At 71.4% G+C, this 113759-nt stretch carries 104 protein-coding genes and 1 riboswitch (2 of these 105 cut by a window edge); of the genes, 26 read left to right on the top strand and 78 right to left on the bottom strand.

Annotated features, from left to right (window positions below):
* The 3 genes in view from menD to AC4BGC_RS00785 are tightly spaced (each overlapping or abutting the next) and all read right to left on the bottom strand, a layout consistent with a single transcriptional unit that may run on beyond the window.
* On the bottom strand, nt 1-904 hold the 5' portion of the coding sequence (gene menD, locus AC4BGC_RS00795; RefSeq protein WP_490553950.1) for a 2-succinyl-5-enolpyruvyl-6-hydroxy-3-cyclohexene-1-carboxylic-acid synthase. 713 nt of this gene lie to the left of the window's left edge; only the first 904 of its 1617 coding nucleotides appear in the window; it begins with the start codon at nt 902-904; its stop codon lies off the left edge, out of view.
* The gene (locus AC4BGC_RS00790) at nt 901-1854 is read right to left on the bottom strand and encodes an o-succinylbenzoate synthase (RefSeq protein WP_490553949.1); all 954 of its coding nucleotides are present in this window, start codon (nt 1852-1854) and stop codon (nt 901-903) included. The genes menD and AC4BGC_RS00790 overlap by 4 nt, the downstream gene beginning before the upstream one ends.
* Nucleotides 1851-2909: an AMP-binding protein gene (locus AC4BGC_RS00785; protein WP_490553948.1), complete on the bottom strand. Its 1059-nt coding sequence runs from the start codon at nt 2907-2909 to the stop codon at nt 1851-1853. The genes AC4BGC_RS00790 and AC4BGC_RS00785 overlap by 4 nt, the downstream gene beginning before the upstream one ends.
* Nucleotides 2910-2972: 63 nt before the next feature.
* On the opposite strand from AC4BGC_RS00785, the gene AC4BGC_RS00780 reads away from it, so the two are divergent.
* Nucleotides 2973-3866: a 1,4-dihydroxy-2-naphthoate polyprenyltransferase gene (locus AC4BGC_RS00780; protein WP_490546644.1), complete on the top strand. Its 894-nt coding sequence runs from the start codon at nt 2973-2975 to the stop codon at nt 3864-3866.
* Between the two features lie 73 nt (nt 3867-3939).
* A complete protein-coding gene (locus AC4BGC_RS00775; protein WP_490546645.1) occupies nt 3940-4074 on the top strand; it encodes a hypothetical protein in 135 nt (44 codons plus the stop codon).
* 6 nt (nt 4075-4080) lie between these two features.
* On the opposite strand, the gene AC4BGC_RS00770 is transcribed toward AC4BGC_RS00775, so the two are convergent.
* Nucleotides 4081-4344 carry a DUF4229 domain-containing protein gene (locus AC4BGC_RS00770; protein WP_490553947.1) on the bottom strand — a complete coding sequence of 88 codons (264 nt, stop codon included), beginning with the start codon at nt 4342-4344 and terminating at the stop codon, nt 4081-4083.
* Nucleotides 4345-4413: 69 nt separating this feature from the next.
* Between AC4BGC_RS00770 and AC4BGC_RS00765 the strand changes: the two genes are divergently transcribed.
* Nucleotides 4414-4626: a hypothetical protein gene (locus AC4BGC_RS00765; RefSeq protein WP_490546647.1), complete on the top strand. Its 213-nt coding sequence runs from the start codon at nt 4414-4416 to the stop codon at nt 4624-4626.
* Between the two features lie 150 nt (nt 4627-4776).
* Here AC4BGC_RS00765 and ccsB read toward each other — a convergent pair whose 3' ends face one another.
* The 6 genes from ccsB to hemL are packed head-to-tail and all read right to left on the bottom strand — an operon-like array spanning nt 4777 to nt 10861.
* Complete coding sequence (gene ccsB, locus AC4BGC_RS00760) at nt 4777-5799, bottom strand: c-type cytochrome biogenesis protein CcsB (protein WP_490553946.1); 1023 nt, start codon at nt 5797-5799, stop codon at nt 4777-4779.
* A complete protein-coding gene (resB, locus tag AC4BGC_RS00755; RefSeq protein WP_490553945.1) occupies nt 5796-7394 on the bottom strand; it encodes a cytochrome c biogenesis protein ResB in 1599 nt (532 codons plus the stop codon). The genes ccsB and resB overlap by 4 nt, the downstream gene beginning before the upstream one ends.
* Before the next feature lie 6 nt (nt 7395-7400).
* Nucleotides 7401-8174, bottom strand: a complete 774-nt coding sequence (locus AC4BGC_RS00750; RefSeq protein ID WP_490546809.1) for a cytochrome c biogenesis CcdA family protein — start codon at nt 8172-8174, stop codon at nt 7401-7403.
* 11 nt (nt 8175-8185) lie between these two features.
* Entirely contained in the window at nt 8186-8746 is a 561-nt protein-coding gene (locus tag AC4BGC_RS00745) for a TlpA disulfide reductase family protein (protein WP_490553944.1), read from the bottom strand.
* Nucleotide 8747: 1 nt separating this feature from the next.
* A complete protein-coding gene (locus tag AC4BGC_RS00740; protein ID WP_490546651.1) occupies nt 8748-9443 on the bottom strand; it encodes a histidine phosphatase family protein in 696 nt (231 codons plus the stop codon).
* Nucleotides 9440-10861 carry a glutamate-1-semialdehyde 2,1-aminomutase gene (gene hemL, locus AC4BGC_RS00735; RefSeq protein WP_490553943.1) on the bottom strand — a complete coding sequence of 474 codons (1422 nt, stop codon included), beginning with the start codon at nt 10859-10861 and terminating at the stop codon, nt 9440-9442. The genes AC4BGC_RS00740 and hemL overlap by 4 nt, the downstream gene beginning before the upstream one ends.
* 280 nt (nt 10862-11141) lie before the next feature.
* Here hemL and AC4BGC_RS00730 point away from each other — a divergent pair, with 280 nt between their 5' ends.
* The gene (locus AC4BGC_RS00730) at nt 11142-12446 is read left to right on the top strand and encodes a lytic transglycosylase domain-containing protein (protein ID WP_490553942.1); all 1305 of its coding nucleotides are present in this window, start codon (nt 11142-11144) and stop codon (nt 12444-12446) included.
* Between the two features lie 80 nt (nt 12447-12526).
* On the opposite strand, the gene AC4BGC_RS00725 is transcribed toward AC4BGC_RS00730, so the two are convergent.
* The 8 genes from AC4BGC_RS00725 to AC4BGC_RS00690 all read right to left on the bottom strand — a co-directional run bounded on the left by AC4BGC_RS00725 (nt 12527) and on the right by AC4BGC_RS00690 (nt 21843).
* The gene (locus AC4BGC_RS00725; protein ID WP_490553941.1) at nt 12527-14011 is read right to left on the bottom strand and encodes a SulP family inorganic anion transporter; all 1485 of its coding nucleotides are present in this window, start codon (nt 14009-14011) and stop codon (nt 12527-12529) included.
* A gap of 146 nt (nt 14012-14157) precedes the next feature.
* The gene (gene hemB / locus AC4BGC_RS00720; protein WP_490546655.1) at nt 14158-15138 is read right to left on the bottom strand and encodes a porphobilinogen synthase; all 981 of its coding nucleotides are present in this window, start codon (nt 15136-15138) and stop codon (nt 14158-14160) included.
* 16 nt (nt 15139-15154) lie between these two features.
* Entirely contained in the window at nt 15155-16837 is a 1683-nt protein-coding gene (locus AC4BGC_RS00715; RefSeq protein ID WP_490546656.1) for a bifunctional uroporphyrinogen-III C-methyltransferase/uroporphyrinogen-III synthase, read from the bottom strand.
* A complete protein-coding gene (gene hemC / locus AC4BGC_RS00710) occupies nt 16834-17811 on the bottom strand; it encodes a hydroxymethylbilane synthase (RefSeq protein ID WP_490546810.1) in 978 nt (325 codons plus the stop codon). The genes AC4BGC_RS00715 and hemC overlap by 4 nt, the downstream gene beginning before the upstream one ends.
* A gap of 44 nt (nt 17812-17855) precedes the next feature.
* Nucleotides 17856-19151: a glutamyl-tRNA reductase gene (locus tag AC4BGC_RS00705; protein ID WP_490553940.1), complete on the bottom strand. Its 1296-nt coding sequence runs from the start codon at nt 19149-19151 to the stop codon at nt 17856-17858.
* Nucleotides 19152-19200: 49 nt separating this feature from the next.
* A complete protein-coding gene (locus AC4BGC_RS00700) occupies nt 19201-19878 on the bottom strand; it encodes a redox-sensing transcriptional repressor Rex (protein WP_490553939.1) in 678 nt (225 codons plus the stop codon).
* A gap of 140 nt (nt 19879-20018) precedes the next feature.
* Complete coding sequence (locus AC4BGC_RS00695) at nt 20019-20255, bottom strand: glutaredoxin family protein (RefSeq protein ID WP_490553938.1); 237 nt, start codon at nt 20253-20255, stop codon at nt 20019-20021.
* Nucleotides 20256-20259: 4 nt separating this feature from the next.
* On the bottom strand, nt 20260-21843 hold the full coding sequence (locus AC4BGC_RS00690; protein ID WP_490553937.1) for a class I adenylate-forming enzyme family protein: 1584 nt from the start codon (nt 21841-21843) through the stop codon (nt 20260-20262).
* Nucleotides 21844-21894: 51 nt separating this feature from the next.
* On the opposite strand from AC4BGC_RS00690, the gene AC4BGC_RS00685 reads away from it, so the two are divergent.
* The 3 genes from AC4BGC_RS00685 to AC4BGC_RS00675 all read left to right on the top strand — a co-directional run bounded on the left by AC4BGC_RS00685 (nt 21895) and on the right by AC4BGC_RS00675 (nt 25101).
* Complete coding sequence (locus tag AC4BGC_RS00685) at nt 21895-22803, top strand: HAD family hydrolase (RefSeq protein WP_490553936.1); 909 nt, start codon at nt 21895-21897, stop codon at nt 22801-22803.
* Between the two features lie 125 nt (nt 22804-22928).
* Nucleotides 22929-23735 carry a sigma-70 family RNA polymerase sigma factor gene (locus tag AC4BGC_RS00680; protein ID WP_490553935.1) on the top strand — a complete coding sequence of 269 codons (807 nt, stop codon included), beginning with the start codon at nt 22929-22931 and terminating at the stop codon, nt 23733-23735.
* Nucleotides 23736-23877: 142 nt separating this feature from the next.
* The gene (locus tag AC4BGC_RS00675; protein ID WP_490553934.1) at nt 23878-25101 is read left to right on the top strand and encodes a DUF5667 domain-containing protein; all 1224 of its coding nucleotides are present in this window, start codon (nt 23878-23880) and stop codon (nt 25099-25101) included.
* A gap of 80 nt (nt 25102-25181) precedes the next feature.
* On the opposite strand, the gene AC4BGC_RS00670 is transcribed toward AC4BGC_RS00675, so the two are convergent.
* The 15 genes from AC4BGC_RS00670 to AC4BGC_RS00600 all read right to left on the bottom strand — a co-directional run bounded on the left by AC4BGC_RS00670 (nt 25182) and on the right by AC4BGC_RS00600 (nt 38171).
* Complete coding sequence (locus AC4BGC_RS00670; protein ID WP_490553933.1) at nt 25182-26609, bottom strand: lysophospholipid acyltransferase family protein; 1428 nt, start codon at nt 26607-26609, stop codon at nt 25182-25184.
* Nucleotides 26602-27630, bottom strand: coding sequence for an NAD-dependent epimerase/dehydratase family protein (locus AC4BGC_RS00665; protein WP_490546665.1), 1029 nt, complete (start codon nt 27628-27630; stop codon nt 26602-26604). Before AC4BGC_RS00665 ends, AC4BGC_RS00670 begins: the two co-directional genes overlap by 8 nt.
* 16 nt (nt 27631-27646) lie before the next feature.
* Nucleotides 27647-27748 (bottom strand): 30S ribosomal protein bS22, encoded by a 102-nt coding sequence (locus AC4BGC_RS00660; protein ID WP_081683056.1) that lies wholly within the window; start codon nt 27746-27748, stop codon nt 27647-27649.
* A 149-nt stretch (nt 27749-27897) separates the two neighbouring features.
* A complete protein-coding gene (locus AC4BGC_RS00655) occupies nt 27898-28095 on the bottom strand; it encodes a helix-turn-helix domain-containing protein (protein WP_490546666.1) in 198 nt (65 codons plus the stop codon).
* Between the two features lie 165 nt (nt 28096-28260).
* Nucleotides 28261-29445 (bottom strand): acetoin utilization protein AcuC, encoded by a 1185-nt coding sequence (locus AC4BGC_RS00650; RefSeq protein WP_490546667.1) that lies wholly within the window; start codon nt 29443-29445, stop codon nt 28261-28263.
* 10 nt (nt 29446-29455) lie between these two features.
* Nucleotides 29456-30871, bottom strand: a complete 1416-nt coding sequence (locus tag AC4BGC_RS00645) for a DUF2079 domain-containing protein (protein WP_490553932.1) — start codon at nt 30869-30871, stop codon at nt 29456-29458.
* Nucleotides 30864-31667, bottom strand: coding sequence for a pyrroline-5-carboxylate reductase (gene proC / locus AC4BGC_RS00640; protein ID WP_490553931.1), 804 nt, complete (start codon nt 31665-31667; stop codon nt 30864-30866). Before proC ends, AC4BGC_RS00645 begins: the two co-directional genes overlap by 8 nt.
* A 12-nt stretch (nt 31668-31679) precedes the next feature.
* On the bottom strand, nt 31680-32609 hold the full coding sequence (locus AC4BGC_RS00635) for a proline dehydrogenase family protein (protein WP_490546670.1): 930 nt from the start codon (nt 32607-32609) through the stop codon (nt 31680-31682).
* Between the two features lie 51 nt (nt 32610-32660).
* Nucleotides 32661-33407 (bottom strand): ABC transporter permease, encoded by a 747-nt coding sequence (locus AC4BGC_RS00630; RefSeq protein ID WP_490553930.1) that lies wholly within the window; start codon nt 33405-33407, stop codon nt 32661-32663.
* Nucleotides 33404-34120, bottom strand: coding sequence for a heme ABC exporter ATP-binding protein CcmA (gene ccmA, locus AC4BGC_RS00625; protein ID WP_490553929.1), 717 nt, complete (start codon nt 34118-34120; stop codon nt 33404-33406). The genes AC4BGC_RS00630 and ccmA overlap by 4 nt, the downstream gene beginning before the upstream one ends.
* Before the next feature lie 68 nt (nt 34121-34188).
* Nucleotides 34189-34809 (bottom strand): TetR/AcrR family transcriptional regulator, encoded by a 621-nt coding sequence (locus tag AC4BGC_RS00620; protein ID WP_490553928.1) that lies wholly within the window; start codon nt 34807-34809, stop codon nt 34189-34191.
* 34 nt (nt 34810-34843) lie between these two features.
* A complete protein-coding gene (locus tag AC4BGC_RS00615) occupies nt 34844-35698 on the bottom strand; it encodes a hypothetical protein (protein ID WP_490553927.1) in 855 nt (284 codons plus the stop codon).
* A 103-nt stretch (nt 35699-35801) separates the two neighbouring features.
* A complete protein-coding gene (locus AC4BGC_RS00610) occupies nt 35802-36371 on the bottom strand; it encodes a hypothetical protein (protein ID WP_490553926.1) in 570 nt (189 codons plus the stop codon).
* 67 nt (nt 36372-36438) lie between these two features.
* Nucleotides 36439-37230 carry a sugar phosphate isomerase/epimerase family protein gene (locus AC4BGC_RS00605; RefSeq protein ID WP_490546676.1) on the bottom strand — a complete coding sequence of 264 codons (792 nt, stop codon included), beginning with the start codon at nt 37228-37230 and terminating at the stop codon, nt 36439-36441.
* A gap of 8 nt (nt 37231-37238) precedes the next feature.
* On the bottom strand, nt 37239-38171 hold the full coding sequence (locus AC4BGC_RS00600; protein WP_490546677.1) for a Ppx/GppA family phosphatase: 933 nt from the start codon (nt 38169-38171) through the stop codon (nt 37239-37241).
* 52 nt (nt 38172-38223) lie between these two features.
* On the opposite strand from AC4BGC_RS00600, the gene AC4BGC_RS00595 reads away from it, so the two are divergent.
* From AC4BGC_RS00595 to AC4BGC_RS00585, 3 genes are all read left to right on the top strand, one after another.
* On the top strand, nt 38224-38997 hold the full coding sequence (locus tag AC4BGC_RS00595) for a DUF3109 family protein (RefSeq protein ID WP_490553925.1): 774 nt from the start codon (nt 38224-38226) through the stop codon (nt 38995-38997).
* A 73-nt stretch (nt 38998-39070) separates the two neighbouring features.
* Nucleotides 39071-39709, top strand: coding sequence for a VOC family protein (locus AC4BGC_RS00590; RefSeq protein WP_490546679.1), 639 nt, complete (start codon nt 39071-39073; stop codon nt 39707-39709).
* A 26-nt stretch (nt 39710-39735) separates the two neighbouring features.
* Nucleotides 39736-40446 (top strand): class I SAM-dependent methyltransferase, encoded by a 711-nt coding sequence (locus AC4BGC_RS00585; RefSeq protein WP_490553924.1) that lies wholly within the window; start codon nt 39736-39738, stop codon nt 40444-40446.
* 139 nt (nt 40447-40585) lie between these two features.
* On the opposite strand, the gene AC4BGC_RS00580 is transcribed toward AC4BGC_RS00585, so the two are convergent.
* Nucleotides 40586-41683 (bottom strand): LacI family DNA-binding transcriptional regulator, encoded by a 1098-nt coding sequence (locus AC4BGC_RS00580; RefSeq protein WP_490553923.1) that lies wholly within the window; start codon nt 41681-41683, stop codon nt 40586-40588.
* Nucleotides 41684-41797: 114 nt separating this feature from the next.
* Here AC4BGC_RS00580 and radA point away from each other — a divergent pair, with 114 nt between their 5' ends.
* Nucleotides 41798-43231, top strand: coding sequence for a DNA repair protein RadA (gene radA, locus AC4BGC_RS00575; protein ID WP_490553922.1), 1434 nt, complete (start codon nt 41798-41800; stop codon nt 43229-43231).
* A gap of 9 nt (nt 43232-43240) precedes the next feature.
* Nucleotides 43241-44326: a DNA integrity scanning diadenylate cyclase DisA gene (gene disA / locus AC4BGC_RS00570; protein WP_490546683.1), complete on the top strand. Its 1086-nt coding sequence runs from the start codon at nt 43241-43243 to the stop codon at nt 44324-44326.
* A gap of 55 nt (nt 44327-44381) precedes the next feature.
* On the opposite strand, the gene AC4BGC_RS00565 is transcribed toward disA, so the two are convergent.
* Nucleotides 44382-45155 (bottom strand): hypothetical protein, encoded by a 774-nt coding sequence (locus AC4BGC_RS00565; RefSeq protein WP_490553921.1) that lies wholly within the window; start codon nt 45153-45155, stop codon nt 44382-44384.
* 157 nt (nt 45156-45312) lie between these two features.
* On the opposite strand from AC4BGC_RS00565, the gene AC4BGC_RS00560 reads away from it, so the two are divergent.
* On the top strand, nt 45313-46173 hold the full coding sequence (locus AC4BGC_RS00560; protein WP_490553920.1) for an HhH-GPD family protein: 861 nt from the start codon (nt 45313-45315) through the stop codon (nt 46171-46173).
* A 63-nt stretch (nt 46174-46236) separates the two neighbouring features.
* Here the strand turns inward: AC4BGC_RS00560 and AC4BGC_RS00555 are convergent, their stop codons facing one another.
* From AC4BGC_RS00555 to lysS, 7 genes are all read right to left on the bottom strand, one after another.
* On the bottom strand, nt 46237-46686 hold the full coding sequence (locus AC4BGC_RS00555) for a hypothetical protein (RefSeq protein WP_490553919.1): 450 nt from the start codon (nt 46684-46686) through the stop codon (nt 46237-46239).
* A gap of 285 nt (nt 46687-46971) precedes the next feature.
* Nucleotides 46972-49512, bottom strand: a complete 2541-nt coding sequence (locus tag AC4BGC_RS00550; RefSeq protein ID WP_490546687.1) for an ATP-dependent Clp protease ATP-binding subunit — start codon at nt 49510-49512, stop codon at nt 46972-46974.
* 127 nt (nt 49513-49639) lie between these two features.
* Nucleotides 49640-50254 carry a flavin reductase family protein gene (locus AC4BGC_RS00545; RefSeq protein ID WP_490546688.1) on the bottom strand — a complete coding sequence of 205 codons (615 nt, stop codon included), beginning with the start codon at nt 50252-50254 and terminating at the stop codon, nt 49640-49642.
* 4 nt (nt 50255-50258) lie between these two features.
* Nucleotides 50259-50963 carry a response regulator gene (locus AC4BGC_RS00540; RefSeq protein ID WP_490553918.1) on the bottom strand — a complete coding sequence of 235 codons (705 nt, stop codon included), beginning with the start codon at nt 50961-50963 and terminating at the stop codon, nt 50259-50261.
* A complete protein-coding gene (locus AC4BGC_RS00535; protein WP_490553917.1) occupies nt 50960-52231 on the bottom strand; it encodes a sensor histidine kinase in 1272 nt (423 codons plus the stop codon). Before AC4BGC_RS00535 ends, AC4BGC_RS00540 begins: the two co-directional genes overlap by 4 nt.
* A gap of 93 nt (nt 52232-52324) precedes the next feature.
* The gene (locus AC4BGC_RS00530) at nt 52325-52648 is read right to left on the bottom strand and encodes a histone-like nucleoid-structuring protein Lsr2 (protein WP_490546691.1); all 324 of its coding nucleotides are present in this window, start codon (nt 52646-52648) and stop codon (nt 52325-52327) included.
* Between the two features lie 80 nt (nt 52649-52728).
* The gene (lysS, locus tag AC4BGC_RS00525) at nt 52729-54198 is read right to left on the bottom strand and encodes a lysine--tRNA ligase (RefSeq protein ID WP_490546811.1); all 1470 of its coding nucleotides are present in this window, start codon (nt 54196-54198) and stop codon (nt 52729-52731) included.
* Nucleotides 54199-54358: 160 nt separating this feature from the next.
* On the opposite strand from lysS, the gene AC4BGC_RS00520 reads away from it, so the two are divergent.
* Nucleotides 54359-55522: a zinc-binding dehydrogenase gene (locus AC4BGC_RS00520; RefSeq protein WP_490553916.1), complete on the top strand. Its 1164-nt coding sequence runs from the start codon at nt 54359-54361 to the stop codon at nt 55520-55522.
* A gap of 53 nt (nt 55523-55575) precedes the next feature.
* Here AC4BGC_RS00520 and AC4BGC_RS00515 read toward each other — a convergent pair whose 3' ends face one another.
* From AC4BGC_RS00515 to AC4BGC_RS00505, 3 genes are read right to left on the bottom strand one after another with little or no spacing between them, the layout of a single operon-like run.
* Nucleotides 55576-56355, bottom strand: coding sequence for a type III pantothenate kinase (locus AC4BGC_RS00515; protein ID WP_490546693.1), 780 nt, complete (start codon nt 56353-56355; stop codon nt 55576-55578).
* Nucleotides 56355-57230 (bottom strand): pantoate--beta-alanine ligase, encoded by an 876-nt coding sequence (panC, locus tag AC4BGC_RS00510; protein WP_490546694.1) that lies wholly within the window; start codon nt 57228-57230, stop codon nt 56355-56357. Before panC ends, AC4BGC_RS00515 begins: the two co-directional genes overlap by 1 nt.
* Nucleotides 57227-58150: a Rossmann-like and DUF2520 domain-containing protein gene (locus tag AC4BGC_RS00505; RefSeq protein WP_490553915.1), complete on the bottom strand. Its 924-nt coding sequence runs from the start codon at nt 58148-58150 to the stop codon at nt 57227-57229. The genes panC and AC4BGC_RS00505 overlap by 4 nt, the downstream gene beginning before the upstream one ends.
* 177 nt (nt 58151-58327) lie before the next feature.
* Here AC4BGC_RS00505 and AC4BGC_RS00500 point away from each other — a divergent pair, with 177 nt between their 5' ends.
* Nucleotides 58328-60502, top strand: a complete 2175-nt coding sequence (locus tag AC4BGC_RS00500) for an acyltransferase family protein (RefSeq protein ID WP_490553914.1) — start codon at nt 58328-58330, stop codon at nt 60500-60502.
* Between the two features lie 86 nt (nt 60503-60588).
* Here the strand turns inward: AC4BGC_RS00500 and AC4BGC_RS00495 are convergent, their stop codons facing one another.
* A complete protein-coding gene (locus AC4BGC_RS00495) occupies nt 60589-60945 on the bottom strand; it encodes a CDP-glycerol glycerophosphotransferase family protein (protein ID WP_490546697.1) in 357 nt (118 codons plus the stop codon).
* A gap of 101 nt (nt 60946-61046) precedes the next feature.
* Between AC4BGC_RS00495 and AC4BGC_RS00490 the strand changes: the two genes are divergently transcribed.
* Nucleotides 61047-62831 carry a glycosyltransferase family 61 protein gene (locus AC4BGC_RS00490; protein ID WP_490553913.1) on the top strand — a complete coding sequence of 595 codons (1785 nt, stop codon included), beginning with the start codon at nt 61047-61049 and terminating at the stop codon, nt 62829-62831.
* 6 nt (nt 62832-62837) lie between these two features.
* Here AC4BGC_RS00490 and AC4BGC_RS00485 read toward each other — a convergent pair whose 3' ends face one another.
* Both AC4BGC_RS00485 and AC4BGC_RS00480 read right to left on the bottom strand, forming a co-directional pair.
* Nucleotides 62838-64985: an acyltransferase family protein gene (locus AC4BGC_RS00485; protein WP_490553912.1), complete on the bottom strand. Its 2148-nt coding sequence runs from the start codon at nt 64983-64985 to the stop codon at nt 62838-62840.
* 153 nt (nt 64986-65138) lie between these two features.
* Nucleotides 65139-66230, bottom strand: coding sequence for a glycosyltransferase family 2 protein (locus tag AC4BGC_RS00480; protein WP_490546700.1), 1092 nt, complete (start codon nt 66228-66230; stop codon nt 65139-65141).
* An 81-nt stretch (nt 66231-66311) separates the two neighbouring features.
* Between AC4BGC_RS00480 and AC4BGC_RS00475 the strand changes: the two genes are divergently transcribed.
* Nucleotides 66312-69911 (top strand): bifunctional glycosyltransferase/CDP-glycerol:glycerophosphate glycerophosphotransferase, encoded by a 3600-nt coding sequence (locus AC4BGC_RS00475; RefSeq protein WP_490553911.1) that lies wholly within the window; start codon nt 66312-66314, stop codon nt 69909-69911.
* A 30-nt stretch (nt 69912-69941) separates the two neighbouring features.
* Here the strand turns inward: AC4BGC_RS00475 and AC4BGC_RS00470 are convergent, their stop codons facing one another.
* The gene (locus AC4BGC_RS00470; protein ID WP_490553910.1) at nt 69942-71729 is read right to left on the bottom strand and encodes a glycosyltransferase family 61 protein; all 1788 of its coding nucleotides are present in this window, start codon (nt 71727-71729) and stop codon (nt 69942-69944) included.
* A 90-nt stretch (nt 71730-71819) separates the two neighbouring features.
* Between AC4BGC_RS00470 and AC4BGC_RS00465 the strand changes: the two genes are divergently transcribed.
* Complete coding sequence (locus AC4BGC_RS00465) at nt 71820-72575, top strand: class I SAM-dependent methyltransferase (RefSeq protein WP_490553909.1); 756 nt, start codon at nt 71820-71822, stop codon at nt 72573-72575.
* A 21-nt stretch (nt 72576-72596) separates the two neighbouring features.
* Here AC4BGC_RS00465 and AC4BGC_RS00460 read toward each other — a convergent pair whose 3' ends face one another.
* The 14 genes from AC4BGC_RS00460 to hpt all read right to left on the bottom strand — a co-directional run bounded on the left by AC4BGC_RS00460 (nt 72597) and on the right by hpt (nt 85398).
* Nucleotides 72597-74024, bottom strand: a complete 1428-nt coding sequence (locus AC4BGC_RS00460) for a hypothetical protein (protein ID WP_490553908.1) — start codon at nt 74022-74024, stop codon at nt 72597-72599.
* Nucleotides 74025-74097: 73 nt separating this feature from the next.
* Nucleotides 74098-75111, bottom strand: a complete 1014-nt coding sequence (gene rfbB / locus AC4BGC_RS00455) for a dTDP-glucose 4,6-dehydratase (RefSeq protein WP_490546705.1) — start codon at nt 75109-75111, stop codon at nt 74098-74100.
* Between the two features lie 97 nt (nt 75112-75208).
* Nucleotides 75209-76156, bottom strand: coding sequence for a glycine betaine ABC transporter substrate-binding protein (locus AC4BGC_RS00450; protein WP_490553907.1), 948 nt, complete (start codon nt 76154-76156; stop codon nt 75209-75211).
* Between the two features lie 56 nt (nt 76157-76212).
* Nucleotides 76213-77004: an ABC transporter permease gene (locus tag AC4BGC_RS00445; protein ID WP_490546707.1), complete on the bottom strand. Its 792-nt coding sequence runs from the start codon at nt 77002-77004 to the stop codon at nt 76213-76215.
* Entirely contained in the window at nt 77001-77696 is a 696-nt protein-coding gene (locus AC4BGC_RS00440) for an ABC transporter permease (protein WP_490546708.1), read from the bottom strand. Before AC4BGC_RS00440 ends, AC4BGC_RS00445 begins: the two co-directional genes overlap by 4 nt.
* A complete protein-coding gene (locus tag AC4BGC_RS00435; RefSeq protein WP_490553906.1) occupies nt 77693-78796 on the bottom strand; it encodes an ABC transporter ATP-binding protein in 1104 nt (367 codons plus the stop codon). The genes AC4BGC_RS00440 and AC4BGC_RS00435 overlap by 4 nt, the downstream gene beginning before the upstream one ends.
* A gap of 189 nt (nt 78797-78985) precedes the next feature.
* Entirely contained in the window at nt 78986-79561 is a 576-nt protein-coding gene (locus tag AC4BGC_RS00430; RefSeq protein ID WP_490553905.1) for a hypothetical protein, read from the bottom strand.
* Nucleotides 79562-79579: 18 nt separating this feature from the next.
* Entirely contained in the window at nt 79580-80110 is a 531-nt protein-coding gene (locus AC4BGC_RS00425; RefSeq protein WP_490553904.1) for a DUF3180 domain-containing protein, read from the bottom strand.
* A 40-nt stretch (nt 80111-80150) separates the two neighbouring features.
* Entirely contained in the window at nt 80151-80720 is a 570-nt protein-coding gene (gene folK / locus AC4BGC_RS00420; RefSeq protein ID WP_490553903.1) for a 2-amino-4-hydroxy-6-hydroxymethyldihydropteridine diphosphokinase, read from the bottom strand.
* The gene (folB, locus tag AC4BGC_RS00415) at nt 80717-81115 is read right to left on the bottom strand and encodes a dihydroneopterin aldolase (protein WP_490546713.1); all 399 of its coding nucleotides are present in this window, start codon (nt 81113-81115) and stop codon (nt 80717-80719) included. The genes folK and folB overlap by 4 nt, the downstream gene beginning before the upstream one ends.
* A gap of 91 nt (nt 81116-81206) precedes the next feature.
* Entirely contained in the window at nt 81207-82061 is an 855-nt protein-coding gene (gene folP / locus AC4BGC_RS00410; protein WP_490553902.1) for a dihydropteroate synthase, read from the bottom strand.
* A 31-nt stretch (nt 82062-82092) separates the two neighbouring features.
* Entirely contained in the window at nt 82093-82704 is a 612-nt protein-coding gene (gene folE / locus AC4BGC_RS00405) for a GTP cyclohydrolase I FolE (RefSeq protein WP_490546715.1), read from the bottom strand.
* Nucleotides 82701-84740 carry an ATP-dependent zinc metalloprotease FtsH gene (ftsH, locus tag AC4BGC_RS00400; RefSeq protein ID WP_490553901.1) on the bottom strand — a complete coding sequence of 680 codons (2040 nt, stop codon included), beginning with the start codon at nt 84738-84740 and terminating at the stop codon, nt 82701-82703. Before ftsH ends, folE begins: the two co-directional genes overlap by 4 nt.
* A gap of 106 nt (nt 84741-84846) precedes the next feature.
* The gene (gene hpt / locus AC4BGC_RS00395) at nt 84847-85398 is read right to left on the bottom strand and encodes a hypoxanthine phosphoribosyltransferase (protein WP_490546717.1); all 552 of its coding nucleotides are present in this window, start codon (nt 85396-85398) and stop codon (nt 84847-84849) included.
* Between the two features lie 65 nt (nt 85399-85463).
* On the opposite strand from hpt, the gene AC4BGC_RS00390 reads away from it, so the two are divergent.
* Nucleotides 85464-86501 carry an LLM class flavin-dependent oxidoreductase gene (locus AC4BGC_RS00390; RefSeq protein ID WP_490553900.1) on the top strand — a complete coding sequence of 346 codons (1038 nt, stop codon included), beginning with the start codon at nt 85464-85466 and terminating at the stop codon, nt 86499-86501.
* Between the two features lie 62 nt (nt 86502-86563).
* Here the strand turns inward: AC4BGC_RS00390 and tilS are convergent, their stop codons facing one another.
* From tilS to dacB, 3 genes are read right to left on the bottom strand one after another with little or no spacing between them, the layout of a single operon-like run.
* Nucleotides 86564-87541, bottom strand: coding sequence for a tRNA lysidine(34) synthetase TilS (gene tilS / locus AC4BGC_RS00385; RefSeq protein WP_490553899.1), 978 nt, complete (start codon nt 87539-87541; stop codon nt 86564-86566).
* Between the two features lie 2 nt (nt 87542-87543).
* Nucleotides 87544-88611, bottom strand: a complete 1068-nt coding sequence (locus AC4BGC_RS00380; RefSeq protein WP_490546720.1) for a zinc-dependent metalloprotease — start codon at nt 88609-88611, stop codon at nt 87544-87546.
* A complete protein-coding gene (gene dacB / locus AC4BGC_RS00375; protein WP_490553898.1) occupies nt 88608-90050 on the bottom strand; it encodes a D-alanyl-D-alanine carboxypeptidase/D-alanyl-D-alanine endopeptidase in 1443 nt (480 codons plus the stop codon). Before dacB ends, AC4BGC_RS00380 begins: the two co-directional genes overlap by 4 nt.
* A gap of 106 nt (nt 90051-90156) precedes the next feature.
* On the opposite strand from dacB, the gene AC4BGC_RS00370 reads away from it, so the two are divergent.
* Nucleotides 90157-90699, top strand: a complete 543-nt coding sequence (locus AC4BGC_RS00370) for an inorganic diphosphatase (RefSeq protein WP_490553897.1) — start codon at nt 90157-90159, stop codon at nt 90697-90699.
* Nucleotides 90700-90718: 19 nt separating this feature from the next.
* On the opposite strand, the gene AC4BGC_RS00365 is transcribed toward AC4BGC_RS00370, so the two are convergent.
* The 6 genes from AC4BGC_RS00365 to AC4BGC_RS00340 form a co-directional block, all read right to left on the bottom strand.
* Complete coding sequence (locus tag AC4BGC_RS00365; protein ID WP_490553896.1) at nt 90719-92677, bottom strand: acyl-CoA dehydrogenase family protein; 1959 nt, start codon at nt 92675-92677, stop codon at nt 90719-90721.
* A 65-nt stretch (nt 92678-92742) separates the two neighbouring features.
* The gene (locus tag AC4BGC_RS00360) at nt 92743-94104 is read right to left on the bottom strand and encodes a C40 family peptidase (protein WP_490553895.1); all 1362 of its coding nucleotides are present in this window, start codon (nt 94102-94104) and stop codon (nt 92743-92745) included.
* A 161-nt stretch (nt 94105-94265) separates the two neighbouring features.
* Complete coding sequence (locus AC4BGC_RS00355) at nt 94266-95309, bottom strand: phosphatase PAP2 family protein (RefSeq protein ID WP_490546725.1); 1044 nt, start codon at nt 95307-95309, stop codon at nt 94266-94268.
* 56 nt (nt 95310-95365) lie between these two features.
* Nucleotides 95366-96424 carry an ABC transporter ATP-binding protein gene (locus tag AC4BGC_RS00350; protein WP_490553894.1) on the bottom strand — a complete coding sequence of 353 codons (1059 nt, stop codon included), beginning with the start codon at nt 96422-96424 and terminating at the stop codon, nt 95366-95368.
* Nucleotides 96424-98022, bottom strand: coding sequence for an ABC transporter permease (locus AC4BGC_RS00345; protein ID WP_490553893.1), 1599 nt, complete (start codon nt 98020-98022; stop codon nt 96424-96426). Before AC4BGC_RS00345 ends, AC4BGC_RS00350 begins: the two co-directional genes overlap by 1 nt.
* Before the next feature lie 86 nt (nt 98023-98108).
* A complete protein-coding gene (locus AC4BGC_RS00340; protein ID WP_490553892.1) occupies nt 98109-99161 on the bottom strand; it encodes a thiamine ABC transporter substrate-binding protein in 1053 nt (350 codons plus the stop codon).
* Nucleotides 99159-99274: riboswitch (TPP riboswitch) on the bottom strand. Its footprint overlaps the gene before it by 3 nt.
* A gap of 150 nt (nt 99275-99424) precedes the next feature.
* On the opposite strand from AC4BGC_RS00340, the gene AC4BGC_RS00335 reads away from it, so the two are divergent.
* Nucleotides 99425-100696 carry a resistance to Congo red protein gene (locus AC4BGC_RS00335; RefSeq protein ID WP_490553891.1) on the top strand — a complete coding sequence of 424 codons (1272 nt, stop codon included), beginning with the start codon at nt 99425-99427 and terminating at the stop codon, nt 100694-100696.
* Nucleotides 100697-100735: 39 nt separating this feature from the next.
* On the opposite strand, the gene AC4BGC_RS00330 is transcribed toward AC4BGC_RS00335, so the two are convergent.
* The 6 genes from AC4BGC_RS00330 to AC4BGC_RS00305 all read right to left on the bottom strand — a co-directional run bounded on the left by AC4BGC_RS00330 (nt 100736) and on the right by AC4BGC_RS00305 (nt 106740).
* On the bottom strand, nt 100736-101818 hold the full coding sequence (locus AC4BGC_RS00330) for an MBL fold metallo-hydrolase (RefSeq protein WP_490553890.1): 1083 nt from the start codon (nt 101816-101818) through the stop codon (nt 100736-100738).
* Complete coding sequence (locus AC4BGC_RS00325; RefSeq protein ID WP_490553889.1) at nt 101815-102915, bottom strand: NAD(P)H-dependent amine dehydrogenase family protein; 1101 nt, start codon at nt 102913-102915, stop codon at nt 101815-101817. Before AC4BGC_RS00325 ends, AC4BGC_RS00330 begins: the two co-directional genes overlap by 4 nt.
* A complete protein-coding gene (locus tag AC4BGC_RS00320) occupies nt 102912-103718 on the bottom strand; it encodes an SDR family oxidoreductase (protein ID WP_490553888.1) in 807 nt (268 codons plus the stop codon). The genes AC4BGC_RS00325 and AC4BGC_RS00320 overlap by 4 nt, the downstream gene beginning before the upstream one ends.
* A 64-nt stretch (nt 103719-103782) precedes the next feature.
* Nucleotides 103783-104688, bottom strand: coding sequence for an NAD-dependent epimerase/dehydratase family protein (locus AC4BGC_RS00315; RefSeq protein ID WP_490553887.1), 906 nt, complete (start codon nt 104686-104688; stop codon nt 103783-103785).
* A 66-nt stretch (nt 104689-104754) separates the two neighbouring features.
* The gene (locus AC4BGC_RS00310) at nt 104755-105522 is read right to left on the bottom strand and encodes a sensor histidine kinase (RefSeq protein WP_490553886.1); all 768 of its coding nucleotides are present in this window, start codon (nt 105520-105522) and stop codon (nt 104755-104757) included.
* A 213-nt stretch (nt 105523-105735) separates the two neighbouring features.
* Nucleotides 105736-106740 carry a LacI family DNA-binding transcriptional regulator gene (locus tag AC4BGC_RS00305; RefSeq protein WP_490553885.1) on the bottom strand — a complete coding sequence of 335 codons (1005 nt, stop codon included), beginning with the start codon at nt 106738-106740 and terminating at the stop codon, nt 105736-105738.
* A 104-nt stretch (nt 106741-106844) separates the two neighbouring features.
* Here AC4BGC_RS00305 and AC4BGC_RS00300 point away from each other — a divergent pair, with 104 nt between their 5' ends.
* The 5 genes in view from AC4BGC_RS00300 to AC4BGC_RS00280 are tightly spaced (at most 48 nt apart) and all read left to right on the top strand, a layout consistent with a single transcriptional unit that may run on beyond the window.
* On the top strand, nt 106845-108203 hold the full coding sequence (locus tag AC4BGC_RS00300) for an MFS transporter (RefSeq protein WP_490553884.1): 1359 nt from the start codon (nt 106845-106847) through the stop codon (nt 108201-108203).
* Nucleotides 108200-109069 carry a shikimate dehydrogenase gene (locus AC4BGC_RS00295; RefSeq protein WP_490553883.1) on the top strand — a complete coding sequence of 290 codons (870 nt, stop codon included), beginning with the start codon at nt 108200-108202 and terminating at the stop codon, nt 109067-109069. The genes AC4BGC_RS00300 and AC4BGC_RS00295 overlap by 4 nt, the downstream gene beginning before the upstream one ends.
* Nucleotides 109069-110892 carry a sugar phosphate isomerase/epimerase and 4-hydroxyphenylpyruvate domain-containing protein gene (locus AC4BGC_RS00290; RefSeq protein ID WP_490553882.1) on the top strand — a complete coding sequence of 608 codons (1824 nt, stop codon included), beginning with the start codon at nt 109069-109071 and terminating at the stop codon, nt 110890-110892. The genes AC4BGC_RS00295 and AC4BGC_RS00290 overlap by 1 nt, the downstream gene beginning before the upstream one ends.
* Nucleotides 110893-110930: 38 nt before the next feature.
* A complete protein-coding gene (locus AC4BGC_RS00285) occupies nt 110931-113336 on the top strand; it encodes an ATP-binding cassette domain-containing protein (RefSeq protein ID WP_490553881.1) in 2406 nt (801 codons plus the stop codon).
* Nucleotides 113337-113384: 48 nt separating this feature from the next.
* Nucleotides 113385-113759, top strand: partial view of a methylenetetrahydrofolate reductase gene (locus AC4BGC_RS00280; protein ID WP_490553880.1) — the beginning only. The gene runs 636 nt beyond the window's last position; only the first 375 of its 1011 coding nucleotides appear in the window; the start codon lies at nt 113385-113387; the stop codon falls past the right edge of the window.

Below are 113759 nucleotides of genomic sequence, written 5' to 3'. Positions count from 1 at the left end.
CCACGGGGAACGGCCGCTGCGGCCACCGCCCCCGAGGGCGCACCGAGACCACCTCGACATCCGCGCGCCCCAGCAGCCGCGACACCGGCCGCGACAGGGTCGGGTGCCCGAAGACGATCGCCCGCTCCACCCGCGCCCCGAGCTCGGTCCCCAGCAGCAGCCGGTAGGTCCGGATCGGGTTCGCCCCCGTCCGCGACCCGCTGCTCGGCTCCGCGAGCAACGGCCACCCACCCCGCTCGGCCAGGATCCGTGCCGGCGGCCCCGCATCATCCCCGGCCACCACGACGGTGCGCGGGCCGTGGGGCAGGTCGTGGGGGTGCCCAGGACCCGCATTTGCTGGCAAATTCCGCTGCTCCGGCTGGACAGAGTGAAATTTCCCAGCAATTGCGGGGAGCTGGTCGCCCACGAGCGGCTCGTCCAGCTGCACGTTCAGGTGCACCGGGCCGTCTGGGAGCCAGGCGGCGTCGAGGGCGTCGAGGGACGGGGCGGTGAGGTCGGCGAAGCTGGCGGCGTCGCCGAAGAGGCGGACCTGGTCGGTGGTCTGGTTGGCGCCGGTGCCGCGGAGGCGGGCGGGGCGGTCGGCGGTGATCGCGACCAGGGGTACGCCGGCATGGGCGGCCTCGAGGACCGCGGGGTGGAGGTTGGCCGTCGCGGTGCCGGAGGTGGTGACCACGGCCGCGGGGCGGTGGGAGCTCTTCGCCAGCCCCAGGGCGAGGAAGGCGGCGGTGCGCTCGTCGATGCGGGTGTGCAGGGTGATCCCCGGGTGCGCCAGCAGCGCGAAGGACAACGGGGCGTTGCGCGAGCCGGGGCACAGCACCACGTCGGTCGTCCCGCGCTCGACGAGCTCCTCGACCAGCCAGGTGGCCAGGAGCGTCGAGGGGGCGGGCGGCTCGGGAGAGGTCACGAGCGACGATCCTGCCGCACGGCCTCCACCTCGGCCATTCGCAGGCGCCAGTGCTCGACCCGGTCCGCGGGCGCGGCGAACCGCGCCAGCGCGGCCTCGTCGACCACCGGGCGGCGTACGGGCAGGAACCCGTCGACCGGCAGCAACGGGTCGGCGACCACGTCGCCGCTGAGCAGCTGCACCGTCGCCAGCCCGCAGGCGTGCGGCAGCTCGGGAAGGGCGGCGGCGAGCGCCACCCCCGCGGCGATGCCGATGCTCGACTCGACGGCGCTGGAGACGACGACGGGCATCGCGATGTCCTCGGCGATCCGCAGGCAGGCGCGTACGCCGCCCAGCGGCTGCACCTTGAGCACCGCGATGTCGGCCGCCTCGAGGTCACGCACGCGGTAGGGGTCGGCCGCCCGGCGGATCGACTCGTCCGCCGCGATCGGCACCGAGACGCGGCGCCGCACCAGGGCGAGGTCCTCGACGGAGGCGACCGGCTGCTCGACGTACTCCAGCCCCCCGGCCGCCCGCTCGAGCGCGGCGATCCGGCGGACCGCCTCCTCCACGGACCAGCCGCCGTTCGCGTCCACGCGGACCATCCCGTCGGGCCCGAGCGCGTCCCGGACGGCCTCCAGCCGCGCCTCGTCCTCACCGGGCTCCTGCCCGGCCTCGGCGACCTTCACCTTCGCGGTCCGGCAGCCCGAGGAGGCGAGCACGATCTCGCGGGCACGCTCCGGAGAGCAGGCCGGCACGGTCACGTTCACCGGCACCCGTGATCGCACCGGCTCGGGCCAGCCGAGGTCCGCGGCCTCGCGGGCACAGGCGAGCCAGGGCGCGGAGGTGGGCGCGTCGTACTCCAGGAACGGGCTGAACTCTCCCCATCCCTGATCGCCCCGGACCAGCGCGCCCTCGCGCACGGTGATGCCGCGGAACCGGGTGGTCAGGGGGATCGCGAAGACGCTCATGCCAGCTCCCGCAGCCGGACCCGGTCCGGCTTGCCATTGGGCAGCAGCGGGATCTCCTCGACGACGACGAGCTGTCGCGGCGCCCACGTCCGCGGCTCGACCAGGTCGCGCAGCCCGTCCAGGGTGAGCGGGTCGTTGGGGGCCACGAACGCCACCACGCGCTCCCCCCACTCGGGGTCCGGGGCGCCGAGCACCTCCACGGCCCGCACCGCCGGGTCGGCGGAGAGCATCGCCGCCACGGCGGCCGCCGGCACCTTCACACCGCCACTGATGATCACGTCGTCGGCCCGCCCGGTCACGCGCAGCCGGCCGTCGGCACCGAGCCGGCCGAGGTCGCCGGTGCGGAACCACCCGTCGCGCAGCACCTCCGCGGTCCGCTCCGGGTCGTCCTCGTAGCCCTCGAAGAGCATCGGCCCGCGCAGCAGCACCTCGCCGTCCTGAGCCCCCCGCAAGTCACCGGTGTCCTCGGGCTCCTCGATGCGCACCTCGACCCCGGCGAGCGGCTCGCCGTCGTAGACGCAGCCGCCGCAGGTCTCGCTCATCCCGTAGGTCTGCACCACGCGGATGCCGTGGGACTCCGCCTCGCCGCGCACCTCGGGGTTCAGGGGTCCCCCGCCGATGAGCACGGCGTCGAAGGCCGCGAGCGCCTCGACGTCCTCGGCGCTCCCGTCGTTCATGTCGCGCAGCAGCCGGACCAGCTGGGTCGGGACCAGCGACACGTAGCCGCGTCCGGACATGCGCTCCAGCGCCTCGGCGAAGTCCTGCTCGAAGAGCACCGGCTCGGTCCCGGCCACCACCGAGCGGTAGAGCACCTGCACCCCCGCGACGTAGGTCGGCGGCAGGTTGAGCACCCACTGCCCGGGGCCGCCGAGCCGCTCGTGGGTGCCGAGGGCCGAGGCACGCATCGCGTCCCGCGAGAGCCGCACCCGCTTGGGCCGGCCGGTCGAGCCGGACGTGGCGATCACCAGGGGCTCGGGATCGGTCGCGGCGTCCCACTCGCGCAGCAGCGCGAGGATCTCCTCGGCGTCACCAGTCACCGGCCGCAGGCTGCTCACGTCGGCCACGCTAGTCGGACCGGCACCGGCCGGTGGCGGCGCGTGCCCTGACACAATCCGGCCATGCCCTCCCCCGCCCCCTCGATCAGCCAGTGGGTCGCGGGCGCGCGGCCCCGCACGCTGCCTGCCGCCGTCGCCCCCGTCCTCGCCGGAACAGCGATCGCGCTGTGGGAGGACCAGGCGGTGTGGTGGAAGGCGGCGCTGGCCCTGGCGGTCTCGCTGCTGCTCCAGGTCGGCGTGAACTACGCCAACGACTACTCCGACGGCATCCGGGGCACCGACGACTCCCGGGTGGGACCGCTGCGCCTGGTCGGCAGCGGGCTGGCCACTCCCCGCGCGGTCAAGACGGCGGCGTTCGCGGCGCTGGGCGCTGCCGGACTGGTCGGGCTGGTCCTGGCCGCGACGACCGCGTGGTGGCTGGTGGCGGTGGGCCTGCTCTGCATCCTCGCGGCCTGGTTCTACACCGGCGGCTCCCGCCCCTACGGCTACATGGGGCTCGGCGAGGTGATGGTGTTCGTGTTCTTCGGGCTGGTCGCGGTCCTGGGCACGACGTACGTCCAGACCGAGACCTTCGAGCTCCCCGCGCTGTACGCCGCCGTCGGGGTCGGGGCCTTCGCCTGCGCCATCCTGGTCGCCAACAACCTGCGGGACATCCCGACGGACACCGTCTCGGGCAAGCGCACGCTGGCCGTGGCCCTCGGCGAGGACCGCACCCGTGGCCTGTTCGCCCTGCTGGTCGCCACAGCCGGTGTGGCCCTGGTCGGGGTTGCCCTGACCACCACCTGGTGGACGCTGCTCGCACTGGCCGCCGGCCCCGCCGCACTGCGGGCCACCGCGACCGTGCTCCGTCAGCGAGCGGTCGGGCCCGGCCTGATCCCCGTGCTCCAGCTGACCGGCGTGGCCGAGCTCCTCTACGCAGCGGGGATGCTCGCGGGCGTGGCGATCAGCCGGATCTGAGCGACGCCCCTCGCGGCGGCCGAGGCGGCCCCGCGCTCCGCGTCACGCCCGGGACGGTGGCACACTGGCCGGCATGTGGCTCATCATCCTGCTCGGCATCGTGGTCGTCTGCGCACTCGCCTACACCAACCGCGTCAAGCTGCTCGCCAAGGTGCTCGGTCAGTCCGAGACCCGGATCAACCGGCAGCTCAAGCGCAAGCCCCGCTGACCGGACTCAGTCCGAGTCCTCCTTGGCCCGGTGCTCATCGAAGCTCCGGCTCGCCCGCTTGGCGCGTGCCTCGATCGAGAGTGCCAACCGCTCTCGCTGCGGAGCCAGGAACTTCAGCGACAGCATCGAGGACCCGATCAGCGCGACCAGGAACGGCACCAGCAGGACGCCGTCCTTGCCGAACAGCAGCACCCAGACGAAGGCAACGACCGCGAAAGTGGTCACGAACAGACTCAGGCGGAGCAGCGTGTAGATCGCGAATGCCTTCACAAGACAAGGCTACAAGCGGCCTCGACCCGGTCTGAGAGCGGCCTACCGCCCACCAACTACATTGGAGCCATGTTGCGGGTCGTTTTCTTCCTTGCCTTGTTCGCGGCGGTCCTCTACGCGTTCTTCTGGCTGCTCGACCAGCGCAAGAACCGTGGCGGCGGCGGTGGCACGGCCGCCAAGCGCACTCCCCCCGGCCCGGTCGGGCCCGACGACGACGAGGAGTTCCTGCGCGAGCTCGAGCGCAAGCGTCGGCACAGCAAGGACGAGGGCTCCCCCTCCTAGCGGCGAGGCGCTAGCAGCGCCGTACGCCCCGGTGAGACTTCGGTGAGTCACGATCCCGGGTAGTCCCGATCAATCGGCAGGTCTGTACGCCGGTCCGGGCTGCGATTCGTTCGGGACTATGCGGTTCGTCAGCAAACCGCCCCGCCCCGCTCACTCCAGGGTGCGGACGATCGGGAGCGGCTCGGGTGCGGCGTAGGAGTGCTGGCTGGCGCTGCCGAAGAAGAAGTTGATCCCGACGAAGTTGAACCACAGCGTGGCCAGGCCGACCAGGGCCACGATGGCTGCGGAGCGGCCCTTCCAGCCGGAGGTGGCGCGTGCGTGCAGGTAGGCGGCGTACACCACCCAGGTGATGAAGGCCCACACCTCCTTGGGGTCCCAGCCCCAGTAGCGGCCCCACGCGTAGTGGGCCCAGATCGGCCCGGCGATCAGGGCGGCGAAGGTCCAGATCGGGAACGCGAACGCGTGCGTGCGGTAGGCGACGCGGTCGAGCACGCGCAGCTCGGGGAGCCGGGCGAGGTAGCCGCTCGTGCCGGCACCGGGCGAGCGCTCCTGCTTGCGCAGCCAGCGCTCCTTGACCAGGTAGAGCGCCGAGCACATCCCGCCGAGGGTGAAGGCGCCGGTGGCGATGATCGCGGCCACCACGTGGATGATCAGCCACGGCGACTGCAGCGCGTCGCGCAGCGGGACGACCGGGGTGTAGAGCACCAGGACGTCGATCATCAGCGTCACCAGCACGAAGCTGGTCACGATCGGGGACAGCCACGACAGCGAGTACCGGCGGTAGAGCAGCAGGTAGCCCATCGTGACGACCCAGGTGCCGGTCAGGGTGAACTCGTACATGTTGCCCCACGGCACCCGCACGGGGTCCGAGGCCAGTCCGCGGCTGACGACCGCGATGAAGTGCACGAAGGCAGCGACCACGGTGATCGCGAGGCCGATCCGGCCGAAGAGCTCCGCCCGCTCCGGCTCCTCGGCCGTGGCAGCGCTCACCGGGGCCGCACCGGAGCCGGCACCGACCTCCGCGGCGCCCACGGCGACGGGCTGCTGCTCGGGCTCAGCGACCGTGCGGCCGGCCGCCCACTGGGCGAGGTGGGCGAGGACGGCCAGCGCGTAGACGACGGCGCACGCCGCGACCGCCTGGTTGCTGAGCACCTCGAACTGTTCGTGGGTCACGACGACTCTCCTGCTGCTGTGGAACCTGGTGGTGTGGCTGTGCTGCCGGGGCTCGCCGCGCCGAGTGCGACAGCGAGGTCCTCGATCTCCTCGGACAGGTCTCCCCCTGAGCTGCGGTCGAGACCCGCGACCTCGACGGTAGTACGACCGCCCTCGGTGCGTGCACGCACCCAGATGCGGCGGGGCCGGATGAACAGCGAGCCGAGCAGTCCGACCAGGGCGAGCACGACGCCGCCCAGGGCGACCTTCTGGCCCGGGGTGTGGCTGACCTGGAGCTTGACGTAGCGGCTCACCCGGTCGAAGGTCACCGTGCCGAGACCGTCGGGCAGCGTGGTGGTGCCGCCCATCGCGAGGTCGATGCGCAGCGGCTTCCCGTCGGCCTTCTTGATCGGCTCCAGGCCGTCCTTCTTGAGGCCGTAGACCGACTGCGGGGTGCCGTCGTCGAGGCCGAGGTCGCCCCGGTAGGCCAGCATCGAGATCGCGGGGTTCTTGTCGTCGGGGAACGCCGAGAACGGCCCACTGGCCTGGGTGAAGCCGTACGTCGGGTAGAACTCGCCCTCGAGCCCGAGCTGGGTGTTGCCGTCCTTCTGGGTGGCGTCGGGGACCTTGACCACCCCGTAGGAGAGGAACGTGGCGTCCTCGGGGAGGAAGACCACCGGCCCGGAGAACGCGATGCTCTTGTCGGCATTGCGCACCGTGATGTGCGGCGCGTAGCCGTGGCTGATCAGGAACACGTCGGTGCCGTCGAGGGTCAGCGGGTGGTTCACCGCGATCTCCTGGTGCTTCTCCTCCGCGTCGGGCGAGGCCCGGTAGGTCAGGTCGGCGGCGAACTTGTGCGCCATCCCGGCGTCGCGGCCCTCCCGGATGAACGTGACGTCGAAGTCTTCGACGGTGAACTCGAACGGCGCCAGGTTGGCGGGGTCGAACAGCGCGCCGGCGCGGAAGTCGTCGTACTGGCCCAGGGTGTTGGCGAACCCGTCCTTGGTCACCACGATGACGCCGCCCTTGTAGCCCCACAGCCCGCCGATGGCGAACCCGACGAGCACGATCAGCACGGAGAGGTGGAAGACCAGGTTGCCGGCCTCGCGCAGGTAGCCACGCTCCGAGCTGACCGACCCCTCGGCGGTCGAGACCCGGAACCGCCGCTTGCGCAGCAGCGCCTGGGCCCGTTCCACGACGGCGTCGGGGTCCTCGTCGGTCACGAAGGTGCGGCTGGCCGGCATCCGGGACAGGTGCCGCGGGGGCGGCGGCGGCTGACGTCGTACGCCGCGCCAGTAGACCATCAGCCGCGGGACGATGCAGCCGACGAGCGAGACCATCAGCAGGATGTAGATCGCGGAGAACCACACCGAGTTGTAGACCGAGAACAGGCCGAGCTTCTCGTAGATCGGCGTGAGCTGCGGGTGCTGCTCGCGCCACTGGGAGGCGCGCAGCGAGTCCACGGACTCCTGCGGGACCACCGAGCCGGGGATCGAGGCCAGCGCCAGCAGGAACAGCAGGATCAGCGCGGTGCGCATCGAGGTGAGCTGGCGCCAGGCCCAGCGCGCGAACTCGCGAGGGCGCAGCGGAGGGGCTTCGTAACCGGTGGCGGGCATGTCTTTCTAGACCCCTGACTCGAAGTTGGGGAAGAACCAGGTCTGGATCCAGCCGACCATCTCGGCCCACCAGCCGGTGACCAGCAGCAGGCCCACGACGACCAGCATCAACCCGCCGAACGCGGTCACCCACCGCTGGTGGCGCCGCACCCAGCCGATGGTGCCGAGCATCCGGCGGTAGGCCAGTGCGGCCGCGATGAACGGCAGGCCCAGGCCGAGGCAGTACACGAAGCTCAGCAGCGCCCCGCGGCCGGCGGAGGCCTCGTTGACCGAGAGGGCGAGGACCGCGCTCAGCGTCGGCCCGATGCAGGGCGCCCAGCCGAGACCGAACAGCACCCCCAGCAAGGGAGCGGCCACCAGGCCGACCGAGGGGACCTTGTGGACGCGCCAGTCGCGCTGCATCCACGGCACCACCCCGAGGAACACCAGGCCGAGCAGGATGGTCAGGCTGCCCAGCGCGATGGTGATCTGCCGCTCGTAGGTGAACAGCCACTCCCCCACGGCCCCGAACAGGGTGCCGAAGGAGACGAACACGAACGAGAACCCGAGCACGAACAGCAGCGACCCCGCCAGCATCCGGCCGCGGCGGGCGTCCGCGAGGTCGGCGCCGGAGAGCCCGGTCGCGTAGGAGAGGTAGCCGGGCAGCAGCGGCACCACGCACGGGGAGAAGAACGAGACCAGCCCGGCGAGCAGCGCCACCGGGACCGCGAGCAGCAGGGTGCCGTTGTTCGCAGTGCTCGCGAACCAGTCCCCGAGATCGAGCGGAAGGAGCAGCCCCATCACTTCTTGGGTCACTTCTGCACGTCCCGGACCAGGTCGACGAGGGTCTGCTGGGTGGGGATGGCGCCGAGCACGCTCGCGGCCACGCGGCCCTGCGCGTCGATCACCACGGTGCTCGGGATCGCGCTGGGCGGCAGCGTGCCCCGGAAGGCGAGCAGGGTGCGACCGGAGGGGTCGTAGAGCGAGGGGTAGGGGACCTCGAACCGGCGCTCGAAGGCCAGGCCCAGCTCGGGGCTGGAGTCCCGGGTGTTCACGCCGAGGAACGCGACCTCGTCCCCGAGCTCCCGGGCGGCGCCGGACAGCGCCGGGGCCTCCTTGCGGCACGGGGCGCACCAGGAGCCCCAGACGTTGAGCACGACGACCTTGCCGGCGTACTGGTCCAGCGAGATTTCCTTGCCCTCCAGGGTGGTGCCGGAGACCTCACCGGGCTTCTTGCGCTCATCGGCGGGCAGGCGGGTGATGCCGGAGCCGCTGACGTAGCCCTTGTCGCCGGTGCCGGTCGAGCCACCGCAGGCAGAGACGACCGATGCCAGGAACAGCACGGCGAGCAGGAGACGAACGGGGGCACGCACCTCAGGAACGGGATTCCGACGGAGGCTCCGGGAGCGCCTCCGGGTCGTCGGCGCCTCCCGAGGAGAACGCCTTGTTGCGGTCGGCGACCGGGATCAGGTCACCGGCCGGCTCGGAGTAGCCCACGCTGACCAGCTTGTCGTCCTCGAAGGTGAACGAGGTGACGCTGGCCAGGGTGCAGTGGCGCTTGCGGGGGTCGTGCAGGAAGCCGCGCCCCTCGGCCTTGAGCCGCGTGACCCAGATCGGCAGCTGGTGGGAGACGATCACCGCCTCGTGGCCCCGGGCGGCGTCCCGGGCGTCCTCGACCGCGGACCACATCCGCGCGACGACCTCCTTGTAGGGCTCGCCCCACGAGGGCCGCAACGGGTTGAGCATCTTCGTCCAGACCTGCGGCTTGCGCAGGATCGAGCTGCGGACCCGGAACGGGCTGCCCTCGAAGATGTTGCCCGACTCGATCACCCGGGGGTCGAGCTCCACGGTGAGCCCGCGTACGGCGGCCAGCGGCGCCGCGGTCTCCTGGGCCCGCTCCAGCGGGGAGGAGACGATGTGGGTGATGTCGCGGTGGCCGATCCGCTCGGCCACCCGCTCGGCCATCGCGTTCCCGCGCTCGGAGAGGTGGTAGCCACCCGAGCGCCCGTAGAGGATGCCCTGGGGGTTGTGCACCTCTCCGTGACGGAGGAGGTGGACGACGGTCTTCACGAACGGTCAGTCCCTTCTGGAGCACTGGTCGGTCCGGTCGACGTGCTGGTTGAGCCTGTCGAGACCCGCGCGGCGGCCTCGGCCGCCGCCGGGAGCGCGTCGATCACGTGCTGCAGCGCACGCTCGTCGTGGGCGGCGGAGAGGAACCAGGCCTCGTAGGCGCTCGGCGGGAGGTAGACGCCCTGGTCCAGCATGGAGTGGAAGAACGCCCCGTAGGCCCCGGTGTCCTGCTGCGAGGCCTCGGCGAAGTCGCGGACCGGTCCCGACTCGATGCCGAGGAAGACGCTGAACATGTTGCCGCCGGCCTGCACGACGTGCGGTACGCCGGCCCGGGTCAACGCGTCGCCGGCCGCGGAGGACAGCGTGCGGGCCGCCTCGTCGATCTGGGCGTACACCTCGTCGGTGGCCAGACGCAGGGTGGCCAGGCCGGCGGTGGTCGCGACCGGGTTCCCCGAGAGCGTCCCGGCCTGGTAGACCGGCCCGTCCGGCGAGAGCATCCCCATCACGTCGGCGCGACCGCCGAAGGCAGCTGCCGGGAAGCCGCCACCCATCACCTTGCCGAAGGTGACCAGGTCGGGCTGCCAGCCCTCGCGGGCGCCGTCGAGGCCCCACTGACCCTGGCGCGAGACGCGGAAGCCGGTCATCACCTCGTCGGAGACGAACAGGGCCCCGTGCATGGCGCAGGTCTCGGCGAGGAACTGGTTGAAGCCGGGCTCGGGCGGGACCACCCCCATGTTGCCGGGCGAGGCCTCGGTGATCAGGCAGGCGATCTCGGAGCCGCGCTCGGCGAAGGCCGCCTCGACGGCCTCACGGTCGTTGTAGGGCAGCACCAGCGTGGCCGCGGTGGAGGCGGCGGGCACGCCGGGCGTGCCCGGCACGGCGCCCTCGAACCCGTGGGTGTCCCCGTGGGTGGCCAGACCGGACCCGGCCTCGGCGAGCAGGGAGTCGACGTGGCCGTGGTAGCAGCCGGCGAACTTCACCACCAGCTCACGGCCGGTGAAGCCGCGGGCCAGCCTGATCGCCGACATGGTGGCCTCGGTCCCCGACGAGACCAGGCGCACCCGCTCCACGGAGGTGCGCGCCACGATCTCCTCGGCGAGCTCGACCTCGGGCCGGGTGGGGGTGCCGTACGACGTGCCGCGGGCCACCGCGTTCAGGACGGCGGTCTGCACGTCGGGGTGGGCGTGCCCCATCAGCATCGGGCCCCAGGAGCAGATCAGGTCGACGTACTCGTTGCCGTCGACGTCGCGCAGCCAGGCACCGGCTCCCGAGGCCATGAACCGCGGCGTCCCGCCGACGGCGTTGAACGCCCTGACCGGGGAGTTCACACCTCCCGGGGTGACGCGGTGGGCGCGCTGGAACCAGTCGGCGGACTGGGGCGCGGGGCTGGCGGAGGAAGGGGTGACGGACGCGGGCACCCCCGTATTCTCCCCGACCGCCCAACCGCTCACCAATTGCCTGCCTGAGGGTGATCTGGACAACAGGTGAAATCCTCCCGAACAACCATTTACTGCAACTGGCTCCAGTCCTAACCTGAGGGCCGTGCCGCCCGGAGGCCGCGTGGGCGGTTGTCGGATGTGATCTGGGTCACACGCAAAGTTTCACCGTGACGCCGGGTGGGAATGGTCGTTGGACCACCTGTCGGAACGGCTCGGGGGAGTCCGCGACACGTGATTCACCAGGGGAGAGAGCAGACCAATGACGAGCAAGCCCATGTCGCGCCGGAGCAAGGCACTGACCCTGCTGCCGATCGCCCTGCTGTCCGGGGCCTGGACGGCGAGCCTGATGAGCGCCACCGCCACCGCGAACAGCTCCGCCGAAGGGGCCCCGCTCCCCGACGGGACCACGGTCCCCAATGACGCCATCGAGGTGCCGGCCAGCGTGCCGGTCCCCGGCGTGATCGCCCCCGCGGTCCCCGAGGGCTCGGCCGACTCCGTGGTGAGCGGCGCCTCCAGCAACGGCATCCCGGCCCCCGCGCTCGCCGCCTACCAGCGCGGCGCCCAGATCATCGCCGCCGCCGACAAGTCCTGCAACATCCCGTGGGAGCTGATCGCGGCGATCGGCCGGGTCGAGTCCGACCACGGCCGCTACGGCGGCAACACGCTGACCGAGGACGGCGTCTCCAAGCCCGGCATCTACGGCATTCCCCTGAACGGCAAGAACGGCACCCAGGCGATCAACGACACCGACGGCGGCGAGCTCGACAACGACACCGTCTACGACCGTGCCGTGGGCCCGATGCAGTTCATCCCCTCGACCTGGCAGGTCGTGAAGGTCGACGCCGACGGCGACTCCAAGCGCAACCCCCAGGACATCGACGACGCCGCGCTGGCCACGTCGGTCTACCTGTGCTCGGGCACGGACAACCTGTCCACCCGCAAGGGCCAGGAGGCGGCCGTCTTCCGCTACAACCACAGCCGCGACTACGTGAACCTCGTGCTGCGCCTGATGGAGTCCTACAGCTCCGGCGACTACACCGCGGTCCCCTCGGGCACCTACGGCGGCAGCACGTTCTCGCCGAGCTACTCCTCGCAGATCGACAAGTCCTACAAGGTCGCCAAGCAGCGCAAGGCCAAGGCTGCCAAGGAGAAGCGGGAAGCGATCGCCGACGGCACCTACAAGCCCGGCAGCACCGGCTCGGGTTCGGGCGGCACCGGTGGCACCGGCAGCAGCGGTGGCGACACCAACGGCTCCGCCCCCGGCAACGGCGGCGGCTCCAGCCCTCTGCCCGGCGGCAGCACCAACACCGGCGCCGGTACGGCGCTCAAGGAGCACGCCGATCAGCAGAAGAACAACGCCAACGAGGTCGGCGAGGCGCTCAAGGGCACGCTCACCCCGCCCACCAAGGCACCCACCACCGCGCCGGAGATCAAGGACCAGATCTCCCGGGCCGCCGCCAGCACCCTGTGCCTGGTCGAGGTCGGTGTTAAGTCGCTCGCCGGGCTGCTGCTGCCCAAGCAGAAGGCGAGCTACGCGGGCTGCATGTCCCGCTACGGGTACTGACCGGAGTCAGCTTCGAGAATCGAGGAACCCCCGGTCCGGCGACCGGGGGTTCCTCGCGTCCGGGCCCCGGTCGTGTCGCCTCAGCTCCCGCCGAGCTTCCCGGCGAGCCGCTGGTGCCGGTCCAGGCTGGCCTGGTTCAGACCCCGGATCTCGACCCGCTTGCCCCGGGCGGCGTACTTCGTCTCGATCGCGTCCAGGGTCGCGACCGTGGAGGCGTCCCAGATGTGGGACTCGGACATGTCGATGACCACGTGGTCGGGGTCCCCGGCGTAGTCGAACTGGTGCACCAGGTCGTTGCTGGAGGCGAAGAACAGCTCCCCCACCACCTTGTAGACCCGGGTGTCGGCGTCGGTGGAGACATCGATCACCTCGGTGAAGTGCGCCACCCGGCGCGCGAACATCACCATCGCGGTCAGCACCCCGAACACCACCCCGATCGCGAGGTTCTCGGTGGCCACGGTCACGACCACGGTGGCCAGCATCACCCCGGTCTCGCTCAGCGGCATCCGGCGCAGGGTCCGCGGCGAGATGCTGTGCCAGTCGAAGGTCGCCACCGAGACCATCACCATCACCGCGACCAGCGCGGCCATCGGGATCAGGGCGACCAGGTCGCCGAGGACCACCACCAGGACCAGCAGGAACACCCCGGCCAGGAACGTGGAGAGCCGGGTGCGGGCACCGGAGACCTTCACGTTCATCATCGTCTGCCCGACCACTGCGCAGCCGCCCATGCCGCCGAGGAACCCCGTGACCAGGTTGGCGGCACCCTGCCCCCACGCCTCCCGGGTCTTGCCCGAGCGGGTGTCGGTGATGTCGTCGACGAGCTTGGCGGTCATCAGCGACTCCATCAGGCCGACCAGCGCCATCCCGAGGGCGTACGGCGCGATGATCCGCAGCGTCTCCAGCTCGAGCGGAACGTCGGGGAGGAACAGCCCGGGCAGGCTGTCGGGCAGCGCGCCCTCGCCGCCCACGTCCGGTACGTCGACCGCGGCCACCACCGTGACCAGGGTGAGCAGCACGATCGCCACCAGCGGCGCGGGGACCGCCGTGCTCAGCCGGGGCAGCCCGACCAGGATCACCAGCCCGGCCAGGACCATCGGGTAGACCGGCCACGGCACGTCGACCAACTGCGGGAGCTGGGCGAGGAGGACCAGGATCGCGAGCGCGTTGACGAAGCCGACCATCACCGAGCGCGGCACGAACCGCATCAGCCTGGCCACCCCGGCGACCGCGAGCAGGATCTGCAGCACGCCGGCGAGGAGCACGGTGGCGATCAGGTAGTCGAACCCGTGCTCGCGCATCACCGGGGCGATCACCAGGGCGACCGCACCCGTGGCCGCCGAGATCATCGCCGGCCGGCCGCCGAGGAACGAGATCGAGACCGCCATCGTGAACGAGGCGAACAGCCCCACCCGGGGGTCCACCCCGGCGATCACCGAGAACGCGATCGCCTCGGGGATCAGCGCCAGCGCCACCACCAGGCCGGCCAGCACCTCGGTGCGCAGCAGCCGCGGCGAGGTGAGCGCCGCGCGGACCGTGGGTTGCGGAGCCTCCGAGGTGGTCACGATGCAACTATCCGCGAGCCGGCCGACACAGCTGCCGCCGGGGCACCGACACTCCCCTGCTGGCGGGATAGTCCGAGACGGTTCCGTCGTCGTACCGGACGAAACGGAACGGAACTGTCTCGGACTACCCGGACTGCAGCGAACACTCAGGCGTGCAGCATCCGGGCGGCGTCGAGGGCCCAGTAGGTGAGGATCACGTCGGCGCCGGCGCGGCGGATCGAGGTGAGCACCTCGAGGACCGCGGCGTCGCGCTCGATCCAGCCGTGGGCGGCGGCGGCCTCGACCATGGAGTACTCACCGGAGATGTTGTACGCCGCCACGGGGACCGGGACCGCCTCGCGCACGGCGGAGACCACGTCGAGGTAGCTCAGCGCCGGCTTCACCATCACGATGTCCGCGCCCTCGGCGACGTCGAGCAGCGCCTCGCGCACGCCCTCGCGGGAGTTCGCGGAGTCCTGCTGGTAGGTGCGCCGGTCTCCCTGGAGCGAGGAGTTCACCGCCTCGCGGAACGGGCCGTAGAACGCCGAGGCGTACTTCGCGGAGTAGGCGATGATGCCGACGCCGGAGTGCTGCTCGTCGTCGAGCGCCTTGCGGATCGCCCCGACCTGGCCGTCCATCATCCCGCTCGGGCCGACGAGGTCGACCCCCGCGGAGGCCTGGGCCCGCGCCATCTCGGCGTAGATCTCCAGGGTGCGGTCGTTGTCGACCCAGCCGTCGGGATCCAGCACGCCGCAGTGGCCGTGGTCGGTGAACTCGTCGAGGCACAGGTCGGACATCACCGTGAGCTCGTCGCCCACCTCGGCGACCACGTCGGTGATGGCGAGGTTGAGGATCCCCGAGGGGTCAACGGCACCCGAGCCGACGGCGTCCTTCTCGGCCGGGAGGCCGAACAGCATCACGCCACCCAGCCCCGCCTCGGCGGCGTCGTTGGCGACCTTCTTCAGCGAGTCACGGGTGTGCTGGAAGACCCCGGGCATGCTCGAGATCTCCCGCGGCTCCGTGGCGTCCTCGGCCACGAACAGGGGCAGCACCAGCTGGCTGGGACGCAGGGTCGTCTCGGAGACCAGGCGTCGCATTGCCGGCGTACGCCGCAACCGGCGCGGCCGGGTCTCCGGGAAGCCCGGCATCAGAGCCGCCCCGCGCTCACTGGGTGCGGACCTTGCGCCGGGTCGCCGGGCGGCGGTCGGACGGCTTGGTCACCTGCTGACCCGACTCGACCAGCGAGGCCCGGCGGGCGGCGCCGAAGTCCGCGAGGGCGTCCACCAGCTCCTCCACCGACGGGTTCGGGGCGAGCACGTCGACGCGCAGCCCGTGCTCCTCGGCCGTCTTGGCGGTGGCGGGACCGATCACCGCGATGATCGTCGAGGTGTGCGGCTTGCCGGCGATCCCGACCAGGTTGCGCACCGTCGAGGACGAGGTGAACACGACGGCGTCGAACTTGCCGCTCTTGATCGCCTCGCGCGTGGGCGCGGGCGGCGGGGCCGCACGCACGGTGCGGTACGCGGTCACGTCGTCGACCTCCCAGCCCAGGTCGACCAGGCCGGCGACGAGGGTCTCGGTGGCGATGTCGGCGCGCGGCAGGAAGACCCGGTTGATCGGGTCGAGCACGTCGTCGTAGGGAGGCCAGTCCTCGAGCAGCCCGCGGGCGGACTGCTCACCGGAGGGCACCAGGTCGGAGTTCAGGCCCCAGTCGCCGAGCGCGGCCGCGGTCTTCTCGCCGACGGCGGCGATCTTCAGGCCGGAGAACGCGCGGGCGTCGAGGCCGTACTCCTCGAACTTCTCGCGCACGGCGCGCACCGCGTTGACCGAGGTGAACGCGATCCACTCGTAGCGGCCCTCGACGAGGCCGCGCACGGCCTTGTCCATCTGCTGGGGGTTGCGGGGCGGCTCGACCGAGATGGTCGGGACCTCCTCGGGCACCGCACCGAAGCCGCGCAGCCGCGTGGAGAGCCCGGCGGCCTGCTCCTTGGTGCGGGGCACGAGCACACGCCAGCCGAACAGCGGCTTGGTCTCGAACCACGACAGCGTCTCGCGCAGGTCGACGACCTGGCCGATGACCGTGATCGCCGGCGGCTTGATGCCACCGTCGCGGGCGTCGGCGGCGATGTGCTCCAGCGTGGAGACGACCGTGTGCTGGGTGGTCACCGTGCCGGTCGAGGTCATCGCCACCGGGGTCTGGGCGGACCGGCCGGAAGCGATGAGCTGCGTGGCGATCTCGCCGATGGATCCGACCGCCGAGAGGAGCACCAGGGTGTCGTGGGAGGCGTAGCAGTCCCAGTCGATCTTGGCGTCGCTGCAAGTCACCACGGCCACCTCGCGGTGGTTCTTGGTGGTCAGCGGGATGCCGGCGTACGTCGGCACGGCGCTGACCGAGGACACGCCGGGGACGATCTCGAAGCCGATGCCGACCTTGGTGCAGGCCTGCGCCTCCTCGGGCCCGGAGGCGTAGAGGAAGGGGTCACCGGCCATCAGGCGCACGACGCGCTTGCCGGACTTGGCCGCGCGCACGACCACCTTGGCGCGGGCAGCGTGCGTCAGCGGCTGGCCGTCCTCGCCGAAGCCACCGTCGACGAAGACCGGGCCGGTCGCCACCTCGGGCTCCTCGCCTGACTCCTCGCCCTCGAAGACCGGGGGCAGTCCAAGGACGCCCCGGACCAGCTCCTCGTGGCCGGCCACCTCGGTGATCACCACCTCCGCGTCACGGATCAGCTCCACGGCGCGAACCGTGAGCAGGCCCGGGTCACCGGGGCCGCTGCCGACGAAGGAGACCCACTTCACCGGGCGGACGCCGGGGGTGGGGGTGCTGGACGTGTTCTGGTTGGTCACGATCGCCTTCTTGCTACGTCGTCGGTGGGGGTTGTCGCATTGATCAGTTCGGCCGCGCCGTCGGCCAGCATCTCGGCGGCGAGCTTCTGCCCCAGGCCGATGGGGTCCTCGAGAGGTCCAGAAGCGGAGCGGCGTACGGACAAGGTGCCGTCGAAGGACAGCGCCACCGCCCGCATCCACAGTTCGTCACCGAGGTCTCCCTCGGCAACTTCGGCGAGGGCGCCGACCGGGGCCGAGCACCCCGCCTCGAGCTCGGCGAGCAGGGCCCGCTCCGCCTCGACACAGGCCCTGGTGCCCGGGTCGTCCAACGCTTCGCGCAGGGTGGAGACCAGCTCGACGCCGGCACGGCACTCCACCGCCAGTGCGCCCTGACCCGGTGCGGGCAGCACCTGCAGCGGGTCGAGCACCTCGGTCGCCTCCCCGGCCCGGCCCAGGCGGGCCATGCCGGCGCGGGCGAGCACGACGGCGTCGAGCTCACCGGAGGCCACCTTGCGCAGTCGGCCGTCCACGTTGCCGCGGACTCCGACGATGTCGATCCCGAGACCCAGCGCCTCGAGCTGGGCCACCCGGCGAGGTGCACCGGTGCCGACCCGGGAGCCGGTCGGCAGCTCCGCGAGCGTGAGCCCGTCCCGGGCCACGACCACGTCCCGAGGGTCCTCGCGCACGGGTACGGCGGCCAGGACGATCCCCTCGGCAGGGGTGGTCGGCAGGTCCTTGAGGGAGTGCACGGCCACGTCGACCTCGCCGCGCAGCAGCGCCTCGCGCAGCGCGCTCACGAACACCCCGGTGCCGCCCATCGAGGCGAGCGGCGCGGTGGAGACGTCACCCTCGGTGCGGATCAGCACCAGCTCGGTGGGCAGGCCGGTGGCCGCGGTGAGGGCAGCCGCCACGTGCCCGGTCTGGGTCCGGGCCAGGTTGGACGCGCGCGTGCCGATCCGGATGGCCGTGCCCGGGGTCGCCGTGGCGGGGCTCATCTCGGAAGTGGTCTCGGGGGTCACCGGTGCACCGGTCTGCGGGCTCATATCGGCGTCCCCGGCCTGGTGACGGCCTCGACCGCGTCCGCGTCGAGGGCGAAGAGCTCGGCCAGCGCTGCGGCGTAGGAGACCGCCCCGGTGTGGTTCGCCAGCTCCTTGACCCGCACGGTCGGCTGGTGGAGGAGCTTCTCTGCCACGCGGCGGATCGCCTTCTCCACCTCGGCGCGGCTGTCGTCGTCGAGGTCGGGCAGCCGGGTGGCCAGCCTGCCCAGCTCGGCCTCCACCACACCGGTCGCCATGGTGCGCAGGGCGACCACAGTGGGGGTGACGCTCTTGACGCTGCGGGCGGTCAGGAAGGCGGCCAGCTCCTGGGTGACGATCTCCCGGACCCCCTCGACGCCTGCGACACCCTGGGCGCCCTCGAGCTCGGCGGCGAGCGTGTCCAGGGCGATCAGCCGGACGCCGGGGAGGTGGGCAACGGCCGGGTCCACGTCGCGCGGCAGGGCGAGGTCGATCACGGCCAGCGGGCCGGAGGTGGCCGAGCGGCGCGCGGAGAGCGAGTCGGCGTCGACCACCACGCCGGTCGCACCGGTGCACGAGACGAGCACGTCCACGGGGCCGGACTCGGCGACGAGGTCGGCGAGCGGGATCGCCCGGGCGGCGTACTGCTTCGCGAGGCGCTCCGCGTGCTCGTGGGTGCGGTTGGCGACCACGATCGACGCGGCACCCGCACGGGACGCGGTCGCCACGGTGAGGCTGGCCATCGAGCCCGCGCCGACCACCACCACGTGCTTGCCGGCGAGGTCGCCGACGTGCTCCGCAGCCCGCTCCAGCGCGGCGGTGACCAGGCTCGGTGCGACCCGGTCGATGTCGGTCTCGGCGTGGGAGCGCTTGCCCACCCGCAGTGCCTGCTGGAACAGGACGTTCAGGGTCGGGCCGATGGTGCCGGCGTCCTGCCCGGCGCGCAGCGCCTCCCGGGTCTGGCCCAGGATCTGGCTCTCGCCGAGCACCATGGAGTCGAGCCCGGACGCGACGTGGAACAGGTGGGACACGGCACCGTCGTCGTAGTGGACGTAGAGGTGCTCGAGGATCTCGTCGGGGACCTGCCCCGCCCGCTCACCGATCAGGCGGGAGATCGCCTCGACGCTGCCGTGGAACCGGTCGACGTCGGCGTAGACCTCGGTGCGGTTGCAGGTGGAGAGCACCGCGACCTCGGTGACGTGCTCGTTGTCGGAGATCTGCCGGATCAGCTTGTCCACGCCGTCGGCGTCGAGCGCCACCCGCTCGAGCACCGAGACGGGGGCGGTCTTGTGGGAGATGCCCACGATCAGGACGCTCATCGCTCACCCCCGGCAGGGGCCGCCGCGCGCGGGCACTTCGTCAGGGAGCTCATCCCACGTCCTCCGTCAGCTCGACGACCGGCGCCAGCGCCTGGTCGGTGGTCTTGCGTTGTTCGTGGTAGGCGAGGATCTGCAGCTCGCTGGACAGGTCCACGCGGCGTACGTCGACACCTTCGGGGACCGAGAGGATCGTCGGCGCGAAGTTGAGGATGCTGCGGATCCCGGCGCTGACCATCCGGTCGCAGACATCCTGGGCGGCGACGGCCGGCGTGGCGATCACACCGATGCCGACACCGTGCTCGGCGACCACCTGCTCGAGGTCCTCGAAGCTGCGGATCTCCAGCCCGGCGACGACCTCGCCGTGACGGCTGTGGTCGGCGTCGAGCAGTGCGACCGTGCGGAACCCGCGCGAGGAGAAGCCGGAGTAGTTCGCGAGCGCGTGACCGAGGTTGCCGATCCCCACGACGACCACGGGCCAGTCCTGGGTCAGGCCGATCTCGCGCGAGATCTGGTAGCGGAGATACTGCACGTCGTAGCCCACGCCGCGGGTGCCGTAGGACCCGAGGTGCGACAGGTCCTTGCGCAGCTTGGCGCTGTTCACGCCGGCTGCGGCCGCGAGCTCGAGGCTCGAGCAGGTCGTGGTGTCGGCGTCGCTCATCGCGTTCAGCGCCCGCAGATAGACCGGTAGACGGGCGACCGTCGCCTCGGGGATTCGGGTGCTGCTCACGTAATGACACTCTCCAGAGTTGCGAACCTCTGCACTCTAAGAGTTTGTGAACTCGGGAACAAACTGAGACGGGTCCATGGCCTAGCACATGTGAGATGTCTCATGGCAGCGGGGGTACTCTCCGCCCCCGGACCGGCGATTCAGGTCAGTGCGGCGCGCAGGCGGGCCTCGTCGACGCGCCAGAAGTCGTGCTGCCGGCCGTCGACGAAGGTCACCGGGATCTGCTCGCCGTAGGTCTCCATCAGCTCGGTGGAGCCGGTGATGTCCACCTCGTCGTAGGTGGTGCCGAACTCGGCGCAGACCCGCTCGATCACGGCCCTGGCGTCCTCGCACAGGTGGCAGCCGGGCTTGGCGTAGAGCGTCACGCGCGCGTTCACGGCCTCACTCCAACAGACCCAGTGCCCGGCGGCGCTCGGTCGCCCGCAGGCGGCCCTTCTGCACCTTCCCGGTCGGGGTGTAGGGGAGCTCTTCGACGACATGGATCCGCGAGGGCTGCTTGAACCCTGCGAGTCGCTCCTGGCAGTGGCGGCGTACGACGTCCTCGAGGTTGTCGCTGGCCCCGGCAGCGGTCGGCTTCACGTAGGCCACGACCGCCTCCCCGGTGATCGGGTGCTCGACGCCGATCACCGCCGCCTCCGCGACGTCCGGCAGCTCGCCGATCACGTCCTCCACCTCGCTGGGGTAGACGTTGAAGCCCGAGACGATGACCAACTCCTTGAGCCGGTCCACGAGGTAGAGGTCGCCGTCCTGGTCGAGGTAGCCGACGTCCCCCGTGGCCCACCAGCCGTCCGGGCCCGGGCCGTCGGCCCCGTCGGGCCAGTAGCCGGAGAACAGGTTGTCCCCGCGCACGTGGATCTCGCCGCCGTCCTCGTCGTGCGGCTCCCGACCGTCCTCGTCGACCAGCTTGATCTCGATGCCCGGCAGCGCGGCGCCGACCGATCGCGGTGAGCCGGGGTTCTTGCTGCACAACGTCGAGGTCACCACCGGCGCCGCCTCGGTGAGCCCGTAGCCCTGGTGGATCGCGACGCGGGTGCGGTCGGTGAACGCCGCGGTCAGCTCCGGGTCCAGCGGCGCCGAGCCGCTGAGCACCAGCCGCACGGGTCCGAGCCTGTCCTCGAGGCCCGGGACCTGCATCCAGTACGCGAACACGGGCGGGGCGACGGGGACCACGGAGATCGCCTCGTCCTCGATGATGTCCAGGGAGCCCTCCGGCTCGAACCCGTCCACCAGGACCAGGCGCGCCTTCTGGTGCAGCGCCTGTCCCAGCACTGCGTTGAGGCCGTAGACGTGGAACAGGGGCAGCACCCCGAGCACCACGTCACGACCGGTGATCATCGGTGGGTCGACCCGGGCCACCTGCTCGACGTTCGCGAGCAGCGCCCGGTGGGAGAGCATCGCGGCTCGTGGCCGGCCGGAGGTCCCGCTGGTGTAGAGGAGCACGGCCAGGCTCTCCGGGTCGGCCCGTCCGGGCATCGGCCGGCCCCGGGTGGCGGTGAGCTGGTCCCAGCCGCGTTCGCCCGGCTCCAGGGTGGTCCCCACGGTGACGATCCGCGGTCGCGCCGCGGCCTCGTAGCCGGCGGCCTCCATCGCCTCTCCCAGACCGCCCGCCGCCTCGCGCACCGAGGAGATCGTCGACGGGTCGGCGATCACCATCCGGGTGCCGGAGTCGGCCAGCATCCGGATCAGCTCACCGGTGGCGCTGCGCGGGTTGACGGGTACGACGACCATCCCGGCGCGCAGCGCGCCGAGGTAGGCGGCCACGAACTCGATCCGGTTCCCGGTCGCGACCATCACCCGGTAGCCGGCCACCATGCCTGCGTCCGAGAGACCCTGCACGACCCGGTCGACGAGCTCGTCGAGGGCGCTGCAGGTGATCGTGCGCCCCGTCGCCGCCTCGCACAGGATCGTCTTGTTCGGCTCCTCGAGGGCCGCACGGCTCAACAGCTCCGCGACGTTGGAGTCCATCGGGTGAGTCTCGCACATCCACGCCTGCCGCCCACGCCCTACTCTGGTCGCGTGACCCCTCCCCCGCCGCATGCCATGCCGGGTCGCAGGACGCCGTCACGCCCGCCCAACCTCAAGCGCCGCTCACAGCTCGCCGGCGAGGCCGCTGCGGCCATCGCAGAGGTGGAGAGCGCGCTCAGCGTGGAGAACGACGACACCTCCGCCGCCTTCTTCGACGTCGACAACACCGTGATGCAGGGCGCCTCGATCTTCCACCTCGCCCGGGGCCTGCACCGCCGCGAGTTCTTCACCACCAGGGACATCCTCGGTGCGGCCTGGAAGCAGGCCTACTTCCGCATCGTCGGGGTCGAGGACCCCGAGCACGTCGCGGACGCACGCGCCTCGGCGCTCTCCTTCATCGCCGGCCACACCGTGGCCGAGCTCGAGCAGCTCGGCGAGGAGATCTTCGACGAGCGGATGGCCCACCGGATCTGGCCCGGGACCCGAGCCCTGGCCCAGCTCCACCTCGACCAGGGACAGCGCGTGTGGCTGGTGACGGCCGCCCCCATCGAGATCGCCACGATCATCGCCCGCCGCCTCGGACTCACCGGCGCCCTGGGGACAGTGGCCGAGCACGTGGACGGCGTCTACACCGGCGAGCTCGTCGGGGAGATGCTGCACGGCTCCGCCAAGGCGGTCGCGGTCAAGGAGCTGGCCGAGCGGTTCGGCCTGGACCTGGCGCGCTGCTCGGCGTACTCCGACTCCTACAACGACCTGCCCATGCTCAACGTGGTCGGGGACCCCTGCGCCATCAACCCCGACGCCCACCTGCGTGAGTACGCCCGCGAGCACGGCTGGCGGATCCGCGACTACCGCACCGGCCGCAAGGCCGCCCGTGCCGGCGTGTTCACCGCCGCCCTCGCCGGGGCCGTGGCCGGGACCGTGGCCGCCGGCGCCGCCATCCGGCGGAAGATCACCTGACCTGCGACATCGCGTCATCGCAGGGCGTGGAACTGGTCGTTGAATCTGTTCACAAGCGCGCTACTGGCGCGTAGCATCGGGCTGGCTCGGAGGGAGCCGACGAGGTCGGTGCGGTGGCTATGGGTATGGACATTCAGGAGCTGGAGCGCGGTCTTGACGCGCTGCGGCACGCCCTGGCGCAGGTGCTGCCGCACCTCGCCACCGGCTTCCCGGTCCCGGCCCATGCCACCCTGTCCGGGCCGTCGGGTCCCGACGTGGCGCGCTCCGCGCCGTGGCTGCTGACCCAGACCAGCGAGCGCTCGGGTCAGACCGCTCCCCAGCCCCGGTCGGGACGGCACGACGACGACTCCGAGCTGGCCACCTCCTCGGTCCAGGACGAGGCCGAGGGCACTCGCCTGATCGCCCTGGTCGAGCTCGCCCGCCAGGGTGACTCGGAGGCCTTCGGGCAGCTCTACGACCACTACCACGTCAGCGTCTACCGCTTCCTCTACTACCGCGTCGGGTCGGTGACGCTGGCCGAGGACCTCACCGGGGAGACGTTCTTCCGGGCGCTGCGCTCGATGAGCACCTTCCGCTGGCAGGGCAAGGACTTCGGCGCCTGGCTGATGACCATCGCCCGCAACCTGGCCACCGACCACTTCAAGGCCGGACGCACGCGGCTGGAGAGCACCACCGAGGACATGAGCACCCTCGACACCACCACCGACGGGCCGGAGGGGGCGGTGCTCGCGTCCCTGACCAACGAGGCGCTGCTGGCGGCGCTCGCCGAGCTGCCCACCGAGCAGCGCGAGTGCCTGGTGATGCGGTTCCTGCAGGGTCTCTCCATCGCCGAGACGGCCGAGGTGCTGGGCCGCAGCGCGGGTGCGGTCAAGCAGCTCCAGCTGCGCGGCGTACGCAATCTGGGACGGCTGCTGCCCGAGGGGATCCGGTAATGTCTCACCCCACGGGATACCTCGAGCGCACCATAACCTCCGCGTTTCACGCCTCGTTGAGAGCGATGTCAACGCGCACGCCGTCGGACCGCACCCCGGCCCGTCGGCCCCGCACGAATCTCCACAGCTCAGGAACGAAGCCATGACACCCCTCTTCCCCGCCCAGCGCGCGGCCGAGGAGTTCGACCAAGTCCTCGGAGGAACGGCCACCCACGCCGTCGCCGATCGCTACGCCGAGCTGCTCGACACGGTCGTCCTGCTGCGCGAGCAGCCGGAGCTGACCCCCCGAACCGACTTCGCCGCCGAGCTCCGCTCACGGCTGATGGCTGCCGCCGAGACCGACCTGGTTCCCGCGCCCCCCGTCCTACGCCCGGCCCCGGCCGCACCCTCCGCCGCCCGCCGCCGGATCAGCACCCTGGCGGCCTCCCTGGTCATCGTCGGCGGCACCGCCGGCATGGCCGCGGCTGCCAACGGCTCGGTGCCCGGCGAGACTCTCTATCCGGTGAAACGCGGGATCGAGACGGCCAGCACCGCGGTCCGGTTCAGCGAGGCCGCCAAGGGCCGCGCCCTGCTGGACCAGGCGGCCACCCGGCTCGACGAGGTGGCGGCCCTGCAGCGGGCTTCCCGTCCCGACACCACCCTGATCACCACCACCGTCGACTCCTTCCGCAGGAGTGCCGACGCCGGCTCGGACAACCTGTTCAAGGCCTACCAGGCCACCGGCGAGCCGGCCGACATCTCCGCGGTCCGCACCTTCACCACCGCCCAGATGGGGGAGCTCGCCGCGCTCTCGGACGCCCCGACGAGCTCGGTCCTGGTGGACGCGGCGGACACCCTCGCCGACATCGACCAGCAGGCGCGGGTGCTGTGCAAGTCCTGCGGTCCCGAGCAGCCCCTCGTCCCTCCCGGCAGCCTCAGTGCCGGCGCGGGAGCCGCCACCGTCGAGGACCTGCTCGCACGGCCGGCGAGCCGGGTCCAGGCCGAGTTCGACGCAGCGGAGGCCGAGCGGATCAGGCTGCTGACCAAGAAGGCCGAGGAGGGCGCCGGCAAGGTGCCCGAGCAGGTCAACCCCCTGGTCCCCGTCCCGACCCCGGGCGGCGGCACCGGGCAGGCGCCCGCGCCGGAGGCCGGCCAGCCGGGAACCGAGGACGGCTCCCTGGGCACCAGCAAGGTCGTCCCCCGGGATCAGCCGCTGATCACGACCACCACCACGACGGTCGTCAAGGACCTCGTCTCCGGGGTCACCGGGACGCTCAGCGGGGTGACGGGGACGCTGCTTCCGAACACGCCCGTCTCGGACGGCGTCAAGAAGCTCACCGACGCGCTCGACAAGACCGTGGAGAGCCTGCTCCCCCGGACCAGGTGAGCCTGCACCACTGATCGACACCACCGCCCGGACGGGTCGGTGGTCGAGTCACGTCCGCACCCTCCCGCGGAGGGTGGGCGTCAGGAGAAGACCGACTTGCGCTTCATCAGCAGCGAGTAGAGCGTCTGCTGGATCGACTCGCGGACCTGGTCGGTGACGTTGAAGACCAGCATCGGGTCCTCGGCGGCGCCCGCGTCGTACTCGTCGGTGCGGATCGGCTCCCCGAACTCGATCAGCCACTTCGAGGGCAGCGGGACCAGCCCGAGCGGACCGAGCAGCGGGAACAGCGGGGTGATCGGCAGGTAGGGCAGGCCGAGCAGCCGGGCGAGCGAGGACACGTTGCCCACCAGGGGGTAGATCTCCTCCGCGCCCACGACCGAGACCGGGATGATCGGTACGCCGGTGCGGATCGCGGCGGACACGAAGCCGCCGCGACCGAAGCGCTGGAGCTTGTAGCGCTCGCTGAACGGCTTGCCGATCCCCTTGAACCCCTCGGGCCAGACCCCCACGAGCTCGCCGTCGCGCAGCATCCGCTCCGCGTCCTCGTTGCAGGCGAGGGTGGCGCCGCCCTTGCGGGCCAGGTCCCCGATCACGGGCAGCCTGAAGATCAGGTCGGCGCCGAGCGGGCGCAGGAAGCGGCCGGTGTGGTCACGGATGCTGACCGCGGTCATCAGGCCGTCGAGCGGGATCGTCCCGGAGTGGTTGGACACCACCAGGGCGCCCCCCTCGGCGGGGATGTTCTCGGCGCCGAGCACCTCGATGCGGAACCACTTGCGCGCCAGCGGCCGGAACGCGGCCAGCAGGAGCTGCTCGGTGATCTCCTCGTCGAAGCCGAAGTTGTCGACCGTGAAGTCACCGGTGACCCGACGGCGCAGGAAGGCGAGGAACTCGGCCAGCCGGGGCTCCCAGTTCGCGCCGAAGACCTCCTTGGACGCCGAGGTCAGCGCCGCGAGCCACTCCACGGGCGGGATGCCCGGCGTGGGGTGACGGTGGTCGGCAGTGACCGGCGGCCGGGTGGGCAGCACAGTCGGCTGCGCCGGGCCGGCATCGCCCGAGGCACCCCCGGAGTCCCCTCCCGGGGGCTCGTCGGTCGTGCCGGAGTTTTCGCCCACGCGTGCGTCCGGAGTGGCGGCCGTGGGCAACGGCGAGGCGGCGCCGTTGGCCCTGCGTCCGTTGGTGGCCCCGTTGGCCCTGCGGCCGTTGCTGGCGCCGTTGGTGGTGCCGTCAACCGACGACGAGGCCGACCTCGCGGCGCTCCCGGGGGCGTCCGTCGTGTGGTCGCCCGTTGCCTGGTCGGCCGTGGTCTGGTCGCCCGTCGCCTGGTCGGCCGTGGTCTGGTCGGCCGGGGTGTCCCTCGACTGGGCGCGCTTGCTCCCGTCCCTCTTCGGCTGGTCCTTCGCCGGGGACCTGGGTGCCAGGCTCCGGCTGTTGGCGGACGGCCTCTCCTCGCCGGTGCCCCTGCCGGGCTTGCCCCGGGTCCCGATCGGAATGATCTCTGCGTCACCCACGAGGCTGCCCCCCTGAGGTCAGGGCGCTGACCAGCGCCGTCTCCGCGGCCCGGACCCGGGCCGGTGCGAGGATGCCGGGCGCCAACGACGCGGCGAAGTCCTCGAACGCCTCCGTCGTGCTGAACGAGGGCTCGAACCCGAACATCGTGCGCATCCTGGTGGTGTCCAGCCCTCGGCCGTAGGTCAGGAAGGCCACCTGCTCGGAGGAGAAGTCGGCCACGCGGTTCGTGCGGATGGCCGACCCGAAGGCGGGCAACGCGAAGCCCGGCAACGAGATCGAGGGGCGACCGAGGCGGCGTACCGCCTGGGTCAGGGTGAGCATGCCGTCACCGCTGATGTTGAAGGTGCCGCTCACGTCGCTGCGGGTGGCGTGCTCGAGAGCGGCCAGCGCGTCCAGCTCGTGCAGGAACTGCAGCCTGGGGTTGAACCCGAGCACCGTCGGGATCACCGGCAGCCGGAAGTAGCCCGTCATCGCCGAGGTGATCTCGGGGCCGATGACGTTGGCCAGGCGCAGCGTGGTGACAGCCACGTCGGGACGACGCCTCGCGAAGCCCCGGGTGTAGGACTCGACCTCGTTGACGTCCTTGGCGAAGCCACCGCCCGGCAACCGCTTGGCGGTCATGTTCTCGGTGAACATCGCCGGGTCCCGGTGCGAGGCACCGTAGAAGGCCGCGCTGGACTTCAGCACGAGCTTGCGGACGTCGGGCGACTGCTGGCACGCGGCCAGCAGCTGCATCGTCCCGATGACGTTGAGCTCCTTGGTGGAGTTGCTCCCAGCCGCGGCAGCGGTCGCTGCCACGCTGGTGTGCACCACGGTGTCCACCCGCTCGCGCACGATGACCTTGGCGATCACCGGGTTGCGGATGTCGGCGCGGACGAAGTCAGCACCGCCGAGGTCGCCCCTAGGCGGCACGACGTCGACGCCGATGACGCGTTCGACGTCCGGCGATCCTGACAGCTGCGCCGCGAAGCGACGCCCAAGATCGCCGGCTACGCCGGTGACGAGGACAACCTGGCCCATGGGACTCCCGGTCGGCCTACTTGCCGAGACGGCGGCGCTGTACGCGCGTCTTCTTCAGCAGCTTGCGGTGCTTCTTCTTCGCCATACGCTTGCGGCGCTTCTTGATGACTGAACCCACGTCTGACCCATCCGTATAAGAGAGAGGGACCCGGCAGGGTCCGTCCGAAGGCCACAGCCTATAGGTCCGGCGCAACGCTGCCGAATCGGGCTGAATGCTCTCGCGAAGTGGTCACCCAAGGGGTGGGCACGGGACGTGTCCCGCGACCCCTATCCGGCGTCGAAGAAGCTGCTCTTCAGGTAGTCGTTGACGTCCTCTTCGCTGACCCGGAACGAGCGGCCGACGCGTACGGCGGGCAGTTCTCCGTTGTGGACCAGTCGGTAGACCGTCATCTTGGAGACGCGCATCACCGCAGCCACCTCGGCGACGGTCAGGAACTTCACCTCGGAGATGTCGTTCGTGGGCATTGCGCACCGCTCTTTCTCTCGCACGCCCCACGGCTTCCCCGCCGCAGACCCTTCGTGCGTCTGTGGGTGAAGAATAGGGGTCATTGGGGCGCATGTGCCAGAGAATCTCCAAAGTGAAAGATGTGGCTCCGGCGTGTCTACTTGCCAAGCCTACTCAGCGACCCCTCAGAAGTGGGGGTCCAGGCCGTGGTGGGGGAAGGCCTCGGCGCGCGTCGCCTGCACCGCACGGTCCAGCCAGGTGTCCGGGTCATAGCCCTGGGACCAGTCCCTGAAGGCCGCGTCCCGACCGTCGGTCATCCGCGAGGGACCGCGTACGCCGAGCCGCTCACGGATCTCCTCGCGCCACGACTCCGGGGTGTCCCTGGCTGCCTCCAACGGGGTGCCGGAGACCACGGCGAGCAGGTGGGTCCACGCGCGCGGGACCACGTCCACGACCGAGTAGCCACCGCCGCCGAGGGCCACCCAGCGCCCGGACGCGACCTCGTGCGCCAGGTCGTGCAGCGCGAGGTAGCTGGCCCGTTGGCCGTCGACGCTGAGCGAGAGGTGGGCGAGCGGGTCGTCGCGGTGGCTGTCGCAGCCCTGCTGGGTGACCAGCACGTCGGGTGCGAACTCGCGCAGCAGCGGCGGGACCACGGCATGGAACGCACGCAGCCAGCCCGCGTCGCCGGTGCCGGGCGGCAGCGCCACGTTCACCGCCGACCCGGGGGCCTGCGGGCCACCGGAGTCCGCCGGGAACCCGGTGCCGGGGAAGAGCATCTGGCCGGTCTCGTGCAGCGAGATGGTCAGCACGCGGGGGTCGTCGTAGAAGATCCGCTCCACGCCGTCCCCGTGGTGCACGTCCACGTCGACGTAGGCCACCCGCTCGGCCCCGTTGGCCAGCAGCCACCGGATCGCGATCGCGACGTCGTTGTAGACGCAGAAGCCGCTCGCCCGGTCGGGCATCGCGTGGTGCAGGCCGCCGGCGATGTTCGCCGCGTGGTCCACCTGGCCGGTCCACACCTGCCGCGCCGCCTCCAGGGTGGCCCCGACGACGTGACGCGCCGCTGCGTGCATGTTGCGGAAGGTGGGGTTGTCGTCGCTGCCGAGGCCGAAGGCGGCATTCGTGCGCGTGGGGTCCTCGCTGGAGGCCATCACGGCCTCGATCAGCGCCGGGTCGTGCACGGTGACCAGGTCGTCCTCGGTGGCGTCGGGCGCCAGCACCCGCGGCAGCGCCTTGAGTACGCCGAGCTGCTCGGCCAGCGAGACGGTGAGGTCGACGCGCACCGGATTCATCGGGTGGGTGGGACCGAAGTCGTAGGAGGTGAGCGACTCGTCGTACACCACGCAGGCGCGGCAGCTCGGCTCTTCCATGCCGCGGACGCTACTCCTTCTCGGCGCTCTCGCGCCTCTTGGCCACGACCACACCTTCGGCTTCGGCGACCACCTCGAACTCGCCGCTGTCGACCAGCTGGGCGAACCCCTTCCACGCGGGCGTCGGGAGCACCGGCCACCCCCGGTCGAAGGCCACCCACTCGACGCCGTCAAACTCGGAGGCAGGCAGTGGCGGTCCGTCGGGGCTCAGGGTGTCCCCGATCAGGTAGAGCTCGGTGCGCAACGCGATCCGCCCACCGAGATCGTCCGAGGCCGCGACCCGGCTGCCGGACGGGATCTCGTCGAGGACCCGGTCGATCGCCGCGGTGCGTGGCTGGTCGCGCCAGAAGTCGCGGTTCCAGGCCTGGGAGAGCGCCTGCTGCGGGACGAGCAGCAACGTCGCGGCCACGGCGAGGCCGAGGACCAGGTTGCGCAGCCGGGGGCGCAGCAGCCGCGCGCCCTCGATCATCGCGGCGACGGCCACGGGGACGAGGATGGCGTCGTAGTGGAACCACGGCTCCCAGTAGGTCTGCCGGTCCGAGACGAACCGCCACCCGAAGGTGGGCAGTGCGACCAGCAGCAGCATCGGCGCCCGCAGCGCCAGCAGCCCGGTCGGCAGCAGCAGGAACAGCACCGTCCGCAGCTTCGCCTGCCACCCTTCCGCCAGCGTGCGCAGGGCCTCCACGGGACCGCCCGGGGCGTACTGCTCGGCGAACCCTGCGGCGTCGCCGTTCACGGCGGGCAGCAACCACCAGTGCAGCAGTGCGAACGCCCCGGCCCCGATCACCGTCGTCACCGCACCGAGGCGGCGTGACCCGCGCAGGAACACCACGGCTCCGAGCGCCGCGACCGACAGGCCGAGGTCCTCCTTGACCAGGATCAGCGGCAGCGCCCACAGCACCGCCGCACGGTGGTCCGAGCGCAGCATCGCCGCCATGCTCAGCGCCATCAGCGGCACCCCGAGCGCGACCTCGTGGAAGTCGAAGCCGATCAGCGCCGCGAGACCCGGCGAGAGTCCGTAGCTGATGGCGACCGCCCACGCGATCCAGCCCCGCCCTGCGGCGCGCATCAACGGCACCACCCCTGCCGCCACCGCCAGCGCCTGGACCCCCAGGATGGTCAGCGGCGACGGGACGAGCAGCACCAGGGGGGCCAGCAACGCCAGGAGGGGGCTGAAGTGCAGGGTCGCCGTCGTGCTGTCGGTCACCTGCAGCTCGGGCAGCCGTCCCTGGGCGTAGTCGCGCACCACCGACTCGAAGAACCCGAGGTCGAAGATGTAGGAGTCCATCCGGTGGTACTGCTGGAACGAGACCGCCGCGTAGAGGACCGAGAGCAGCACGAACACCAGGCCCGCCTGCCAGAACGGCAGGGGTCGCGCTTCGGGTTCGAGGGCCTGCTGCGCTGTGGTCGGGCCCAGGTCACTCATCGCTGGCGGCAAGAGCGACCGAGCGGTCGCGCGCAGCCTCCATGGCCTCGATGAACGCCGAACGCACCTTGTGGTTCTCCAGCTGGCGGATCGCGGCGGCGGTGGTGCCTCCGGGTGAGGTGACCCGCTCGCGGAGCACGGTCGGGTGCTCGCCGGTCTCGCGCAGCAGCTTCGCCGAGCCGACCACGGTCTGCACGACCAGCTCGGTGGCGGTGCTGCGCGGCAGCCCGAGGTGTACGCCGGCCTCGATCATCGACTCGACGACGAAGAACAGGTAGGCCGGCCCGGAACCGGAGATCGCGGTCACCGCGTCCTGCTGCTTCTCCGGGACCCGCATCACGCGGCCGGTGACCGAGAGCATCCGCTCGGCCATCGCGAGGTGCTCCTCGGTGCAGTGCCTGCCGCCGGAGATGGCGGCCATCCCCTCGTCGACCAGCGCCGGCGTGTTCGGCATCACCCTGATCACGGCGATGCCGTCCGGGATGTGCCGCTCGATGTAGCTCGTGGTGATGCCGGCGGCAAGGCTGATCAGGACCTGCCCCGGGCGCAGGTGCGGGCCGATCTCGGTGAGCACGTCGTCCATGTCCTGCGGCTTGACCACGAGGGCCACGGTGTCGGCGCGGGAGGCGGCCTCGGTGTTGGCGACCACGTCGACCCCGTGCCGTTCCCGGAGCTCGGCGGCCCGATCCGGTCGCTTCTCACCGACCATCAGGTCGGCGGGCTCGTGCCCGCCCTTGAGCAGACCGGAGAGCAGGGCCTCGCCCATGACGCCGGCACCGATGATCGCGAAGGTCATGAAGGAAGCGCCCTACTTCTGGGAGACGAGTGAACGCAGGAAGAATGTCAGGTTCTGGGGCCGCTCGGCGAGTCGGCGCATCAGGTAGCCGTACCACTCCTGGCCGTAGGGGAGGTAGACCCGCACCTTCTCGCCGGTGTCCGCGAGCCGGCGCTGCTCGTCGCCACGGACCCCGTAGAGCATCTGGAACTCGTAGGTGCCCGGCATCCGTCCGTGCCGGGTGGCCAGCGCGGCCGCGATCTTGACCAACCGCGGGTCGTGGGTGGCCACCATCGGGTAGCCCTCCCCCGCCATCAGGATCTTCAGGCAGCGCACGTAGGACTTGTCGACGTCGTGGCGATCCTGGTAGGCGACGTCCTCGGGCTCCTTGTAGGCGCCCTTGCACAGCCGGACCCGGCTGCCCTCGTGCGCCAGCGCCCGGCAGTCCTGCTCGGTGCGGTAGAGGTAGGCCTGGAGCACGGCGCCGGTCTCGGGGAAGTCCTTGCGCAGCTCGTGCAGCACCTCGAGCGTGCTGCTGGTCGTGGTGTGGTCCTCCATGTCGAGGGTCACCGTGGTGCCGGCGTTGCGGGCGGCACGGCAGATCCGGCGTGCGTTCTCCACGGCGAGCTTGGGACCCACCTCGGGCAGCGCCTGCCCGATCGCAGAGAGCTTCACGCTCACCTCGGCGTCGCGGGCCAGGCCCGCTGCGGCCAGCCCTTCGAGCAGGTCGAGGTAGGCCAGCACCGTGCTCTCGGCCTGCCCCTGGTCCAGGGTGTCCTCGCCGAGGAAGTCGAGGGTGACGTGCAGGCCGTCCTCGATCAGGGCGTTGGTCGCCTCCACGGCCTGCGCGGTCTGCTCGCCGGGCACGAAGCGGTTCACGACGCCGCTGCTGACGGGCAGCCGGGTGGCGATCTCCTTGACCTGGTGGCTCCGGGCCAGCATCAGCAGGACGTGTCGCAGCAAGGGGATCCTCCGTACGTGTGGCTCCCGGCCACGGTACAGCCGACCCCGGACTCAGTCCGACTGTCGACGCAGGGTGAGAGCCCCGAGGGCGAGTGCCACCACGGCGTACGCCGCGACCAGCGCGACGTCGCGCCAGGCATCGCCCGTCTCGGTGCTCGACGCCACCGTCTGCATCGCCTCCACCCCGTAGGACAGCGGCAGCACGTCCGAGATCACCTCGAGGACCCGCGGCAGGTCCTCTCGCGGCAGGAACAGGCCGCACACCAGGATCTGCGGGATCACCACGGCCGGCATGAACTGCACGGCCTGGAACTCCGTGCGGGCGAACGCCGAGACGAGCAGGCCCAGGGCGGTGCCGAGCACCGCGTCCACGACCGCGACCACCATCAGCATCCACACCGGGCCGGCGACGTCGAGGCCCAGCAACCAGACGCAGACCCCGACGGCCAGCGCGGACTGGAGCGCGGCGAGGATGCCGAAGGCGATCGCGTAGCCGAGCAGGAAGTCGAGCTTGCCCATCGGCATCGCGAGCAGGCGCTCCAGGGTGCCCGAGGTGCGTTCGCGCAGCGTGGTCACCGAGGTGACCAGGAACATGATGGTGAACGGCACCAGGGCCAGGAGCGCGGGGCCCAGCCGCGAGAACCCGTCGCCGGGAACGGCCTCGAACATCCACCAGAGCAGGGCCATCAGCGCGCACGGGAGAACCAGGAGCATGGCCAGGGTCCGGTGATCGCGGCGGAGCTGGGTCAGTACCCGCGTCGCGACCGCCCCCGTGACCCGCGGGCTCAGCACGCTCATGACGCCTCGGCCTCGACGAGGGCCAGGAACGCGTCCTCGATGCTCTGTGACCGCGTGCGCTCCAGCAGCCCACTGGGGGTGTCGTCCGCGATCAGCCGACCGGCCCGCATCAGCAGCAGCCGGTCGCACCGCGAGGCCTCGTCCATCACGTGGCTGGAGACCAGCACCGCCGTCCCGGCGGCGGCGAGCTGCCGGAAGGTCCCCCACAGCTCCACCCGCAGCACGGGGTCGAGGCCGACGGTCGGCTCGTCGAGGACCAGCAGCGGCGGCTCCCCGAGCAGGGCCACGGCGAGCGAGACCCGGGAGCGCTGGCCGCCGGAGAGGTGGGCCACGACGCGGTCCCGGTGGCTCTCGAGCGCGACGATCCCGATGCACTCGGCGACCCGGTCGGCGCCCACGCCGAGCACCCGCGCGAAGAACCGCAGGTTCTCGGTGACGGTGAGGTCGTCGTACACGCTGGGCTGCTGGGTCACGTAGCCGATCCGGTCGCGCAGCGAGGCCGACCCTGCCGGGGTCCCGAGCACCTCCACCGAGCCGCCCGCGATGCGCTGCACGCCCACCAGGGTGCGCATCAGGGTGGTCTTGCCGCACCCCGACGGCCCGAGGAGGCCGGTGACCTCCCCCGGGCCGACCTCGAAGTCGAGCTCGTGCAGCACCTCCCGCCCGCCGCGGCGCACGGACAGCTCGCGGACGGCAGCCGCGTTTTTCATCATCCGTTGAATTAAGCACGGGCGCCGGACCCAGTCAAGGGGCTTCCGGTCCGTAACGGCTCAGGAGAGGCTCAGGGCAGTGGATCCGCGAGGTAGCGCTGCAGGGTGGGGCCGTAGATCGCCACCAGCTCGCCGGTGCCCATCGAGGCCAGCGGCTCCACCTCGAGGACGTAGCGCAGCATCACCAGCCCGACCAGCTGGCTGGCCACCAGCGGCAGCCGACGCTCGGGCTCCTCGAGACCCAGCGCCGGCCCGAGCGGGCCCAGCACCAGCGAGAGCAGGCTGTCGCGGAGCACCTGGCGTCCGGTCGGCTCGAAGACGCCGCGCACCACGCCGAGCAGCGAGACCCGCGCGGCATCGTCGTCCCAGACCGAGAGGAACACCCGCAGCAACCGGTCCCCGGCGCCCTCGAGGCCGCCCTCGAGAACGGGCTTGAGGGCGACCCGCGGGACCACCGGCAGCTCCAGCGCCGCGACGAACAGGTCGTCCTTGGTGCCGAAGTAGTGGTGCACCAGGGACGGGTCGACGCCTGCCTCCGCGGCGATCGCACGGAGCGAGGTGCTCCCGAGGCCGCGTGCGGCGAACAGGGTCCTGGCAGCGGCGAGGATCTCGGCCCTGGTGTCGGGCGCACCGGGCCGCCTGCCCCGGGTCGTCCGGGTGCCGGCGTGGTCTCCGGGCTCGCTGGGGCTCACCCGCGCAGTCTTCCACCGTCGGGAGGAGCCGCCGTCACCCGGCGAACGTGGTCCGCGTCTGGATCTCGCCCACCTCGAGCGGAACGGGCGGGCTGGGCGGGGAGGTCAGTGCCACCGTCTGGGGTCCCTGGCCCGGCAGCACGAAGGTGAGGTCGTAGCTGGTGCTGGTGCTGATCGCGTACTCGCCGCCCCGGGTGTAGGCGTGCTCCACCGCTCCCGGAGCCCCCACCTCGGCGTTCGCGACGCCGTTGCCGGTCGCGGTGGTGCTGTCCCCGAAGTCCCAGGTGGTGCCGGTGGGGACCCAGCGCAGCGGGATGGTCACCCCGAGCAGGGTGAGCGAGGTGTCCACGGTGGGCGCGTCGGTCCAGTAGTTGTTGGGGATGTTCACGGCCGATCGCGTACCGGGCTCCACGTGCGGCGGGCTGGTCGGCGCGACGGCCGACGCGGCGGCCACGACCATCGCCGTCGTGATCTGCGGCGGACCCGGGGGCTCCTCGGTGGCCGGTGCCGCCGGGTCGCAGGGAGTCGCCTCGGCGTACTGGGCGTTCCAGCCGTCCCCACCCCAGGTGCTGCCGCAGGCGTCCACGGCACCGGGCATCCAGGAGAGGTCGGCGTTCGGGTTCTTCGGGAAGGCGTCCGCATAGGTGCCGTAGGGACCGGCGGGAGGGTAGGGCGAGGGAGCCGACACGGATTCGTTGGTGCTGGCGGAGGTGCTGGGCGTGGTCGTGGCGGGAGTCGAGGGGGTCTGGGTGTGAGTGGTCTGGGTCCCGGTGAGGGCTATCGAGCTGGGACTCGTGGTTCCGGCGTCGAACTCGGTCCTGTCCTTGTCTCCCGCATGCGCGGTGCCGGCGACGCCCAGCAGCACGGCCAGGACAGCACTCGTGACCACCCCTCGAGCCCTGCGCCTCATGCGATCAGCTCCCCCCAGAGCTCCACGACGATTTTCTGGGGACTGCATTCCCGCACAGGACGAATGTCAAACCAGAATCGCGTCAACTCTTCCGCTTGTAGATGAAGTCCAGGACCCGCCAGGTCGACTGCTTCTCGACCCACCACAGGTCGACCCAGTAGCTGTAGGGAGCTGGGGTGCCTGTTCGTCGGACCTTGCCGCTGGCCTCGACGTTGCTCACCGCGGGGTACACGAACGAGCCGGTGACTCGCACCCCACCGTTCAGCGGAACCGCGCGGAACTTGCCGAGCTCGAGGGGGTCGCTGAGCTGCCAGATGCCATCGCTCTTCAGTCCGTCGACCTGCTTGGCCAGCGCGACACAGTTGGAGCAGCCTGTCTGGTCGAACGCCTCGGCACTGACCACGCGGGAGTCGCGGGTCTCGATGGCGTACTGCACCAGCAGCGCGAAGTAGCGGCCGTACTCCATCGCGCTCTCGGGCGTCTTCGCCAGCTTCTGGGGCTTGGTCGGCTCGACGGCGTCCACCCCCGCAGGCGCCGTGGGACTTGGTGTGGCCGTTGGTTTCGGGGCGCTCTTGGGCGACTCCTCCCCGCAGCCGGCGAGCGTCACAGCCGCGACCAGGACCATTCCGCACACGGCGAGACGTTTCGACATGCCGGGACCATATCGGCCACGGCAGCGATTGGGCGGTCACCGCGAGAACGGTTCGGGAATCGTGACGCTACGTGGCCGCGGCTGCGAAGTGCAGCCGGCTGAAGGCGAGCGCCTCGATCAGGTCGCGCTCCCGGTCCTCACGGTTGCCGGCGCGACGGGTGTTGATCTCGGCCACGATGTGGCCGGTGAACCCCTGCCCGGCGAGGGTCTCGAGGAAGGCACCGCAGGGCTGGGCGCCGCGGCCCGGCACCAGGTGCTCGTCCTTCGAGGAGCCGCTGCCGTCGGTCATGTGGACGTGGCGGAGCCGCGAACCGAGCCGCTGCGCCATCGCGATCGGGTCCGACTGCGCCGTCGCCGCGTGGGAGAGGTCGATGGTGGTGTTCGCGTAGGACTCCTCCGAGGGGTCCCAGCCCGGCTGGTAGACCTTCAGCTCGCGCCGCGAGGTGGCCCGCCACGGATACATGTTCTCCACGGCGAACGCGATGCCGGTACGGCGCTCGAGGTCGGCGATCCCGTCGACGAACCCGCTGGCGTACTCGCGCTGCCACCGGAACGGCGGGTGCACGACCACCACGTCGGCCCCCAGCGCCTCGGCCATCTCGGCGCTCCGCTCGAGCTTGGCCCAGGAGTCGGTGCCCCACACGCGCTGGGTGATCAGCAGGCACGGGGCATGCACGGCGCACACCGGCATCTGGTGGTAGTCGCGCAGCGCCCGGACCTTGTCGATGCTCTGGCTGACCACGTCGATGCCGACCATCACCTCGACGGCGTCGTAGCCCAGCTTGTCGGCGTACTCGAAGGCGTGGCTGGTGCTCTCGGGGTAGACCGAGGCCGTGGAGAGCGCGAACACAGGGGCCACGACGCGAATCAGCCGATCGCGCTGAGCTGGTCGAGACGGTCCAGGATGACGCCTTCCCGCAGCGCCCACGGACAGATCTCCAGCTCCTCGAGATCGAAGATGTCCATCACCGCGGACGCGACCAGCGCGCCGGCGACCACCTGGTGCGCCCGGCCGGTCGAGACGCCCGGCAGCCCGGCGATGTCCTCGCGGCTCATCTCCAGCAGCTTGGGGACCCATGCCTCGAGGTCGCTGGCGCGGAGGATCCGGCGTACGAGCGGCCCCTCGCCCGAGGGCGCCGCCCCGCAGATCCGGGCCAGCGAGCGGAACGTCTTCGACGTGGCGACCGCGTGGTCGGGGGCCCCTCCGCGCAGCAGCATGCCCGCGTCGTGGGCCACGGAGGTCCGGATGTGCCGGCGCAACCGGGCCAGCGACTCCTCGTCGGGGGCCCCGTCGGTGAAGTGCTCCCGGGAGAGGCGTCCGGCCCCGAGCGGCACCGACCACGCGACGTCCGGCGCCTCGTCCTCGCCCGCCGCGACCTCGAGCGAGCCGCCGCCGATGTCGAAGACGGCCAGTCGCCCGGAGGACCAGCCGAACCAGCGGCGTACGGCGAGGAAGGTCAACCGGGCCTCGTCGGCGCCGGGGAGGACCTGGATCTGCGCCCCCGTGCGCTCCTGCACGTGCGCGAGCACCTCGTCGGAGTTCTCAGCGTCGCGGACCGCGGAGGTGGCGAAGGCGAAGACCTCCTCGCAGCCCTTGTCCTCGGCCAGGCGCAGCGCGTCCGCGACGAACTTCGTCAGCGCGTCCACCCCACGCTGGGTCACCGAGCCGTTCTCGAGGTGCTCGGCGAGCCGGAGCGGCTCCTTGTAGGAGGAGGCGGGCATCGGCGCCGCCCCGCGGTAGGCGTCGACAACCAGCAGGTGCCCCGTGTTGGAGCCGATGTCGAGCACACCGAGTCGCATGTAGCGAGGCTACCCGGCTCCCCGTCGCCCCGGAGGCGGCTAAGGTCGAGACGTGCCTGAGGTCGACCCTGTCTTTCCCCGAGCCTGGATCGAGTTCCAGGACCCGACCGACGCCGACCAGGTCTTCCGCTGCGACCTGACCTGGCTCACCTCGAGCTGGACCTGCATCTTCGGCAACGGCTGCGCCGGCATCTACGCCGACGCCCCCGAGTCCGGTTGCTGCACCCTGGGTGCCCACTTCTCGGACAAGGACGACGAGAACCGGGTCGCCGAGTGGGTCGAGCGCCTCGACGACACCATCTGGCAGCGCCGCCCGGAGGCCCTGGGCAGGCGTGGCCAGGTGAAGCGCTCGGGGTGGGTGACCACCGACGACGACGGCGACCGCAAGACCCGGGTCTCCGGTGGCGCCTGCATCTTCCACAACACCCGCGGGTTCGAGGGCGGCTACGGCTGCGCCCTGCACCGCCTCGCGCAGGACGAGGGCGTGCACTTCGTCGAGACCAAGCCGGACGTGTGCTGGCAGCTGCCGCTGCGGCGCTCGTTCCGCAACGTCGACCGTCCCGACGACACCACCTACCTCGAGATCAGCATCGGCGAGTACGACCGCAGCGGCTGGGGTCCCGGCGGCCACGACCTGGACTGGTACTGCTCGAGCAACACCGAGGCGCACGTGGGCCTCGAGCCGGTCTACGTCTCCAGCGCCACCGAGCTGATCGCGATGATGGGGCAGGCGGCGTACGACGTCCTCGCCGCGCGCTGCGAGGCCCACCTGCGCTCGCGTTCGGCGCTCGCGCTGCATCCGGCCTCACCGCCTCCGCACCGCTGAATCGGTGCGTGACCTCGGATAACACCCGACCCCCCGGTGTTCCGTGACGATCGGGTACAGGTCAGAATCAACTATGCGTCTGGACCACATCGTCTTCGCCGCCGGACCCGGTGGCCTCGCCGGTACGACGGAGCGACTCTCCGCCCTGCTCGGCGAGCAGTTCTTCAGCGGCGGCATCCACCCCCGCTTCGGGACCCGGAACTCGATCCTGCCCCTGACCCAAGGGGTCTACTTCGAGGTCGTGGAGGTGCTCGACCACCCGGCATCGGACAAGGCGCCGTTCGGCCAGGCCGTGCGTGCCCGCTCCGAGCTCGGCGGAGGCTGGCTGGGCTGGGTCGTCGCGGTCGACGACATCGCTCCCCTCGAGAGCCGGCTCGGACGCGAGGCCGTCAACGGCAACCGGCACCGCCCCGACGGCACCGAGCTGCTCTGGAAGCAGCTGGGCGTCAAGGGGCTGCAGGCCGACCCGCAGCTGCCGTTCTTCATCGAGTGGAACATCGACCCCGCCAACCACCCCAGTGTCGGCGCGACCGGTGACGTCTCCCTGGAGTGCCTGGAGATCGCGGGAGACCCCGACCGGGTCTCGGAGTGGCTCGGGCAGTCCGTCTACGAGCCGCTCGAGGCGGTCAAGGTCGACTGGGTCGCCCCCAACGGCACGCCCGGCATCGTCGCCGCGCAGTTCCAGACCCCCAACGGGCTGATCCGCATCTGACCTGCCACCCGGCGGTCGAGCAGCACGTGGACGGTCCAGGGCCCGAGCTGGCTCCGGGCGCGATCCCGAGCCCGAACATCTGGGCGCACCCGGGCCTCTACGAGCTGGAGAACCGCGCGGTGGACCGCGACGGCTCCCTCACCGAGATGGTGACGAGGCTGGCCCCGTGGGCGGGCCGTGACGTCCTCGACGTCGGCTGCGGCACCGGCTTCCACCTGCCCCTGTTCGCCGCCACCGCGCGCTCGGTCACCGGTGTGGAGCCGCACGGAGGCCTGGCCGCGGTCGCACGGCGCCGTACCCGCCGGCTGCCGAACGTCGACGTGCTCCCGGGATCGGCCGCCGCGCTGCCCTTGCCCGACGACTCCGTGGACGTGGCGCACGCCCGCTGGGCCTACTTCTTCGGCCCCGGCTGCGAACCCGGGCTACGCGAGCTCGAGCGCGTGCTGCGCCCCGGCGGCCGCGCCGTGGTGATCGACACCGACGCCTCCCGCTCCACGTTCGGGCAGTGGTTCCGGCGCGGCTACCCCGACATCGACCCCGTCCGGGTGGAGCGGTTCTGGGTCGAGCAGGGCTGGGAACGGCACCCGGTGGTCATGGAGCTGGCCTTCGAGACCCGCGAGGAGCTCGAGTCCGTGATCGGCATCGAGCTCCCCACCGAGGTCGCCGCACAGGCCCTGGCCGGGCACGAGGGCACCTCGGTGGACTACGCGGTCAACGTGTGGAGCCGCGGGTACTGAGCCGTGCGGCGGGTCGGGTCCGGTCAGCGGGCTGACCCCACAAATGTTGGGTCGTGACGTCCGGATCGGCCTTCTCGACGCCCCGATCCCACATTTGTGGGGTCGGGGCGACCTCAGCGAGCCGGCCGTCCTCCCCCCGTCAGTCCGTGCGCCGGCTGGAGCGGCGTACGACGAGAGCGGGCTGGAGCATCCGGCCACGGTCGCCGATGGGCTTGTGCGCCAACACGAGGTGCAGGATGCGGACGAGCTCGACGGCCACCTGCTCCAGGGGCTGACGTACGGAGGTGAGGCCGGGCCAGGTCACCTGGGCGGCCAGCGAGTCGTCGAAGCCCACGACCCCGATGTCGGTGCCCGGACGGAGGCCACGCTCGGCGCATGCGTGGAGCACGCCGATGCCGAGCGTGTCGCTCGCGCAGGCGAACCCGGTGATCGAGGGGTCCTGCATCAGGCCGTGGGTCGCCATCCGCGCCGCATCCACGTTGTCGCTCAGGTGTACGCCGAGCCCGGCGGTGTCGAGCCCGGCGGCGCGCATCGCCCGCTCCCAGCCGCTGCGGCGGTCCTGGCCGATCCTTGAGCTGCGCTCCCAGCCCAGCCAGGCGATCCGGCGGTGCCCCTGGGCGATCAGGTGCTCGGTGGCGATCTGGGCGCCGTGCGCGCCGTCCACGTCGACCCAGGCGTGGTCGGCGTCCGGCTCGTCCCAGGGGCGGCCGAAGGCGACGAACGGAGCCCCACGCTCCTGGAGGAACGCAGACTGCGGCGTGCCGGCGTAGGTGTCGGTGACCACGAAGGCGTCCACCGCGGTGGATCGCAGGAGGTCGTCGTACCCGTCGAGCGGGTCGGTGGGGCTCCCGGAGAACAGCAGCACGTGGTGCCCGGTGCGTGAGGAGGCCTCCACCAGGCTGTGCAGGAAGCGGTCCATCAGCGCGTTGCTGGTGCCCTCCTGCGCCTGCTCGAAGCGCAGGCCGATCAGGTGCGAGGAACGGGTGCGCAGCTGGCGGGCGGCCCGGTTGGGCGAGTACCCGAGCCGCTCGATCACCTGCTGCACCCGCTCGAGGGTCTCGGGCCGCAGCAGGTCCGGGTTGTTCAGCGCGTTCGAGACGGTCTGGCGCGAGACGCCGGCCTCGTCGGCCACCGTGGCCAGGGTGGGAGGCACCTGGTGGCGGCCCCGGCTCGCCTCCCGGGCCCCGTCACGGTTGGGGTCCCGACTGGAGTCCCGGTTGAGGTCTGGCCGACTCACCGACTGGCTCATGTCTGTCCCCCGGTTTCTGGATCGTTCAAATCCTAGACTGGACCATACGCGCGAGCACGTCGTACGCGGTATCTGTCGGTGGGCTCGCCTAGCGTTCGGGGCATGGCTCAGAACAGCGGACGCACCTCCCCCAAGCCCCCTCGCGCGACCTACCACTGCACCGACTGCGGCTGGGAGGCGATGAAGTGGGTGGGCCGCTGCTCGGAGTGCCAGGCGTGGGGCACGGTCGTGGAGAAGTCAGCCCCGAAGAGCCGGGTGCAGGCCGGACCCGTCACCGCGCCGGCACGCCCAATCGGCGAGGTGCCGATCGAGGACTCGATGGCGCGCACCAGCGGCGTGCCCGAGCTCGACCGGGTGCTCGGCGGCGGGATGGTGCCGGGCGCCGCGATCCTGCTCGCCGGCGAGCCCGGTGTCGGCAAGTCCACGCTCCTGCTCGAGGTGGCCTCCCAGATGGCCCGCCAGCGACAGCGCGTGCTCTACGTGACCGGCGAGGAGTCGGCCGCCCAGGTGCGGATGCGCGGTGACCGCACCGGCGCGATCCAGGACGAGCTCTTCCTCGCCGCGGAGACCGACCTCGGTGCCGTGCTCGGCCACGTCGAGGCGGTCAAGCCCACCCTGCTGGTCGTCGACTCCGTGCAGACGATCAGCGCCGGTGACGTCGACGGTGTCCCCGGAGGCGTCTCCCAGGTCAAGGAGGTCTCGGCCGCGCTGATCCGGATGGCGAAGCTGCGCAACATCACCCTGGTGATCATCGGCCACGTGACCAAGGACGGCACGATCGCGGGCCCACGCGTGCTCGAGCACCTCGTCGACGTCGTGCTCCACTTCGAGGGCGAGCGCACGTCCAGGCTGCGGATGGTCCGCGCGGTGAAGAACAGGTTCGGCCCTGTCGACGAGGTGGGCTGCTTCGACCTCTCCGCGGAGGGCATCGTGGCGATCACCGATCCCACGGGGCTGTTCCTCGACGCGATGCGCGGCCCCGTGCCCGGCACCTGCGTCGCGGTCGCCCTCGAGGGACGCCGGCCGCTGCTCAGCGAGGTGCAGGCGCTGGTCACCCACACGGCCTCGGAGCGCCCACGGCGTACGACGTCGGGAGTCGACTCCTCGCGGGTGGCGATGATCCTGGCGGTCCTGCAGCAGCACGCCGGGGTGCGGCTGCACAACCACGACGTGTTCGTCTCCAGCGTGGGCGGCGCCAGGCTGACCGAGCCGAGCAACGACCTGGCCATCGCCCTGGCGATCACCTCCGCCTCGCGCGGCAAGCCGCTGGGACGCAACGTGGCCGCGATCGGTGAGCTGGGCCTCTCCGGCGAGCTGCGCCGGGTGCGCGACGTCGGGGTGCGACTCGCCGAGGCGGGGCGGATGGGCTTCCGTTCCGCGATCGTCCCGGCCGTCAGCTCCGACACGGCCGGGAACAGCCGGATCCTGGACGGGATGCGGGTCGTGGACGTCGACAACATCGCGCGGGCGCTCACCCTGCTCGGCCTCGGCTCGGGCGACACCGTATCGGGCGATTCACGCTCGCAACTGCCCTAGACTTTCGCCGTGGCTCCTCCCGAACGGCTCGACGACGCCGCCCGACTGCGCGAGACCCTTGCCCGGATCGCGCCCGGAACCTCCTTCCGCGACGGGCTCGAGCGCATCCTGAGGGGCCGTACCGGCGCCCTGATCGTGGTCGGGCACGACAAGGACGTCGAGGGGATCGTCACCGGCGGGTTCAACCTCGACGTCCCGTTCACCGCGACCGCACTTCGTGAGCTGGCCAAGATGGACGGCGCCATCGTGCTGGACCGCGACATCTCGCGGATCTACCGCGCCAACGTGCACCTGATGCCCGACCACACCATCCACTCCGAGGAGACCGGCACCCGGCACCGCACCGCCGACCGGGTGGCCAAGCAAACGGGCGCGCCGGTGATCTCGGTGTCGCAGTCCATGCAGATCATTGCGATCTACGTCGGCGCGATCCGCTACGTCCTCGAGGACTCCGGGAGCATCCTGGCCCGTGCCAACCAGGCGCTGGCGACCCTGGAGCGCTACAAGGTGCGGCTCGACGAGGTCTCCAGCACCCTGTCCGCGCTGGAGATCGAGGACCTGGTCACCGTCCGCGACGTCGCCGTGGTGGCCCAGCGGCTGGAGATGGTCAGCCGGATCGCCCGCGAGATCGACGACTACGTCAACGAGCTCGGCACCGACGGGCGGCTGCTCTCGCTCCAGCTCGAGGAGCTGGTCACCGGCGTCGAGGCGGAGCGTGGGCTCGTGGTCCGCGACTACCAGGCCGGTGGACGCCGCACCCAGCCCGCCGAGGAGATCCTCGCCGAGCTGGAGGCCCTGCTGCCCACCGAGCTCGTCGACATCGCCGCCGTCGCGAAGGCGCTCGGCCTCGGCCAGGGCACCCACCTCGACGGCGCCGTGACCCCCCGGGGTCACCGGCTGCTGGCCAAGGTCCCCCGGCTCCCGATCACGGTGGTGGACCGGCTCGTGGAGCACTTCGAGACCCTGCAGAAGCTGCTCTCCGCCACGGTCGAGGACCTGCAGATGGTCGAGGGCGTGGGCGAGCTGCGCGCCCGCAGCGTGCGTGAGGGCCTCTCCCGGCTGGCGGAGTCCAGCATCCTGGAACGCTACGTCTGAGGCGTGCCCCGGCTCGACCGCGCGGGACCGCTTCGGCCCGCTGGGGCCGGCTGCCTCAGGGGCGCTTGCTGGGCTTGGCGCTGGGCTTGGTGCTCGGGTTCGCGCTGGGCTGCGCAGAGGCCTTCGCCGACGGGCTCGCGGTGGCGCTGGGGCGGGGCTTGGGCGTCCGGGTGACGACCGTCGGCTCGGCCTTGGTCACCTCGAACTGCACGTCGCTGGGCGTGGACCCGTAGGCGGCCGCGTAGACGTGGTAGAACCCGGGCAGCGCCCAGGCGGAGAACTGTGCGCATCCCTGGTCCGAGCGTCGCCCGCTCCAGGTCACCGGCACGTGCACGGGCTGGCCGCTGCGGACGACGACCTCGGCCGTCGGGATCGCCTTGGGGCAGTCCTGGCTGGACCAGATCCGGTCCTTGCCGGAGGCGATCTTCACCACCAGGCTCTGCGGTGAGACCTTGAAGGTGCAGGCCGGCTGCGTGCCGTTCAGCCGCAGGTTGATCACCACCGGCGTCCCCGCCCACGCGCGCGAGACCGAGGGCAGCACGCTGACGTCGTCCTCGGGGCACACCCCGTTGGGCGGGATCAGCGGCACGTTGGCCCGGGGGCTCGGCCTGGTCGAGGGCGCGACCGGCCCGAGGCTGACCGGATTCCCGGGCTGGTCGGCAACGGTGCGGGTGCTCGCCTTCGACGCGGTGGGCGGGTCCTCGCCAGTTCCGCCGAGCAGCTTGGCCACCCCGAAGACGAGGAGCAGCGCGATCAGGAGCACCAGGGCCCGGCGCACCCAGTAGACGCGCTTGGGCAGCCGTCCACGCGGTGTGATCGCCGAGCTCATGGGGTCACGGTAGTCAGGCACGGTCCCCGATCCGGGTTGCAACGCCGGGCGCCCGGGTGCGGTCCCCGCCACACCCCCGCCCACCGGGCACAGACGTGCCGCTCATGTACGCCGACCGGGCACTCGCGTCCCGCGCCGACACGGATAATGAGCGCCGATGAACGCCCTCCACGAGCCCCTGGTCGACTGGTACGCCGAGCACGCCCGCGACCTGCCCTGGCGCGGCCCAGAAGCGACTCCCTGGGCGGTACTGGTCTCGGAGTTCATGCTCCAGCAGACGCCGGTCGCCCGGGTACTGCCGGTCTTCGAGCAGTGGATGAACACGTGGCCGACCCCGAGCGACCTCGCCGCGGCCCCGAGCGGGGAGGCGGTCAGGGCGTGGGGGCGGCTCGGCTACCCGCGACGCGCCCTGCGGCTGCACGCCGCCGCGACCGCGATCGTGGAGCAGCACGGCGGCGAGGTCCCCGCCTCCTACGACGACCTGCTGGCGCTGCCCGGCGTCGGCGACTACACCGCCAGCGCGGTGGCCTCGTTCGCCTTCGGCGGCACTCACGCCGTGCTGGACACCAACGTGCGGCGAGTGTTCGCCCGCGCCGTGGAGGGGGTGGAGTTCCCGCCCGCCTCCGTCACGAAGGGCGAGCGCGCGCTGGCGGAGTCGCTGCTGCCGGAGGATGACGCGGCCACCTGGGCGATCGCCGTGATGGACCTCGGCGCCCTGGTGTGCACGGCGGCCAGCCCTCGGTGCCCGGCGTGCCCGATCAGCGATCTCTGCTCGTGGAACCTCGCCGGCCGTCCGGCGTACGACGGCCCACCGCGGCGCGGCCAGACCTGGGCCGGAACCGACCGCCAGGTCCGCGGCCGCCTGATGGCGGTCCTGCGCGACGCCCCCGGCAGCGTCACCCGGACCCGCCTCGACTCCGCCTGGGCGGACCCGGTGCAACGCGACCGTGCCCTCCAGAGCCTGCTCGCCGACGGCCTCGTCGTGGAGAGCGACGGCCGCTTCGCCCTCCCCGGCTGAGCCCTGCCTGATCGATCCCGGGAGGGTGCCCGGCGAAGGAGCAACAAGGCGGTGCCGCTGCCGCTACGTGTCGTACTCGACGCCGTCCCACGGTTCGTAGTACACGATGAAATCACCCGGCTCGATGCCGATGGAGAACGTGCCGTCCTCGTACTGGTCGACCTTCCAGCCGAAGGTGACGCCCCTGACCTGCTGGGTGAACGGCGCGACCTCGATGGGCTCGAGGACGTAGTCGCCCAGCTCAGCCAGCCGGGAGGCGACGAGGGCATCCGCATCCGAGGCGCCGGCCTGCCCGGGGGGAAGTCCATCGACTCGGGGGACCTCGTCGATCCTCACCTCGTCGAAGCTCCCGTCGGGCTTCCACAGGAAGAGCCCGACGTACGCCGCCCCCGAATGGCCCGGGACGAACAGCTCGTCACTGAGGAAGAACTTGCGACCGTCCATCGCGGTTCCTGCGTAGGGAACGTGGTAGTCGTCGGGGACGATGGTGAATCGTTCGGGTCTCGTGTTCACGGCAGCTCTCTCCTCCTGGTCCTGTGAGGGGGTTGCGCATCCGGCAAGCGCTGCGACCAGTACGAGCACGACCACGTAGCGCAAGCCGAGACGGCGCTGCAGGCGATGCCCGAGGCGGATCGTTCGCTGCTTGATACCCGGTTGAGCCACAGCGCGGAGCCTAGGTCGCCGCGAAGCTCCTTGTTCACGATCCGCCGCTACCCCGGCTCGCAGTCTGCGATTTCAGGGGCCAGAAAGCGGAACGGCCCCCCGGGGTCACCGGGGGGCCGTTCAGGTCAGGACGGGTCAGGCGGGGTCGCCCTTGGTGATGTCGACCGGGCCGTCGCTGTCGTCGGGGCCGCCAACGGGCTCGAGGAGCGGGGCGTCCGGCAGGTCACCGCGGACGGTGCCCTCGAAGGTGAACTGCGCCGCGGCGCCTTCGCCCTCGACGCCGACCAGCACGATCTGGCCGGGGCCGACCTCACCGAAGAGCATCTTCTCGGCGAGGACGTCCTCGATCTCGCGCTGGACCGTACGCCGCAGCGGACGCGCACCCAGCACGGGGTCGAAGCCCCGCGTGGCGAGCAGGTCCTTGGCGGCCTGGGTCAGCTCCAGGGACATGTCGCGGTCCTTGAGCCGCAGCTCCACCGAGGCCACCATGTTGTCCACCATGGAGACGATCTGCTCCTTGGTCAGCGGCGGGAACACGATGATCTCGTCGACACGGTTGAGGAACTCGGGCCGGAAGTGCTGCTTGAGCTCCTCGGTGACCTTGTTCTTCATCCGGTCGTAGGTGCCCTCGTCGCCGGACTGGTTGAAGCCCAGGCTGACGCCCTTGGAGATGTCGCGGGTGCCGAGGTTGGTGGTCATGATGATCACCGTGTTCTTGAAGTCGATCACCCGGCCCTGGCTGTCGGTCAGGCGACCTTCCTCCAGGATCTGCAGCAGGCTGTTGAAGATGTCCGGGTGGGCCTTCTCGACCTCGTCGAAGAGCACCACGGAGAACGGCTTGCGGCGCACCTTCTCGGTGAGCTGGCCGCCCTCTTCGTAGCCGACGTAGCCGGGAGGCGAACCGAAGAGCCGCGAGACGGTGTGCTTCTCGGAGAACTCCGACATGTCGAGCTGGATCAGCGCGTCCTCGTCGCCGAAGAGGAACTCGGCGAGCGTCTTGGACAGCCACGTCTTGCCGACACCGGACGGGCCGGCGAAGATGAACGAGCCGCCGGGGCGCTTGGGGTCCTTCAACCCGGCGCGCGTACGACGGATGGCCCGGCTGAGCGCCTTGACGGCCTCCTCCTGGCCGATGACCCGCTTGTGCAGCTCATCCTCCATCTTGAGCAGCCGGGTGGACTCGGCCTCGGAGAGCTTGACGATCGGGATCCCGGTCGCCACGGCCAGCACCTCGGCGATCAGCTCCTCGTCGACCTCTGCGACGACGTCCATGTCGCCGGCACGCCACTGCTTCTCACGCTCGCCCTTGGCGAGGATGAGCTGCTTCTCCTCGTCGCGCAGGCGGGCGGCCGCCTCGAAGTCCTGTCCGTCGATGGCGCCCTCCTTGCGGCGGCGCACGTCGGCGATCTTGTCGTCGAACTCGCGCAGGTCCGGCGGAGCGGTCATCCGGCGGATCCGCAACCGGGAGCCGGCCTCGTCGATGAGGTCGATCGCCTTGTCGGGCAGGAACCGGTCGGAGATGTAGCGGTCGGCCAGCGTCGCCGCCGAGACCAGGGCCTCGTCGGTGATCGTGACCCGGTGGTGCGCCTCGTAGCGGTCGCGCAGACCCTTGAGCATCTCGATGGTGTGCGCGATCGAGGGCTCGGCGACCTGGATCGGCTGGAACCGGCGCTCGAGCGCAGCGTCCTTCTCGAGGTGCTTGCGGTACTCGTCGAGCGTGGTGGCACCGATGGTCTGCAGCTCGCCGCGCGCCAGCATCGGCTTGAGGATGCTGGCGGCGTCGATGGCGCCCTCGGCCGCGCCGGCCCCGACGAGGGTGTGGATCTCGTCGATGAACAGCACGATGTCCCCGCGGGTGCGGATCTCCTTGAGCACCTTCTTCAGGCGCTCCTCGAAGTCACCGCGGTAGCGCGAGCCGGCCACCAGGGCCCCGAGGTCGAGGGTGTAGATCTGCTTGTCCTTGAGCGTCTCGGGCACGTCGCCGCGGACGATGTCCTGCGCGAGGCCCTCCACGATCGTGGTCTTGCCGACGCCGGGCTCACCGATGAGCACGGGGTTGTTCTTCGTACGCCGGGACAGGATCTGCATGACCCGCTCGATCTCCTGGCCACGTCCGATGACCGGGTCGAGCTTTCCCTCCTTGGCGGCCTGCGTCAGGTTGCGGCCGAACTGGTCGAGCACCAGCGAGCTGGAGGGGGCGGCCTCGGGCGCCGTGCCCGCGGACTGCTGCTCCTTGCCCTGGTAGCCCGACAGCAGCTGGATGACCTGCTGGCGCACCCGGTTGAGGTCGGCGCCGAGCTTGTGCAGCACCTGCGCGGCGACGCCCTCACCCTCGCGGATCAGGCCGAGCAGGATGTGCTCGGTGCCGATGTAGTTGTGGCCGAGCTGCAGCGCCTCGCGCAGGGACAGCTCGAGCACCTTCTTGGCTCGCGGCGTGAACGGGATGTGGCCGCTGGGGGCCTGCTGCCCCTGGCCGATGATCTCCTCGACCTGGGCGCGGACGGCCTCCAGGGAGACGCCGAGGCTCTCCAGCGCCTTCGCGGCGATGCCGTCGCCCTCGTGGATCAGGCCGAGCAGGATGTGCTCGGTCCCGATGTAGTTGTGCGAGAGCATGCGGGCCTCTTCCTGGGCCAGCACGACAACTCGTCGGGCTCGGTCGGTGAACCGCTCGAACATGGGCTACTCCTCAAGTCTCTGCAGGGTCGACGCGTGCGACCCGCACGGCCGGTTAAACCCTTCCCTCAGCCTACGTGTTCCGCGCGCAGGTGGTTATCGCTCTCAGCGAACACGGCCGGGTGGCCGCTCACAGCACGTCCTCGGGGCGGGCGGGGCGGGTCAGGTGGAACACCTCAGGAGGCCGGCCCCACTCGTCGCCGCCGAGGCGGGAGACCGGCCGGAGCAGGTCCATCGCCGGTTGACCGTCGCGCAACACGTCGTCGCGCACGGTGATCGCGGTGACCTCCCCGAACACGACGTACGCCGAGCCGACCTCCACCACCCGCTCGAGGCGGCACTCGATCGAGGCAGGCGACCCGGCGACCCGCTGCGGGGCGACCGTGTCGGAGGGCTCCATCGCGATCCCGAGCTGCTCGGCCTCGTCGTCGCCGTGGTCGAACGGCGCGCTGCTGGCGTTGACCTGCTCCAGCAGCGCCTCGGAGGTGTGGCTGATCACGAACTCGCCGGTCTCCTCCACGTTGCGCACGGTGTCCTTGTGGCCCAGCGAGCTGAACAGCACCACCGGCGGTCGCCCGCTGGCGACGGTGAAGAAGGAGTGCGGCGCCAGGTTCCCCCGCCCCCGCGCGTCCAGCGTGGAGACCCAGGCGATCGGGCGCGGCACCACCAGGGCGGTGAGCAGCCGGTAGGCGTTCACGTCGGGATCGCCGGGGTCGAAGACCGTGCGCGCGGTGGAGGTGGCCATCGCGTCAGCGTAGAAGGTCAGCGCTCCGGTCACCGCTGCCGTTCCGGACCTGGCCGCCGGGCTGGCCGCCGGGCTGGGCCAGTCCGTTCTCGTAGCACCACACCACCGCCTGCACCCGGTCCCGCAGGCACAGCTTGCGCAGTACCTCGGCCACGTGGCTCTTGACCGTCTCGTTGGCGACCACCATCGAGGCGGCGATCTCCGCGTTGGACCACCCCCGCCCCAGCAGCACCAGCACCTCACGCTCACGCGGGGTCAGCGAGCGCCCCGCGAGCGGGTCCGCGCCGGGCTCCCTGCGTACGCCGAAGTCCTCCACCAGCCGCCGGGTGACGCCGGGGCCGAGCAGCATCGACCCCTCGCCCACCATCCGCACCGCCTCGACGAGCCGGTCCCCGGTCACGTCCTTGAGCAGGAACCCGCTGGCGCCGGCCCGGATGGCCTCGAAGACGTACTCGTCGAGGTCGAACGTGGTCAGGATCAGCACCCGCGCACGGTGCTGCGCGGCGATCACGCGGGTGGCCTCGATGCCGTCCATCACCGGCATCCTCACGTCGACCAGCGCCACGTCCGGCTCCTGCTCGGCGACCAGAGCCAGCAGCTGCTGGCCGTCGGCGGCGGTGCCGACCACCTCCAGCCCCGGCTGGGCGTCGAGCAGCGCCGCGAAGCCCGCACGGATGATCGGCTGGTCGTCGGCGACCACGACCCTCATGCGGTGGGCTCCGGTTCGGCGACCAGCGCCGGGAGCCTGGCCTCGACCACGCACTCCCCGTTTCGGACGCCGGCCTCGAGCTCACCGCCGACCGCACGCACCCGCTCCGCCATACCGGTCAGTCCACCACCGGGCTCGAGCTCCTGGACCCCCGGAGCACGGTTGGAGACCAGCACCCTGACCCCGCCGGCCCCGTCGCCGTGGGCGATCACGTCCACGGGCACCCCCGGAGCGTGCCGCCGCGCATTCGTGAGCGCCTCCTGCACCACCCGGTAGGCGACGTAGCCCGGCGTCGCGAGCACGTCATCGAGCCCCTCCAGGGACGCCGAGACGACATCGGTGGCCGACTGCGCGTCGAGCACCAGCCGGCTGATGTCCCGCGCCGTGGGCTGGGGGGTCCGCTGCGCCTCGCCGTCGGAGCGGCGCAGCACCCCGAGGACCCCGCGGAGCTCCTCGAGCGCCTTGCGGGAGTCGTCCGCGATCTCGGCCAGCACCAGCCTCGCCTCGGGAGAGAGCTCGGGGTAGGTGTACGGCGCCGTCTCCGCGCGCACTGCGATCAGGGAGACGTGGTGGGCCACGACGTCGTGCAGGTCACGGGCCAGCCGGGAGCGCTCGTCGAGGACCGCCGCGTCGCGGGTCACCTCACGCCGCCGGCGCACCAGCTCGAGGAGGCCACGCTCGCGGGAGGCTTCGCGGCGCAGCAGGATCGTCACCAGCATCACCAGCGCGGTGCCCACGGCGTACAGCGTGCAGGTCAGGACGAGGTACGACGCGCCCCCGCCGTAGCCGAACAGCCCGAACTCCACGGAGCCGCCGGGGGTCATCATCCGGCCGTCGAGCAGGATCACCCCGATCGGCAGGCAGGTCGCGACGGCGGCGAGCAGCCAGGCGGTCCGGGGCCGGCGCCACGACGCGCAGACCGCCACGGCGACCAGCGCGGCGTACGCCGTCCAGGGCCACGCGAGCCCCATCAGGCCACCCGCGACGAGGCGGGGCAGCACCAGCACGACACCGAGCACGAGCGAGCGCAGCGCCGCCAGCGGGGCGAGCGCGAGCAGCAGGCCACTGAGGGACACGGCAGCGTGCACCCAGCCGGCGTAGTCCTTGTCGGTGACCAGGAAGCCACCGTCACCGAGGTAGCGGTAGCGGATGTCGAGCGGCGTCTGGGTCTCCAGGAACGCCAGCAGGAGGGCGGCGGCCGCAGCGACCACCGAGAAGACCTGCGGTGCGTCGGCCCAGCGACGCAGTCGGGCGAGGATCTCGGTCATGGGCTCAGCCTCGCGGCCGGCCCGGACGCACGACCACCCCCGGGCGAGCGAACTGCGTCACTCGCGCGGGGGTGGTCGTCGTGGAGCTCGGGATCAGTGCGCGGCTGCGTATGCCTCGCGGACCTCGGCCGAGACGCGCCCACGCTCGGGGACGTCGAAGCCGTTGTCCCGGGCCCAGGCCCGGATCTCGGAGGGGGCGGCACCGCTGGCGGCCGTCTTGGTGGTGCGGCGGCCGCTGCGGCCTCCGACGGGACGCCCGTGGGCGACATAGGGGGCGAGCGCGTCACGCAGCGAGCGTGCGTGCTCGTTATTCAGGTCGATGGCATATTCCTTGCCGTCCAACCCGAAAGTGACCGTCTCTTCCGCATCGCTCTGGTCGATGTCGTCCACGAGTACGATGTTGACTTTTTGAGCCATGTTCCTGACCGTCCTTGCACAAATCGAGTGAGAGAGTTTCCCACTCGACACTAACAGACCACTATGTGAGAACCGCGCCCTCACTCAGGTCGGAGCAGCGGAAAAAGAATCGTTTCCCGAATGCCGGCTCCGGTCAGCAGCATGACCAGGCGATCGATGCCCATCCCCATCCCGCCGGCAGGCGGCATTCCGTATTCCATCGCCTTGAGGAAGACCTCGTCGAGCTCCATTGCCTCGGGATCACCCTGCGCGGCAAGGGCAGACTGCGCCTGGAGCCGTTCACGCTGCACGACAGGGTCGTTCAGCTCGGAGTACGCCGGCGCCAGCTCGACGCCGTTGATGATCAGGTCCCATGCCTCGTTGATACCCGCTTTGTCGCGATGCGCCTTCGCCAGCGGCTTCACCTGCGAGGGGTAATCCATCACGAAGGTCGGATTGATCAGGTCGTCCTCGACGAGCTGCTCGTAGAGCTCGACGAGAATTTCCGCCGCTCCCCATTTCGGCTGCAGTTCCACACCGTGGGTATGTGAATACCCGCGCAGGGTTTCCGCGTCGGTCTCCACCGTCACCTCGGCACCCACGGCCTCGGAGACCAGGTCGAAGATCGAGGCCTGGCGCCATTCGGCCTCCAGATCGATCTGCGACCCGTCGCGTCCGGGTACGACGGTGCGGCCCACGGCCCGCGCGGCGTCGAGGACCAGTGCCCGGGTCAGCTCCATCATCGTGAACTGGTCGCCGTAGGCCTCGTAGGCCTCCAGCATCGAGAACTCGGCGGCGTGGGTGGAGTCGAGCCCTTCGTTGCGGAACGTGCGGCCGATCTCGTAGACCTTGTCGACGCCGCCGATCATCGCCCGCTTCAGGTCGAGCTCGAGCGCGATCCGCAGCAGCATCGGCTGGTCGAGGGCGTTCAGGTGCGTGCGGAACGGGCGAGCCGCGGCGCCGCCGTTGGTCAGCTGCAGGATCGGGGTCTCGACCTCGGTGTAGCCACGCTCGTCGAGGGTCCTGCGCAGGCTCTTGAGCACGGTGGCCTTGGTGCGCACCATCTCGCGCGCCTCGGGGCGGATCATCATGTCGACGTACCGCAACCGGATCCGGGCCTCGTCGGAGAGCGGCCGGTGCTCGTTGGGCAGCGGGCGCAGCGTCTTGGCCGCGAGCTGCCACTGGGTCACCGAGACCGACAGCTCACCGCGGCGACTGGTGATCACCTCGCCGCGCACGGCCAGCAGGTCGCCGATGTCGACGAGCGCCTTGTAGTCGGCGAGGGACTCCTCCCCCACGTCGGCGAGGCTGAGCATCGCCTGGATCTCCGAGCCGTCGCCCTCGCGCAGCTTGGCGAAGCAGAGCTTGCCGGTGTTGCGCTGGAAGATGACCCGGCCGGTGATCGCGACCTGCTCGCCTGTGCGCGTGTCGGGCTCGAGCTCGCCCGACTCCATCAGGGCGTCGTACTTCTCCCGGATCTCGCGGATGGTGTGGGTGCGCTCCACCGTGGTCGGGTAGGGCGCGACGCCCTTGTCGAGGAGCCGCTGCCGCTTCTCCCGGCGTACCCGCATCTGCTCGGGGACATCGTCCGCCGGGAGGGTCCCCGCGGCGTCGGTCTGAGCTTTCTCCCGGGCTTTCGCCTGGGCATCGGACTGGGCGCCACCGGGCTGGTCATTCATGTGGCACACGCTACTTTGCTCCCTACCCGACAAGGACAACAGGAGCGTGACGATGAAGGCCGTTGTGTGCCAGGACACGATGCTCGAGGTCGCCGACCTCCCGGACCCGGTCCCGGGGCCCGGCCAGGTGCTGCTCGAGGTCGTCCGCACCGGCATCTGCGGCTCCGACCTGCACGCCCGCAAGCACGCCGACCAGCTCGCCGACGTGGCCGCGGCGATCGGCTACCACCACGTGATGCGACCCCACCAGTCCGTGGTGATGGGACACGAGTTCAGCGGCCGGGTGCTCGACTACGGCCCGAAGACCCGCAAGCCGTGGTCGGAGGGGACGCCCGTGGTCTCGCTGCCGATGATCCAGATGGGCGAGCAGGTGCAGATGACCGGCCTCTCGGCGCAGGCGCCGGGTGGGTACGCCGAACGCGTGCTCGTGCAGGAGTCCCTGACCATGGAGGTCCCCAACGGGCTCGCCCCCGAGACGGCGGCGCTCACCGAGCCGATGGCGGTCGCGTGGCACGCCGTACGACGCAGCGGCGTGCGCAAGCGCGAGACCGCCGTGGTGGTCGGCTGCGGCCCGATCGGGCTGGCAGTGATCTTGATGCTCAAGGCGCGCGGCGTACGCACCGTGATCGCCAGCGACTTCTCGCCGGGCCGGCGTGCGCTCGCCGAGCAGTGCGGCGCCGACGTGGTGATCGACCCCGCCGACGGCTCGCCGTGGGCCAGCTTCGAGCAGAGCCGCTACATCACCGACGCGAACGGGCTCTTCGACCTCGCCCTCGGCACGATGGGCAAGCTCCGGAAGGTCCCGATGCTGCCGTGGTGGCAGGTGCTGCGCGCCGCCGAGGCTGCCGGAGCCACCCCGAGCGGACCGGTCGTGTTCGAGTGCGTCGGGATCCCGGGGATCATCGACCAGATCGTCAACGAGGCACCTCTCGCCGCCCGGGTCGTCGTCGTCGGGGTCTGCATGGAGCCGGACACCTTCCAGCCCGCGATGGCGATCAACAAGGAGATCGAGCTGAAGTTCGTCTTCTGCTACCAGCCCCACGAGTTCCACGAGACCCTGCAGATGATCGCAGACGGCAAGGTCGACCCCACCCCGCTGATCACCGGCACCGTCGGCCTCGACGGGGTCGCGGCCGCGTTCGACGCCCTCGCCGACCCGGAGCGGCACGCGAAGATCCTGATCGATCCGGCGAGCTCAGCGGCCCTGCCGGGATAGTCCGAGACGTTTCCGTCGTCGTACCGGACAAAACGGAGCGGGACTGTCTCGGACTATCCCGAATTCCGGGCGAACACCAGCTCCAGACCCAGCAGCGTGAGCCAGGGCTGGCGGGCGGTGAACACGCGGCACTCGTCGACCACGATCGGGGCGAGGCCGCCGGTGGCGATGACGTGCACGGTCTCGGGCTGTACGCCGAGCTCCTCGATCATCCGGGCGACGATGCCGTCCACCTGGCTGGCGAAGCCGAAGACCAGGCCGGACTGGAGGGCCTCGACGGTGTTCTTCGCGATCACCGAGCGGGGGCGGAGCAGCTCTACCTTGCGCAGCTGGGCGCCGCGGCGGCCCAGCGCCTCCAGGGAGATGTCGATGCCGGGGGCGATCGCGCCGCCGACGTACTCGCCGCGGGGGCTGACCACGTCGAAGGTGGTGGCGGTGCCGAAGTCGACCACGATCGCCGGGCCGTCGTACAGGCTGGCCGCAGCGAGGGCGTTGACCACCCGGTCGGCGCCGACCTCGCGCGGGTTGTCCATCAGCACGGGTACGCCGGTCCGGACGCCCGGCTCGACCACGACGTTGGGCAGCGTCCCGTAGTGGCGCACCAGCATGTCGCGCCACTCGTGCAGCACCGCGGGCACCGTGGCGCACACGGCGATGCCGCTGAGCCCGTCGGAGACGTTGCTCTCGCGCAGCAGCCCCCTGAGGAGCACCGCCCACTCGTCGGCCGTACGACGCTCGTCGGTCGCCACCCGCCAGTGGTCGAGCACCACGCCGTCCGCGAGCAGGCCGAGGACCGTGTGCGAGTTGCCGATGTCGGCGCAGAGCAGGGTCATCAGCTGTCCCGGCCGAGCACGAGCTCCACGTTGTCGATCAGCCGGGTGGGTCCCACGCGGGCCGCGATCAGCAGCCGGGCAGGGCCGCTCTCGGGGGCGGGTCCCAGGTCGGGGTCGCGCAGCTCGAGGTACTCGAGGTCCACGCCGCGGGCGTGCCGCAGCTCGTGGCGCGCGGCGCCGATCGCGGCGGAGGGGCCGTACCGCGCGGCGTTGCGCGCGGCGAACAGGGTGCGCGCGAGGGCCGCGGCACGCCACCGCTGGTCCTCGTCGAGGTAGCCGTTGCGGGTGGACAGCGCCAGGCCGTCGGGCTCGCGCACGGTCTCGGCACCGATCACCTGCACGCCCATGCACAGGTCGTCGACCATCCGCCGGATCAGCACCAGCTGCTGGTAGTCCTTCTGCCCGAAGACCGCCACGTCGGGCCGGACGAGCCCGAACAGCTTGGCGACCACCGTGAGCACCCCGTGGAAGTGGGTCGGGCGCGAGCCGCCCTCCAGCACCGTGGCGAGGGGACCCGGGTCGACGGTGACCTGGGGGTCGCCCCCCGGGTAGACCTCCTCCACCGAGGGCGCGAACACGATGTCGACGCCCCGCTCCGCGCAGACCTGCACGTCGGACTCGAACGTGCGCGGGTAGCGGTCGAGGTCCTCACCGGGGGCGAACTGGAGCGGGTTGACGAAGATCGACGCGACCACGGGGGCCTGCGCACCGACCTCGTCCCGCGCGCGGGCGAAGAGCGCGGCGTGCCCGGCGTGCAGGGCACCCATGGTCGGCACCAGCGCGACGCGGGGGCTCGGCGTGGCCCCGCCGGCGAACCGGTGCAGGGCGTCGTGCAGCTCCTCGCGACTGTGCGCGAGGAGAGGGGCGGACGTCATCGCGAGTCGCTCCTGGTGCGCTGGCGCACGACGGCAGGCGCGGTCCCCTCGACGCGCGCCAGCGCCTCGTCGAGCATCCCGACCAGCCGGACCGCGCGGATGGGCAGCAGCCGGCCGTCGAGGACGGCCCGCTCGGCGGTGGCCTTGGCCATCGCGACGTACGACGGGATCGTGGCGGGCGCGTTCTCGGTGATGTCGTCGAGGTGCGCCTGCACGGTGAGCACGTCTCCGCGCACGATGGGACCGGTCAGTGCCGCGTCGCCGGAGGCCAGCGCGTTGTCGAGCGCCGCGTTCAGCAGCGGCCGCAGCGTGGCCGCCGGGTCCTCGGCGCCCGAGGCTGCGAGGAGCTCCATCGCCTGGCTGACCAGGGTGACGAGGTGGTTCGCGCCGTGCGCGAGGCCTGCGTGGTAGAGCGTGCGCTTGCTCTCCGGCACCCACAGGGGGATGCCGTCGAGGTCGGCGACCAGCGCCTCGGCGTACGCGCGCTCCCCCTCACCGGCCGTCATCCCGAAGACGCAGCCCGAGAGCCGGTCGAGGTCCAGGGCGGTGCCGGTGAAGGTCATCGCCGGGTGCATCGCGACGGGGCGCGCCCCGATCGCGGTGGCGGGCTCGAGGACCGCCAGCCCGTGACGGCCCGAGGTGTGGCACACGACCTGGCCCTCGCGGATCGCGCCGGCCCCCACGAGGGTGGTCACGACGTTGCCGAGCATGTCGTCGGGAACGGTGAGGAGCAGCAGGTCGCTGGACCGGGCCACGTCGGTCGGCTTGGCCACCGGTACCCCGGGCAGCATCGTCGCGATGCGGTGCAAGGAGGCGGGCGAGTCGCCGGCGGCGGCCACGACCTCGTGACCCGCGGCGCGCAGCGCCGCGGACAGGACGGCGCCGACACGACCGGCGCCCACAACTCCGACTCGAGCCATCAGACGACATCCCTTTCGTTCCAGTCCCTGGCGGGTACCGGACTACTCACGAATGGTGCAGACCGAGCGTACGCCCGGCCGACGGGCAGTGGAACCGAAGGGGAGGGGTTAGTTTGGTCACAGCCACGCGCCCTCACCGCCGCCCCTGCGGGCGCAGGCCCAAGTACGATCCACCCGATGAGCGCGACCACCAGGAACCCCGAGGACCTGGGGGTCGGCGATCCGTCCGGGAAGACGTCCGGCAGGCCGCCTCACGGGGCCGAGGGCCGCACCAGCGGGGGCCACGCGCTGCGCACCGACATCCAGGGGCTCCGCGCCGTCGCGGTGTCACTGGTGGTGATCTATCACCTGGTCCCCTCGAGCCTCACCGGCGGCTTCGTGGGCGTCGACGTCTTCTTCGTGATCTCCGGCTTCCTGATCACGCTGCACCTGATGCACAGGCCCCCGGCCGGCGGAGGCGACCTGGCGCGGTTCTGGGGCCGCCGGATCCGGCGGCTGCTGCCGGCATCGTTGCTCGTCCTGACCAGCACCCTGGTGCTCTCCCGGCTGTTCGCCCCGGACACCCAGTGGGCCAACACCGCCTCCCAGGCCCGCGCCGCCACCCTCTACGTCGTCAACTGGCTGCTGGCCCGGGACTCGGTGGACTACCTCGCCGCCGAGAACGCACCCAGTCCCGTCCAGCACTTCTGGTCGCTCTCCGTGGAGGAGCAGTTCTACTTCGTCTGGCCCCTCCTGATCCTCGCCGTCCTCGTCCTGGCCAGGAGGCGTCGCTGGAACCCGGACATCGCGATCCTGTGCGGCCTCGCGACGCTGGTCACCCTGTCCCTGGGGTACTCGATCTGGGCCACCGCCCACGACCCCGCTGCGGCCTACTTCGTCACCCCCACGCGGATGTGGGAGCTCGGGATCGGCGGGCTGCTGGCCGTCGTGGTCGCGGTGCGCCGCCGACGTGACCTCCCCTCACTGCTCCCCGATCGGACCCGGGTCGTGCTGGCGTGGGCAGGCTTCGCGGCAATCGCGTGGACCGCGTGGAGCTACACCGGCGAGACTCCGTTCCCCGGATGGCGTGCCCTGCTCCCCGTGGTCGGCACCGCACTCGTGATCGGCGCGCACGCTCCGATGAGCAGGCTCTCCCCCGGGCCGCTCCTCGCCGTACGCCCGATGCAGTGGCTCGGGGACGTCTCGTACTCGGTCTACCTGTGGCACTGGCCGCTGATCGTGCTGATCCCCCAGGCACGTGGCGACGCGATGGACAACCTCGACCGGGTCCTGGCCCTGGCGCTCACCTTGGTCCTCGCCCACGTGACCAAGGTGTACGTCGAGGACCGGTTCCGCACCCCGGGATGGGGACGTCCCCTGTACAAGCCGTTCCTTGTCGGCGCTGCCGGGATGGCCCTCGTGCTCGCCCTGGCCGGGCTCCAGCAGCTGGAGGTGGACCAGCGCAAGGATCGCTCGGACGCCGAGCTCGCCCGCGCGCTGGCAGACGGTGGGGCCTGCTTCGGAGCCGCTGCCCTGGACGCAGCCGAGCGGTGCGACCCGGTCCCCTCCGAGAAGATCGTGCCGGCCCCCGTCGACGCTGCAGGCGACAAGTCCCGAGCCTACGAGGACGTCCCGGGCGGCAAGAACTGCTTCGCCTACCCCCCGAAGTTCCGCTCGGTGCGCTGCACCTTCGGTGACGTGGACGCCGACACGGAGATCGCCCTGGTCGGCAACTCCCATGCCGGCCAGTGGCTACCCGCGCTCGAGCGTCTCGCCGAGAAGAACCGGTGGCGCGTCACCACCTACCTGGCCTCCCAGTGCGCTGCCGCTGACACCGCGCAGTCCTTCGACACCCCGGCTGGGACAAGGGCATGCCTGGCCTGGGTGGAACGGACCACCAGCGCCGTGGCGCGCAGCGGGCCGGACGCCGTCGTCTACACGAACCGCATCTCGGTGGCGGCCGAGGGCAAGTCCTTCGAGGACAGCGGCGAGGACTACCGCGACGGGATGGAGAGTGTGCTGCGCGAGTGGGGCTCCGAAGACCTGCGGGTGCTGGTGCTTCGCGACACCCCCGCCCCGGGCGCGTCCATCCCGGACTGCCTTTCCGAGCACCCGGACGACCTCCCCGCCTGCGACGGGACCCGCGAGGAGTGGCTGCCCGCGGACGAGTCGGAGAGCGCCGTACGCAGCGTCGGGTCGCCCCGAGCCACGTTCGTCGATCTCACCGACCACATCTGCGAGGAGGAGAGGTGTGGCGCGGTCACCGGCGGCGTGGTCACCTACTTCGACGGCTCCCACCTGACGGCCACCTTCGCCGCCACCCTGCACCCGTACCTGGGACCGCCACTGCGACGTCTGGTACGTGGTGGGTGATCCTTCGTCCCCCGTGTGGTGACCCGGCACCACTCAGGGAGCAGGGACGACCGGCCGCTTGCGCGCGGAAGCCAGGACCGCGTCGGTCACCCGCTCACAGCACCGCCGTGGCCGACGTGACCTCCGCTGCTGACCCGGTCCCGGTCGAACTGGTAGTAGACGACCGCCCGGTCGATGCAGGCGGAGTTGAAGGCCATGGATGAGTAGTCCGTGACGAGGACTGCAGCCCGGGCGAACAGCTCCTGGACGTCGTCGTCGAAGGTGAACCTGCGAATGTGCTCGGGCAGCGTGCCGTCACGCAGGGCATCGTGCAGGTTCGGATGAGGAAGGAAGCCCACCTCCACCCCCAGCTCCGCGGCAGCGTCGCGCAGGCGTGAGGAGCTGAGGATCACCTCGCGGTCGGTGAACACGTAGCTGCAGACCGAGCGTACGCCCGGCGCCACCGGGTGGGAATGGTCGTCTCGGTGTGCTGCATCACAGTGCCGCCCGGCGGCTATGCTCGGGCCCCGCATCCCGTGTTCCCACCTGCCGAAGGACCCGACGAGTGACCCTGTTCCGCCCGTGGCGCACGCGCGCGAGCGGTGTCCTCAGTGACGAGGCGAGCACCGGGTCCTCCGGCTCCGGCCTCTACGCCCGGTACGCCGACCTGCTCCCCGAGACCGACGGTCGCCGAACCGTGGTGATCGTCTCCGACGACGACCCCGACTCGCCGGTCCCCGAGCTGGTCGCACCTCCCTGGCCCGCGCGGGTCATCGTGCTCTCGCCCACCGGCCTGCCGGAGTGGGGGCTCGAGGAGCTCGGCGTGGAGCACCACGCGGCCCCGATCGACGACGTCCACACCGTCAACTGGTGGCTGCGGTTCGTCGGCCCGGTCGACGTGATCGTGGACGCTGCCCGCCGCGAGGCCGAGGAGTACGACGCTCTGTGGTTCCGGATCTTCTTCCACCTGCGCCGCCGAGGCCTGTACGTCGTCGACCGCCGCCGCTCCATCGACGGCCTCGAGCCTCCCCAGATCCTCGACATGGCCCGCACTGCCGGCCTCAAGGCGGCCGACCTCCCGGGAGAGGCCCCCGAACGGCGGCGCCGCGCCTCCGTGCACTCGGTCAGGGTCGACGCGGACCACGTCGTGGTGGTCAAGGGCGGGCGCCACGTGCTGAAGGTCCGGGAGAAGGACGCCGACCGCATCCTCGCCCAGCGTGAGCCGCAGCTGCGGGTCGAGCAGCTGCTGAGCCTGCCCGGGGGCACCCTGACCAGTGCTGCCACGGTGCACTCGCACGAGTCGGCGGTGCCGATCCCCTGGCTCGAGGACAAGCTGACCTACCCCGAGCACCACCTGCGGCACTACCAGGGCGACATCTCGATGATCTCCAACGCGCTCCTGGTCACCGGCCACTCCGCGCTGCCCGACTCGTTCCGGCACCACCGGGCCCACTACCTGGAGAACCCCGTGCTGCACAGCGTCAACGGGGACTTCGCCAGGACGCGGCCGCGCGACCGGCCCCAGCGGACCCTCGAGGGCAGCTACTACCACCTCGACTCCGAGAACTCCGGTCACTACGGGCACCTGCTCACCGAGGTGATGAGTCGCCTGTGGGGCTGGGACGAGGCCAAGAAGCAGATCCCGGACCTCAAGGCGATCTTCCGCATCCGCTACGAGGACGAGCGCGACCCCGCCCTCGAGCGGCAGATCTTCGGTGCCTACGGCATCTCCGAGGACGACATCTGCTGGGTCCACGAGCCCGTCCGGCTGGAGTCGGTGGTCGGCGCCACCCCGATGTGGCACAACCAGGAGCCCCACTACGTGCACCCGGAGATCACCCGTGTCTGGGACCGGGTCCGCGAGTCGCTGCTCGCCCAGGCCACCGTGCCCGTGCAGGGCTTCGAGCGCAGCGGCGGCCGCCGCATCTTCGTCTCACGGCAGGACATCACCACCAACCGCGCCTGCCGCAACACCCGTGAGGTCGAGGCTTTCTTCAGCGAGCGCGGGTTCGACATCGTCTACCCCGAGAACCACGACGTCGCTGCCCAGGCGGCGATCTTCGACCGGGCCGAGGTGATCGCCGGCTTCGGCGGGTCCGCGATGTTCAACATCGTGTACTCCCGTGGCTACCGGGGGGTGATCCTGCTGAACCACGAGGCCTACACCGCGCGCAACGAGCACCTCTACACGGTCCTGCTCGGGGGCGAGGTGCACTACTTCTGGAGCACCCCGGACATCCAGCACCCCGCGGGCGGAGGGTGGAGCCGCGAGGCCTACTTCTCGCCCTGGGCCTTCGACTTCGCCCGCAACGCCGACACCCTCGACGACGTCATCACCACCCTGGGCTGACCCGGCTCAGCGCGCCTTGAGCACCCCGGTGCCGAGCAGCTCCTGGTAGAGGTACGGCGCCAGGGTGCGCGCGTAGGTCACGGTCATGTGGCTGTTGTCGCGGTAGACGTTGGCCCCACCGATCACCACCGGGCACTCGTCCTCGTCGCAGAAGAAGCGGGTCAGGTCGACGAGGTGCGCCCCGGGCGTGCGCTCGACCGCGGCGGCGAAGGGGTCATCGAAGCGGTCCAGGGCCTGCTTGCGGCTCAGGCCGCACTTCTCGTTGGCCTCGGAGATCTCCACCGTCGCGAGGCAGTTGTTGGGGTTGTCCTCAGTCGCGCCGCCGGCGCTCGGGTTGTCCCGGACGGCCACGATCGGCACCTTCATCGCAGCGACCGGCGCCCACGAGGCCACCAGCCCCGGCACCATCGACCGGAGCGGCTTCGAGGTCTTGTTGGTCCAGCCGGTGGTGATCACGAAGTCGTACTGGCGCGCGGTGCTGCGCAGGAGCGGGTCCAGGTCGGCCTTGAAGCTGATGCAGGCGTCGCGCAGGGACTTCTCGAAGATCCGGGGACGACCCTCGCCCCAGACGCAGCCGCCCGAGGTGAACAGGTGCAGGGAGAGCACCCGCTTCTCGGCCAGCTCGACCAGCGCGGGCATCAGCGCTCGGGCGTGGGAGTCCCCGATCACGGCGACGTGCGGGACCGAGGGGTCGTCGACCGCACCGAACTCGCACGGCTTCAGCGGTCGCTGGGTCATCAGCTTCTCGCAGTCGGGGTAGTGCGCGTAGTCGCCGGCCACGGCCGTGACGGCCGGCACCAGGTTGCCCTCGAGCTCGGGGTTCGGGCACTCCTGCGACTTCGGGTCCCGCGCGGCAGCGCCGAAGCAGGCGGGCGCCTTCTCGGTCAGCGACTGGGCGAGGGCGGCGGAGCGGCGTACCTCGTGCTCCACGTCCCACCAGGCCGCGGTGCACGCGCCGACCACCAGCGCCGCCGACAACGCTGCCGCCCCCAGTGCCACGCCGGGGCGCCGCAGGTGCAGCCTCCGGGTGGTGCGCACGGGGTCCTCGACCAGGATCTTGGTCAGCCACGCGGCGAGGATCGTGGCCACCAGGACCAGCACCCGCGCGAGGAAGCCCGGGGTGCGGTCGATGACGTAGGGCAGCAGCACGATCAGCGGCCAGTGCCACAGGTAGATCGAGTAGGAGATGTCACCGAGGAAGGTCGCCGGACGCCAGGTCAGCAACCGGCCCGGGGACCAGGGGAGCTCGGGGTTCCCGGCCCACAGCACCGCGACCGTGGCGGCCACCACCACGATGGCGGCGGTCCCGGGCATCGGGGTGGAGTGCGAGAGCACCAGCGCGGCGCCCGCGATCACCAGCAGGCCGAGCCAGGACGCGGCGGCGGCCAGCCGTGGGGCGGCGACGGTGCGGCTGCCGACGAGGCAGGCGAGCAGGGCGCCCGCCCCGAACTCCCAGGCCCGGGTGAACGTGGAGAAGTAGGCCACCGAGGGGTTGTTCACGGTCTGGTGCAGCGAGAACGCGAGAGAGGCCACGGTGGCCACGGCGAGGGTGACCGTGACGACCCTGAGCAGTGACCACCGGAACAGGTTGGCGAGCAGCACGGCACCGAGCACGAGCAGGGGCCAGCCGATGTAGAACTGCTCCTCCGCGGAGAGCGTCCAGTAGTGCTGCACCGGCGAGGGCTCGTTGGAGGAGGCGAGGTAGTCGACGGCGTCGCGCGCCAGCGACCAGTTCTCCACGTAGAGGACGGCGGCGCCGATCTCCTTGAAGAACTGCTGCCACAGCAGCCGCGGGACGAACAAGAAGATGCCCACGCCCGTCGCAGCGAGCACCAGCAGCGCCGCCGGGAGCAGCCGGCGGACGCGCTTGGCCCAGAACTGGGCCAGGGCCACCCGGCCGGTACGCCGGACCTCCCGGACCAGGTTGCCGGTGATCAGGAACCCGGAGATGACGAAGAAGACGTCGACGCCGATGTAGCCGCCCGGCAGGCGGCCCGGCCAGAGGTGGTAGACGACCACGAGCAGGACGGCCACGGCCCGCAGCCCCTGGATCTCCGGGCGCACCGGGGTCGGCGAGGCGGCGGGGCGGGAGCCGCCCTCGGTAGGTCGGGCTTCCCGCACCTGGGGCGGGCCGTCCTGGCCGGTCACCGTCACGCCGAGCGCTCCACTTCGATCCGTCCTCCGGTCCCCGAGAAATCACGCAGCGCTGCACACCGTCGACCGCGGTCCCGGCGCAGGCACCGACCGCCAACGTACCGTCGCCCGCTCACCGGTCAGAACCACCCGGGCGGCGTGGCGTCGTGTGGGTCACACGGGGAACGCGGGAACCCCCGGCCGCCCGCGCCAGGGATGGTCGAGCTCACCGCCCGCCACCGGCAGCGGCCGGTTCGCGTCGATCCAGGCCAGCAGCGCCTCGAGGTCCTCGCGCCTGTCGTGGCTGACCAGCCACCCCATCAGGCGCTGCTGCGCCGGCACGCGGGTGTCCTCGAAGGGCACCGTGCCCTCGTTCCACAGCTCCCGGACGCCCTCGACCAGCAGCGACCAGTAGTCCTCACCGCAGCCCGGCACCGCGCGGAAGTACTCCCACATGTCGATGGGCAGGACCTCGGCGTGGAAGACGTGGCCCACCTCGGGGCCGGCGTGCTCGCGCACCACCCCGGCGCTGTCCCGCTTGGTCTCCAGCCGGTCCACGAGGTCGTCGAGCTCGTGGCGCTTCTGGGTGATCGAGGAGCGATCCTCGCGGACCGCCCACCGGTAGACCACCTCGGTGAGCACGTCGAAGGTGCGCGCCTGCACGAACGCCCTGGTCAGGGCGGGCTGGTCCTCGTAGCGGGTCCCCTCCGGGAAGCGGAGGCCTGCCGAGGTCCAGAACGACCGCCGGTAGAGCTTGTTCCACGCGAACACGTCCGCGAGCATCAGCGGCGCCTGCTCCAGGTCCGTCGCCGCGCGCGCCACGGCGTGGTTGCGCGCCATCAGCGGGGTCGTCCAGCGGCGTACGCCGTCATCGCGCTCGGCCGAGCCCACGGCGAAGTCCGACCCGGTGCGCTCCAGCGAGGCGAGCATGGCGCTCCACGCGTCGGGGGGCAGCACGTCGTCGCTGTCGACGAAGGCCAGGAAGGTCCCCCTCGCCTGTGCGATCCCGGCGTTGCGTGCCGCACCGAGACCGGCGTTCGGCTGGCGGACCAGCCGGATCCTGCCGTCACGACGCATCAGCCTCTCCACGATCGCCACCGAGTCGTCGGGAGACCCGTCGTCGACGACGATCACCTCGTGGTCCGCGACCGGCTGGGCGCCGATGCTGGACAGGCACGCCTCGACGTACGCCGCCACGTCGTAGACCGGGACCACAACGCTGACCACGGGATCGGGCCGCGCGGGCACCCGACGGCGGAACAACATGCGTGGGATCCTAGTGCGGGGGCCGATCAGGCCCGACGGCTATCATCCGTGTGTCACCCGTACCCGCCCGAGGAGGCTCGATTGCCCCCGATCGACCGCCCGCTGAAGCGGGCACGGGCGGTGGCAGGGCGCCTGCGACGGGCGCCACGGCGGGTCTCCCGAGTGGCCCACCGGGCCCGCGGCAAGGTGGCCAGCCGGCTCCCCGGGCGGAGGCCGGCGCTGAGCGTGGTGGTCCCGGTCTACAACGTCGGGGACTGGATCCGGCCGGCGATGGAGAGCCTGGTGACCCAGACTCTCGCGGACCTGGAGATCATCGTCGTCGACGACGGCTCCACCGACGGCTCCATCGGCATCGTGCGCGAGTACGCCGCCCGCGACGACCGGATCTCGATCGTCACCAAGGAGAACGCCGGTCTGGGCGCGGCCCGCAACACCGGGGCCGAGCACGCCACCGGGGAGTTCATCGCGTTCTTCGACTCCGACGACCTGGTGATGCCCGACGCCTACCAGGCGATGGTGGAGCAGCTGCGGCGCAGCGGCTCGGACTTCGTCACCGGTGTCTTCGAGCGCGGCGACGAGTCCGCCTCGGTCAGGCCCAACTGGGTCCGGCGGACGATGGGACGCAACCGCACCGGGATCACGCTGGTCGACGAGCCCGACCTGCTCCTCGACATCACCGCGTGGAACAAGGTGTTCCGGCGCTCGTTCTGGAGGCGCAACGGCTTCCGCTTCGTCGAGGGCGTCCGCTACGAGGACCAGGTCCCGATCACCCGCGCCTACCTCACGGCGCGCTCCTTCGACGTCCTGCGGCAGCGGGTCTACATCTGGCGAACCCGGCTCGACGGCAGCTCCATCACCCAGCAGAAGTCCTCGATCGCGGACCTGCGCGACCGCCTGCGCAGCCAGGTGGAGTGCGCGGAGATGATGCGCGAGGCGCCCGAGCTGATCCGGGAGACGTGGTACCTCAAGCTGCTGGACTACGACTTCCCCAACTACCTGATGGCTGCCCTCAACGCCGATCCCGACTACGTGAAGCTGTTGTTCGGGCGCCTGGAACGACTGCGCACCGAGGTCCCCCCGCACGTGTGGAGCAGGGTCGCCTTCCGCAACCGGGCGAAGTCGTGGGTGCTCAGCCACGGCCGGCTCGACCTCGGCGTCGAGCTCCGCGCGTGGTTCGAGCGCGACCAGACCGGGCTGCCGACCGTCGACCGCGGCGACCACCTCGCCTACGCCCCGCCCTTCGAGATCAGCGAAGAGGACCTGCCCGACTGGGTGTGCCGCATCTACGAGGTGGACGTGCGGCCCGTGGTCCGGCTGGTCGGCGCGACCTGGGAGGACCACGAGCTGGTCCTGCGCGGTTCGGCGTACCTCGCCCCGCTGCCGCGCGACTTCGGCTCCCCCACCCTGGAGCTCCACCTCGTCACCCCTGAGGGCGAGCGCCTCGAGGTGCCGGTGAGCAGGTACGCCGACCTCGAGCTCGACCACCTCGCCCGGATGGCCTTCGCGGACATGTCCGACACCGGGTTCGAGGCGCGGATCGACGGCGACTGGCTGGCGAAGGTCGCGCCGGAGGGCCAGGCCAGCCTGCTCCTGGAGTTCACCCAGCGGCAGGGCGGCTTCGAGCGGGTCAGCAACCTCACCCACGTCGTCCCCACCTGCAACGGTGCGAGCCGCGAGCCCCGCAACTGCAACGGCCGGATGGTGCGGCTGGCCGGGGTGGTGGACACGGGCCACCGCCTGCTCGTCCACGACACCTGGGCCTGGTCGAGCAGCCACCGCGTCCTCGACGACTCCACCCTCGAGCTCACCCTCGAGGTCCCTGCCTCGGACCCGCCCACGCGGGCCTGGCTCGCCCGCCGCGGCGAGCCCAACACCCCGGTGCCGCTCGAGGTCCGCGGCGACGGCACGGCGCTGGTCCGGCTGCAGCCCGGGTCCGGGCAGCGGCTGCGCACCCGCCACGCGTCCGGCGTGAAGCTCGACGTGTTGTGGGCCGAGGAGCCGAACGTCCTGGGGAGCAACGCGGTCGGGGGCTTCGTGCACCGGGGCCCGGCGCAGAACGTCCTGGTGGGCGAGCCGCTGCCGGCGGCGGCGATCTCCGAGGTGATCGAGGGCGAGAGGTCGCTCGTGGTGCGCGGCACCACCCTCGCCGCCGCGGGCGGGCACCTCTACCTGCGCGGTCCCCGCAGCACCGGCCTGCCCTCGGCCCCGCTGCCCGCGGGTGACTTCGAAGTCGAGCTGCCGCTGGAGCAGGACCCCTGGGGGCTGGGCCGGACCCCGCTCACCGCGGGCCTCTACCTCCTGGCCCTGGAGCCGGCGGACGCCACCGATCACGCTCCCGGCCACCCCGCCGGGGCTCCCTCCGGGGACGCCGAGGAGAGCAGCTACGTGTTCGCCGCGACCTCGTTGCGCCGGCGCCTGCCCCTGGTGGTGGACCAGTCGCCCCTGCACGCCGAGGTCGGGACGTCGCACCTGTGCCAGATCGAGGTCTGGTCCCGGCCGCTCCCGCAGTCCGAGGCCTCGCCCCGGCAGCGACAGCACCTGCGCACCGAGGTCTACCCGGAGGCGATCGCCGCCCCCCGGCTGCCCTGCGTGCTGTTCGAGGCGTTCAACGGCACCAGCACCGGCGACTCGCTCGCCGCGATCGCCCGCGAGCTGCTGCGCCGTGACGCCGGCCTCGACCTGGTGTGGAGCATCGCCGACAGCTCGGTCGCCGTACCCCCGGGGACTCGGGGCGTGGTCCGCCAGAGCCGGGAGTGGTACGAGCTGCTGGGCCGTGCGGCGTACGTCGTCAACAACGCGAACTTCCCGTTCTACTTCCGCAAGGCGCCCGGGCAGGTCTACCTGCAGACCTGGCACGGCACCCCGCTGAAGCGGATCGCGAACGACATGGAGGACACCCGCTACCTCTCGGTGACCTACAGCCGGACCATGGTCTACGAGGCCTCCGTGTGGGACTTCCTGATCTCCCCGAGCCCCTTCTGCTCCGAGATCTTCCCGCGCGCCTTCGACTACCACGGCAAGCTTCTGGAGAGCGGCTACCCGCGCAACGAGGCGCTGGTCGGTCCCGGGCGCGAGGAGCGCCGCCAGGACGTACGACGACGGCTCGGCATCGCCGAGGACCAGCGGGTCCTGCTCTACGCACCCACCTGGCGGGAGACCGCCAGGTCCGGCGGCTCCCACTCCAAGGTCCTCTACCTCGACGCCCGCGAGGTGGTCGAGGCGGTGCCGGGGACCGTGGTGCTGGTCCGCGGGCACGCCAACACCTCCGGCTCGGGATCGGTCGCCGGCGACGGGTCCTCGAAGGTCATCGACGTCACGCTCTACCCCGACATCAACGACCTCTACCTCGCCAGCGACGCGCTGGTCACCGACTACTCCTCGGTGATGTTCGACTACGCCCTGCTCGACCGGCCGATGATGTTCCTGGTGCCCGACCTGGTCGACTACCGCGACCGCCTGCGCGGGTTCTACTTCGACTTCGAGGCGACCGCCCCGGGCCCGCTGTTCGCCGACCAGGAGGCACTGGTCCAGCACCTGCGCGACGCAGCGCTCTCCGGCGACGAACACGCCCCCGAGGACTACGCAGGGGCCCGAGCCGCCTTCCGGGACCGGTTCACCCCCTGGGACGACACCGGGACCACCGGCCGCGTCGTCGACGCCGTCTTCGGCCCGTCCGCCTGACCCGACTGGCAGCGGGCTCCGGACCGGGGCTCAGAACCGGTCGAGCAGCTGCTCCAGGGCCGGCTGGTCGCGCGCGAAGTCGAACCGGTAGTCCCGGTGCATCCCGGTGATCGGCCGTCCGGTGACGTCCTTCTCGCGCAGGACCGGCTCCTCGGGGCACCAGAACTGGTGCAGCGTGTGCCCCAGCGCCGTGGCCAGGAGGTACTCGTTGTTGGAGTTGTAGGAAGCTCCGACGAACCCGATCACGTCGAGGTGCTCACGGCTGAACAGCTGGCCGTAGAGTTGTGAGCCGATGTAGCCGGCGACGACCCTGGCCTCCCGGAACAGCGCCGCCTGCTCGGCGATCGTGTGCTCCTCGGGCCGCAGCACCGTGAACCCGCGCGCCGCGAACAGCGCCTCGAGCTCGTCGGCGTTGACGCACTCGCGCCAGAGCCCGCGCTGGCGGCTGAGGAAGATGCGCTCGTGCCCGGCTCCGCGCACCTGCTCCACACCGGTCTGCAGCCGGCTGTAGACGTCCCTGATCTGCGGGCTGACGTAGCGCCCGATGTGGTACATCGGCATCGCCGCGACCAGCGAGTCGACCCGCACCGCCCCGTCGAAGACCACGACGTCCTCGGGCGGGATGCCGAAGGCCGCGAGCAGCTCGAGCTGGAACGGCACCACCTTGCTGACCAGCAGCTTGAGGCCGGGGTTGGCGGCCTTCGCCTGCGGCCAGCCCCAGAGCCTGCCGAGCCGCTCGGTCATGAAGTGGCCGAAGTGCGCGGGGTACTCGTGGTCGAGGTGGTAGTACTGCCCGACGAGCCGGTCGGGCGACGACACGTCTGGGGCGTGCACGAAGTAGTGCGAGGTGTCGCGCAGCCGGGTCCGCGTCTGCATCGGGCCACCCCACAGCCGGAAGGAGTCGGGCAGGACCAGGTTGTCCTTGACGAGCAGCCCCGCGGGGAGGGCGACGACGTCGTCGTACTCGCGGAGCAGGAGCTTGGGGACCCCGAACCTGACCGGGTAGCGCCTGGCCCGCTGCTCCTCGTCGTTGTGGTGGCCCAGGGCGCTGGAATCGACGACCGTGCGGCGTATCTTGCGCACGACGCGGGACCAGTCGGCACCCTCCCGGCGCCGCAGGATCGGCTCGAGCTCGGTGTGCCGGACCTTGATGCTCACCTCGCCACGACGCCGTACGACGACGAGGTCCCGGGAGACCTCGACGCTCTCGATCGTCCTGGCGAGCTCGCGATCCAACGGGTCCAGGCCCGCGGCGGGTGCGGCTGCGCCACCGGCGGCCTGCGCCAGCCGGCAGGCGAGCTCGACGACGTTGCCCCCGGTGACGTCGGCCCCGTCGTCGGACCAGACCGAGGCCGCGTCGTCGACGACGTAGACCCCACCCGAGCGGACGTGGCCCAGCAGCCACCTCAGCAGGCGGCGCTTCTCGTACTGGGAGGTCGAGCCGTGCTCGACGACGAGGTCGTAGGGGCCCGAGCTCGACATCAGCTGATGCAGCTCGGGCGAGGTCGCGACCGGGTGCCGCGGCCACGGCACCTCCGGAACGCGCTCCCCGGGCACGGCGGGCTTCTCGTCCGACCCCTCACCCAGGACGAACCCGGTCACCGAGGCGCCGTCGAGCAGTTCGCGCAGGGAGGCGTACAGCGCGTCGAGGTCGCCGGGACCCGCCACCATCGCCACGGTCTCGATCCGGAGGCCCGCCAGCGCGCGGCGGTAGGCCGCCAGACGCGGACCGACCTCGTGGACCTGCGGCTGGACGGACGGACGTGCGAGCTGGACCGGCGTGAACCTGCGCAGCAACGGGGAACGGATGAGCGGCATGGCAGATGGTTACACGCGAGAGCGCCAAACGTAGCGCGCAGCGTCCAGGGTCTATCCGGCTCACCGTGTCTCGGATTAGTGTCCCTGTGCATGTACTACCTCGACTTCTTCACGCAGATGCACGCTCGGCTGCAGCCGCAGACCTACCTCGAGATCGGCGTCGCCGAGGGCAAGAGCATCCGGCTCTCCTCCTGCCGTTCCGTGGGCATCGACCCCGGCTTCAAGATCGTCACGCCGCTCGACGGCGACTACGCCCTGATCCGTACGACGAGCGACGAGTACTTCAGCCGTGAGGACCCTCTCGAGCCCACCGGCGGGCGTCGTTTCGACCTGGCCTTCATCGACGGTCTGCACCTCTTCGAGTTCGCCCTTCGCGACTTCATCAACACCGAGCGGCACTGCACGGAGCAGTCCCTGATCGTCTTCGACGACGTCCTCCCGCGCTCGGTCGACGAAGCGGCCCGCGAGCGGCACACGACGGAGTGGACCGGCGACGTCTTCCCGATCCTCGACGTGCTGGCCCAGTACCGCCCCGAGCTATCCGTGGTGCCGGTCAACACCACCCCGACCGGGTTGCTGCTGGTGATGGGGCTGGACCCGGGCAGCACCGTGCTCGCGGACAACTTCGAGGCGATCCTGGCCAGCAGGCGGCGGCCGGACCCCCAGGACGTGCCGGAGCTCCTGCTGGACCGCACCAGCGTCTCGTCACCCCAGCGGGTGCTGGACTCGGGGTTCTGGGACGTGCTGCGCGAGTCCCGTGAGGGCAACCCGAGCTTTCGGACCGACCTCAACCAGGCGCTCACCACCAGCCTGGGCCCGGCCTTCGCGGGCCGGGTCCCCGCCTGACCAGCACGCAGCCTCTCCGGGTCAGCCGACCCGGTCGCCGTACCACCTGCGCAGCGCGGGCACCTTGCGCAGGCCCGCGACCACCGGGCCCGGCACCGCCTTGCGCACCCGGACCAGGACACCCGCACCGGACGTCCCGGCCGCTTCCTGCGTCGCGCCGGGCGCCGAGGTGGGCGATGAGGTGGGTTCCAGGGACATGGAGCCCACCCCGTCCACGGCGAGGGTCAGGCCCAGCGGCGCCGGCTTCATGTTCCCGAACGCGACGGACAGCGGGTAGCGGCCGGCGAGCCCGGAGAGCCACGCCTGGAGGTGCGTCCCCTCGGCGTCGGTCCGCAGCACCGCAGGGATCCTCAGGCCGCCCAGGAGCAGGGAGCCCGCCAGCTCGTCGGTCCGGGCCACGTGGGGACCCCGGACCGGCAGCACCAGCTCGATGCCCTCGACCGACTCGGTGATCCGCGCCGCGGTGTGGTCGGGCTTGAAGTAGCGGCGCCGGACCCGGTCCACCTGCAGCAGCAGGTCGTCGCTCTGCAGCGTCGGCACCACCGGACGTCCGCTGATCAGGCCCGCGGCCAGCCGGGTCCGCGGGAGCGGGGACCAGGCGCTGTGCCCGGGTGCGGTGGCGAGGACCCCGACGAGCCAGTCGCCCTCGTCGAGGGGGTGACCGAGCGCAGCGGTCCCCACGTCGAGCCGCCCGCTGAGCACGACCCCGTCCGTGGTGGTCTCGGCCTGCGTCGGCACGGCGTACTCGATCCCGTCCTGACCGCGTACGGCGAAGCGGTACTCCGCCTCGGGCCACGTCACGGAGGCGATGGCGCCCAGGACCAGGTCGACGCCGTCCCAGGTCGCGCTCGGCTCCCGGACCGTGACCTCGTCCTCGATGCCGGCGTCGCCGCCAGTCTGCGAGGCGGCCAGCACCGGGTAGTCCTCCAGGGCCGTGACCTTCTTCGCCTCGGCGAGCAGCGTCTCGTGCCAGCCGTCCAGCCAGCCGGCGGCGGACTCGGCGGACGGCACGGGCACGCCGGCGGCCAGGGAGGCCGACACCAGGGCGACGGCCACGGGTCCCCCGGAGGCCTCTGCGCCCCACGTCGCCTGCCCGACCCGGCGGCCCACGACGAGGTCGTGGCCCTGCTCCGCCACGGCCGTCAGCCGGGCGATCGCCTCGGGATGGAGCAGGTCGCCGATCCTGATCACCAGGAGGCCGTCCGCACGGCTGTGCGTCACCACCCGCTCCATCGCCGGACCCCAGCCGTCGGCCTCCACGGTGACGACCTCGAGGTTCGGCCGCTTCCGGACGAGGTCCTCGAGTCGCTCCCGCGACGCCGGGTCGAGCTCCGGGACCACGTAGGTGACCGAGAAGTCCGGCAGCGGGACCTGCTGGAGGTCGAGGGCACCGGAGGTGCGGGCGAGGTCGTCGAGACTCTCGCACAGCACGGGGACCTGAACGTGCATCGGCGGACTCCTGTAGCTCGGGTGCAGGAACGCCCGATCAGGCTAACCGAGAATCAGGGTCTGCACCCTTCGCTCACTGGCCCAGTTTCTCGTACTTCGCCTCGGTGGCGGCCTTGCGGGGGCGCCACCAGTCCTCGTGGGTGCGGTACCACTCGATCGTGCTGGCCAGCCCGCTCTCGAAGTCGGTCATGGCCGGCTCCCAGCCCAGCTCGGTGCGGAGCTTGGTGGAGTCGATCGCGTAGCGCAGGTCGTGCCCGGCCCGGTCGTTGACGTGGTCGAAGTCGTCCTCGGGGCGGCCCATCAGGCGCAGCAGGGCCTGGACGACCTCCAGGTTGTTCCGCTCCCCGTCGGCCCCGATCAGGTAGGTCTGGCCGATCTCGCCGCGCTCGATGATCCGCAGCACCGCGGAGCTGTGGTCCTCGGCGTGGATCCAGTCGCGCACGTTGAGGCCGGCGCCGTACAGCCGCGGCCGGATGCCGTCGATCAGGTTGGTGATCTGGCGCGGGATGAACTTCTCCACGTGCTGGTAGGGGCCGTAGTTGTTCGAGCAGTTGCTGATCGTGGCGCGCACCCCGAAGGACCTCACCCAGGCGCGGACCAGCAGGTCCGATCCTGCCTTGGTCGAGGAGTACGGGCTCGAGGGGTTGTACGGCGTGGCCTCGGTGAACCTGTCCGGCGAGTCGAGCTCGAGGTCGCCGTACACCTCGTCGGTCGAGATGTGGTGCATCCGCAGGTCGTGACGCCGGGCGGCCTCGAGCAGGGTGAAGGTGCCGGTGAGGTTGGTGTGCATGAACGGCGACGGGTCGTCGAGCGAGTTGTCGTTGTGCGACTCCGCCGCGAAGTGCACCAGCACCCCGTCCTCGGCGGCGGTCCTGGCGGCCAGGTCCCCCACCAGCGCGGGGTCCGCGATGTCGCCCACGACCAGCTCGAGCCGCTCGGGCGGCAGCCCCTCCAGGGTGCGCCGGTCCCCGGCGTAGGTGAGCTTGTCGAGCACGGTCACGTGGGCGTCGGTGTGCTCGAGCACGTGACGCACGAAGTTGGAACCGATGAATCCAGCACCACCGGTGACCAGGAAGGACGAAGGCATGCGCCGCACTTTATCGGTCGGCCCCGCTCGCCGGCGGCGCCGGACCCCGTGGGCCCGGCGCCGCCGCTCAGTGGTCCCGTGGTGGGGCCGTGCGGGCTCAGCCCTTCTTGGCGAGGTCCGCGATCGTCTTCAGGTCGAACTTCTCGGCCGTCTCCTTGGTGACCACGACCGCGTCGCTGTCCTGGGCCTCCGACTGCTCCAGCGCGACCAGGTTCGCCGGCAGCGCCTTGGTCAGGGCGGCGTAGACGTCCTCGGGGCTGGTGGCGGTGGTGTTCTTGTCGATGAAGGTCAGGATCGTGCCGGTGTACTCGGGGAAGAGGTCGAGCGAGCCCGACTCCAGTGCCGGGTAGTACTTCTCCCGGCTCCCGATGTTCAGCTTCTTCTTGACCGTGGCTCCCTGCGCCTCCAGCGCCTGCGCGTAGATCTCGGCGAGGATCTCGTTCTCGGTGAAGTTCGCCGAGCCGACGGTCAGCGACACGTCCTTTGCGGAGTCCGTGGTGGTGGTCGGCAAGTTCTCGGCCAGCCAGCTCTTCGCGACCGCGGCGGGCTCCTTCTTCTCGTTGGTGACCTCACCGATCAGGTCACCGACGCCGTCGGTGGTCAGCTTCGCCGAGATCGCGTCGAGGACCTTCTTGACGCCGTCGGTCGCCTTGTCCTTGTTGATGATCGGGACGATGTTCTGCGCTGCGAAGTTCGACTTGGGGTCCTCGAGGATCACGAAGTCGTTCGCCTCGATGGCCGGGTCGGTGGTGAACAGGTCGACCGCGTCGACCTGTCCGCGCTTGAGCGCGTTCACGGTCACCGGGCCGCCGACGTCGGTGACGGTGTACTTCGCGAACTTCACCCCGTAGTTCTTCTCCAGGCCGGGGATTCCGTCGGTGCGGGTCTTGAACTCCGGCGGCCCGCCGAAGATCATCTGGGAGGCGATCGTCCCGCTCCCGCTCTTGGAGCCCGAGTCCGAGTCCGAGTCGCTCGACCCGCACCCGCTCAGGCCCAGGGTCAGGGCGGTGGCGGTCGCGGCGAGCGCAACGAGCTTGGTTCTCATGTTCTTCTCCTGGTGGTTTCCACTGGTGGACAACTTCTCGGCGAGCCGGGCCCTGGTCATGCTGCCTCCGCGGTGAGCTCCTGCTCGAGCACTGCCGTGCGCGAGTCGGGGGTCGCCCCGCCATTGCCGTCGTACCCCTCACGGTCCGCACGACGCGTGCGGCCGGTGATTCCCCGCGATACGGACAGTCGCTGCAGCGCGGCCAGGAGCAGGTCCGCCGCGAGCGCGAGGGCCGCGACCAGCAGCCCGCCGCTCACCATCTGCGGGTAGTCCTGCTGCGCGAGGCCGTCGTAGATGAACCGGCCCAGGCCGCCGAGCGTGACGTAGGCGGCGATCGTGGCGGTCGCGATCACCTGGAGCGTGGCGGAGCGGAAGCCGGAGAAGATCAGCGGCAGCGCGTTCGGCAGCTCCACCCGGAACAGCACCTGCGGACCGGTCATCCCCATGCCGTACGCCGCGTCCCGCGCAGCCGGGTCGACGTTCTGCACCCCGGCAACGGTGTTGGACAGGATCGAGGGGATCGCCAGCAGCACCAGCACGATCTCGGTCGGGATCACGTAGCCGGCGTCGGTGCGGCCGTAGAAGTTGGGCGCGATCATCACCACCAGCAGCACGAGCAGGCCGACGCTGGGCAGGGCCCGGATGGCATTGGCCGCGCTCACCAGCCAGGTGGCGCGGTGGGAGTGCCCGATCCAGAGCCCGAGCGGCAGCGCGAGGACCAGGGCGATCGCGAGGGCGACTGCGGAGTACTCGAGGTGGGCGCCGAGCTGCTCCCAGATGCCGGGGTCGAAGTTCGTGCCCTCCCAGTGCACCGGGTCGGTGAGCCAGTCGAAGACGGAGCCGATCATGCGCTCACCGCCCGTCGCCACGGGGTCAGCAACCGGCTGGCCAGGAGCACCAGGCCGTCGAGGGTGGCGGCGAGGAGCACGCACAGCACGATGCCGAGGACGATCGGCGGGTAGTACGGCGTGTCCGTGGACAGCTTGAAGCCCTCGTCGAAGAGGCGGCCCAGGTTGTCGAAGCCGATCGTGCCGGCGACCGTGACGATGCTGACGTTGGCGACGATCGCGACCCGCAGCCCGGCGGTGATCACCGGCACCGCCATCGGCAGCTCCACCCGGAAGAACCGGCCCAGCGGGCGGTAGCCCAGCGCCGTGGCCGCCTGCAGGGTCTCCTGCGGGACGGCTCCGAGGCCGTCAGCCACCACCCGCACCAACAGTGCGAGCGAGTAGACGCTCAGCGCGATCGGCACCTGGACCGGGCTGAGCGGGTCCAGCCCCAGCAACGGCGGGATCAGCACGAACAGCGCGATGGAAGGGATCGTGTAGAGCAGTCCGGAGATCGACATCATCGGCGGGTAGAGCCAGCCGTGGCGTCGGGAGAGCCAGCCCAGGGGCAACGCGAGGAGCAGCCCCACCACGACGGGGACCACCGAGAGCCAGGTGTGGTCCCACAGGTAGCCGAGGTCCTCGGAGCGATGGTCGAGGAAGTAGCCGAAGAAGTGCCACGGCGACGAGCTCGCGGAGTCCAGAGGGATCACCTCGGCGTCTCCGGGACCCCGGCGGGAGCCTCGATCAGGGCGAGCACCTCGCTCGCCGTGGTCGAGCCGAGCAGCCGGCCGGAGTCGTCGACGACGATGCCGCGCCCCGAGGGCGAGGACAGGCAGGCGTCCAGGGCCGCACGCAGGGTGCCGCCCTGGGTGGCCAGGGTCCCGCCGCGGTAGAGCATCCGGTCCTCGACCACCGAGCCGTGCGGCTCGTCGTCGAGGTTCAGCCACCCCTGCGGCTCACCGGACCCGTCGACCGCCAGCAGCCACTCGCCGTCGCCGCCCGAGGGCAGCGGCTCACCCATCGTGACCGTGGCCTCGTCGTGGGTCTCGATCGTGCCCGCGCTGGTGAACCCGAGGGCCCGGTAGCCCCGGTCGCGCCCCACGAAGCCCGCGACGAAGGCGTCCACGGGGCGCGAGAGCAGCTCTGCCGGGGTGGCGACCTGGGCCAGCTGCCCACCGACGCGCAGCACCGCGACCCGGTCACCGAGCTTGATCGCCTCGTCGATGTCATGGGTGACGAACACGATCGTCTTGCCGAGCTCGCCCTGAAGCCGCAGGAACTCGTCCTGGAGCTGCTCGCGGACCACCGGGTCGACGGCCGAGAAGGGCTCGTCCATCAGCATCACCGGCGGGTCGGCGGCCAGTGCCCGGGCGACGCCGACACGCTGCTGCTGGCCACCGGAGAGCTGACCGGGATAGCGGGTAGCGAACGCAGGGTCGAGGCCGACCCGCTCCAGCAGCTCCATCGCGCGCGCCCGGGCCGTGGCCTTCTTGGTGCCGAGCAGGAAGGGCACCGTCGCCACGTTGTCCAGGATCGTGCGGTGTGGGAACAGCCCGGCGTGCTGGATCACGTAGCCGATCTGCCGGCGCAGCTCGTGGGCCGCGATGGTGCCGGTGTCGGTCCCGTCGAGCCAGATCTTGCCGGAGGTCGGCTCGACCATCCGGTTGATCATCCGCAGCGAGGTGGTCTTGCCGCATCCCGACGGGCCGACCAGGACGGTGATCTCCCCCGTCGGCGCCTCGAGGTCCAGCTCGTCCACCGCGACGGTCCCGTCCGGGTAGCGCTTGGTGGCTCGGTCGAAGCGGATCATCCTCGGGTCTCCTCCTGCTCGGGGACCGGGCCCGGTGAGGCGTCCTGCCTCTCGGAGGCGCCGACGCGGCGGAAGGCCACACGCACCTTCGGTGAGCCCTCGGCTGCTGCCGTGCGCCGACTATCGCATTCCGGGCTCACGTTCGGGAAGTCTCCCAGACCGCTCGCCGACCGCGCCGTCGGAGAGGGTTCAGGCCTGCTTCAGCGTGACCTGGGTCTCAGCCTGCTGCTGGGCCGAGCGCTGGGCGCTCTGCTGCGCGTCCCAGGCGACCAGCTCGACGAGCGGGTCGGAGACGGGGACGGCGCTCTCGCCGCGGAGCACGGCGATGCTGTCCTCGAGCACGTGCACCCGCTCCTCGGCCTGCGCGAGCCGGGACTCCGCACGCTGGGCCCGGGTCTCGTGCTGGGTGAGCAGGCCCTCGAGCTCGCGCTGGCACAGGTGGGACTCGGCCAGGCGCTCGGTCATCGCGGTGGTGAACTCGGCGTGCTCGGCCGCCCTCTCGCTGAACAGCGTCTTGTAGGCGGCCGCAGCAGCGGCACGGTCCCTGGCGTTCTCGCGCCGCGACTGGAGCACCTCGGTCCAGGTGATGCGTACGGCGGTCCACCCCAGCACCAGCGAGGTCACCGAGGCCAGGCTGAGCCACAGCGGCGACTGGGTCGGCAGCGAGGCGAGGACCGCGGCCGTGGCCACGCAGAGCAGCGAGATCGCCACGGTGAGCCGGACACTGCGCTGACGACGGCGCATGCGGGTGCGCGGGGCGGCCATGCGCCGCAGCCTAGGTCGCTACTCCCTGGGGCGGGGCACGCGACACGCATGCTCCAGCGCCAGGGCTGCCCCCGTCGCAGCGGCCGCGCCGAGCGCCGCGAGGCCCGAGTGCCACAGCCGGGTGGTCGAGGAGGGGTCGCCGACCCCGAGCTGGCTCACGGCGTACCCGACGTACCCACCGGCCAGCAGCACCCCGACCAGGGCGCACGCCTTGCCCAGCACCAGCCGGTTCACGGCCTGGTGCGTGGCCAGGGCGAAGCGGTCGCGACGCACCGTGCGCCAGGTGAGGTACGCCGTGCCGCCGATGATCGCGGCGGCGAAGAACAGCAGCGCCACCGAGAACAGCGAGACGTCCGGCTCGGCCAGCCCCAGCCGCAGGCACAGCGGGCGGACCGCCCAGCCCACCACCATGCCCACGACACCGGTCAGCACCAGCGGACCCGGCCCGGTCGGCTGGATCCGGCCCTGCTGGTCCGGCTGCTCGGACTCGTCGTCCGGCCCGGACTCCTCGCGGCGTCCGCGGGGGTGCTCGTCGCCGGGCCCGCTCACGGGTGCGGCCTCGAGCAGCGCCTCGTCGAGCCCATGGGCCTCAGCCGAGCTCGAGCTCGATGTCCTCGCGCAGCCGGACACCGTCGCGGCCGGTCTTCTCGACCAGCTCCTTGACGGGGCCGAAGCCGGGGATCTCTGCGTCGGGCTCGAGGTCGAGCCACGGCACCAGCACGAACGCCCGGCCCGCGGCGCGAGGGTGCGGCAGCACGAGGTCGTCCTCGTCGGCACGGCGGTCGCCGAGCACGATCAGGTCGACGTCGAGGGTGCGCGGAGCGTTGCGCTCCCCGCCCGCCTCACGACCGTAGGCGGCCTCGGTCGCGAGGGCCCGCTCGAGCAGGGTGCGCGCGGAGAGCGTGGTGTCGAGCAGCACGATCGCGTTCAGGAACTCCTTGGAGCCCTCGGTAGCGTCGACAGGGTCGGTCTCGTAGACGGGCGAGACGTCGGTGACCCACACGTCGGGGGTGTCTGCCAGCGCGTTCACCGCGCCCTGCAGGTTGGCCCGGCGCTCACCGAGGTTGGACCCGATCGAGATCACCGCACGGCGGATCGGGTGCATCTCACCGGTGAGGCTGTCGGCGTCGACGATGTTGGGATTGGGGGACTCGGTCACGTGGAGCTCCGGTTGATGGTCAGGGCGACATCGTCGAACTTCGCCTGGATCGGGGCGTGCGGCTTGTGCACGGTCACTTCTACGTCCTCGACCCCGGCGTGACGCAGACAGGTGTCCGCGATCCGCTGCGCCAAGGTCTCGATCAGGTCGACCGGGTCGTTCTCGACGGCCGACCGGACCTCATCGACAAGAGTTCCGTAGTCGACCGTGTCCTGCAAATCGTCGCTGCGCGCGGCCGCGCTCGTGTCCATGCCGAGCACGAGGTCGATCACGAACTCCTGGCCGTCGCGACGCTCGAAGTCGAAGACGCCGTGGTGCCCGTGGATCGCGAGACCCCGCACCGCGAGGCGGTCCACCGGCTGGCGTGCGGGAACGGTACTGAGCTGGTCGGTCATCGTGGTCAGACACTACCGGCGGGTGCATGGGACCGGAACGGCCGTCCCACCCTGCTCGCCTGCGGCGTCCTGACCTGCGCGAACGTCGGTCTCAGCCGTCTCCGCGCCAGCGGCTGACCACCCGGATGGCGTCCAGGCTGGCCCGGACCTCGTGCACCCGGACCGCCCAGACCCCCTGGATCGCGGCGATGGTGGTCAGGGCCACGTTGGCGTCCTCACGGTCGTGAACCGCCCTCGGGTTGCCGTCGGGATCGGCCAGGAGGGAGCCGAGGAAGGACTTCCGGCTGGAGCCCACGAGGATCGGCGTCCCGAGCGTCTCCAGCTCCGGCAGCCGGCGCAGCAGCTCCCAGTTGTGCGTCGGCATCTTGGCGAACCCCAGGCCGGGGTCGACCACGATCCGGTCGGGGTCCACCCCCGCGGCGACCGCGGCCTCGATGCGCTGGGCGAGCTCGTCGCGGACCTCGACCAGCACGTCGTCGTAGGACGCCAGCTGCTGCATCACCTCGGAGTGGGCCCGCCAGTGCATCGCGACGTACGCCGCTCCGTGCTCGGCGACCACGTCGAGGACCTGCGGGTCCGCCAGCCCGCCGGAGACATCGTTGACCAGCACCGCGCCGGCCTCGAGCGCCGCGTGCGCGACCTCGTGGCGCATCGTGTCGACCGAGACCGCGACCCCGTCGGCGGCCAGTGCCCGGATCACCGGGACGACCCGGTCGAGCTCCTCGGCGGCCAGCGGCCGGGTGGCCCCCGGCCGGGTGGACTCACCGCCGATGTCGAGCAGGTCGGCGCCCCGGGCGTGCAAGTGCAGGCCGTGGGCGATCGCCGCGTCCGTGGTGGCGTGCTGACCCCCGTCGGAGAAGGAGTCGGGCGTGACGTTGACCACCCCCATCACCAGCGGACGGGTCAGTACCGGCAGGCCCTCGGCCCACGACTCCCGGCCGGTCATCGCAGCTGCAGCGGCTTCCGGGTGGGCCGGCTCATCGTCGTGCGGCGTTGATCAGGGACATCGCCTCGGCACGCGTGGCGGGGCGGTGCATGATGCCGCGCACGGCAGAGGTGATCGTGCGGGCGCCCGCCTTGCGGACCCCGCGCATGGTCATGCACAGGTGCTCGGCCTCGATCACCACGATCACGCCGCGGGCCTCGAGGATGTCGACCATGGCGTCGGCGACCTGGGTGGTCAGGCGCTCCTGGACCTGCGGGCGCTTGGCGTAGACGTCGACCAGCCGCGCGAGCTTGGAGAGCCCGGTGATCTTCCCGTTCTCGTTCGGGATGTAGCCCACGTGGGCCACCCCGGTGAACGGCACCAGGTGGTGCTCGCACATCGACCACAGCTCGATGTCGCGCACCAGCACCATCTCGTCGTGCCCGATGTCGAAGGTGGTGCTGAGCACGTCCTCCGGCCGCTGGTGGATCCCCTGGGTCAGCTCGGCGTACGCCCTGGCGACCCGGGCCGGGGTCTCCTGGAGCCCCTCGCGGTCCGGGTCCTCACCGATCGCGATCAGCAGCTCGCGCACCGCGGCGGCGGCCCGGTCGTGGTCGAATGCCGCCACCGCCCCCTGCCCCTCGCCGATGGGGTCGACGGTCATGACGAAGGGCTCGGCGGGGCCGGCGGGTTGACACCGAGTCCCGGTTCCCCGTGGACGTCCCCGCCCGGTCCGGGAGGCGTGATCACCGCCGCGTTCTGGTCCTCGTCGGTGGTGGCGCCCTCGGCGGCCGCCACCCGGATCTTCTCCGGGATCACCACGGGCGGGATGCTCGACGGGTTGCGCTCGGGCGACCCGGTCCACGCGGGACGACGCGCACGGCGGCGCAGGGGCTCGAAGATCTCGGCGATCTGGGCCTTGTCCAGCGTCTCCTTCTCCATCAGCGCGAGCACCAGGCTGTCGAGGACGTCCCGGTTCTCCTCGAGGATGTCGAACGCCTCCTGGTGCGCGGCGGCGAGAAGGTTCTTGGTCTCCTCGTCGACGATGGCCGCGATGGACTCCGAGTAGTTGCGGGTGTGGCCCATGTCGCGGCCCAGGAACGGCTCGCCCTCGGTCTCGCCGAGCTTGATCGCGCCGAGGCGCTCGGTCATGCCGTACTGGGTCACCATCGCGCGGGCCAGCGAGGTGGCCTTCTCGATGTCGTTGCCGGCGCCGGTGGTCGGGTCGTGGAAGACCATCTCCTCCGCTGCCCGGCCGCCCATCATGTAGGCCATCTTGTCCAGCATCTCCGAGCGCGTCTGGGAGTACTTGTCCTCGTCGGGGAGGACCATCGTGTAGCCCAGCGCCCGGCCGCGCGGCAGGATCGTGACCTTGTGCACCGGGTCGGTGCCGGGGAGCGCCGCGGCGACCAGGGCGTGGCCGCCCTCGTGGTACGCCGTGATCATCCGCTCCTTCTCGCTCATCAGGCGGGTGCGCTTCTGCGGACCTGCGATGACTCGGTCGATCGCCTCGTCGAGGGCGTGCTTGTCGACCAGCTTCCCGTTCTCGCGCGCGGTCAGCAGGGCCGCCTCGTTGAGCACGTTGGCCAGGTCCGCACCGGTGAAGCCCGGCGTACGGCGGGCCACGGAGAGCAGGTCCACGTCGGGCGCGATCGGCTTGCCGCGCGCGTGCACCTTGAGGATCTCGAAGCGCCCGTTGAGGTCGGGGGCGTCCACGCTGATCTGGCGGTCGAAGCGGCCCGGGCGCAGCAGCGCCGGGTCGAGCACGTCGGGACGGTTCGTCGCGGCGATCAGGATGACCCCGCCGCGCACGTCGAAGCCGTCCATCTCCACCAGCAGCTGGTTCAGGGTCTGCTCGCGCTCGTCGTGACCGCCGCCCATGCCGGCGCCGCGGTGGCGGCCGACGGCGTCGATCTCGTCGATGAACACGATCGCGGGGGCGTTCTCCTTGGCCTGCTCGAACAGGTCGCGCACGCGGGAGGCGCCGACACCGACGAACATCTCCACGAAGTCCGAGCCGGAGATGGAGTAGAACGGGACGCCCGCCTCGCCGGCGACCGCACGCGCGAGCAGCGTCTTGCCGGTTCCGGGCTGCCCGTAGAGCAGCACGCCCTTGGGGATCTTGGCACCCACGGCCTGGAACTTCGCCGGCTCCTGGAGGAACTCCTTGATCTCACCGAGCTCCTCGATCGCCTCCTCGCAGCCGGCCACGTCGGCGAAGGTCGTCTGCGGCATGTCCTTGGTGATCAGCTTGGCCTTGGACTTGCCGAACTGCATCACCTTGCCGCCGCCGCCCTGAACCTGGTTCATCAGGAACAGGAACAGCAGCACGATCAGCACCAGCGGGAGCAGCGTGGCGAGGATCGAGCCCAGCAGGCTGGGCTTGGGGTTCTTGACGTTGAAGTCCTTGATGGTGCCCTTGTCGACCTGGTCCTGGACCTGGTTGACCAGCTTGACCTGCTGACCGGTGACCCAGGTGGCCATCACCTTCTTGCCGTCGTCCAGCGTCGCCCGGATCTGCTGGTCGCCGCCGTCGACGAAGGTGACCTCCTTGACCTTGCCCGAGTTGATGTCCTCCACCATCTGGGAGGTCTCGACCTCGGTGTACCCACCGTTGGGCACGAGGTACTGGAGGGCCAGCAGGACACCGACCACGGCAACCGGGATCCAGAGCCATGGACTACGCACGATTCGCTTCACCGCGTAATCCTCTCAGGTCACTCCACAGCGTGGAACGAGTCTCCCCATCCGGCTTCCCAGAGGCGGCTCTGGGGCGTCTCCGGGGCGTCTCTGAGGCGCCGGGCGCCTAGGAATAGACGTGCGGAGCGAGGGTCCCGATGTCCCTGAGGTTGCGGTACTTCTCGTTGTAGTCGAGGCCGTAGCCGACCACGAACTCGTTGGGGATGTCCCAGCCGACGTACTTGGGGTCGATGTTCATCTTCTGCGCGTCCGGCTTGCGCAGCAGCGTGCAGATCTCCACGGACGCGGGGTTGCGCGAGTTCAGGTTGGAGGTCAGCCACATCAGCGTGAGGCCGGTGTCGATGATCTCGTCGACGATCAGCACGTGACGTCCGCTGATGTCGGTGTCGAGGTCCTTGAGGATGCGTACGACTCCGGAGCTCTTCGTGCCCGAGCCGTAGGAGGAAACCGCCATCCAGTCCATCTCGACGTGGCGGTTGAACGCCCGGCCGAGGTCGGCCATCACCATCACGGCACCGCGCAGGACGCCGACGATCAGCAGGTCCTCGCCCTCGTAGTCCCGCTCGATCTGCCGGGCCATCTCCTGGAGTCGACCCAGGATCTGCTCCTCGGTGAACATGATGTTGACGAGGTCACCTTCGACGTCTGCTGCGTCCATGTGCGAAAGCCTGCCACGTCACCGGTCGCGGGAAGTCTCAGGGTCCCCCGAGCGTTGTGCCGTTCATGCACCTTTCCGTACTCGATCTCGTCCCCGTCCGGACCGACCAGACCACCAGCGACGCCCTCGCGGCCACCCGTCGCCTCGCCCGCGCCGCCGAGGAGTCGGGCTACCGCCGCTACTGGCTCGCCGAGCACCACAACATGCCGGCGGTGGCCGCCACGAACCCGCCGCTGCTGATCGCGATGGTGGCCGCCGCCACCGAGCGGATCCGGGTGGGCTCCGGCGGCGTGATGCTGCCGAACCACGCGCCCCTCGTGATCGCCGAGCAGTTCGCCCTGCTCGAGGCCGCGTACCCCGGCCGGATCGACCTCGGCATCGGCCGCGCCCCCGGGTCGGACCCGGTGACCAGCTGGGCGCTGCGGCACGGCGCCGGCGGGGTCGAGGACGACGCGGTGGCGCGGTTCCCGACGTACGTCGACAACATCGTCTCGATGATGAGCCCCGAAGGAGTCGGGCTCCAGGTCCAGGGCCGGATGCACCCGCTGCTCGCCACCCCGCAGGCGACCTCGGTGCCGCCCGTGTGGCTGCTCGGCTCCTCGGACTACTCGGCGCGGCTGGCCGCCCAGCGTGGGCTGCCCTACGTGTTCGCGCACCACTTCTCCGGCGAGGGAACCGCCCGCGCGCTGGAGCTGTACCGCTCCACCTTCCAGCCCTCCGAGGCGCTCGCCGAGCCGCGCACGTTCCTGACCGTGAACGCGTCGGTCGCCGCGACCCAGGAGGAGGCCGACCGGCTCGCGCTGCCGCAGCTCGAGGCGATGGTCCAGCTGCGCACCGGCGGCCAGCTGCGCGCCCAGCGCTCCGTCGAGGAGGCCGAGAAGGACCCGGTCCCGGCCGCCCACCAGGGCCTGATCGAGTCCATGCGCACCCGCTGGGTGATCGGCGCCCCCGACACCGCGGCCGCCCAGGTCCGCGAGCTCGCCAGCACCTTCGACGTCGACGAGGTGATGCTCCACCCCGTCGGCGGCGCGTTCCTCGGCACGGCCCCCGACACCTCCCCCGCCCGCGAGGACACCCTGCGCCTGCTGGCCGAGGCGATCTGATCCGGATAGTCCGAGACAGTTCCGTCGTCTGAACACGCAAATCGGACCGGAAATGTCTCGGACTATCCCGTCGGGCGGAACCGGAGCCGGGGGCCGTCGGCGTACGCCGTGACGTGGCCGGGGAGCTGGACCTGCTTGCCCCTGGTGCCGGCGAGGCGCTGTACGGCGCGGACGTGGGCGTGGGTGAGCTCGGAGGGGATGGCGCCGGCGGCGATCGCGGCACGGCGTACGACGCGGGAGCGGATCGCCTCGGCGACGTCGTCGATCGCACCCAGGTCGAGGCCGTCGTCGGTCCGGGCCCGCTCGTAGGCCTCGAGCTCGAACGGCTCCACGAACTCCAGGTCCTCGCGGAGCTGCTCGGCGGTCCGGGCCAGGGCCGCGGCGACCCCCGGGCCGAGCTCGCGCTCGAGCACCGGCATCACTGTGTGCCGGATCCGCGAGCGGGTGAACCGCGGGTCGGTGTTGTGCGGGTCCTCCCACCAGGTGATCTCCTCGGCGCGGCAGGCGGCCTCGGTCTGGGCGCGGGTGAGGTCGAGCAGCGGGCGGGCGAAGCAGACCCCCTCCTCGACGTAGGAGCGGCGCATCCCCTGCAGCGACCGGCCCCCGGAACCGCGGGTCAGCCCGAGCAGCACCGTCTCGGCCTGGTCGTCGAGGGTGTGGCCGAGCAGGACCAGCCCGGCCCCGAAGTGGGTGGCCAGCTGCGAGAGGGCGACGTAGCGGGCCTGGCGGGCGCCGGCCTCCAGCCCCGAGGGGCCGGTGTCGACCGTGACCCTGATCGAGGCGGTCTCGTCGACCCCGAGCTGCGCCATCTGGGCGACCACCCGGGCGGTGTGCTCGTCGGACCCCGGCTGGAGCCCGTGGTCGACCGTGACCCCGATGACCCGGGTCCCGGCCTTGTGCGCCTCGAAGACGGTCGCCGCGAGCAGGGCCAGCGAGTCGGCGCCACCGGAGCAGGCGACGAGGACGGGGTTGCTCCCCTCGGCGGTGAGGCAGCGGCGTACGGCGACCCGCACCGCGGCCACCGAGGGATCCAGCGCCATGCTCAGCCGTGCACGCGGGCGACCCACAGGGAGGGGTCGAGGATCTCCGCCTTGCTGGGCAGGTTGGCCGGCTCGGCCCAGACCGCGTTGAAGCCCTCCAGGCCGACCTTGTCGACCGCGGCCCGGACGAAGACCGCGCCGTCGCGGTACTGCGCCATCTTCTGGTCCAGGCCCAGCAGCCGGCGCAGCAGCCGGTCGAGGCCGCCGGCGCCCTTGCGGCGCTGGGTGAACTTGCGGCGGATCTCGGCGACGCTCGGGATGATCTCGGGCCCGACCCCGTCCATCACGACGTCGGCATGTCCCTCGAGCAGGCTCATCACGCCGGTGACCCGCTCGATCACCGCCTTCTGCTCGGGGCTGGAGAACAGGTCGAGCAGGCTGCCCTCTGACTTGCCGCTGACCACGTCGCCGACGCGGCGTACGGCGTCACCGACCAGGGCGGCCGGGTCGGTCGGTACGGCGTCGATGATGCTGCTCATCTCCGAGCGGAGGTGGTCGGTCATCCACGGCACGGCGGTGAACTGCACCCGGTGGGTCTCCTCGTGCAGGCACACCCACAACCGGAAGTCGTGGGGATCGGCGGCGATCTCCCGCTCGGTGTGCACGATGTTCGGCGCGACCAGCAGCATCCGGCCCTGCTCGCCGGGCACGTCGTGGAAGGGGTCGAACTGGCCGAGCACCTTCGAGCCCAGGAAGCCCAGCATCGCGCCGAGCTCGACACCGGTGACCCGGGAGCCGATCGCCTCGGTCAGCGCCGAGGGCGGGCCCTTCTTGCCCTGGAGCTTCTCGATGAGCGGAGCCACGATCGCGGCGAAGCTGTCGGCGTTGGCCTGGACCCAGCCCGGCCGGTCGACGACGAGCACCGGGGCGGTGCGCGCCTCGGCTACCAGGCCGGTGTACTCGCGGACCAGCGGCGTCGAGCGGGCGGCACCCGCACGGAGCTCCTCGACGGCCTCGACCGCCTCGGCGCGGGAGACCTGCGGCCCCTCGCCCACGAGGCGGGACCCGACCTTCACGGCGAGGTCCCAGTCGATCATCCCCGGCCGTCCCGACTGGCTCGCTGCGCTCATGACGACGACCCTACGCCGCAGGTGCACGCCCCCAGGGCGGCCGCGATCTTGTCGATCAGCACCTGCGCCTCGAGGTTCTTCAGCGGCCCGACCCGGTCAGCGACCACCACGAAGGCCATCCGGCCGCCGTCCGCGCCGTCGGCCACCCCTGCCAGCCCGTGCACCCCGGTCAGCGTCCCGGTCTTGGCCCGCACCCGGCCCCGCGCCTCGTCGGGCCCCTGGTCGAAGCGATAGGCCAGCGACCCGGTGAACCCGGCCACCGGCAGGCCGGTGAAGACCTGGCGCAGGTCGGGGTGGCCGGGCTCCTCGACCACCCGGAGGAGGCCGGCCAGGGTCTGCGGGCTGAGCCGGTTCTCTCGGGAGAGCCCGCTGCCGTCGTAGAGCCGGTCCCCGTCGGTGGGTACGCCGAGCCGGCGCACCACGTCCAGCACGGCCGCGGCGCCCGCCTCGAACGAGCCCTCCTGGCGCTCGGCCAGGCCCACGTGGCGGGCCAGGACCTCGGCGGCCTGGTTGTCGCTGACCGCGAGCGTGCGCTCGACGATCTCGCCGAGCGGCGCGCTGGAGGCCGAGGCCACCTCGACCGCGCCCTCGGGGGCAGTGGCGCGGACCGTCCGCGGACCGACCTGTACCCCCGCGCGGCTCAGCGCGTCCCGGAACACCCGGGCCGCCCCGGCGGCAGGGTCGTCGAGGTACCCGGCTCCCTCGGGAGATGCGCCCTGGTCGACCCACAGCGCGCTGATCGGCGGCACCACCGACTCGGGGACGTAGCTCGCCGGCCAGTGCGGGTTGATCGCGGGACCGGAGAAGTAGGAGTCGTCGAAGGCCAGCCGGACCCGGGTCACCTTCATCGCGCGCAGCTTCTGGGCGGCCTGCTGCGCCAGCGTGGCGATGTCGGCCCGTTCGGGGTAGCTGCCCTGTGCCTTGCCCCGGGAGCTGGCCAGGAAGGGGTCCCCGCCGCCGACCAGCACCAGCTGCTGGGTGTCGGGCACCCACCGGACCGTCGTACGGAAGCGCGCCATCGGCCCGAGCGCCTCCAGCGCCGCCGCCGAGGTGACCACCTTGGTGGTCGAGGCGGGCGTGAGCACCGCAGGCCCCTGCTGGAAGACCGGCTTGCCCGTGCCCAGATCGGTGACGAGCACCCCGAAGCTGGGACCGAGCACGCGCTTGCGAAGCAGCGGGCGCACGGCGGCGGTCACGCGCGCCGGGTCGATCGCCCGGGAGGGGCCGGCCGCGGCGACCGGGGGGACCACCCCCGTGGAGGGCAGGCGCAGGCCCTCCGGTGGCTGCACGGCAGAGGGGTCCGTGGCCGGGTCGGCCGGTCCCCAGCCGAACCAGCGCTCCCCGAGGTCGAAGCGGTAGCTGGCGAACGCGCTTGCGAGCAGGACCAGGACCAGGATCTCGGCGGAGAATCCACGAAGAGAGTGGCGTACGTCACCCAAGGTGCCCCGAGCCCCCTTTGATGTGCCGTTCGAGGTCAATGTGCGCGAGACTAGCCCCTGGCACGCTCATGCTCGGGCGTGCGGTGGCCGTGTGGAAGGAAGTTCCGTGGAGTTCGACGTGCTGGTGGAGATCCCCAAGGGTGAACGCAACAAGTACGAGGTGGACCATCTGTCCGGCCGCCTCCGCCTGGACCGCACGCTGTTCACCTCGACGGCCTACCCGGCCGACTACGGCTTCATCGAGGAGACCCTGGGCCAGGACGGCGACCCGCTGGACGCCCTGGTGATCCTGCAGCAGCCCACGTTCCCCGGCTGCCTGATCCGCTGCCGCGCGATCGGCATGTTCCGGATGACCGACGAGGCCGGCGGCGACGACAAGGTGCTGTGCGTCCCCGCGCAGGACCCGCGCCTGGAGCACCTGCGCGACATCAACCATGTCTCGAAGTTCGACCGCCTCGAGATCCAGCACTTCTTCGAGGTCTACAAGGACCTCGAGCCCGGCAAGTCCGTCGAGGGCGCCAACTGGGTCGGCCGCGCCGAGGCCGAGGCCGAGGTGAACGCGTCCTTCCAGCGCGCGAAGGATCACGCCGACGAGGTCGAGGTCAAGAGCGACGGCAGCCCCGAGACCGGGCGTACGCCGGACAACTGAGCCGAGTGGGCCAGCTCTGCTACTCCGGGCTGCCCGGCTCCTCGAGCATCTCGGCCCGCAGCATCTCCGGCGGGATGCCGAAGGCGTCCACCAGGTCGGCCGCCAGCGGCCGCAGCTGGCGGCACAGCGACGAGACCTCGCGGCTGATCGCCTTGGAGCGGGCGCTGGAGAGCCTCCCGTGCTCCATCCAGAACGCCCGGTCGGCCTCGATGGTGGACAACGCGTAGAGGTCGCACAGGATGTTCAGGGCGACCTTGTTGTCGCCCTCGCCCAGCGCCGCGGTCTTCTCCACGAAGGCCTCCAGCACGAGCCGCTCGACGTGGGCCCTGCCCGCCGCGATCACGTGGTCCTGGACCTGGCTGAACACCTGGACGGTGTCCATCCCGTTGTCCATCCCGCGCTTGAGCCGGCGGGCCGCCCCGGCGAGGATGTGCTCCTCGCGCCAGCGGAACATCGCGAGCTGGTACTCCGGGTCCAGCAGCCCTGCCTCCTGGTCCCAGTGGTCGTCGTTCCCGCCCGGCAGGACGTCCCTGAGCCGCTCGAGCAGCTTGTGGGCGCTGGTGCGCTCCACGACGGTCTCGACCGCGAGGCCGGCCACGAAGCGGACCATCCCGAGCTGGTCGAGGTCACCGAAGGACGAGGAGTAGTCGGTGAGCAGGCCCTTGGCGACGAGCTGGAGCAGGATGTGGTTGTCGCCCTCGAAGGTGGTGAACACGTCGGTGTCCGCGCGCAGGGCGCCGAGCCGGTTGGCCATCAGGTAGCCGGCTCCCCCGCAGGCCTCGCGGCACTCCTGGATCGTCCTGCTCGCGTGCCAGGTGCCGATCGCCTTGGTCCCGGCCGCGCGCGACTCCAGGGCCCGGCGCTGCCGGTCGGGGGCCTCGGTGGTGGAGAGCACGTTGTGCAGCTCGTGCACCAGCACCTCCTGGGCGAAGTGCAGGGCGTAGGTCTTGGCCAGGAGCGGCATCAGCCGGCGCTGGTGCATGCCGTAGTCGAGGAGCAGCTCCTCCTCGTCGCTGTCGGGCGCACCGAACTGGCGGCGCTTGTTGGCGTACTTCACCGCCACCGCCAGGGCCACCTTGCTGGCGCTGATCCCGGCCCCGCCCACACACACCCGGCCCTGGATCAGGGTGCCGAGCATGGTGAAGAACCGCCGGTCCACGTTGTCGATCTCGGAGAGGTAGCGCCCGTCCTCGGTGACCTCGGCGTACCTGTTCAGCATGCTCGTGCGGGGCACCCGGACGCCGTCGAACCACAGCCGGCCGTTGTCGACGCCGTTGAGCCCGATCTTCTCGCCGTCGTCCTCGATGCGGACGCCCTCGGCCGGGCGGCCCAGCTCGTCGCGGATGGGGACCACGAACGCGTGCACGCCCTCGGAGCTGCCGTCGATCTCGAGCTGGGCGAAGACCACCGCCATCGAGGCGTGGGCCGCCGCGTTGCCGATGTAGTCCTTGCGCGAGGCGGCGTCGGGCGTGGTGATCACGAACTCGCGGGTCTCGGGCTCGTAGACGGCGCGGGTGCCCAGCGCCTGTACGTTGGACCCGTGCCCGGTCTCGGTCATCGCGAAGCAGCCGAGCAGGTCGCCGCTGACGAGGTCGGCGATGTAGGCGTCGTGGTGGTTCTTCGAGCCCAGCTGGAGGATCGCGCCGCCGAAGAGGCCGAACTGCACCCCGACCTTGACCAGGACCGAGAGGTCACCGAAGGCCATCGTCTCGAAGCCGGCGACCGAGGCGCCGATGTCGCCGCCACCGCCGTACTCGGTGGGGAAGCCGAGGCCGGTCGCACCGGTCTTCGCCATCATCCGGACCAGCTCGAGGACGCGCTCGCGGAACTCGGCGGTCGGCAGCTCGATGGCCTCGTCGAGCACGTGGGCGTTCTCGGCCAGGTTCCTGCGCGTCATCTCCCGGACGTCGGCGTACTTGCCGTCGAGCAGGGCGGTGAGGGCGGGTACGTCGATTTCGGGCTGCGCGTGATCGGCCATGGCCGAACTCTGCCGCATTCCGCGCGAGCCCGTCACCCGGTGCCCGAAAGTGGGCAGCCGAGGGGTCAGGGACGGGCCACGAAGTCCGGGTACCAGTTGTAGATCGAGTTGTAGCGGACGTTGAGGCCCGTGCGCGGCGCCTCGATGAACTGCCCGCCGCCGAGGTAGATCGCCACGTGGTGGATGCCGCTGGGGCTGCCGTTCTTGGTCCAGAACAGGAGGTCGCCCGGCCGGGCGTCGCTCATCGAGACCCGGGTGCTCTGGGCGAACTGCGCGACCGAGTAGTGCGGCAGCGCGACACCGCCCCGGGCCCAGGCCTGCATGGTGAGGCCGGAGCAGTCGAACCTGCTCGGGCCGGAGGCCGCCCACAGGTAGGGCTTGCCGATCTGGGCCTTCGCGTAGGCGATGGCGCGCTTGACCGCGATCGCCTTGTTGGGGGCCGGGTTGATCATCGGCGGCGGTGCTGCCGACGGCAGCGGCACGCCGATCTGCCCCGACCCGGAGCCGGCCCGCCCCTTCGTCCGCACCTTGCCCGGCTTAGCGGCATGCGCGAGCTTCTTGGCCTTCTTGGCCTCCTTCTGGAGGGCGGCCTGCTCGGCGGCCTCCTGGGCCATCGCGGCCGCCGCGGCCTTCTGGCGCGCGATCCGCTCCAGCGCCGTGTGCCGGGCCCTGGCCATCGCGATCGAGATGTTCTCGGCCTTCGCCAGCGCCTCGATCAGCTGCTGCCTCTGGCCGGCGATCTGGTTGGCCGCGGCACCGGCGGCACTGGCGGCCTGCCCGGCGGCGACGGCGAGGCCCTTGGCCTCCGCGGCGAGCTCCTGCTGGTGCTTGTGCGCCTTGGCCGCGTCGGCGGCGTACTTCTTCGCCTCGGCGGAGGCCACCCTGAAGGCGTCGTAGCGCGCCTCCATCGAGTCGCCGGCGCTGGAGACCACGGCGTAGCGGTTCATCAGCCCGCGGGGGCCGTCGTCGCCCATCATCGCCGTGGCGGTGTTCAGCTCGGTGCCGTTCTGGTAGCTGTCGGTGACCAGCGTGACGATCCCGGCGCGTTGCCGCTCCACGCTCGACGCGGCCTCCGCGGCAGCGGTGCGTGCACGCTGGCTCGCCTTGCGCGCCTCACCGAGGCGCCACATCGCCCCGTTGTAGTTCTCCGCGGCCACGGACGCCTCCAGCGAGGCGGTCTCCATCCGCGCGGTGGCAGCAGCGAGCGCCGCCTCGAGCTCGACCACGGTCCGTCGCTTCCGCTCCACGTCGGCACGCGCCCGGTCGACCTGCGACTGGCTCGGCACCGAGGTGGCCGGGCCGGGCGGGGTGGGCTTCGGCTTCGCGCTCGCCACCCCGGTCGTGGCCAGGGTCAGCGGCAGGGTGAGAGCGACCGCCGTCGCGGCCACCAGGGCCGTACGTAGAGCCGGGTGAACAGCGGGGCGCACCGAGAAGTCCCTTCGTCGTGGGTCTCGCGCCGCTTCTCACGGCCCAGACAAAACCGACGTTAGGCTGCTTCTGTCCCTCGCGGAACACGTTTCACATAATTACAGTGATGTAATACGCGTGTCGTCTTGACAACACACCCGCACAACCCGGCAGAAACCTCTCAGGTGTTCGTGGTCGGGGCAGCCTGCCCGGTGGATTCCTCGTAGTCGATCGGCACCATGCTGGTCGTGGTCGTCGGATGCGAGTGCCGCCCGTGCTCGTCGAACTTCTGGCCCGACGCGATTCCGCCGAGGTAGAAGGACATGAACGCGATCACCGCACCGGCGATGTCGTCGGCGATGTAGTGCCAGCCGAAGTAGGTCGTGGAGATCACGGTGATGCCCATGTAGGACCACAGGACGATCTTGATGATCCGGTTGCGCAGGGTGTATTGCGCGACGAGCGCCATCAGCAAGGTGACGGCGACGTGCAGCGAGGCGAAGCCCGCGACCGACTGCACGCCGCTGGTGAACGGGTCGTAGCGCACGTTCTGCCGACCGTAGTAGAGCGCGTCCTGCAACGCGGTCACGCCGGTGGTGGCGAGGTCGCCGTACAGCCAGGGGAAGGCGAAGTTCGGGCCCAGGGTCGGGATCATGTAGTAGCTCGCCGTGCCCAGGGTCCAGCAGATGCACTGCGAGGTGACGTACCAGTAGCCGAAGCTGATGTTGCGCGACCACACCACCCAGATGGTCACCATGACCGGGACCAGGGGCAGGAAGATCAGGTAGAAGAACGACAGGATGTGCGCCGAGAACGTGGTCCCGAGCACGTTGTGCAGCAGGGTCGCGGGGTCGCTGCCGAACGTCAGCCACTGGTCCAGCCGGTGCAGCTCGTAGTCACCCTGCCTGGTCCGGTCCCCGCGGATGAACGGCAGGAAGTTCTTCAGGTTCCGGTAGCTGACGTAGGTCACGTAGAAGCAGACGACCCCGAGCACCACCAGGGTGATCCGCTCCCGTGTCCAGTGCTCGCGGATCAGCACCCGCGCCTCGCCCCGGAACTGGCGCACCCGGCCCCGGGTCCGCCACAGCGTGCGAGGCACGATGTCGACGACGAAGGCCCCCAGGCACAGCAACGGCAGCCGGGTCCACGCCGGGCCGAGGAAGCCGTCCGGGTCGCGCAGCGGGATGTCGAGCGACAGGCTCGTGATCAGGGCCAGAGAGCCCATGACGACCGCAATCGCCACCATTGGTGCATACGCTCGCCGCTTCACAAGGCGACATTCTAGGGTCCCTGAGGCGTCCAGGGCACCGCGGCGATCCGCGACGTGTCCACCGCCACGTGCACCTCCGCACCGACCCGTACGTCGGTCCCGGGATCGGCCACGGCAGGCACGGAGCCGACTCCCTCGACGTCGAGCTGCACCCGGATCTGGTCCGGGGTCACCCGGGCCTCCTGCACGCGCGCGGCGAGCGGGCCTGCAGGGTCCACCCGCAGCGCCGACCGGCGCAGGGCGACCGAGCCCCACGTGGCGCCGGGCACGGCGAGCTCGCGCAGCCGCCGGGCCCGCTCCCCGGTGAGCACCGTGGGGTAGCCCAGGAACTGCGCGGTCCAGGCGTCGGCGGGACTGCTCCACACCTCGTCCAGGGTGCCGCTCTGCACGATGCGACCGTCACGCATCACCGCCATCCGGTCGGCGACGGCGAAGGCCTCCTCCTGGTCGTGGGTCACCAGCATCGCCGTGACCCCCGCGGCACGGAGGATGTCGTGCAGGTCGCCGGCCAGCCGCTCCCGCAGGCCCCGGTCCAGCGCGCTGAGCGGCTCGTCGAGCAGGAGCAGCCGGGGGCTCACCGCCAGGGCCCGGGCCAGCGCGACCCGCTGGCGCTCCCCGCCGGACAGGGTGCGGGGGGAGCGCTCGGCGTACCCCTCCAGGCCGACCAGGGCCAGCAGCTCGGCGACCCGGGTGCGCTGCTCGGACCGGCTGCGGCGCCCCGGTGAGCCGCGCAGCCGCATCGGGTAGGCGATGTTGCCCGCGACGTCGAGGTGCTCGAAGAGCTGGCCGTCCTGGAACATCAGCGCGAACCCGCGCCGGTGGGTCGGCACCCCGGCGAGGTCGACCCCGGCGTAGGCCGTGGTCCCCGCGGACGGGACCTCGAGGCCCGCCACCGTCCGCAGCAGCGTGGACTTGCCGCACCCCGACGGACCGAGCACGGCGACCACGGAGCCGGCGGGCACGTCGAGGTCCACCTCCTCCACCGCGACCGTGGCCCCGAAGCGCACCGTGAGGTCCCGGACCACCAGCCCGGTCGAGCCCCCACCGGTGGTCGAGCTTGTCGAGACCATCAGAACGCCCCCAGGGATCCCACGCGCAGCCGCTGCACGGCCATCATGATCGCCGCAGCGGTGGCGGCGAGCACCACCGAGGCGGCCATCGCCATCCCGAAGTTCTCCGCCCCCGGGTGACCGATCAGGCGGTAGATCACCACCGGGAGCGTCGGCTGGTCGTCACGCGCCAGGAAACTGGTGGCCCCGAACTCGCCGAGCGAGACCGCGAACGCGAACCCGCCGGCGGCCAGCAGCGCGCGCCAGGCGAGCGGCAGGTCCACGGTGAGTACGACGCGCAGCGGCCCGGCCCCCAGTGAGGACGCCGCCTGCCGCTGGCGGTCGTCGATGGAGCGCAGCACCGGCCCCACCGTGCGCACGACGAGCGGCAGCGCCACCATCGCCTGGGCGATCGGGATCAGCAACGAGGAGCTGCGCAGGTCGATCGGCGGCCGGTCCAGGGTGATCAGGAACCCGAACCCCACGGTCACCGCCGAGACCCCCAGCGGCAGCATGAACAGCCCGTCCAGGAGGCCGGCCAGCCGGCCGCCCGCGGGCCGGGAGACCAGGTAGGCCACCACCGACCCCAGGGACAGCGCCATCACGCTCGCGACCAGGGCGATGCCCAGGGAGTTCAGCAGCCCGTCGGTCGCCGGCACCAGCAGCGCGTTGCCGTCCCCGGTGGTCCCCAGCGCCCGGTAGTTCTGCAGCCCCCAGCTGTCTCCCCGGCGCAGCGAGGCGGTGACCAGCGAGGCGAGCGGAGCGGTGAGGAACACCAGCACGACCGTGGTCCAGGCGAGCACCGGGAGGTGCCGTGCCCGCGGACGCGGCACCGGGCGCGAGGTGCGGTCGACCGGAGCGGCCGAGCGGCGTACCCGGGCGGAGACAGCGAGCAGCGAGGTGATCACCAGGAGCTGGAGCACGGAGAGGGCCGCGGCCCCGGTGAGGTCGAGCTCCTGGGTGGTGAGCAGGTAGATCTCGGTCTCCACGTTGGCGTAGCGCAGTCCGCCCATCGTCAGCACCACGCCGAACGCGGTGGCACAGAACAGGAACACCACGCTCGCGGCGGACACCACCCCCGGGAGCAGGGCCGGCAGCGTGACCGTGCGGAACACCTGCGCCGGGCTCGCGCCCAGCCCCGCGGCGGCCTCCTCGCGACGAGGGTCGATCGCCTCCCAGAACGCGCCGACCGTGCGGACCACGACGCTGATGTTGAAGAACACCAGGGCCGCCACGATCGCGGTCGCGGTGCCGTCCAGGCCGAGTGCCCCCAGCGGGCCCGTGGGCGCGATCAGCTGGCGGAACGCGACCCCGACCACCACGGTCGGCAGCACGAACGGCACCAGCACGATGGCGCGCAGCAGGTCACGGCCGGGGAAGCGGAGGCGGTGCAGGGCGAACGCGACCGGCACGCCCGCCACCAGCGCCAGCGCGGTGGCGCTCGCGGCCGACCAGAGCGTGAACCAGAGCACCCGGTGCACCCGCGGCCGACCGAGGACCTCGAGGACCGCACCGGGGTCGAAGGCACCCTCGGGCCAGAACCCCCGCGCGAGCATCCCGCCGACCGGGTAGAGGAAGAACAGCGCCAGCGCGCCCAGCGGGACCGCGGCCAGCGCCACGGTCCCCCACCGAGCCCGACGTGCCGGCCGAGCCCGCCCCGGTGGCCGAGCCCTCCCCGGTGGTCGAGCCCAGTCGAGACCCGGTGTCACCGGCTGGTGAGGTCTCGCCACTCACGCAGCCACTCGGTGCGGTTCGCCGCGATCTCGTCGGCGTCCACCGACAGCGGCCGCGGCGCGGACGGGGCGTGCTTCGCCCAGGACGCGGGCAGCTCCACGGTGGTGTCCACCGGGTAGACGTACATGTTGTCGGGGAGCGCGGCCTGGAACTCCTGCCCGAGCATGAAGTCGATGAACTGCTCCATCCCCTCGGGGTTCTCGGCCCCCTTCAGCACCCCGGCGTACTCCACCTGGCGGAAGCAGGTGTCGAGCAGGGCGTGCGTGGTGGGCGTCGTCCCGCCCTCGGGGATGGTGAACGGCGGCGAGGAGGAGTACGACGTCACCAGCGGCCGGTCCCCCTTGCCCCCGCCGGCGGTGAAGTCCACCTCGTAGGCGTCGGACCAGCCAGAGGTCACCTTGGCGCCGTTGGCCATCAGCTTCTCCCAGTAGTCCTTCCAGCCCTCGCCCTTCGCGGCGACGGTGGCGAGCAGGAAGGCGAGGCCGGGTGAGGACGTGGTCGCGCCCGGCGTGACGAACAGTCCCCGGTAGGCGGGGTCGGTGAGGTCGTCGAGGCGGGTGGGCGCGGGCAGCTTCTTCTCCGCGAACCAGGCGTCGTCGACGTTCACGCACACGTCGCTGTAGTCGACCGGGGTGAGCTTGTCGGCGCCCGAGCCCTTCAGCCGGAACTGCGTCGCCGAATCCGGCAGGTCCTTCGCGGCGTACGGCGCCAGTACGTCCTCCTCGACGGCGCGCGAGGCGAAGGTGTTGTCGATGCCGTAGACCCCGTCGGCGAGCGGGGAGTCCTTGGTCAGCACCAGCTTGTTGGTGAGCTGGCCGGCGTCGCCCTGGGGCTGCACCTTGACGGTGATGCCGGTCTTCTCCTCGAAGGCCGACAGCACCTCCTTCGGCATCGCCCAGGAGTCGTGGGTGACCACCACGAGCGTCTTCTGGGCCTGGGAGTCGCCCTCCCCCGACGTACCGCTGGAACCACAGCCGGTCAGCACCACGAGTGCTGCCACACAGGCCAGGAATTGCTTGCGCATGGATCTCCTTCGACTTCCTTCGCCGGTACTAACCGGAGCAGGTTCAAGGGTCTGCGACTCATCGCACTCTCAGCGCCCCCGATGTGATCCCGGGCGCTCCCCTGTCGGACACCGGCACCGTACCCGATGCCGGGCCAAGTGATCACTCGCGGGGTCGGTCGGATAAAGTCCCGCCGACCTCACATCGGTTAATAGCCGGATTTTTCACCCCAAGTCGACCGCCGGCGGTGCGCTGCCGGAGGCGAAGAGCACACAGGAGCACCATGAGCGGCACCGATCCCCACGGCACCGACCCCCGGGGCAGCGAGCCACACGGCAACCAGCCGAATGGGGCCACCCCCCACGGCGGTCACGACGCCCCCGGTACCTCGCCCCAGCAGGGCCAGTACCCGCCGGCGAACCAGTACCCGCCCGCAGGCGGCCAGTTCCCGCCCCCGGCCGGCGCCTACCCGCCGCCGTCGGGCCAGCAGCCGGCCAACCCCTACGCGCCGACCCCGCAGGGCCCCGGCCCCAACGCCTACGGCCAGCCGCCCGCCGGCCCCCCGTCCGGAGGGTCCGGCAACAAGGCGCTGTGGATCATCCTGGCCGCGGTCGCCGGGTTCGTGGTGCTGGCCATGATCGCCGTGGTGGCCCTGGTCGTGGCCAGCGGCGGTGACGACGAGGACGCCAAGGCCAAGACCAGCTCCCAGCCGCAGGTGGTGAAGGCCTACCTGGACGCGGTCGCCAAGGGCGACGCCAAGCAGGCGCTCGCGCTGGCCGCGGTGGAGCCGCTCGAGAAGACCTTCCTCACCGACGAGATGCTCGCCGAGTCCGCGAAGCTGGCGAAGATCACCGAGATCCGGGTCGGCGAGGTGGCCAACGAGTACACCTCCCAGGTCCCCGCCACGTTCAAGATCGGCGACCGCACCGTGAGCCAGAACTTCTCGGTGACCAAGTCCGGGGACGCGTGGAAGATGCGCACCGCGGGCAGCGAGCTGGACTTCACCTCGATGCGCAAGAACACCCTGCCGCTGCTGATCAACGGCAAGCTGCTCGAGGTCGACAAGGTCACCATGTTCCCGGGCACCTACTCGCTCAGCACCGGTACCGAGCACATCAGCTACGGCCCGACCGGCCAGTTCACCGTGCAGGGCACGATGGACTTCCTGCGCAGCAGCGAGATGACCCCGGAGCTCACCGCGACCGGCGCCCAGGCCTACCTGCAGGCCGTCAAGGCCTCGACGCGTGCCTGCCTTTCGAAGAAGGAGCTGGCTCCGGCCAACTGCCCCAACCAGGCGGGCGGCAGCCAGACCTACAAGATCGAGAAGGCCAGCATCAAGTGGGGCCAGCGCGGCGGTACCGACCCGTTCGCGAACCTCAAGCCGCGACTGGACTACCAGAACCCCAACATCGCGACGTCGCGCCCCAACCTCCAGCTGGAGATCAAGGCCGACTGCAACTCCTCGTCGGGCAAGTGCACCCTGAACACCTACAACTCCTTCGAGGCCACGGTCGACATGACCAAGGACCCGCTGGCAGTCACCTGGGTCGACTGACCCGCACGACCGCACCTCACGCCGTGACCGGCGCGTGCCTCACTCGGATCGGGTGGGGGGCGCGCCGGTCACTGCGTTGAAGCGCACGGTCGCGCCGTCGGTGCGGCCGATCCGGCCCTGCAGGGCCAGCAACTCCAGGTGGGCCAGGGTCTCGAAGGCCGCGAGCACCCCGTCGAAGGGGCCGAGCTCGTCGCGGTTGCGCTCGTGGCGGGTCCACGGCAGCAGGCCGGCCACCTCCCACGCCGTGGCGGCGCCGGACTCCACGGCGGCGAGCGACTGGGCCAGACGTACGTCGTGGTGCGCCACCAGCTCGTCGATCCGGGCGTGCGAGGACGCGGTCACCGGCCCGTGCGCGGGCAGCAGCACCATGTCGGGCATCGCGCGCACCTTGGCCAGCGAGGCCAGGTAGTCGCGCAGCGGCTGCTGGACGTAGGCCGGCTCGAAGCCGATCGAGGGCGTGATCGTGGACAGGACGTGGTCCCCCGCGAAGAGCAGCGACGCCTCGGCGTCGGCGAACACGTAGTGGCCCTGGGTGTGTCCCGGGGTGGAGACGGCGTCCAGCCGGCGCGCGCCGAGGTCGATGACCAGGTCGCGGTCGAGCCACTCGTCGGGCATCCCGTAGACGTCCATCGAGGGTGGCCGCGAGGGCATCATCGCCCGCCAGCCCTCGGCGAGCTCCTCGGCGCCGGCAGACCGGAGGCGGTCCAGGTTGGGGTCCTCGTTGAGGGCGTCGCTGTGCATCAGGTCCATCGTGGCCTTGTCGCCGAGGCCCAGCGAGACGTGCGCCCCCACCTCGCGCCCGACCACCGACGCCTGCGTGTAGTGGTCACGGTGCATGTGCGTGACCAGGAACCGGCGGATGTCGCGGGTGGTGTAGCCGAGCAGCTTGAGGCCGGCGTCGAAGGCCTTGCGGGACTCGGGGATCGCCCAGCCGCCGTCGATGAGGACCAGGCCGTCGTCGGTCTCGAGGACGTAGACGTTGACCGCGCGCAGGCCGTCCATCGGCAGCGGGAGCGGCAGCCGGTGCACTCCGGGGGCCACCTCGAAGGCCCCCGGCTCGGCCCACTCACCGCGTCCGGTGCTGTCGCTGGCTGAGCTGGGTCCCGGTTGCGTCGAGGTCACCGCGGCGACGCTACCAACCCGCGTCCGGTGATCATGGGCAGGTCCTTGGCGAAGACCAGTCCGGGGGGCGCGGCGCACACCGCGTGCACGGCGTTGACCAGCCGCATGGCGGTGACGATCATTCCGGAGACGTTGTGGTCGCCGTCCTCGCCGTGGTGGGTGAAGTCGATCCGCATCACCGGCTCGCCCTCCACCTCGACCCGGTAGCAGCCGCCGCCCTCGGGCGGTTGCGGCCACCCGGGCATCTGGTCGACGTGGGTGCGGGTGACGTGGTCGAGGATCACCCGCGGCACGCCGCCGGCCTTCCCGACGACCTGGAAGCGGACCGCACCCATGGTGCCCTCCGCGATGTCCACGCTCGCGGTGTGCAGGTCCCGGTCGGCGGGGACGCGCTCCACGATCTCCTCGAGCTCGGGATCGAGGTCGAGCTCGAGGCCCGCTGCGATCTGGCGCACGACCGGGCCCCAGGCGGTGGTCAGGATGCCGGGCTGCCAGAGCATCGCGACGTCGTCCATCGGCGCACCGAAGCCGTAGATGTCGCGCATCACCACCGGCTGGTAGTACGTCGAGTAGTCCGCGATCTCCGAGACCCGGACGAGGTCGATCCGCTGGGACAGCGAGGTCAGCGCGAGCGGGAGCACGTCGTTGGCCCACCCGGGGTCGATCCCGTTCACGTGCAGGCTGGCACCGGTGCGCTCCCCGGCCTCGTCGATCGCGTCGACGAGGTTGTCGAGGCCGAGCCCGCGGGGGTAGCAGAACAGCACCGGCCCGCTGGAGACCACGTTGATCCCGCGCTCGACCATCTCGGTGAGGTCCGCGATCGCCTCGAAGATCCGGTCGTCGGTCATCGCGGTGTGCACGATGCAGTCCGGCTCGAGGGCGTAGAGCGCCTCCTTGTCGTTGGTCGCCACGATCCCGAGGTCGCGCCCCAGGCCGGCGAGCCGTCCGGCGTCCTGGCCCTCCTTGTCCTTGCTGGAGACCCATACGCCCACGAGCTCGAGGTCCGGCCGCGCCTCGATGCCGGCGATGGCGTGCCGCCCGACCGTGCCGGTCGACCACGCGACCACTCGCTTCACCGCTGCACCCGGATCGCTCATCTCGCCTCTCCTGCCTCGAGGTCCGGCAGCCGGAGGTCGAGGTTGGGCTGCTGGAGCCCCCCGTCGAGCTCCAGGACCTTCCCGGTCAGGAACGCCCCTGCCGGGCTGCTCAGGTAGACCACCGCCGAGGCGATGTCCTCGGGCTCGCCCACCCGGCCCAGCGGGGTCTTGCTGGTCATCTCGTGCATGGTGGCCGCGTCGCTCGCGACGAACTCGAGCGCGCTGGTCATCACGCTGCCCACGGCGATCGCGTTGACCCGGATGGTCGGGCTCAGGTCCTGGGCGGCCAGCCGCGTGTAGTGCGCCAGCGCGGCCTTCGCGGTGCCGTAGGCGAGGTAGCCGCGCCCGGCGACCCGACCGACCACGCTGGAGATGTTCACGATCGAGCCGCCGTCGCCCTGCAGCATCACCGGCACCGCGGCGCGGGTGAGCGCGTGCGCTGTGGAGACGTTGAAGTGGAACGCCTCCTCGAGGTACGCCGGGTCGGTGTCCAGCAGCGCGTTCGGGATGGTTCCCCCGACGTTGTTCACCACGATGTCGAGGCGGCCGAGCTCCTCGTGGGCCCGCTGCGCCAGGGCGGCCACGGCGTCGAGGTCCATCAGGTCGGCCGGTACGACGTACGCCCGCCGGCCTGCCGCCTCGATCCCCTTCGCGACCACGTCGAGCTGGTCGGCGCTGCGGGCGCTGATCACCACGTCGGCCCCCGCCTGCGCGAGCGCCAGCGCGCTCGCGGCACCGATGCCGCGGCCGGCCCCCGTGACGACCGCGACCTTTCCATCCACCTTGAACCGGTCCAGGATCATCAGCGGAATGTAACAGGTTCTAGTTCTGCGGGGGCGGGCCCGAGGAACGGACCGCCGGGCTGCCTCAGTGGCGTTCGGCCCCGGGGTCGTCCAGCACCTCGCGCCAGGAGTGCAACGGGTCGAAGCCGAGGAGGTCGCGCGCCTTGTCGACGGCGTAGAACGTCTCGTCCCGGCCCATCTCGCGGCGCACCTCCACCCCGTCGTAGAACCGCTCGCGGACCTCCTGCGTCGTGGCGGCCACCGACATGTCGGCGTTGGCGACGTTGAAGACCTGGTAGCCCAGGCCGTCGGTCTCCAGGCACCGCTCGACCATCTGGCCGAGGTCGCGCGCGTCGATGTAGGCGAACACGTTGCGCCGGCGCAGGGCCGGGTCGGTGAGGAAGGGCGGGAACATCTCGGCGTACTCGTCCGGCTCGATCACGTTGTTGATCCTCAGGCCGTAGACATCCACCCCGGTGCGGGCCTGGAAGGAGCGGGCGGTGACCTCGTTGGCGACCTTGGACATCGCGTAGGAGTCCTCCGGGACCGTCGGGTGCTCCTCGTCGACCGGCACGTAGAGCGGCCGACGCTCACCCCGGGCGAAGCAGATCCCGTAGGTGGTCTCCGAGGAGGCGAACACGATCTTGCGCACTCCCAGACGGGTGGCCGCCTCGAGCACGTTGTAGGTGCTGAGGACGTTGGTGGCGTACGTCGCGGCGTCGGGCCGGAGCAGGATCGCGGGCACCGCGGCGAAGTGCACCACGGCGTCGTAGCCGGGCTGCTCGGGAAGGTCGAGCTCGGCCTGGGTCGCGAGACCGGCCAGCGCGGAGTACACCTGGCCGGCGTCGGTGAGGTCGACCGTCAGGTCGGAGACCGCCGGGTGCCGCAGCGGGACGAGGTCCGCGTTGGTGACCTGGTGCCCCTGCTCGGCGAGATGGGGGGCGACGTGTCGTCCGGCCTTGCCGCTGCCGCCGGTGAAGAAGATGCGCATGGCGACGTCGTACCCGCCAGCGTGCGGAGCAGTCCTCGGACCGGACGACCGGCCCGGCGGCAACCCTCAGGCGAGCTCGCCGAGGGGCTGGTCCACCGCGAGGGGCACCTGGAGCAGGAAGGTCGCGCCGTGGCCGGGCCTGGAGTCGACACTGATGCTGCCGCCGTGGCTCTCCACGATCTGCTTGGTGATGAACAGGCCCAGGCCCTGCCCCGGCAGGTGGCTGGTGTGCGGCTCGCGGTGGAAGACCTCGAAGATGCGCTCCCGTCCCCTGCTGCTCACGCCGGGGCCCTGGTCGCTCACGGCGATCTTCGCGTCACGGACCCCTCGGTCCAGGGCCACCGACACCCGTGACCCAGGGGGCGAGAACTTGATCGCGTTGCCGATCAGGTTGGTCAGCGCGCGCTCGAGCTTGACCTCGTCCGCGTCCACCCAGCACCCGTGGCGATCGGGCTGCTCCGCGAGCATGAGGAGCTTCATGTTCTTCGCCGCGGCCAGTACCCGGTTGCGCTCCACCACCGAGGAGACCAGCTCGACGAGGTTCACGTGGCGCAGGTCCAGAGCCTCTTCGTCGTCGACGGCGTGACCGTTGCTCAGGTCGGAGATCATCGCGCTCATCGCGATCGCCGAGCGGTGCATCTGCTCCAGCCTGCGGCGGTCGAACGGGTCGAGCGTCTCGCTCTCCAGCAGCATCTCGCTGAGCCCGAGGATGACCTGCGCGGGGCTGGCGAGGTCGTGCACCGTCATGGCGCTGAGCCGCCGCTGGGAAGCAAGCTCCCCGTTGATCCGACCGAGCTCGCGGACGAGGAGCTCGTGGCCCCGCTGCTCAGGCATCGGGCCGACCCTGCGGTCGGCAGGTGGAGAATGGCGACGATGTCTGGAGCGTGCCCGAAGTGCTCCCTTGTAACGACATGTCCCAAATGTTAGGCCGATTTGTCAGTTAAATCATTGGTGGACCCCGAAGTGTCGGTTATGGTACGCCACAAATACGGACACAATGGGCGTTTCTTCCCTGATTTGTTCCACATGTTGAACATTTGACGGCCTTCATCGCCCGGGCGCCGGCCCGGTGGAGCTCCGGACGACCAGCTGGGTCGCGAGCACCCGCGCGGGACCGCCTGCGGGACGCAGCGGGAGCTGGCCGACGAGCAGCTCGACGGCCCGCATCCCCGCCTCCTCGGTCCGCTCCGCGAGTGTGGTCAGGCTCGGGTGGCAGAAGTCCGAGCCGAAGACGTTGTCGAAGCCCACCACGCTCACGTCGTCGGGGACCGACCGGCCGCGCTCGACCAGTCGCCGCATCAGCCCGATGGCCAGCATGTCGTTGTGGCAGACCACCGCGGTCTCCCCGGACGCGAGCACGGCGTCGGCCGCGGCCGGCCCACCCTTGAGCGTGGGCTGGTAGGGGCCCGACCTCCGCGCCACCAGGCCCTTGCTGCGCGCGGCCTCCCTCAACCCGTGCCAGCGACGGGCACCCGACCAGGACTCCGCGGGACCGCCGACGAAGACGAACGACCGGTGCCCCAGCGAGGCCAGGTGGTCGACGATCTGCTGGGTCCCCGAGTCGTAGTCGGCCACGACACAGCTCATCGCCGGCACGGCCCGGTTGACCAGCGTGATCGGCGTACGCTCCGCGGCGGTCGCGAGCTCCTCGTCGGTGAGCCGGGAGGCACTGATCACGAAGCCGTCCACCGCGCGCTCGAGCCGCTGGACCAGACGAGCCTCGGCCACCGGGTTCTCCGCGGTGTCACCGAGGACGAGGGTCAGTCCCGCCAGCGCCGCGGCGCGCTCGGCCCCCTTGATCACCCCGGAGAAGTAGGGGTTGGTGATGTCCGGGACCAGCAGCGCGATCGTCCGGGTCCTGCCGGTCCCGAGCGCCTGTGCGGCGGGGTTGGGGACGTAGCCGAGCGCCGCGGCCACCTCGAGCACGTGCTTGCGGGTGTGCGGGTTCACCCGCTGGGGCCGGGAGAAGGCGCGGGAGACCGTCGAGGTGGCCACCCCGGCCTCCCGGGCCACGTCCGCGAGGGTCGAGCGACGGCTGCGGGCGGGGTCCATGGACACATGATGGCAAGAAATGGCAAACGGTTGTCGTGTGACGCAGGCCACTCCTAGCGTCCGGTGGGAGACAGCACAGCCAACAGAGAGTCAGGCCACCGACCATGGACGCATCCACCGAGACCCGGCGGACCCCCGGCCGCGCGGCGGTCGCCGCCTGGACGGGCAGCGCGCTGGAGTACTACGACCTCGCGATCTACGGCACCGCCGCCGCGCTGGTGTTCCCGAAGATCTTCTTCCCGGAGGGCAACGACTCCGCGGCCTCAGTCGCGGCCTTCGCCACCTTCGGCGTCGCGTACGTCGCCCGCCCGTTCGGGTCGTTCCTGATGGGCCACATCGGCGACCGGCTCGGCCGCAAGACGATCCTGATCGGGACGCTGCTGCTGATGGGGATCTCCACGTTCCTGGTCGGCTGCCTGCCGACGTACGACCAGATCGGGATGCTGGCCCCGATCCTGCTCGTCACGCTGCGCCTGCTGCAGGGGCTCTCAGCGGCCGGTGAGCAGGCCGGCGCCAACTCGATGTCCTTCGAGCACGCCCCCGAGGACCGGCGTGGGTTCTTCACCAGCTTCACGCTCAGCGGAACCCAGGGCGGTCAGGTGCTGGCACCGGCGGTGTTCCTGCCGCTGGCGGCCGTGCTTCCCGAGGACGACCTGCTCTCCTGGGGCTGGCGGGTGCCGTTCCTGCTGAGCGCGTTGGTCGTGGTGGTCGGGATGGTGATCCGGATCAAGCTCGACGAGACCCCGGAGTTCCAGGCCGAGAAGGACAGCGACGAGGTGGCCGCCGCGCCCCTGCGCGTGCTCTTCCGCGAGCACCGGGCCGGCGTGCTGCGGGTGTTCTTCGCGGCCTTCATCGCGATGGTGAACACGATGTTCCAGGTCTTCGCGCTCAACTTCGCCACCTCCGACGACTACGAGGTCGGCTTCAGCTCCACGTTCATGCTCTGGCTCGCGATCATCGCCAACATCGTCGCCATCGGCACCATCCCGCTGTGGGCCAAGCTCTCCGACCGGGTCGGGCGCAAGCCGGTGTTCCTGGCCGGCGTGGTCGGCAGTGCCGTGCTGGTCACCGCGTTCCTGGGGGCGATCGCAGCCGGGAGCCACGTGCTCACCTTCGTCCTCGGGGTGCTCCTGGCCGGCGTCGTCTACAGCATGCCGAACGCCGTGTGGCCGGCCACCTACGCGGAGTACTTCCCCACCAGCGTGCGTCTCTCCGGGATGGCGATCGGCACCCAGTTCGGGTTCGCGCTGGCCGGCTTCACCCCCACCATCGCCAGCGCGCTGATGGACGGTGATGCCGGCAACTGGTACCGCGTCGCCCTGTTCGCCTGCGCCGCGTGCGTCATCTCCGCGGTCGCGGTCCTGTCCGGACCCCGGGCAACGCACAAGGTGCCCACCAGCGAGCTGGGCCTGGGCCGGACCCTGACCCGCGCCAGGGCAACCCCGGCAGGCAGTGAGGCGTGAGCCCGGGAACCGTGCCGGAGCCGGACTCCGTCGTCCTCGGACTGGTGGGTGCGGGCATCGGCGCCTCGCTCACCCCGGCCATGCAGGAGCAGGAGGGGCGCGCGTGCGGGATCTCGCTGGCCTACCGGCTCGTCGACACCGACCGTCTGGGACTGGGCGCACCGGACCTCCGCGACGTCCTGTCCTGGGCCCGGCGCTTGGGGTTCGACGGGCTCAACATCACCCACCCGTTCAAGCAGGCGGTGGTGCCGCTGCTCGACGAGCTCTCCGAGGACGCGAACGACCTCGCGGCCGTGAACACGGTGGTGTTCCGCGACGGGCGGATGCTCGGGCGCAACACCGACTGGTCCGCCTACAGCAGTGCGTTCACCGCGACGCTCCCCGAGGCGGTCCACGACCGGGCCGTGCTCGTGGGCGCGGGAGGGGCGGGGGTCGCCGTTGGCTATGCCCTGCTGCGCCAGGGTGCGGAGCAGCTCGCGGTGCACGACACGGACCCCGCACGCGCCACCGCCCTCGCCACCCGCCTCGCGCAGCGGTTCGGCGAGCAGCGGGTCTCGCTCGCACCCGACCTGGCCGGCGCCCTCGCGCACGCCGGCGGCGTCGTGAACGCGACCCCGGTGGGCATGCACGGGCACCCCGGGTCCGCCGTCCCGGCCGACCTGCTGCGCGGCGACCTGTGGGTGAGCGACGTCGTCTACTTCCCGCTGGAGACCGAGCTCGTCGCGACCGCGCGCCGCCTCGGCTGCCGGGTGCTCGCCGGCGGCCAGATGGCGGTCCACCAGGCCGCCGGCGCGTTCGAGTACTTCACCGGCCGGTCCCCCGACCCTGCCCGGATGACCCGCCACTTCGAGGAGCTGACCGCCTGATGCGCAAGGGGATCGCCACGGTGTCCATCAGCGGGCTGCTGGAGGACAAGCTCGCCGCCGTCTCCCGGGCCGGGTTCGACGCGATCGAGCTCTTCGACAACGACCTGATCAGCTCGCCGCTGAGCCCCACGGAGGTGGCCGCGCGGTGCGCGGACCTCGGGCTCGAGCTCGCCCTGTTCCAGCCGGTCCGCGACGTGGAGGGCGTGCCCCCCGAGCAGTTCGAGGCAGTGCTGCACCGGCTGCGCACCAAGCTCGGGGTGATGTCCGAGCTCGGCGCCACCACCCTGCTCGCGTGCTCCAACGCGCGCCGCGACGCGCTCGACGACCTCGACCTGACCGCGGAGCAGCTGCACCGGGTGGGCGAGGTGGCGGCCGAGTCCGGCGTCACGATCGCCTACGAGGCGCTCGCCTGGGGCCGGCACGTCAACCGGGTACGCCGGTCCTGGGAGGCGGTCCAGCGCGCCGACCACCCCGCGATCACGCTGGCCGTGGACACCTTCCACATCCTCGCCCGCGGCGACGACGGCAGCGCCCTCGCCGGGATCCCCGGCGACCGGATCGGGTTCCTGCAGGTCGCGGACGCCCCCCGGCTCGAGATGAACCTGCTCGACTGGAGCCGGCACCACAGGTGCTTCCCCGGCCAGGGCACCCTCGACGTCACCGGCGTGGTGGCGGCCACCCTGGAGGCGGGCTACCGCGGGCCGCTGTCGCTGGAGGTGTTCAGCGACGTGGTCCGCGAGGCGGACCCGTTCGTCACGGCCCGCGACGCGATGCGCTCCCTGCTCTTCCTGGAGGACCAGCTCGCGGGCGTCGTACGCACCGTGGAGCCTGGGGTGGTCACCGCAGCTCCCCCACCCGCGGCGCGTACCGACAGCGCCTTCCTCGAGCTCGGCAACCCGGGCGGAGGCTCCGCGCTGCCGGCCCTGCTGGGCTCGCTGGGCTTCACGACCGCCGGCCACCACCGCAGCAAGCCGGTCACCTGGTGGCGTCGCGACGAGGCGCACGTGGTCGTCAACGACGCCCCGAAACCGGCCGGCCACTCCCACCCGCACGCGACGGCGCTGGGCGTCTCGGCGCCGCCGGTCGAGGCGGTCGCCGCCCGCGCGGCAGCGCTGCTGTGGCCGGAGGTGGGCACCTCTCGGGGTGCCGGCGAGGCGATGCTGCCGGGGATCACCTCTCCCTCGGGGATGCACGTCTTCGTCAGCGACACCCCCGGGCACCGCGACCACTGGCAGCGCGACTTCGAACCGGTCCCCGAGGCCCCGTGCCCGGGAGAACACCCCTGGGTCGGGCTCGACCACCTGGCGATCTCGGTGGCGCCGGACCGGCTCAACGAGGAGATGGCGTTCTTCAGGACGCTCTTCGACCTCGTTCCCGGTGCGCCGGAGGAGTTCATGGAGCCGCACGGCCGGTTGCGCAGCCTCGCCCTGCGGCCGCGCGCCGGGGACCTTCGTGTCGTCCTGAACGTCACCGAGGCGGCCAGCCCGGCCCCCGAGCACGGCGTCACCCAGGTCGCGTTCGGGTGCACCGACGTGGCGGCGTCGGTCGCAGAGCTGCGCTCGCGAGGGGTGGGGTTCATGCGCGTCCCCGACAACTACTACGTGGACCTGGTGGCCCGGTTCGACCTGCCGCCCGGGACGGTGGAGCGGTTGCGCGAGCTGCAGCTGCTCTACGACCGCAGCGACGACGGCGAGCTCCTGCACGCCTACACCGACCCGCTGCCCACCGGCTTCCACGTGGAGCTGCTCGAACGCCGCGGCGGGTACGCCGGCTACGGCAGCTCGAACACCTTCGTCCGCCTCGCCGCGCAACGCCCCCGCTAGGCCTGCCGGCGCGCAGTCCCTCGCGCTACGGTCGCCGGATGAACACGGCGGACCGGAACGGCGACCAGCCCCACGCACACGCGGCCGACACCCACGACCTGATCCGCGTGCACGGCGCCCGGGTGAACAACCTGCGCGACGTGGACCTCGAGATCCCCAAGCGCAGGCTCACCGTGTTCACCGGCGTCTCGGGCTCGGGAAAGAGCTCGCTGGTGTTCGCCACGATCGCGGCCGAGTCGCAACGGATGATCAACGAGACCTACAGCGCCTTCCTCCAGGGCTTCATGCCCAGCCTCGCGCGTCCCGACGTCGACCGCCTCGAGGGCCTGACCACGGCGATCATCGTCGGCCAGGAGCCGATGGGCTCGAACCCCCGCTCCACGGTGGGCACCGCCACGGACGCGAACGCGATGCTCCGGATCCTGTTCAGCCGGCTCGGCACGCCGTACATCGGCTCGCCCCTGGCGTTCTCGTTCAACGTCGCCTCGGTGAGCGGCGGCGGTGCTGTCACCTTCGAGCGCGGTGGCCGCGAGGTCAAGGAGCGGCGCACGTTCAAGGTCGTCGGCGGGATGTGCCCCCGGTGCGAGGGCCGGGGCTCGGTCACCGACTTCGACCTGACCGCGCTCTACGACGAGGACCTGTCGCTGAACCAGAGCGCGATCAAGGTGCCCGGCTACAGCATGGACGGCTGGTACGGCCGGATCTACCGGGGCTGCGGGTTCTTCGACCCGGACAAGCCGATCAGGAAGTACGGCAAGCGGGAGCTCGAGGACCTCCTCCACAAGGAGCCGACCAAGATCAAGGTCGAGGGGATCAACCTGACCTACACCGGGCTGATCCCGCAGATCCAGAAGTCCTTCCTGGCCAAGGACGTGGACGCGATGCAGCCACACATCCGCGCGTTCGTCGAGAAGGCGGTGACCTTCACGACCTGTCCCGAGTGCGAGGGCACCCGGCTGACCAGGGAGGCACGCTCCTCGAAGATCAACGGCAAGAGCATCGCCGACCTGTGCGCGATGCAGATCAGCGACCTCGCGCCGTGGGTCGCGCAGCTCGACGAGCCCAGCGTGGCGCCGCTGCTCACCGGACTGCAGCACCTGCTCGACTCGTTCACCGAGATCGGGCTCGGCTACCTCTCCCTCGACCGGCCGGCCGGCACTCTCTCGGGAGGCGAGGCGCAGCGGACCAAGATGATCCGGCACCTCGGCTCCTCGCTCACCGACGTCACCTACGTCTTCGACGAGCCGACCATCGGCCTGCACCCCCACGACATCGAGCGGATGAACAACCTGCTGCTGCAGCTGCGCGACAAGGGCAACACCGTGCTCGTGGTGGAGCACAAGCCGGAGACGATCGCGATCGCCGACCACGTGGTCGACCTCGGTCCCGGCGCCGGCACGGAGGGCGGCGAGATCTGCTTCGAGGGCACCGTGGAGGGGCTGCGCGCCAGCGACACCGTGACCGGGCGCCACCTCGACGACCGGGCGGGCCTCAAGGACTCGGTGCGCCCCTCCACCGGGACCCTGGAGGTCCGCGGCGCCTCGACGCACAACCTCCGCGACGTGGACGTGGACATCCCGCTCGGGGTGCTCTGCGTGGTCACCGGCGTGGCCGGGTCCGGCAAGAGCTCGCTGGTCCAGGGATCGGTCGCCTCCCGGGACGGCGTGGTGGTGATCGACCAGGGCACGATCCGCGGGTCGCGACGCAGCAACCCGGCGACGTACACCGGGTTGCTCGACCCGATCCGCAAGGCGTTCGCCAAGGCCAACGGGGTGAAGCCGGCGCTGTTCAGCTCCAACTCCGAGGGCGCCTGCCCCACCTGCAACGGTGCCGGCGTCATCTACACCGACCTCGGGGTGATGGCCACGATGGAGTCGCCGTGCGAGGAGTGCGAGGGCAAGCGGTTCCAGGCCGAGGTGCTCGAGTTCAAGCTCGGCAGCAAGGACATCAGCGACGTGCTGGCGATGTCGGTCGCCCAGGCCGCGGAGTTCTTCGGCGACGGCGAGGCGAGGACCCCGGCGGCGCACCGGGTCCTCGAGCGCCTCGCCGACGTCGGTCTGGGCTACCTGAAGATCGGCCAGCCGCTGACCACCCTGTCCGGAGGCGAGCGCCAACGGCTCAAGCTCGCCACCCACCTCGGCGAGAAGGGCGGCGTCTACGTCCTCGACGAGCCGACCACCGGGCTGCACCTCGCCGACGTGGAGAACCTGCTCGGGTTGCTTGACCGGCTGGTGGACTCCGGCAAGTCGGTGATCGTCATCGAGCACCACCAGGCCGTGATGGCGCACGCCGACTGGATCATCGACCTCGGCCCGGGCGCCGGGCAGGACGGCGGCCGGGTCGTCTTCGAGGGCCCGCCCACCGACCTGGTCGCGTCCCGGAGCACCCTGACCGGCGAGCACCTGGCGGCGTACGTCGGCCACGAGGCGGTTCCCGCACGGTGACCCCACGACCTACCTGCGACCAGCCCACCGGGAGCGAGGTGCGCCAGCGTGCAGCCGGTCGCTGAGTGCCCCAAGCGGATGGTGTTCGGGCCGTGCGGGGGCGTCAAGGACGACCGCACCTGCGAGATGGGCCCGCACCCGTGCCCGTTCGCCCAGGACGCCCGACCGGTGGAGTGGCTCGGCGCTCCCGGGGACGTCCAGGCCCCGCACAGCGAGCTGCTCGCGGCGATCGCGCGCGGCCCGGTCGTGGTCACCGACCTCACCGTGCCCGCCTTCGACCGCGCGGCCGTCGCCGGCCTCACCGGGCTGCTGCGCGACTCCTGCGACGCCCTCCTGGTCGGTGAGCACCAGAACCGTCCCGACTTCCCGCCCACGCTGATGGCCGCGCTGATCAAGGCTGCCGGGGGCGTCCCCTGGGTGACC

Source organism: Nocardioides sp. Z38_18 (assembly GCF_058215695.1).
This window is presented reverse-complemented; position numbering and strand designations above follow the sequence as displayed.

Excerpts from the sequence above, each read along its gene's own strand:
- AC4BGC_RS00450 (WP_490553907.1), bottom strand. The coding sequence starts at position 76,156 with ATGAGAACCAAGCTCGTTGCGCTCGCCGCGACCGCCACCGCCCTGACC.
- AC4BGC_RS00520 (WP_490553916.1), top strand. The coding sequence starts at position 54,359 with ATGAAGGCCGTTGTGTGCCAGGACACGATGCTCGAGGTCGCCGACCTC.
- AC4BGC_RS00445 (WP_490546707.1), bottom strand. The coding sequence starts at position 77,004 with ATGATCGGCTCCGTCTTCGACTGGCTCACCGACCCGGTGCACTGGGAG.
- AC4BGC_RS00470 (WP_490553910.1), bottom strand. The coding sequence starts at position 71,729 with ATGCCGCTCATCCGTTCCCCGTTGCTGCGCAGGTTCACGCCGGTCCAG.
- hemC (WP_490546810.1), bottom strand. The coding sequence starts at position 17,811 with ATGAGCCCCGCCACGGCGACCCCGGGCACGGCCATCCGGATCGGCACG.
- AC4BGC_RS00390 (WP_490553900.1), top strand. The coding sequence starts at position 85,464 with ATGCACCTTTCCGTACTCGATCTCGTCCCCGTCCGGACCGACCAGACC.
- AC4BGC_RS00380 (WP_490546720.1), bottom strand. The coding sequence starts at position 88,611 with ATGAGCGCAGCGAGCCAGTCGGGACGGCCGGGGATGATCGACTGGGAC.
- AC4BGC_RS00505 (WP_490553915.1), bottom strand. The coding sequence starts at position 58,150 with ATGGCTCGAGTCGGAGTTGTGGGCGCCGGTCGTGTCGGCGCCGTCCTG.
- AC4BGC_RS00780 (WP_490546644.1), top strand. The coding sequence starts at position 2,973 with ATGCCCTCCCCCGCCCCCTCGATCAGCCAGTGGGTCGCGGGCGCGCGG.
- AC4BGC_RS00545 (WP_490546688.1), bottom strand. The coding sequence starts at position 50,254 with ATGGCCACCTCCACCGCGCGCACGGTCTTCGACCCCGGCGATCCCGAC.
- AC4BGC_RS00340 (WP_490553892.1), bottom strand. The coding sequence starts at position 99,161 with ATGCGCAAGCAATTCCTGGCCTGTGTGGCAGCACTCGTGGTGCTGACC.
- AC4BGC_RS00480 (WP_490546700.1), bottom strand. The coding sequence starts at position 66,230 with ATGTTGTTCCGCCGTCGGGTGCCCGCGCGGCCCGATCCCGTGGTCAGC.
- AC4BGC_RS00535 (WP_490553917.1), bottom strand. The coding sequence starts at position 52,231 with ATGACCGAGATCCTCGCCCGACTGCGTCGCTGGGCCGACGCACCGCAG.
- AC4BGC_RS00315 (WP_490553887.1), bottom strand. The coding sequence starts at position 104,688 with ATGCGCATCTTCTTCACCGGCGGCAGCGGCAAGGCCGGACGACACGTC.
- AC4BGC_RS00765 (WP_490546647.1), top strand. The coding sequence starts at position 4,414 with ATGTTGCGGGTCGTTTTCTTCCTTGCCTTGTTCGCGGCGGTCCTCTAC.
- AC4BGC_RS00645 (WP_490553932.1), bottom strand. The coding sequence starts at position 30,871 with ATGAGTGACCTGGGCCCGACCACAGCGCAGCAGGCCCTCGAACCCGAA.
- hpt (WP_490546717.1), bottom strand. The coding sequence starts at position 85,398 with ATGGACGCAGCAGACGTCGAAGGTGACCTCGTCAACATCATGTTCACC.
- AC4BGC_RS00285 (WP_490553881.1), top strand. The coding sequence starts at position 110,931 with ATGAACACGGCGGACCGGAACGGCGACCAGCCCCACGCACACGCGGCC.
- AC4BGC_RS00530 (WP_490546691.1), bottom strand. The coding sequence starts at position 52,648 with ATGGCTCAAAAAGTCAACATCGTACTCGTGGACGACATCGACCAGAGC.
- radA (WP_490553922.1), top strand. The coding sequence starts at position 41,798 with ATGGCTCAGAACAGCGGACGCACCTCCCCCAAGCCCCCTCGCGCGACC.
- folP (WP_490553902.1), bottom strand. The coding sequence starts at position 82,061 with ATGACCGGCCGGGAGTCGTGGGCCGAGGGCCTGCCGGTACTGACCCGT.
- AC4BGC_RS00790 (WP_490553949.1), bottom strand. The coding sequence starts at position 1,854 with ATGAGCGTCTTCGCGATCCCCCTGACCACCCGGTTCCGCGGCATCACC.
- AC4BGC_RS00500 (WP_490553914.1), top strand. The coding sequence starts at position 58,328 with ATGAGCGCGACCACCAGGAACCCCGAGGACCTGGGGGTCGGCGATCCG.
- AC4BGC_RS00565 (WP_490553921.1), bottom strand. The coding sequence starts at position 45,155 with ATGAGCTCGGCGATCACACCGCGTGGACGGCTGCCCAAGCGCGTCTAC.
- AC4BGC_RS00310 (WP_490553886.1), bottom strand. The coding sequence starts at position 105,522 with ATGCCTGAGCAGCGGGGCCACGAGCTCCTCGTCCGCGAGCTCGGTCGG.
- AC4BGC_RS00600 (WP_490546677.1), bottom strand. The coding sequence starts at position 38,171 with ATGCGACTCGGTGTGCTCGACATCGGCTCCAACACGGGGCACCTGCTG.
- AC4BGC_RS00365 (WP_490553896.1), bottom strand. The coding sequence starts at position 92,677 with ATGGCCGATCACGCGCAGCCCGAAATCGACGTACCCGCCCTCACCGCC.
- folE (WP_490546715.1), bottom strand. The coding sequence starts at position 82,704 with ATGACCGTCGACCCCATCGGCGAGGGGCAGGGGGCGGTGGCGGCATTC.
- resB (WP_490553945.1), bottom strand. The coding sequence starts at position 7,394 with ATGCCCGCCACCGGTTACGAAGCCCCTCCGCTGCGCCCTCGCGAGTTC.
- AC4BGC_RS00775 (WP_490546645.1), top strand. The coding sequence starts at position 3,940 with ATGTGGCTCATCATCCTGCTCGGCATCGTGGTCGTCTGCGCACTCGCC.
- AC4BGC_RS00350 (WP_490553894.1), bottom strand. The coding sequence starts at position 96,424 with ATGGTCTCGACAAGCTCGACCACCGGTGGGGGCTCGACCGGGCTGGTG.
- AC4BGC_RS00515 (WP_490546693.1), bottom strand. The coding sequence starts at position 56,355 with ATGACCCTGCTCTGCGCCGACATCGGCAACTCGCACACGGTCCTCGGC.
- AC4BGC_RS00690 (WP_490553937.1), bottom strand. The coding sequence starts at position 21,843 with ATGGACTCCAACGTCGCGGAGCTGTTGAGCCGTGCGGCCCTCGAGGAG.
- AC4BGC_RS00460 (WP_490553908.1), bottom strand. The coding sequence starts at position 74,024 with ATGCACGTTCAGGTCCCCGTGCTGTGCGAGAGTCTCGACGACCTCGCC.
- AC4BGC_RS00335 (WP_490553891.1), top strand. The coding sequence starts at position 99,425 with ATGAGCGGCACCGATCCCCACGGCACCGACCCCCGGGGCAGCGAGCCA.
- AC4BGC_RS00590 (WP_490546679.1), top strand. The coding sequence starts at position 39,071 with ATGCGTCTGGACCACATCGTCTTCGCCGCCGGACCCGGTGGCCTCGCC.
- AC4BGC_RS00355 (WP_490546725.1), bottom strand. The coding sequence starts at position 95,309 with ATGGGCTCTCTGGCCCTGATCACGAGCCTGTCGCTCGACATCCCGCTG.
- AC4BGC_RS00560 (WP_490553920.1), top strand. The coding sequence starts at position 45,313 with ATGAACGCCCTCCACGAGCCCCTGGTCGACTGGTACGCCGAGCACGCC.
- AC4BGC_RS00650 (WP_490546667.1), bottom strand. The coding sequence starts at position 29,445 with ATGGAAGAGCCGAGCTGCCGCGCCTGCGTGGTGTACGACGAGTCGCTC.
- rfbB (WP_490546705.1), bottom strand. The coding sequence starts at position 75,111 with ATGCCTTCGTCCTTCCTGGTCACCGGTGGTGCTGGATTCATCGGTTCC.
- AC4BGC_RS00300 (WP_490553884.1), top strand. The coding sequence starts at position 106,845 with ATGGACGCATCCACCGAGACCCGGCGGACCCCCGGCCGCGCGGCGGTC.
- AC4BGC_RS00325 (WP_490553889.1), bottom strand. The coding sequence starts at position 102,915 with ATGAGCGATCCGGGTGCAGCGGTGAAGCGAGTGGTCGCGTGGTCGACC.
- AC4BGC_RS00630 (WP_490553930.1), bottom strand. The coding sequence starts at position 33,407 with ATGAGCGTGCTGAGCCCGCGGGTCACGGGGGCGGTCGCGACGCGGGTA.
- AC4BGC_RS00290 (WP_490553882.1), top strand. The coding sequence starts at position 109,069 with ATGCGCAAGGGGATCGCCACGGTGTCCATCAGCGGGCTGCTGGAGGAC.
- AC4BGC_RS00305 (WP_490553885.1), bottom strand. The coding sequence starts at position 106,740 with ATGGACCCCGCCCGCAGCCGTCGCTCGACCCTCGCGGACGTGGCCCGG.
- tilS (WP_490553899.1), bottom strand. The coding sequence starts at position 87,541 with ATGGCGCTGGATCCCTCGGTGGCCGCGGTGCGGGTCGCCGTACGCCGC.
- AC4BGC_RS00430 (WP_490553905.1), bottom strand. The coding sequence starts at position 79,561 with ATGGCCGCCCCGCGCACCCGCATGCGCCGTCGTCAGCGCAGTGTCCGG.
- AC4BGC_RS00465 (WP_490553909.1), top strand. The coding sequence starts at position 71,820 with ATGTACTACCTCGACTTCTTCACGCAGATGCACGCTCGGCTGCAGCCG.
- AC4BGC_RS00610 (WP_490553926.1), bottom strand. The coding sequence starts at position 36,371 with ATGTCGAAACGTCTCGCCGTGTGCGGAATGGTCCTGGTCGCGGCTGTG.
- AC4BGC_RS00435 (WP_490553906.1), bottom strand. The coding sequence starts at position 78,796 with ATGATCCGCTTCGACCGAGCCACCAAGCGCTACCCGGACGGGACCGTC.
- AC4BGC_RS00665 (WP_490546665.1), bottom strand. The coding sequence starts at position 27,630 with ATGGGCCAGGTTGTCCTCGTCACCGGCGTAGCCGGCGATCTTGGGCGT.
- AC4BGC_RS00750 (WP_490546809.1), bottom strand. The coding sequence starts at position 8,174 with ATGGGGCTGCTCCTTCCGCTCGATCTCGGGGACTGGTTCGCGAGCACT.
- hemB (WP_490546655.1), bottom strand. The coding sequence starts at position 15,138 with ATGCCGGGCTTCCCGGAGACCCGGCCGCGCCGGTTGCGGCGTACGCCG.
- ccmA (WP_490553929.1), bottom strand. The coding sequence starts at position 34,120 with ATGATGAAAAACGCGGCTGCCGTCCGCGAGCTGTCCGTGCGCCGCGGC.
- AC4BGC_RS00320 (WP_490553888.1), bottom strand. The coding sequence starts at position 103,718 with ATGATCCTGGACCGGTTCAAGGTGGATGGAAAGGTCGCGGTCGTCACG.
- AC4BGC_RS00730 (WP_490553942.1), top strand. The coding sequence starts at position 11,142 with ATGACGAGCAAGCCCATGTCGCGCCGGAGCAAGGCACTGACCCTGCTG.
- folB (WP_490546713.1), bottom strand. The coding sequence starts at position 81,115 with ATGACCGACCAGCTCAGTACCGTTCCCGCACGCCAGCCGGTGGACCGC.
- AC4BGC_RS00675 (WP_490553934.1), top strand. The coding sequence starts at position 23,878 with ATGACACCCCTCTTCCCCGCCCAGCGCGCGGCCGAGGAGTTCGACCAA.
- AC4BGC_RS00540 (WP_490553918.1), bottom strand. The coding sequence starts at position 50,963 with ATGAGGGTCGTGGTCGCCGACGACCAGCCGATCATCCGTGCGGGCTTC.
- AC4BGC_RS00705 (WP_490553940.1), bottom strand. The coding sequence starts at position 19,151 with ATGAGCGTCCTGATCGTGGGCATCTCCCACAAGACCGCCCCCGTCTCG.
- AC4BGC_RS00550 (WP_490546687.1), bottom strand. The coding sequence starts at position 49,512 with ATGTTCGAGCGGTTCACCGACCGAGCCCGACGAGTTGTCGTGCTGGCC.
- AC4BGC_RS00680 (WP_490553935.1), top strand. The coding sequence starts at position 22,929 with ATGGACATTCAGGAGCTGGAGCGCGGTCTTGACGCGCTGCGGCACGCC.
- panC (WP_490546694.1), bottom strand. The coding sequence starts at position 57,230 with ATGACGTCCGCCCCTCTCCTCGCGCACAGTCGCGAGGAGCTGCACGAC.
- AC4BGC_RS00655 (WP_490546666.1), bottom strand. The coding sequence starts at position 28,095 with ATGCCCACGAACGACATCTCCGAGGTGAAGTTCCTGACCGTCGCCGAG.
- proC (WP_490553931.1), bottom strand. The coding sequence starts at position 31,667 with ATGACCTTCGCGATCATCGGTGCCGGCGTCATGGGCGAGGCCCTGCTC.
- lysS (WP_490546811.1), bottom strand. The coding sequence starts at position 54,198 with ATGCGGGTACGCCGGGAGAAGCGGCAGCGGCTCCTCGACAAGGGCGTC.